Genomic DNA, 115,343 nt, shown 5'->3' with positions numbered 1-115,343 from the left:
AACTTATTGCAGAACGGCAACGTCTAAATAAGCTCCAACAGTCATATCCGCTGTCAATGCCAGAACGTCTATATCGACCATTTACGGAAAGGCTAGCACAACTTGAGTCGGGATTGCAAAAAGCAATGCAGGTCGATTTAATGAAGAAAACAGCGCAGTTTCAACAATTACGTAGTGCAGTAGAGCAGCACTCACCGAAAAAAGCATTAGCTTTCCATCAACGAGAGCTAGAAGCACATGTCCAACAATTAACTCGTGCTAAAACACATTATGTAACGAAGCAAAAACAACAATTTGAGGCAACCGTCAGAACTTTAGAAGCATTGAATCCGCTTGCCATATTAACAAGGGGCTTTACGGTAGCTTATAAAGATCAACAAATGTTGAAATCAGCAGCTGATGTTAAGCCACAGGATCAATTAACACTTTCTTTCCATGATGGAAAGGTAATTGCTGATGTGGTAAAGATCTTGCCTAAAAATGAGGGGGAATAATTGTGGCAGAGAAACAACAAACTTTCGCAGAAGCAATGACGGCACTTGAGGAAATTGTCCGCCAGCTAGAGCAAGGTGATGTGCCGCTAGAAAATGCGATTGATTTATATAAACAAGGCATGGAGCTTTCGCAATTTTGCCATAGCAAGCTACAAAATGCTGAAGAGCAGTTAATTTCAATTGTCCAAGAGACAGGTGAAACGACAGCATTTGATCCACTAAAGGGAGAGAACTAAGAAATGAACGAGCAATTAAAGCATTTTATTGAAAGCAACATACCACAAGTTGAAGCTGAAATGTTTACACTAGTTGAGAAAATTGACGCACCAGCCAATTTAAAAGAGTCAATGCTTTATTCATTAAAAGCTGGAGGTAAACGTATTCGCCCTCTTTTCGTTTTGGCTGTTCTTGAACTATACAAACAAAATTTAAAGAATGGTTTAACTGTAGGATCAGTCATTGAAATCATCCATACGTATTCGTTAATCCATGATGATTTACCAAGTATGGATAATGACGATTTCCGTCGAGGTAAGCCGACAAACCATAAAGTTTATGGCGATGCATTAGCGACACTTGCAGGTGATGCATTGAATACACTTGCGTTTGGCATTTTAGCACGCATGGAAGTATCAGCTGAAAAACGTATTGAACTTGTCGGTCTGTTAAGTAAAGCAGCTGGTGCAGAAGGTATGGTTGGGGGTCAAGTACTCGATATAGAAGGTGAAAAGCGTCAGCTGAACTTAGCTGAGCTTGAGCATGTCCATATTAATAAAACGGGTGCTTTACTACGATTTAGTATTGAAGCGGGAGCGGTGTTAGCTGATGTATCGCAAGAAGAGCGCGAAACTTTAAAAGAATATGCGCATCATATCGGCCTTGCCTTCCAAATTCAAGACGATATTTTAGATATTGAGGGAACTACAGAAGAACTAGGGAAAACTGCAGGTAAAGATGTAGCAAGTGATAAAAGCACATACCCAGCTCTGCTAACTTTAGATGGGGCAAAGGAAAAGCTTGCTGAGCATTATCAGCATGCCAATAACGCACTAGATAAATTGCAAGTGGATGCCAGCTTATTACGTGATTTTGCAGCCTATATTGTTCATCGTAAAAACTAGGATAAAAACGAGGCGTTAAAGGCATAGAGTATGCTAGAATAGGTGAGGGCGTTTGCCAATGTGCAAACAATAAAGTGTTCGTACTTTTAGCATATTGATAACACTGTTATAATGGTGGAAACACAATTACGGTGAATAATTTATTGAAAAGGTGTGTGAGAAAGGTGGATTTAAATAAGATAACTAGTCCAGCCTTTTTAAAAAACTTAGATAAGAAGGAGCTTGAGCGACTTGCACAAGAAATTCGTGCCTTCTTAATCGAAAAATGTTCTGTCACAGGTGGTCATATCGGGCCGAACCTGGGTGTTGTGGAGTTAACGATTATGCTCCATAAAATGTTTGACAGTCCACAAGATAAGTTTTTATGGGATGTTGGCCACCAAGCTTACGTGCACAAAATTTTGACAGGTCGTGCAAGTCAATTTGACACATTACGTCAGTTCAAAGGACTTTGTGGTTTTCCAAAGCATGTGGAGAGTGAACATGATGAGTGGGAGACGGGTCATAGCTCGACATCTTTGTCAGCAGCTATGGGTATGGCTGCAGCACGTGATATTAAAAATGAAAAGAACTTCGTGATACCAATTATTGGAGATGGAGCTTTAACAGGTGGTATGGCACTAGAGGCATTAAACCATATCGGTCATGCTGAAACGAATATGATTGTCATTTTAAATGATAATGAAATGTCAATCGCTCCAAACGTCGGAGCGTTACACAATGTACTGGGACGTCTTCGTACAGCCAAAGAATATTCAAAAGCAAAAGAAGAACTGGAATCCCTTATGAATAAGATTCCTGTGCTAGGCGGTAAGCTTGCTTCAACTGCTGAACGCTTAAAGGATAGCTTAAAATATTTAGTGGTATCAGGTGTGTTCTTTGAGGAGTTAGGCTTTAAATATCTAGGGCCGATTGATGGACATGATTTCGAAGCTCTTGAGGCAACTTTATCACAAGCTAAAAAAGTAAAAGGTCCAGTGCTTGTTCATGTGATTACGAAAAAGGGCAAAGGTTATAAACCAGCTGAAGATGATACAATCGGTAATTGGCATGGGACAGGTCCTTATAAAATTGAAAATGGTGCCTTTGTAAAATCAGAGACGAAAGGTCCAGCTTGGAGTAGTTTGGTTGCCGAGACTGTTCGTAAAATTGCACATGAAGATAAACGAATTGTCACAATTACACCTGCAATGCCGGTGGGCTCGAAACTACAAGGTATCCAAAAGGATTTCCCAGAGCGTTTCTTTGATGTGGGGATTGCCGAACAACATGCAGCCACGATGGCAGCAGGTCTAGCGACGCAAAAAATGAAACCATTTTTAGCCATTTACTCAACGTTCCTTCAACGTGCCTATGACCAAGTATTACATGATATCGCACGTCCAAACTTAAATGTCTTTATAGGAATTGACCGTGCAGGCTTAGTTGGCGCAGACGGTGAAACCCATCAAGGTGTATTTGATATTGCATTCCTTCGTCATATTCCAAATATGACAATTATGATGCCAAAAGATGAAAATGAAGGCCAGCATATGGTGAAAACAGCCATTGAATATGATGGTGGTCCAATTGCGTTACGTTATCCACGAGGTAATGGCATAGGCGTTCCGTTAGACGATGAGCTTAAGACGTTACCAATTGGTAGCTGGGAAGTGTTACGTGAAGGTAAGGATGCTACGATCTTAACCTTTGGTACGACGATTCCAATGGCAATGGAAGCAGCCGGTATTTTAGCACAGCAAGGTGTAGAGATAGAAGTAGTCAATGCTCGTTTCATTAAACCAATGGATGAGGATATGCTTCATCGTATATTATCAAGCCGTAAACCAATATTAACGATTGAAGAGGCGGTTCTAAAAGGTGGTTTTGGTAGTGGTGTATTAGAATTTGCCCATGACCATGGCTATTTAACTGCACTGATCGATCGTATGGGTATACCGGATCATTTTATTGAGCATGGTAATGTAGACCAGCTTCTCGCTGAAATTCATATGACGGCTGAAGATACAGTGGCACGAATGCATGTGTTACTTCAACAAAAACAGCAAGTAGGTTTGAATAAATAATGACAAAACATCCAAAAGAACGTGTAGACATTTTACTTGTAGAGCGTGGGCTTTGCGAAACGCGAGAAAAAGCAAAGCGCTCTATTATGGCAGGGCTTGTTTTTTCTAATGAAATTCGTATCGATAAGGCGGGGGAAAAAATCGCTATTGATGCACCGCTACAAGTAAAAGGCTCTGATTTAAAATATGTTAGCCGTGGCGGCTTGAAGCTAGAAAAAGCGCTACAAATTTTTGATATGTCTGTAGAGGGGAAGCTAATGCTAGATATTGGCTCCTCTACAGGAGGATTTACCGATTGTGCATTACAAAATGGTGCAAGACATTGCTATGCATTGGACGTTGGTTCCAACCAACTAGCATGGAAAATCCGTTCTGATGAACGTGTAACTGTCATGGAAAAAACAAATTTCCGTTATACGACAGCGCCAGATTTAACAGAGGGCTTACCAGACTTTGCAACAATTGATGTCAGCTTTATTTCATTATCACTTATTTTACCTGTCTTAAAAACATTGTTAATGCCAGGTGGCGATGTAATGGCACTTGTAAAGCCTCAGTTTGAGGCTGGGAAAGAGAATGTCGGTAAAAAAGGTATTGTTCGTGATAAAAAAGTACATTTAGATGTTTTAGAAAAGACAGCTGCAATGGCGACAGAGGTTGGCTTTGTCGTTAAGGATGCTTCGTTTTCGCCAATTACAGGAGGCGAGGGGAATATTGAATTTTTATTCCATTTAGTGAATCCTATTGGTGATGAAGATGTCTCTGCATATACAGCTTTTAATACACTCGTTGAAGAAGCGCATAGTGCACTAAAATAACACGTGCTCGTTTACAGAGCCGTGTTTTTTCTTGTGCTTTTATGTTTAAAATGGTAGTGTAAATATACAAATATTCAACTATTTATAAGAGGTGACCGAGATGAACAAAGGACAACGACATATACGAATTCGGGATATTATTGCCAATCATGAAATCGAAACGCAAGATGATTTAGTCGATTTTTTAAAAGATGCAGGCTATAATGTGACACAAGCAACAGTATCACGTGATATTAAAGAACTTCATCTTGTTAAAGTACCTTTACAAGATGGACGTTATAAATATAGCCTACCCGCAGACCAACGATTCAATCCTATACAAAAATTACATCGTGCGTTAGCTGATGCTTTTGTCAGCATTGACGGTGCATCACACTTTTTAGTTATGAAGGCTCTTCCTGGTAATGCCAATGCTATTGCATCATTACTAGACCATTTAGATTGGCCTGAAATTTTAGGGACTATTTCTGGAGACGATACTATATTAATTATTTGTCGTAATGAAGATGAGCGTGAAAATACTAAAAATCGCTTATTAGAAATGCTATAAAATAGCAGGGTAATTTGATACAGAGGTGACATTTTGTGTTAAGAGAGCTAAGTATAAGAAACTTTGCCATCATCGAGGATTTAACTGTTAGTTTTTCAGGTGGTTTAACTGTTTTAACAGGTGAAACAGGAGCAGGGAAATCCATTATTATCGATGCAGTGCATTTACTTGCTGGCGGACGAGGAAATACCGAATTTATTCGTCATGGAGCTAAAAAGGCAGAATTAGGTGGTTTATTTCAAATTTCAAGTTCTGGGCATCCTGTTCATAAGAAACTTGAAGAGGCAGGCATTGAAATTGAAGAAGATACCATTATTTTACGCCGTGATTTAAATGATTCTGGAAAAAGTGTTTGTCGAGTAAACGGTAAACTTGTGCCATTATCTGTTTTACGTGATATTGGGGCTAGCCTTATCGATATTCATGGTCAGCATGAAAATCAAGAATTAATGGATGAGAAGCAGCATATCTCTTTACTTGATCATTTTGCCGAGGAACAACTTACACCAATTCAAGAGGCATACAGTTCTCAATATGATGAATATCGTTCACTAAAAAAAGAATTAGCTTCGATTTCGATTGATGAGCAGTTAATGGCGCAACGTATTGATTTGTATCAATTCCAAATGAAAGAGCTGGAGGATGCCAATTTAAAGCTTGGCGAGGAAGATGAGCTTCTTGATGAACGCCGTCGTCTAATGAATTTCAATAAGATTTTTGAACGCTCCAGTGCAGCTTATGAAGCCATTCAAGGTGAATCGAAAGGCCTTGACTGGATTGGCAATGCAATGGGAGCCTTAGAGGATGCTGCCACTATTGACGAACAATTTAAAGAGGCATCCGAATCTGTTACTACTGCATTTTATGCGTTACAAGATGCTGCGTATCAGGTTAAAAATGTGTTGGACGAATTAGAATTTGATCCTGCCCGTTTAAATGAGGTTGAGCAACGTTTAGCCTTATTACAAAATTTGAAGCGCAAATATGGCTCAACAGTTGAAGAGATTTTAGCGTATTACGATAAAATTAAAGCAGAGCTAAATGAACTATTAAATCGAGACGAAATTTTGCAAGTGAAAGAACGAAAAGTGCTGGAAATGGAAACGGTACTTGAGGAGCTTGCTGCAGAACTTTCTACTGTTCGAAAAGAAGCTGCACATAATTTAAGTGAAGCTATTATGGCCGAGCTGCGTGAATTACATATGGAAAAAGCAAAATTTATTGTTAATTTTGATGAATTATCTTTCTTTGATGCAAACGGAAAAGATCAAGTAATTTTTTATATTTCTACGAATGTAGGCGAGCCACCAAAATCTTTGCCGAAAATTGCTTCTGGGGGAGAATTATCGCGTATGATGCTTGCGTTAAAGACGATTTTCTCATCGTCAAATGGCATTACATCTATTATTTTTGATGAAGTAGATACAGGTGTAAGTGGTCGCGTAGCGCAAGCAATCGCAGAAAAAATTGCAGCAGTATCCATTAACTCTCAAGTTTTATGTATTTCGCATTTACCACAAGTAGCTGCGATGGCTGATCATCATTATTTTATTAAAAAAGAAGTCGAGCATGATCGAACATTTACGTCATTGCTGGAAATAGATACGAATGCTCGTATCGAAGAAGTCAGTCGCATGATATCTGGAGCGGAAATTACAGATTTAACATTGCAGCACGCAACAGAGCTTCTAAAAATGGCGAATGAACGAAAAAAACAAATGAGATAGCAAAAGAATCCAGAAACAGCTCGTTGTTTCTGGATTTTTTCTTTTTGCACAAATATTTACCGCTTATAAGAACGCCACAACAACACATAGTATAAAGACAAAAATAAAAAGGAGGTGTCGTATGAATCGTCGTTGGCGTCAATTTGTCATTTTGCCTATGCTCATCGTTTTATTATTCATGCCCGTAAAGGCTTTTGCCGCAAAAAAGCTAATTCCGATGGGCGAAGCAATTGGTATTCAACTTCAGCTATCACATGTATTTGTAGCACATGATGTGCTATTAGCTTCCAATCAGTGGATGAAAGGAGGCGCTGTGATTGAAAAAATAAATGATATTACAGTAAAAACACTTGCAGATGCCAAAAAAGCTGTTGCTCGACAAGGACAACAGAAATGGACGATAAAAAATGAAGGAAAAGAAGTGACACTTGAGTTACAGGAGCAAGAAGCTGAACATGTTATTTCCTTTCTAAAAGATGAAACAGATGGAGTAGGAACATTGACATACATTGATCCAGAGACAAAAAATTACGGTGCGTTAGGCCACCAAATCGTTGATTCAACTTTACAAGAAGCCCCTAATTTCCATGCTGGCTCCATTTTTTTAGCTTCGATTCAACAAATTCGTAAAAGTATACCTGGGCAACCTGGCTATAAAATATCCTCCATTGAAAAACATCAGGATCGATTAGGGAGTATAGATAAAAATACAGTTTATGGAATTTTTGGCCGTTGGGAAGACGGTTATCAACAAAGTTTGCCTAAAGCAATTGAAATTATGCATGAAAAGGATATAAAAACAGGAAAAGCGGAAATCTCTACGGCGATCAAGGGCAGTAAGGTGGAAACTTTTTCAATTGAAATTACAAAGGTTGAAAATGAACGCCTTGAATTCATAGTCACTGACAAAAAGCTCATTGAAAAAACAGGTGGTATTTTGCAGGGGATGAGTGGCAGTCCTATCATTCAAGACGGTCGTTTTGTAGGTGCCGTTACGCATATGTTTGTGGAGGAGCCGAAAAAAGGAGCAGCAATAACTGTAGCGGAAATGTTAAAAAAATCATCTTAAACGAAGGAGCTGCCAAGAGGTGGCTCCATTCTTCATTCCTTCATAAAAATATATTGTTCATCAAGTATTTCGTTTATTTATGAAGCGATTAGCGATACTTAAGAAAAACTGTAGTTTTATCTCCATTTTTTCACTAAAATAAATGGTATAAGCATTCGAAGCTTTGTCAGTTATTTATCATAACTTGTCGATATTAAATGAAAGTATCGGACTACATACTCATTTTTGGAAATTGAAAAGGTTTTTAAAACAATAATGTCGAAAATTCCACAGTGTGCAAAAAAAGCATTGGGGTAGGTAACGGGATATTCGAAGCACAGTTCAGAAGGAGGAATTTTAAATGACAAAGGTTAAAGTAGCAATTGCAGATGATAATCGTGAGTTATTAAAAACGATGGAGCAGTATTTTCAAGGACATCCAGAAATTGAAATCATTGCAACTGCTTCAAATGGGAAAGTTTGTTTACAAATGCTTGAGGAATTCACACCAGATATTTTGCTGCTAGATATTATTATGCCACATCTTGATGGGTTAGCTGTTTTAGAGTCGATGTATCAAAATGAACAAATGTCATCAATTCAAGTAATAATGTTAACTGCATTTGGTCAAGAAGATGTGATGAAACAAGCTGTAGACTTAGGTGCATCCTATTTCATGCTAAAGCCATTTGAATTTGATCAATTGGTTCAAAAGATCTTACATTGTGCTGGACAGAAAGCAACACTTCCTAAAAAGACAAGTGTTTTACAACCGACGGCACCTCAAAAATTAAATCAACATCAATTAGATAGCACGATTACGGCCATTATTAAAGAAATTGGCGTTCCTGCACATATAAAAGGCTACTCTTATTTGAGAGAAGCTATTCAGATGGTATTCGAAGATATCGAGTTATTAGGATCTGTGACGAAAATTTTATATCCAGAAATTGCTAAGAAATTCAATACAACACCATCACGAGTTGAACGTGCGATTCGTCATGCCATTGAAGTTGCATGGAACCGTGGCAATTATGAATCGATTTCGTCGATGTTTGGTTATACGGTACATCATTTGAAGTCGAAACCGACAAATAGCGAATTCATCGCCATGATCGCTGACAAGATTCGTATTGATATGATGGCGAGCTAGTCACGGTATATCAAGGTTTGTAGCGATTGGCTTACCGGAGAATGACCGGTAAATCTAAATTAGATAACGTTTATTTAGCGAAAATTATAACGCCTTTTTAGACAGTTTACGCCGACTGTTTGAGGGGGCGTATTTTTTATGTCTATATGTCCGTTTTTAATCGAAGTTGACCATTATATGTTGGATTGCTGTATGTTTCGTTGTGACGCTATACATCTTTCTCCAAAATATCTCCAAAAACCATGAAAAGTTATGAACAGACTTTAACGCTATTCAGAAATTACACAGTGCGAGATTTCAAAATTAAGGATGCAGGGAAGGTAAAATCATCTTATATTCAACAATACATCAAATACTTGAGAGAGCGTGGAAAGGACACTGCTTCTTCTTCTGACAAGGTATTAAACAATAACTATCCTAAACGTAGGGAAGATTATCAAAAACCAGATACTACCATAGCCAATTGTTCAAAGAATATGAAAGTATTTTACTTTTTGAAAGCTGAACGAGAAATAACGGTTAATCCGATTGACACAATAGAACAGATTAAACCAAAGCGTAAGTAGAAACAACTGCTTCCCCCTGAGGAAACTAAATTAATACTAGGTGCTTTCAATCTTACAAAATATTATGAGTACAGGACTTGGATTCTACGGGGCTTAAGGCTAATGAGTGTTGTTCCTTAATGACCGAGGATATAGATTTAAAAATAATTCTATTCTTGTCAAAAATGCCAAGAATGGACATCAACGTTATGTATTTTGGGGCATAAAACGGTAGGTAATTTAAGACGTTGATGCAACTAGACAGATTTCAGATTCGCCATTTTTATTTCCAACAAGCTATAGTAGGTGTGAATATTTTGAAGATCAATAAGAAGGGAAGGTTTAAGTGTGGGTTTATCTGTTCATCCACGTTTAATACGAAATAACTTATTACATCATTGAAGGAAAGGTGAAATTTGTAAGATTGAGTAAAATTTTAGGTCATAGAAGTGTGGAAACGACAATAAAGCTTGTCTAGATTTTACTGAAAATGAGATAGATAGAAAATAACAATTTCAGTCTACAAAATAATTTAGACTTTTAGGGGACGGAACAAGAGGAGGAAAAAAAGGAGAAGATAAGAATGATAGACTACAAAGATTTTTTTCAGTACCGCAGAATTTTGAAGGGTTCAATGATTTGCAACAGCGCAGGGGAATGTTGACACTAATTGTATCTAAAGGTGGTCAGAAAAGGGTCTTAAATGATGTGAAAAGCTTGGAGCAGTCAAGATTGATGTAGATGAAGAACAGAAAAAAAGTGTTTAGAAAACTCGACTAAGCGAGTATAAACAGGCATTAGGCTTAGTGAGTTCTCCTTTTGTCCTAGTGGCGAAGTGAGAAATTGCGTAGGAAAAAGCTGTTAGTGCGCGAACACTAACGACTTTTAACTGAATATGACTACCGCAAAGCAATAGCATACACACCAATGTAACGCTATTGTACAGCCTATTCGAAAAAAATCAACGTCTAGGCTAAATAAGTGTGCTTATTTTCCGTAGTCGAACGTGGAAGCCTAGTACATATGCTCAAACTAAAACTTGACAGGTTTGTACGATAGCCGATGTAATAATTATCGTTATTACTCTATGTAAGCGTGCCTTGTCTCGCTTTGAATGCCATCGTTAAAGATCAGGAGCGAATTTTGAGTGGCTACGGCAACGAAGAACATATCATATACTATAAAGTTAGAATTCCTGGCCAATAAAGGGATAAGTATTTATAAGCGTACGGCTTACAGCAACTACTGGGGGCAGAAGTATAAGGATGCTAGGAAAGAGGTTCATGGAACTATGAGGTCTTGTTCCTTTATGTCTATTTATAGATTTATTGAGATCAAGGCAGCACTTTTTCGACGAGATGTTGATACACACTCAGCTTCATGTTAGGGTGGGCGTAAATAATATTAATATAAATATGTAAATACAGTTATATAAATATTGTGCTAATTTTGTACAGTGTTTAGACCCTATCCTATATAAAATGTGCCAATTCGGAACATTTTTTAGATAAGTGGGTCTAAAATATACGCTTAGTTGGAACACATTCTGACAAGTTTAAAGAAAAAAACTATTTAAAGAAATAAATAGTGATAAAGAAAAAACTATGGACGGGCTTGCGCCTTAGTTTACTTTCATGGATATATTTATTATTTGAACACATTAGTAGAACTGTGTTCTATGTTATAGATTTCCAAACAATGTACTGCATGACCGCAAAGACGATTCAGTCAGACGGATATAGCTGTTATTTCAGTGATTTAATAACTAGGATAAGTACCCTGGAAGTAGTGCAAGCACCTATTTTTGTAAGGGTCTTTTTATGCGTGAAAAGTATTGCTAATATTTTTTCTAATAATATATTTCGATAATTATTTTCGGAAAAAGCATTGGTAAATAATAAAACAATATATAATGAAGACTAGAGAACTGTGATTTATGAAAAATAAAAGGAGCATATTTAATGGATTTTAAACAAAAAATAGATCAACACAAATTAGGCAAATATGACTTAACAACAGAGTTGATAACCATGGGCGCAAAAGTTGAATATGAGTTGTCCTTTCATTTAGTGACAAAGCATATGTACAGTTACATGGAGCCGAAACGAAAAGCAAAGGCAGAAGTTGCAGAGGATTATATAGCAATCTATATCAATTCGCTACAACAACGATACGCAAAGTATGTATACAAAAAGTATCTGTCAAATATTGAGAGATCGCATGATGACATGAAAGCTGCGGACTATATTTATTACTATTTGTCACAGATTGGCGAGTATTATTACGTTGATGATTTTGATAAGATACCTGATAAAGTGTTGAAGCAAGTAGAGCATGAAGAATTTGATGAGTGCTTTAATGACATATTACGGGTATTGCCATATGTCAAAAAAGAAAAAGCAGAGAAGATTGCTGAGACAGTTGAGCCTTTAAAAAAGGTGCTAAATGAAATTATCCAAAAGGTCGATACAATGAAAACTGACAAAGAAATTGTAAAGTATATCAATCATGGTATTAACAAAAAAATCTATCGTGAGATTGCCAAAGCAACAGGTACTAGAGAGTTTAACATTGATGGAGAGCGTTATTTTATCAATCAAAATGATATGAAGTTACTCAAAAATCAAACAAATTTTCGTAGGATATTTAAGTTTGATTTCTTAAATTTGTCGGAAAGACAAAAGGAATTTACAAATGAGTTGCTAGATCACTTGCAACGAGCTTTGGATAGCAAGCAGACAAATGTATTTACATTTAATCAAAATGGGGAAATTATCGATTTCAACAAACGCAACTTTGCTAGATTGATGATGCTGGAAGAAAGCAACTTCAAAAAAAGATTAAAGCGTGTGCAAGACAAGTATGACTCTTGGAGATGACCTGAATTCAAAAGTCACACTTTTTGCGTACAAACTGTTCATAGTGAGAGGATAATTTTCCTCTTAAATTTGTTGAGGTTACAATAGAGCCTTGGCATAATTTTAATATTATAATCAAAAAATGGTAACTATTGAACGTAATCAGGGCCATTGTTTGAGGGCTACTAATTGTAGTCCTTTTTTTGTTAGCCATTATTCAAATCTTTAACTGAGCATGTTCATAACATCTATTGAGTGAATGACAGCTTGGAACACCACCTGTAAAGTCTAGTGAGCGTCAATGAGTCATTCCTGATATTTATGAGTGGCTTACTCAGAACGCTCTATATGATATTCTATGGACTTATATGGAGTGATGGACAATTAAGCCATGAGTAGTTACTTATTGGCTTTTTTTAGTTTGTGTAAATATGGAAAATACCAAATCAGAAGGAGAATTATTAATGGGGAATTTACAAACAGCAGAAGCAATTGAAATGAATTCTATTGAGGTTACTGAGGGAGTTGACGTAACTGAACAGGGACAAAGTGTAAATCCGTTGGAACATGAAAAACAAGAGCTACAAAAAGAAACCGAGCGTTTGGAACAAGAAAAAATTGAATTAGAAAATTTAAGATTACAGTTACAGCTTGAAGAACGAGGGTTTGGCTTTGCAAAGGAATTTGTAGAGAAGTTTAGTCTTACTAAAACACCAATAGAAAAAGTTGATGCTCTAGCAGAGTTAATAAATGAAGTAAAACTTGATATGGGCTTTAAGCCTAAAGAAGTTGCTAAGCAAGATGATTATACAGCTCATAAGCAAAATGGTGACGCTAAAGGCATGATTGCTAGTAAGTTCGAAAAAATATTTAAGTAAAACAAATTAACAGGAAGAAGGAATTTTATAATGTTTACATCACAATCATTTACAGAATCAGAACGCATTTCATTAGCAAATGAGATTGCAGTAATTGGGGTTCAAGCAACGCCATTTACATCATTACTTATGGCGAAAGGCAATATTGAAAAAGCACTTAGCACTGTGTATACTTGGCGAGAAAACTCACTATCTAATGATGAAGATATTTCAGCAGTTGAAGGAGCAGACACAACAGTATTCTATGAATCTGCTAGGGCAGAGCTAAGTAATATCCTTGAGATTTTCAAGAAGGGTGTTCAGGTATCAGGTACAGCAGAAGCTATGCAATCAACTCAGTTCTCAGGGGAAGTAGCTGACCGATTACTAGAGTTAAAAGTTAACATGGAAAAGAAATTTATCAATGGTCTTAGAGCGGATGGTTCAAAAACACCGTTCAAACGCCAATTATCAGGTCTAATTGAAATGGCTGATGCTTCTAATGCTGTAACAGCTCCGATTGATGAAATTGCAATTAAGCAAGTTATGCGTAATCTTTGGAATCAGGATTTAGCAGAAGGTCAAGTATATGCCTTTGTCAATGCTGATATTAAAGAAAAAATTGACGCTATATATAAGGATAACTACTCATACAACCATGTGACAACATCATTTGGCTTACTAGTAGATGAAATCAACACTAATTATGGTTCAGTAAAATTTGTGTTATCAAAACATGTTCCTGCTGATAAAGTTGTGTTCTTCAATGATGCTTATGTCGATTTAGCATATTTGCGAGAGCCACACTTTGAACCACTTGCAAAAACAGGTGATTCAGTGAAAGGTCAAGTAATTGCAGAAGCAACTTTAAAGGTTGGTTCAAAGAAAGCAGTTGCAGTATTAACACAGGGTAAATAATCCCTTAGACACTCTCAGAAATGGGAGTGTCTTTTTCAATTCATTTCATGAAAATTTTTAACTAGAAGAAAGGAAGTAAGACCATGACACAAATAGAGTTGTTCTTAATGCGTAGACAGAAGCAAATTAGACTAACTGATATTGCTAGGCACATTGGTTGCTCGATAGCTTTGCTCTCAAAATATGAGAATAACAAAGTAGCTATGGAAGCAAATAAAGTACAGAAATACAAAGAATTTATTCTGAAAAACTAAGTGTTCAAATGGACAGATAGGGGTATATAACATGACAAACTTAACTGAAAAAGACTTCTTCTTTTGCTTTACAAAGAAACTATCAATCTATTTGAAAGAAGAAGGAATTTCATACATCATAAAAGCTAGAAGCATTAAGGACAATGCGATTTATACGGTCTATCACAAAACTGATGAACTACAGCGAGCGTTAGATAAATATAAGAAAATTAACTAGGTCGTTACCGAGAGGGTGACTTCTTTTTATAACAAAAATACAATCACACAGGAGTTTTTACATGATGGAATTTATAATGATTAACAATCAACTTATTTCAGATGGAAATGAGTTTCAACTAACACCGCAGGAATTATTTATTTATGCGTTGCTGTCAATAAGCAGGGACTTTAGAGAAGATATTTATATTTCGGTTTCATTGCTTCATGCCAAAGGACAAATTGAGCTTGCAAGCAACAAAAAGCGAGCAGTTAAAGTAATCAAAGATACTCTTATTTCTTTGAGAGATAAAAAGGTTATTAGATTTACTAGTATTGATGGTGAGCTTGTAGATGAGTTTAATGCTAATGATATTCTTATTGTTGAATTAGTGGAATTTGAGGATATAAGCCATACACAACTTAAATTTGATGTGTTCAATGAGCTTACAGACATCCGCCAATTGTATGTATATCTTGCTACCTATAGATGGTCTAAAAGTGAAAATGGTATATTTACTTGTTCTAAATCACGTTGGGCGATAATTTTAAATTGCTCAGAGTCAACAGCAATCCAAGCAGTAAATAAAACAATTGCGGCAGGTCTAATTCACAAAAATATTGGTGATTACAACGATACAGGGAAGCAAAACACCAACCAATACAGAACAACGCCTTTTGAAAATGATGAAATTACACATCATTCATTTAAGAAAAAGTATGTTGAAAAATTAGTTGAAGAAGAAACAGACCTAGAACATTCGACTGTAGAACAGTTAAAGGAAACAGAGCATCGATTCAACAAATTTAAAGATGAAAATGGTGAAGATGTATTCCCTATTGAACAGGATTATGTTGCTGTTTTAGACCTGCGAAAACAAAAAAGAGAAGTAGGTTTAACTGACATTGAGAAAAGAGTCTTGAGAGCGGGGGAAAACCGCATTAAGAAACTGAAAAAACAAGACTATTTAATAGATGAGTATGGCAATGAGTTTAAAATTGTTGATAGACACATTGAAAATGCAAGACTTTACATCCAAAACAGGGATGAAATGAACTCTGAATATCACTAAAAGAGAGGATTGATATTTATGGATATTTACAAAGCACTTGAAGCTGTTCCATACAAGAAAAGGGAATACTTCAAATGGAAGTTTGACCTATATGTTAATCGAACAGAAGAACTCTCAGAAGAAGCATTGTGTCTAAAGTTAGATGTGAAAACATTGAACCACATGAAGAAGTGGGAGAAATCTTCTGAGTATTTGATGTTGACTAATTTGTATCTTGAATCACGCATGGCGAATGATTTAGAGCAAATTTATCAAGTCACAGCAGAAAGGGCCATTGAGGGGGATGAAAAGGCTATTAAGCTTTTATTAGACCTTCAAAAGCAGGTCAGAGCATTTAATAAAGAGTTTAAGCTTACTCGGGTCTACGAGCCACAAGAAAGCAATGCTTATGATGAATTGGTGATGTAGCACATGGCAACTAAATCAAATAAACTTGAAAAAGTTCTTAGTGAGTTCCCACTTTTTGCTAAGAATTTTATTTTTATTACAGACAACGAAAATCAGGTCATTAATTTTGAAATCAATGAAGCACAGCAAGAAATTGAAAATCTAATGCTAGAGAATCGCTTTGTTGTGATTGGTAAAGCAAGGCAAGCAGGTATTTCAACATTTGTGCTTGCTAGGGCATTATGGCGAGCATTAACTAAGCCTAACGAAAACATCTTGATTGTTAGTTATAAGGGTGATTCAGCAAAAGCGCTTTTTGAAAAGTTGAAGCAAATGAATGACACTGTTCCAAGAGAAAAATTCCCTAATATATTCCCAAAGGTTCGCAGGGATAACAGAAGCGAGCTTTTGTTCACTAATGGTTCAAGAATATCAAGTGTTACAGCAGGGAACAAAGATATTGGACGTGGTTCAACATATACCTATGTTCATTTATCTGAGTTTGCTTTCTATGCGTCACAGGAAACGCAACTACTCTCGGTTGAACAATCCCTTGCAAAAGGGGCTGAGAGTAAATTAACAATTGAAACAACCTCCAATGGTACAAGCAACCATTTCTACCGCCTGTATATGCAAGCCCTCAAAGGTAAGTCTAAGTATGTTCCTTATTTCATTCCTTTTTACCACAAGCTATACAAAAAGCAATTTGCCCATGACTATGATGAAGCAGAGCGTTGGTATAAAGCAACCAATGGTGGCAAGCGATTTGCTTCTGATAATTTAGAAGAAGATGAAGTAGCTCTCTATAGAGCAGGTGCAACTTTAAGGCAATTAATGTGGAGAAGATGGAAGGTTCAGGACATGGAAAACGAACAGCAGTTTATGCAAGAGTACCCCTCAAATCCCTTTGAATCCTTTATTTCTACAGGTAGAAGTGTATTTGATCAACATAAGGTTTTAACTAGGCTTTCTTATACAATTGAGCCGTTACCTAAAAATGAGATGTTGTCAGAAGTACCTGAGAGCGTTCGGAAATATATTGGTAAGGGCTTAGACCTTTTCGAATTTCCTAAACGCAATACGAAATATTATTTTGGTGTCGATACAGCGAGTGGCTCAGGTAATGATTACTCAACAATTACTGCATTTGATTCAGAAGGTCATCAAGTCATAAGTTTCTACCATAATAAAATTCCAGTCTATGAATTTGCTCAGGTCATCTATGACTTGGGGATTTTTTATAATTATGCTTTTTTGACAGTGGAACGCAATTCATATGGTTTACCTGTTATTGAACGCTTACGCAAAGAGCGTGGCTATCTAAATATGTATAAGATGAAAACCTTCGATGACCGAGGAAAGAAGAAATTGCAAATAGGCTTTATCACTTCTGAGAAAACAAAGGCGATAATGATAAGTGATATGAAAGAACAATTTGAGCTTGGGCTTATCAATATAGAATGTAAGACTACCTTACAGCAAATGCAGATGTTTGTTGAAACAAATGGTCGCTTAGGAAATAAGCGAGGGAATAGTGAATTGCACCACGATGATAGTGTTATTTCAACAGCATTGGCTATTCAAGGCATGAAGATAAATAAGTGGTATGTATAGGAGAATAGCAAAATGGAAGCATTTAAAAAGTATTGTGACAGTATTGAATCAATATATCATTGGCAAGGTTGGTACGAGAAAAAGTAGTTTTTAGCCATACTCATTCAGGGTAAGGTTTATTTTGAATAAGAAAGGGAAAAAGAAGATGAATTTAGATAGATATTTACAAGTAAAGCACAAGGGTAACCCCACTTGGTTCTTAGAGGAAATAAACTCTTATGACAACCAAGAGCGTTTGCAAGAAGTGTTTAGTAAGAAAAAGTATTTAGATGGTCAGCACAAGATACTACAGCGTGATTCATTTAAGTACAATGGTCAGTTCATTGAGCCACGCAAGATTGTGATCCAGTTGGCTAAGACTATTTTGAACTTCCAAACGCAATACCTGTTGAAGAACAGTGTCAATATCATTGGAGTAGAGAAAATGGTTGAGCAATTTTTGAAGGTAAATAAGCTAGGTCGCTTTGATGATAAGAATGTTATTATTCTAAACAAATTAATCAAGTTTGGTCAGGTAGCTGAATATCTTTTCATTAATGCTAAAGGGAGAATTGATTCAAAAATTATTGACGCGGAGGATGGAACACCTGTTTTCAACCATCATGGGGAAATGATTGCCTTTGTTGAGCATTATGTCTTTGATGGTATTGCTTATTACACAATTTATACCGATAAGTTAGTCCAAGAATGGTCAAATGAAGGTGGAGAATTAAAACTAGTTGCTCAGTATGCTAATCTAAGTGGCTTACCTGTCCTATATAAAACTGACAATGAATTTAGTGATACAGAAGGTCGCTCAGAGTTAGATGATTATATGGGGATATTGGATAACATGGAAGATGTATTATCTAAGTATGTTGATAGCATGTATAAGTTTATGAATCCTATCCCTGTTGCAGTTGGTCAGCAACTCAAAGACTCATTGCCTACTGATATTGTTGGGGGAGGCTTAAACCTTGATGATGGTTCTGACTTCAAAATGGTATCAAACCAATTAGATTCAAAGTCTTTTGAATTAGTCTACAAGACGTTACAACAGGCATTATTAGATGTAAGTTCAACGCCTGCTGTATCCATGAACAAAACTGATGTAAGCAATCTATCGGAGGTTAGTATTAAGTTGCTGTTCTCATTGGCAGATACGAAAGCAGGATTAAATGAAACATACTTGAAGCAAGGCTTTTATGAGCGTTGGGAGAAGGTCTGTGAGCTGTTGAGATACAAAGGGGTTCATATTTTAGAAGACGATTTTATGACCCTTGAATTTAACTTTCAATACAACACACCTTCTAACCACGCTGAGATTATTGACAATATGAGTAAGCAACATGCAATGGGTGCTTTAAGCACTGAAACAATCCTTGAGCAGTCGCCGTATGTGAATGATGTTACGCTTGAAATGAATCGCATACAAGATGTGAAACCATTTGAACAAATAGAACACAAGAATCTTGGTGGCTCTAGTAACCTTGCTGAAAAGGTATCATAGAGATGGATAAAATCAGAATAAAATAGGTGTCTATATTTAATAGAAATCATAAAGATTTTCGTTATGTGTAGGCATTTTTATTTTGGCGAAAATTAGTGTTTTTTCGGGTGTAGAGGGTTGGAATGATTATGTCCAATTTTTCACGCCTGTTACAACAGTTGTATTGGAGGTGAATGAACAATGGAGAAAATGAGTTTATTCACTATTCTAGCCTTAACAGGAACATCCTTATCCTTCCTTATTGGTGGGTGGCATGTATCATTGACTGTCCTAGTAGTTTTTATGGTTATTGATATTGTTACAGGTGTAATTGTGTCACTTGTACAAAAGCGTCTATCCTCAAAGATTGCTTTTGTCGGATTCTTAAAGAAAGCCACTATTATGATTGTGATAGTCTTGGCGAACCTATTAGACGTCCTTACAGCGTCAGGTATTCCTGTCTTTAGAACAATGGCTATATACTTCTATATCGGAATGGAAGGCTTATCTATCACTGAAAACTTAGCTAGGATTGGTGTGCCATTGCCTAAAGGGGTAAAGGAACGTCTATTACAGTTAGCAAATGAGGAAAATCAACAAAAATATTAATGTATAATATCTTTTTTTATGTTGTATTTTCAATAGTCTATTGATGTTTTGGTGGAAACCTTGATATATCAACAATGTATAGAAAATTTATAAAAGAAGTATTTCTGCCGAACTTAAACATTTTTGTTGTATCAGTTGTTTGTGACTACTTTTAGTTTACCTAACTAAGGTTGTCGGCAGTTAAAGATGAATATTATGCAAAATAAATTAATTGGAGTGATTACTAAAAATGAATAATTTACAGCGCTTACAGTTGGAAACAAAAGGTATTGACCTTGAACAGAATGAGTTGATGGTGTATCTTGCTGAAAACGGTCTTGATGCTTATTTAGAATACAATCCACAGTCTATGACAGACAAGAAGGCAATCTATTCTACTGCTCTCAGTATGCTTGAATCAGTAGCTAACAATCCAACACTGATGAAAGCCGTTAAAATTGATGATATGACAGTCAGTGAGTTCCACGAGAACCTAATGAAGCGTATTGACCAATTAACTTTTAAGGTAAGAACCATGAGAACTGAAAATAGTAACGCAGATGTGTTCATGCTATATGTGTAGGTGGTGGCAAGATGAAATTATTTGACGCACAGACGCTCACAGACACATTCTCAGAACTTGTTCAACCTTACATGAAGAATGAGTTGACTGCTACACCAAGTACCTTAGAGGGCTTGGTGACAAATACTAGGCTGTCTACGAACAGTACATTTCACTTCCATTCCGTAAGTGAGTTTAAGCGTGGCGATTACTTTACTATTAACGGTAGTTACTACCTTGTGACAGGTGATATAGTAGCTCATAGAGGGTTCAAATATAAAGCCTTAGTGGAATATTGCAACTATATCATTGAGCCAACTACTACAGTAAAAATCAAGGTAGGAACTGACGCTATGGGTAGACCAATCTACAAAACGGAAACAGTTGTAGACCGTTTCGAACCTGCTGTGATTTGCTATAAGGAAATGACAGTTGATGAGGATTCCATTGTAACGGCTACTAAGACACTTGTTATCAATGTACAGGATAACGCTAAAAACCGAGAAGGCTTCCAAGTGAATAGTACAATAGTGATTCATGGGCGATCATACAAAGTGATTAATGCTGAGATTGTGAAGGTTGGACTGATAGAACTAAAGGTGCAATCAGAAGATGTGTTACTTCCATTGCTTGATGATTAGATAATGATACCCCAATCGAGTTTCTTCTACTAATACCATATCAATTTTCACACGCACATAATTCTATGACAATAGTAACTAACCAGTACTATTGTTATAGAATGAATATTAGAAAAAACTAGTTGGTGTAATACGGTTAATTTGAGTAATATGTTATATTTTGGGGAGTTTTATGTTGAAATCTATATTTTTAATAGCTATTTTGGCACTATTGTTTATAGTTGCCGGTGGAACTGCATATCTTGTGTATTGTGCTAACGGTGGGGAAAATGATGCGAAAAATACAAATGTAGAAGAAGATAGGACAGGTCAAGATGTTCCTCCTTCTGAAAGATATGCTACTGAATACATTGTCCAGAATTTATGGAAAAGTATGATTTAAGATTAAAGGGTTGAGAAGTTCGATTTAACTTATCAAATAATCTAGATGAAGATTTCTATTTGAATGGTAATGATTAATTATGTGATTACTACAATCATGGATATACAAATGAAGGAACATTCTTTTCTGGTCAATTAACACCTGTTGATGGTGGATATTCTGATTCGTGGTATTTATACTTTGATAGAGATTCATTTGACAGCGTATATCTAGCAAGATTATATGGAAATGTTGATATGAAAAATGTGGCAAGGATTCCTAGTAATATTTATGAACGAGGACAAAGGAATATGACTGTTGTGAAAGCTTTTGAGGGTTATTAATCACTGTAACATTCTTTCTCGTTCTGTTCTTTATAGTAATGGTAATATTTATATTTATATATATCCAACGTTTCAATCCCTTCCCTTTATAGGCATATATGATTGAAAAAACTACTGTGTAAGATAGCGGAAGGACTACAGTATTTTGCTGTAGTCTTTTTTTACTTTTATGAGGACTACAACATAATGTGTTCATGTCTTTTTAATTTGATGGTACTAATTACACGAATTTAATGTAAAATAGGGTTGTAATACAGGGCAATACATAGGGGTGTGTGATATGAAAAATTTGAATGAACAAGTTTATTGTTATGGTTGTATGAGAAAAAGGAATCATAAAATTATTACTACATAATAGTGAATATTGATGGACAAAGAGAGTGGATAGATGAATTTACAGTTTACTCAGAAAAACTAAAACAAGAGGCTTACATCAAATAGAAATAAAATATTTCAAACATGCTCCTGAGATTATAATTCATTTGAATGAACAGATTGTTGAATTATAAGCATTTAATTTTGTGTACTTCTGGATTAAGAACTTTAATTAGAGGGAATTTGTTCGCAATTAAAAATTATAAAGGTTGTTTATATGATGAAGAAAGGACAAAATTATCAAATCAAGATTCTAGGTGGACGGATTTTCGGATTGTACGAGAGTGGTTACATATTATTTCCACAAGCATTAATGCCTCGGAAGGTTAAAGGATTTGGTAATAAGGCGATACATGAAATAATCGTTCCAAACGTTAAAACTATAAAAGGAATTTTTATCATTTTAGAAAAGTAATGTATGACATTTTGTGTTGGGAAATCACGAGTAACTTAATAAATAAACTTTAAAAAGAGTGGGAATACCCTCCTTTTTTTAGCAATTTCACACGTCTAACAATATAATAGAAGAAAGTAAATTTGACTACCAAAAAATTTACAAATATTGACTGATAAATATATGAAACTTTGGTTAAATAAAGTGTTTGAAAACATTGATATTAAACATTTCAATCTTCAATTTAGACAAGTAGCGAATTCATTGCCATGATCGCTGACAAGATTCGAATTGATATGATTGCGAGCTAAGTTAGAACCACAAGGGATTACAGGACTTATTTAGAGAGAATTCATTGAATTTATACCGACGAGTTCAGATAACTAATGTAAATTAATTGAATTAAACTATGAAACACATTCATTTATGGGACATTCCTGTTCATGGACGTGTTTTTTTATGATTGATTTCGCCATTGAAATAGATCGTTTTATGCTTGATTGTTCGGTAAAAGGACTAGCTGTAAAAACAATGAATTTCTATGAACAAACATTAAAGATATACGCAAAATGGATGTTTGATGGATTTGAAATTGATTCACCTCAGAATGTAAAGCAAATCTGAGCGTGGCAAATATGAAATGCCGATCAATGACAAAGCAAATACATTTACTTATCACAGAACAAAAGACGGTGAAGTCAAAGCGATTCATGCTTCCTAAAGTAACAAGAGAAGGTATTGAACCGTATACAATGAATTTGCACAATGATGTTTATCTGTTTGCAACACGTAAAGGTAACAGCCATATTTCAACAACTCAAGCATATAGAACCCTTCAAAAGGTTGCAGATGTACTAGGACCTGATGATATTGGAGCTCATAAAATGAAATAAACATTTGTTTACCATTACTACAAGAAGAATAAAGATGTAGCTACGCTTGAAATATTATTTAATGATTCAGTACCAAGCATTACATTAAAATATATTGGGATTAATGCAGTGCAGATGAAATTGATAAAATAATGGAAAATTTTTATTGGTAATAATAGTGATAAGTTCTAGAAACAGCTTGTTTATCACTCTGAAATTATAAGTAATATTTTCAATGAGTATAATTAAACAATTTTAGTACATATTTGTTTTGTGGGTCATTTTAAATGCTGATTTAAGGTAATTATGCAGGGGTAATTAAATATCAAAAAACTGCTGTTTAAAGAAATCGATATATGACTGAACAGGTAGGCATACACAACTTGGGGAAAATTAGTGAATATGTAGTTGTGGAGTTAAATTACTCTAGTGGAAATTGAGGATTATTTAGGATAGTTGTTGATGGATAAGAACAATCTCAATTGGAGAAAATATTTGTGAACTAAAAAAATGTTCAAATTTTAAGGATTGGGAGGACTAAATATGTCATCTGAAATGGAAGATATACATCGTACTGGTCGAGACATTAATGACGGAATAGTACACTTTGGTGGGCAAGCTGAGAGTGTTTTTAGTTCATTGGCTGAACAAGCTCGAGTTTCAATACAAAAGAAAGCAGACGAATTAGCTGCACAGTATCTTGAAAGTAATCCTAACCCAGACTATTATGATTGTGTTCAAATTGTAGAAGAGGGAGTCTTTTCGGCTGGGAACGAAATAAAGGCTAGCAGTGGTTCTTGGGGAGATTCGGTAGATGCAGCACTTGATGCTGGTGTTGGAACTCCAGCGGCAAAAATAGCTTGTAAAAGAATATCGATGTCACATTAATTTTTGAAAAAGCATAGGCGTAGATGATCTGACCCAAAAAAGTTAGACATATTTAGTTAAGCAACTTCTACGACCTGAGTTCGGTACTCCACCGTGCTTAGGTCTTTTAATTTTGCTTCATTCGTTTGTGATTGTAATAGTGAATATAGTCCTTAAGTTCCTGTTCAACATGTGCCATGGATTCAAATTCTTGTAGATACAGGAGTTCAGAGTTTAATAAGCCAAAGAAATTTTCAATGACTGCGTTATCCAAACAATTCCCCTTACGGGACATACTTTGCGTAATCCCATATTGTTTTAATGTTCGTTGTACTTTTTCATTTGATAGCGCCAACCTTGGTCCGAATGAAGAACGACTTGGATTACCTGATTGAAGGCGCTCCAATGCTTATTCTAACATATCATGAACCAGTTTATACACCGGACGATTCATTACCGTGTATGCAATGATTTCGCCATTACATAAATCAAGGACGGGTGATAAATAACGTTTCTCACCAAATAAATGGAACTCTATCACGTTTGTTACCCATTTCTCGTTAATTCATTTTATAGTCAATAATATTGTGTATAGGACTTTAAGAAAGTCTCTACACCACTTCTTTGATAACGGCGAGCCCATTCACTGACAACTTGAACTGTCATTCCGACATCTTTCGCAACTTCAATCATGGTTTCATATCCATTTAAGTATCGTTGAACCGCTTGAATACGTTGTTCAACACTTACTTTCCCCATAAAAAACCCCAGTAAAAGTTAGATTGATGTCTAACTTTTACTGGGCAGTTCAAAAAAAAGCTTATGCTTTTTGATATTTATTGATTTCTTTTATCTCTCATTAACAATAAAAAAGAAGAATCGATTTCTCAATCCTTTCGCTATTCTCAGAATTGAATAAAGTTATAAAATTTTTCAGCTGCTCACCGCAATCGATTTTAATTCCTAACATGTTCTTCTTGAAGCGCCCTTTAAAGGCATTTAAGAGGGTTATACAGGACATAAAAGCAGATGGTGGTTAGAGGAAAATAGAGATGGAAGGTACATTCTATAATGTTTCTAACACTCACTCAGTAGGCTTCGATGTATTTATGTACTGTTTGGCAAACAAAGATTAAGGTGTCGTAGGATTTTATCTGTACGGCACATCATTAAGTTGCTGTGCTTTTTCTGTTTTCACCTTCTCAAACAGCCCTCAGATGATTCGATAATTGATTAGGCGCATACTTCGGTTGCGTGGATTGCTCTAAGGTTAGTTCTCAGTGTCAATACATCTTGCAGATGGAGTGGGTTGCAGTTGAACATTTGGTTGTGACTATATAGTAGTACTATAGTTTGTAAAAAAAGGTACCATTATTTACATAAATATAGTAAAATTTAATGTATAGACTATAGTCTTAATTTACTGTAAGGAGTTTAGAAGATGGAAGAAACAGAATACAAGCCGATTGAAGAAAGATTTAATGAGCAGAATGATAACAAAAAACTAAATAAGCAATCAAAAGCACCATATACATTATATAGTGTTCTTGGCTTCATAGGAGCTATTATATCAATTGGCATGGGCTTCTATAAGATGTTTGTTTATGAAAGTGCTGATGAAGATAGCTATTTTAGTAGTAAAGAGAATATCAATGCTTATGTTGGCGGTGATGCTTATAACTACATTATCAACGGTACATATACAACGAGTTATTTTGTATTAGCATTAGTATGTATGGTATTTGCTTGCTCAATGTTAATTTTAAAAAGTATTAATCAGAATAAGTAGGAGTTTAGTTTTTTATGAAGAAAATTTTTGTAGGCATTATACTAATTATTACAACTATTATTATTTGCGCTTGTGGGAATAAAAGCGATGCACCTGAAAATGTGCGTGAGGATATATGGAATCATGGAATACAATTTGCTCTTTTCATGAAAGATACAATTCATGATGATTTAGATCAAAATGATTACGAAAAATTCGGTAGTGCTTTTAATAGCTATTATGAAAAGTTTGATAAAGATGCGACAGAAGAAGAACGAAAAATATTAGGCAACTTGTATGCTGCAACACTTATCTACGATATTGCTAAATTACATCGTGATACAATGGGCAATTATAATTATAATGAAGAAGATTATAATGATATATTCAAAGCTTTGGAAGAAGTATTTGGTGCTTCCAATTTGAAAGATGTAAATTATGATAAAGATAGTATGAAAAAGATTCTTTCAAAATATGATTAGGTGTGCATAGCCTAAAGTGTTTAAAAAGATAGAGTGAACTGCTCTATCTTTTTTTATTGCCATGCTAAAAGCTTACAGTCACTACACAAGACATATTGATGAAACGATGAGCTCGGCTTTTGTTACATTAATTGACCCAACCTTGAGAGCTTTTCAATACAGAAATGTACTGAGAACGCTTAGTTACTCAATAATTCCGCTTACATAATTTGGCTTTCTAGGGGGGATCTCAACTTGGACAAATAATTATAAATCTCTATTATCTAAAGAATTTTTACATTCTTTCTCACTATATTTTGTCTCATCCTCAAATATGTCAGTAACACCATCCGCTGAAAGTACGTCTTTTTCACAAAACTGCTGAACTTGTTTTCCTTTTTTAGTTATTCCATAATAATAGGCTGTATTCGGCTCATCTTTAAAAATAACCATAAAGTGTCCGTGATAAAAGTCTTTATTTATTAAGTACTTTGGCTCAACATAATGTGATTTTTCAATTTTTTCGTCTGTATATCCCTTCTCTTCTAAATATTTGGGAACATATTTGTTAGCGATGTATTTTGTATATGGATTACCATTGCTTAGTACATAAATAAAACCTGTTGGAATAGCAATGACAATAACGGCAATTAGGATACTAATTGTAATATATATCTTTTTTTTCTTCATTTTACGTCACCCTTCTTTATTAACAATAATCATTTTTTACGCACAAATCCTTGATGAGCTGTGTGATAGGCTTTGTTTTGAAAAATGATATCCCCCTATTATTTCGAGTAAAATTAAGCTACAAACAAACCATTTGATCAATTTATCCACCTAAACATCATTTAGTGTAATTTTACACTATTTTAGTGTTTAGTCAATTAGGGGTTGCTACTTATTCGCAGTTATAAATAATATCGTTTAAGGAGTTGGGTTGAATTTATGGAAAAATATTCTCATATTCTAAATGAAGGATGGACATTTGGAGGGGGAGTAAAGATGGGGATATTTGATGGGATAATAGGAAATGCAAGTGAAGTTAATCTAGAAAAGTTAAAGGAAGAAGTTAAAGGCTTATTAACACCTAATGAAACAATTAAGAATGCTTACAAAATTATAAGAGACACGTTTATTTTTACGGATAAAAGACTTATCTTAATCGATAAACAAGGAGTGACTGGAAAGAAGACACAATACCATTCAATTCCATATAAAAGTATTCTTCATTTTGCAGTTGAAACGGCAGGGACATTTGATTTAGATGCAGAGTTGAAAATTTGGGTTTCAGGTAATGAATTACCAATACAGAAAAGCTTTAATAAATCAACTAACATATATAAAATTCAAAGTGTATTAGCGGAACATGTATTAGGAAAGTAATAAATTAAACGATCAACAATGCTGTTGATCGTTTATAACTTCTTTCAGCGTGTGCCCAAACACCCGCTGAAATAGGGGGAATCAGTCTAAGAAAGCCACGTACTGTGGCAATTTAACTGTGCGAAAGCAACAACAACAACACACGAATGAGTGATCAACATGGGGTTGGCCCAAAGCCTATTCCGGACACAATTATACCGAGGTATAATTGATTTGGGGTGATAACAGATGAAAAGCGTAAACATACAGCTTGACGAGAAAAACTCGTTAGAAATAACGCAGATAGAAGATAATTTATTTGAAATGCGGCTTGGAATGAATGGAAGCATTAGCGTTTACTATATGACACGTGAGCAGCTCCTGAATTTCGATCAATTAGGCGCTCATTTGCGCATTGAGTCTATTCTAGGGATAGATTAGGAGCTATTATTCGATTATGTATAAATGGTTTCCGAGGGATGTTTATTTAGTATTGAAGGCCTAAGTAAGCTTATGAAAATTATGACTGATATATTATCTGTTTTTTAAGTTAGTTGAAGATTTAGTAAATTTCCTGATTGTTAATAGTGAAATTTATACAATTTGGACAGTGAGATTTTGAAGACTGAATAAAATATTACTTTTGTATAGTATAAATCTCCTAATTATCATATGAAAATGAAAAAAATGGATGTGTATATTACTTATAAAGTATGTGTATGTTCTTTCTGAGTAGTGACAATTGTCTCTAAACAAATGTAAATAGATTGTATATACTTACAGTTAGAGGGAAGGAGGAGGTAGCTTGATTCTAGTTCGAAATGATAAATTCGAAATATCGGAAGAAAATGGCAAAGTATATATGCTTACTTTCAGTGCCGGTTTTCCATTAAAAGAATTTGATAGTATTTTACGAAGTCATCCCCGACTCAAATTATCAAATTTTTCAATATTAAAAAATGTCTTAGCAACCGAAAGCACAAGCCCTGTTGAAATTGGACGCTGGCTTCCTAATGTTGAGGCTGAAGTTGCAAGAGATAAAATGTCTGCCTCAATATTTATCTATGAAACACATGACTATATTCTAAAGAATAAAGAGAAATTAACGGAACAAATTTTGGAAACTATCAAAAACGAAGGAATTGCTCACGGCATATTAGATTTTGATATTTCTAACATTGAGACAGGAAAAGCATTTTTAATTGCTCAAGGTACACAACCAGTAGCAGGAACAGATGCACAAATTACATACTTACCTAAACCAGAGAGAAAGCCAGTAATTCGCGAAGATGGCAAAGCTGATTATTATGACATGAACTTTATTTCTGAAATATCCGAAGGTTCGTGGTTAGGCGAGAAAATTCCTGCGACATTAGGTAAACCAGGGGAAAATGTACTAGGTGAAATGATGGCTGCAGTACCGGGTCGTGATTTTCCTATACGATATGATAAAAAATCAGCTTATGAAGTGGAAGAGGATGGGAAAACTGTCATCCGTTCGAAAATAGCTGGTGTATTAGATGATGTTAAAGGCATGATCGGAGTTAATAGACATTTGCCAATTCATGGAGACGTTGGCGTTGAAACAGGGAATCTCGAATTTAATGGCTCTTTAAGCATTAAAGGAACAGTTACATCAGGCTATACAGTTATTGCTACTGGAGATATTTCCATCGAGGGTGCCGAAGGTGTAAGCGGTGCCAAACTGATTAAATCCCTTGAAGGCGACGTCTATATTCGCGGAGGGATTTTTGGTCTAGGTTCAACGCTTGTAGAGGCAGGCGGCAATATTTTCGTTAAGCATGTCAATGAAGCAAATCTAGTTGCAGCTGACAGCATTCATATAGGATCTTATGCATTGGGATCCCAGCTCTCTGCCCATTCTATCTTTGTGGACGAACGAAAAGGAAAAATTATTGGGGGCCGTGTAGTGGCCAAAAATACAATTGTTACGGCCATCTCAGGAAATCGTTTAGAGCGTCGAACTGATTTAATCATCGAAAGCGTCAATAAACAGGAAAGCTATTCTATTATGCAAGAGAAGGCGGGGAATCTTAAGAAACTGCAATCAGAAATCGCTGAGCACGAAGGAAAAATTAAAAGCTTACTGCCACTCCTTAACCAAATGTCTAAGGAGCAAATAGCTACATTTGAGGGTACAAAACAAATTTTAACAAAATTGAAAGCGGATGCAGTGACCATTGATCGTGAGGTTAAACTCATAATGGATGAAATGCGTCATGCTGGAAAAGAGGAGATTACTGTTACGAAGGAAGCGCATCCTGGTACCTATATTCAAATTGGCAAAAAATCATCCTTATTAAGTAAGATTAAAAAGGGTAAATTTCTTATTGAATTTGGTGAGCTAAATGCTTAGCGAATCTTTTATTCCTGTATTTGCACATCGTGGGGCATCCGCGTATGCACTTGAAAATACTTTGAAGTCTTTTGAAAAGGCATTAGAGCTAGGAGCAGATGGAATTGAATTAGATATCCAGCTTTCGAAAGAGGGCATTCCAGTAGTGTTTCATGATCCACAGCTATCAAGATTAGTAGGCATCAATAAGCTGGTGAACGAATGTACGAAAGAGGAGCTAATAAGCTTTAAACTTGGGAAGCCGTGGAGACGATTATTTTCAACGTATAAAATTCCGACGTTTGAAGTTGTTTTAGCATGGGCAAATTCTCAACAGCTTCCACTTAATATTGAATTAAAATCAACACTCCTTGATAATAAAAGCGCACTTATTCAAATGCTACATGGGCTTACTTTGCCTGTTGGCAGTCATTTTTCATCGTTTCACTATGAGCTTTTAGAGATTGTGAAACAATATAAGCCAGACTATGAAACAGCACTTATAGCAACGAAAAAATTAAAATGGGATTTGCTTCGTGATTACAATGCAATTGATAGTGTTCATATGCATAAAAGGTATTATAAACCAAGATATTTAGAGGCTTGTGTAGCGAGTGATAAAGCATGTCGTTTTTATGCAATTGATGGGAATGAAACATTTTTAACGAATCCTCATCCTTCAGTAATTGGTTGGATTTCTGATTTTCCAGATAAAGTGATTAAGAGACAACAACGTTAATCACTGTCGCCTCGGCAAAATTGTAGCTGTTGCTTCGCTTTCGCACAGATAAAAAATGTAGCTGAAGATTTTGAATGAACATAAAAATAGCTATCCAATAAGTCCGCCTTAGACTTATTAGGATAGCTATTTTTATTTTTTTTGGAAGCGCGGAGCCACTTTTCCATTTTTTCGATCGCGGTGAAGTAAAAAACCTGCGAAAAAGCCAAAGCCTATAACAAAAAGAATAATGCCAACGACAAATTGTAGCCATAAAAATGGGAAAGGTGAAATGAGCTTACCGAATAATGTATCACGCATAAATTTAATGCCACCTGCAGCCATAAGACCGGGAATAAGCATTACTATAAATGCAGCAAAACGAGCCATGCATGTCCCTCCTTATTCCTAAGTTTAATTGTACCTGTGGATATTGGAATGTCAAGAAACGTTATAAAACTACGGAACTGATGAATCCAAAAACAAGTAAGACAAAATGCGATAATTGTAACTGAATCTTTAGAAAATTCTTACTTAAACAAGAAAATGTAATAATAGTTGCTAAATTGTGAAATTGTCAGTATTGTAAAATTAAATGGAGCAATATTATCCATTGTTAAACAATTTTAAATTCTTTCAGCAGGTGTCCTAATACCTGTACCTGACGCTACGCTTTCGGTACAAAAGATATTTGCTAAAAGAATTTAAAGCCTCCGGCGGATGTCACGGAATCGGAAAGGAATTCAATATAGGATGTTAGCCTAAAATCATCGCATCCATGCGATAACGGCATACTGACCTGCATCGGTAAAAACGCCACGTTCTGTGGCATTACCGAAATGACCGACATCGTGTCGGCCCTCGTGTTGTTGCTGTCGCTACGTTAGCACTGCGCTTTCGCACAAAAAACATCGCAGGCCTATGCACAAAGCCGATTCCGGACGCAGTTATGCCGAGGCATAATTGAAACACTAATTATACTGAATTGGAATGGGCGTTTGGGGATGCACTTTCCAAAGCAAAGGGGCGAGTTTTCATGGAAATCTTCAAGTATATGGAAAAGTATGATTATGAACAATTGGTATTTTGCCAAGATGAAGCATCAGGGTTAAAAGCGATTATCGCTATCCATGACACAACACTTGGACCAGCATTAGGTGGTGCACGTATGTGGACATATGCATCAGAAGAAAATGCGATAGAGGATGCATTGCGTTTGGCACGAGGGATGACCTATAAAAATGCTGCAGCTGGTTTAAACCTTGGCGGTGGAAAAACGGTTATTATCGGTGACCCATTTAAAGATAAAAATGAAGAAATGTTCCGTGCGTTAGGACGTTTTATCCAAGGGCTTAATGGTCGCTACATTACGGCAGAAGATGTAGGTACAACAGTGACAGATATGGATTTAATGCATGAGGAAACAAATTATGTAACGGGAATTTCCCCTGCTTTTGGTTCATCAGGAAATCCTTCACCAGTAACTGCTTACGGAGTTTATCTTGGGATGAAAGCAGCAGCAAAAGAAGCATTTGGATCTGACTCATTAGAGGGACGTACTATTTCTGTACAAGGTTTAGGAAATGTAGCCTACAAGCTTTGCGAATATTTACATAATGAAGGTGCAAAACTTGTTGTTACAGACATTAATCAAGCGGCAATTGATCGCGTTGTGAATGATTTTGATGCAACTGCTGTAGCACCGGAGGAAATCTATTCACAGGAAGTTGATATTTTCGCACCTTGTGCATTAGGGGCGATTTTAAATGATGAAACGATTCCGCAACTAAAAGCAAAGGTGATCGCAGGTTCTGCCAATAACCAATTACAAGATTCTCGACATGGTGATTATTTACATGAATTAGAGATAGTTTATGCACCTGATTATGTAATTAACGCTGGTGGAGTAATAAATGTAGCTGATGAATTATATGGATATAACCGTGAACGTGCAATGAAACGTGTCGAAGGCATTTACGATAGCCTTGAAAAAATCTTCGCGATTTCTAAACGTGATGGTATACCGACGTATGTAGCAGCTAATCGTTTAGCAGAAGAACGTATCGCTCGAGTATCAAAGTCTCGTAGCCAATTCTTAAAAAATGAAAAAAATATTTTAAACGGTCGTTAAGTACCGCTTATTCGTTGAAAGAAGTCGCATTGTCGACTTCTTCTAACTTTATCGTAAATTAATAGATTACATGAATGATTAGCATTTTTCTCACAAGGGGGAATCTATATGGCTCAAAACTATGATGTTGTCATTTTAGGCGGAGGTACAGGGGGCTATGTAGCTGCAATTCGAGCTGCGCAGTTGGGCTTAAAAACAGCTATTGTCGAACGTGAACGACTAGGTGGAACATGCTTGCATAAAGGCTGTATACCAAGTAAGGCCTTACTTCGAAGTGCAGAAGTGTATCGTATGGCAAATAAAACTGCGGCTGAATATGGTGTTGATATTGAAGGGGTGACATTGCAATTCGACAAAGTGCAAGAAAGGAAGCAAGCTATTGTTGAGCAATTGAGCCAAGGTGTGAATACACTGATGAAAAAGGGCAAAATAGACGTTTATCAGGGATTAGGGCGAATTTTAGGGCCATCTATTTTCTCACCGATGCCTGGCACTATTTCAGTTGAAATGAGTAATGGCGATGAAAATGAAATGCTAGTTCCAACAAATGTGGTGATTGCTACAGGATCAAAGCCAAGAGGAATGGCGGGACTAACGGTTGATGGTAAATATGTGATGAACTCTGATCATGCATTGGAAATGGAAGAACTGCCAAAGTCGTTGTTAATTGTTGGCGGAGGAGTTATTGGAATAGAATGGGCCTCAATGCTTTGCGATTTTGGGGTTTACGTAACGGTCATTGAATATGGGCCATCCATTTTACCTGCAGAGGATGCGGATATTGTAAAAGAAGTAACAAAGCAACTTGAAAAGAGAGGCGTCCGCATTGTGACGAATGCTCGCTTAGATTCGGGATCCTTTAAAATTGAAAATGATAACGTTTTCATTTCCGCAAAAGTAAATGATAAGGATGAATTATTTGAGGCAGATAAATTATTGCTTTGTGTTGGACGTGAAGCCAATACACAAGGTATTGGTTTAGAAAATACTGAAATAGAAGTAGAAAATGGATTTATCAAAGTCAATGATTCGTATCAAACGAAGGAATCACATATGTATGCCATAGGGGATGTTATCGGTGGCTTACAATTAGCGCATGTTGCCTCACACGAAGGGGTGTGTGCTATTGAGCATATTGCAACGGATAAAACAGAGGGACTTGATGTTCTAAATGTTCCGAAATGTGTTTATTCTTATCCTGAGGTCGCAAGTATTGGCTTAACAGAAAGGGATGCACAAGAACAAGGTTATTCGTTGAAGATTGGTAAGTTTCCGTTCAAGGCGATCGGAAAAGCACTAGTTAATGGAGAGACAGATGGTTTTGTAAAAATTGTTGCTGATGAAGAAACGAATGATATTTTGGGTATTCATATGGTAGGACCACATGTGACAGATTTAATTGGAGAAGCATCACTTGCTAAATTATTGGATGCAACGCCTTGGGAAATAAGTCAGGCCATTCATCCACATCCGTCACTCAATGAGGTGCTAGCGGAAGCGGCGTTAGCAGTGGATCATCGCGCCATTCATTTTTAAGATTCGTAGTTTTTGTAACTAAAGTCTAGGGTCAAAACAAAAATCTGTTCTTGATTAACAGGTAGATTAAAAGTACTCATAAAGCGGTAGGTGACGTCGTTCGTGGAAAACGTCCTTTCTGGAGTGGAATGTGCAATCAAGTACATATTTTGGTGAAGGGCCATAATTGCTTTAGTTATCTGTATCCAGAAAGTGTTTTGTAGCGAAAGCGAAACGTTCGAAAGGGGTGTTCGTATGCAAGGTGTTCAAATTAAGCATGAGGATTTAGGGTTAACAAATGAAGATGTGCTTGCAATATTCGAAACGATGTTAATGGCAAGAAGACTTGATGAACGAATGTGGTTATTAAACCGTTCTGGTAAAATTCCGTTTGTTATTTCTTGTCAGGGTCAGGAGGCGGCGCAAGTAGGGGCAGCATTTGCTCTAGATCATAACAAAGATTATATTGCACCTTATTATCGTGATATGGGTGTTGTTTTACATTTTGGTATGACACCGAAAGAATTGATGTTATCTGCATTTGCTAAAGCAGAGGATCCGAACTCGGGTGGGCGCCAAATGCCAGGTCATTTTGGACAAAAGAAAAATCGTATTTTAACAGGTTCTTCGCCAGTTACGACACAAGTTCCGCACGCGGTAGGCGTAGCTTTAGCAGGGCGCCTACAAAAGGAAGATTTTGTTACTTTCGTTACACTCGGTGAAGGTTCATCTAACCAAGGTGATTTCCATGAAGGTGCGAACTTCGCAGGAGTGCATAAGCTTCCAGTTATTATAATGGTAGAAAATAATCAATATGCAATTTCTGTGCCAGTTGAACGTCAATTAGGCTGCGCGAAAGTATCAGATCGCGGTATTGGCTATGGTATGCCAGGTGTTACAGTTGATGGGAAATGTCCGTTGCAAGTCTATAAGGTTGTGAAAGAAGCGGCTGATCGTGCTCGTAGAGGTGAAGGCCCAAGTTTAATAGAGACAGTGACGTATCGCTTAACGGCGCATTCTTCGGATGATGATGATCGTCAATATCGAACTGCTGAGGATATAGCTGAAGGAAAGGCAAAGGATCCAATTTTGTTATTTGAAAAGTATCTTATGGATACTGGAGTTATGACAGAAAAACTTCGTGCTGAAATAGAAGAACGTGTCATGGCAGAGGTGAATGAAGCAACAGATTATGCAGAAGCTGCTCCATATGCACCACCAGAGCATGCTATGAAATACGTATATGCACCAGTGGACGGAGGTGACGTGTAATGGCAGTAATGTCTTATATTGATGCGATTACATTAGCGATGAAGGAAGAGATGGAACGTGATGAGCGTGTTTTCATTTTAGGAGAGGACGTTGGTCGTAAAGGTGGGGTTTTCAAAGCGACAGCAGGTCTTTACGATCAATTTGGTGAACATCGGGTACTTGACACACCTCTTGCAGAGAGTGCTATTGCAGGTGTTGGTATTGGTGCTGCGATGTATGGAATGCGTCCAATTGCCGAAATGCAATTCGCTGACTTCATCATGCCTGCAGTTAACCAAATTGTTTCTGAGGCAGCAAAAATCCGCTATCGTTCAAACAATGATTGGTCTTGCCCGATGGTTATACGTGCACCATTTGGTGGAGGAATTCATGGAGCGCTTTACCATTCGCAATCTGTAGAGGCGCTTTTTGCAGGAACACCAGGGTTAAAAATTGTTATACCTTCAACACCGTACGATGCTAAAGGCTTATTAAAAGCAGCGATTCGCGATGAAGATCCAGTGCTATTTTTTGAGCATAAGCGTGCATATCGTCTTATTAAAGGCGAAGTCCCAGTAGACGATTACACATTGCCGATTGGTAAGGCGGATGTTAAGCGGGAAGGGGAAGACGTTACTGTTATTACGTATGGTTTAGCTGTCCATTTTGCATTACAAGCTGCAGAACGTCTAGCAGCAGACGGAATTTCAGCGCATATTCTGGACCTACGCACGGTATATCCGCTTGATAAAGAAGCAATCATTGAGGCGGCAAGTAAAACAGGTAAAGTTTTACTAGTTACCGAGGATAATAAAGAAGGTAGCATTATGAGTGAAGTTGCAGCAATCATTGCAGAGCATTGCTTATTTGAACTAGATGCACCAATTCAGCGTCTTGCAGGACCTGATGTTCCGGCAATGCCGTACGCACCGACGATGGAAAAATATTTTATGATCAACCCTGATAAAGTAGAGCGTGCGATGCGAGAACTTGCCGCATTCTAATATAAATGGATCTATTTCTGTGGTAAATAGAAGCTTTTAAAAGAAAGTTTATAAATATCACAGGTATTTTAAGACTCTTCATCGAAAGTTCGGGATGACATTTCTTAAAACGTTATGTCGTGGTATATAAGTTGATTAGAGTAGAGACTGGCTGACTCCTCCTAGGGGGTTATTGGACGCCCTTAGGAGAGCCCAAGTCGGTGCGAAAATCAACCCCACTTTATGGTGATGAGTAATATTATAAATATGATAGTAATTTGATAGATACAATTACACCTAGGCATAATTGATGGGGGGAATAGATGATGGCTATTCAAAATATTACAATGCCACAGCTCGGCGAAAGTGTAACAGAAGGTACGATTGAAAAATGGCTTGTCAAACCAGGTGATACAGTAAAAAAATATGATCCACTAGCAGAAGTAGTTACAGATAAAGTAAATGCAGAAATCCCATCTTCTTTTGAAGGAGTCATATCAGAGCTACTTGCAGAGGAAGGGCAAACGTTACCGGTTGGTGCAGTCGTTTGTTCCGTTGAAATAGCAGGTGACAGTGAGTTACCTCCACCGCCTCCAGCTAAAAAATCAGCGGTAAGTACGGCAATTTTAAATGCAGGTGTACAAAAGAAACAAGAGACTCAACAACCAACTACTGCTACAAGAGAATCGCAAAAAACAGTTCGTCAGGATAAAGTACGTTATTCACCAGCTGTTCTTCGACTTGCACAAGAGTATGAAATTGCCCTTGATCAAATAACAGGTACTGGTGAAGGTGGACGTATTACAAGAAAAGACCTAATGAAACTGATTGAAACAGGAAATGTGCCAACGCCTCTAGTGGAAACATCACCTGTAGTCGATGAAAAAGTTCCGCAATCAGTACCGGTTACAACACATACAGCACAAGAGAATACGAAAGTGGCCACACCTACACAACCAATGCAAGCAGGCGATATTGAAATTCCAGTAACGAAGGTGCGCCGTGCGATTGCCAATAATATGGTACGAAGCGTTCATGAAGTACCACATGCATGGATGATGATGGAAGTGGACGTCACAGATTTAGTAGCATTTCGTGATAGCATAAAGGCTGAGTTTAAGCAAAAAGAAGGCTTTAATATTACGTATTTTGCTTTCTTTGTAAAAGCTGTTGCTCAAGCTTTAAAGGAATTCCCGATGATGAACTCTATGTGGGCAGAGGACAAAATTATTCAAAAGCATGACATCAATATTTCCATTGCAGTCGCAACAGATGATGCGTTATTTGTTCCTGTTATAAAACACGCTGATGAAAAATCGATAAAAGGGATTGCGAAGGAAATTCATGAGCTTGCAGGAAAAGTTCGTGCCGGAAAATTGTCGATGGATGATATAAAAGGTGGTACATTTACGGTTAATAATACGGGTGCATTCGGCTCTGTTCAGTCGATGGGCATCATTAATTACCCACAAGCTGCCATTCTTCAAGTGGAAAGTATTGTAAAAAAACCGGTTATTTTACCTGGTGGAATGTTCGCGGCACGAGATATTGTGAATTTATGTTTATCTTTAGATCATCGAGTTCTTGATGGACTTGTTTGTGGTAAATTCCTGAATAGAGTAAAAGAAATACTCGAAAATACAAATAAATCTTCAACGTCAGTCTACTGATGACTTGTCGGAAGCCTGTTATATAACGGTTTCCGATTTTTTTTTGCTTTGCGAGTCGCAATTTGTCATGTAGAATAACAAATAGAAACTACTAAGGGGGGAAGCTGATTAAGCGTCCGCATGTCAAACAACATGAAAAATATTGAATTTGAAAAGCCGTCCTATTCAGAATGGCAAGATGCAGCAATCAAGGCTTTAAAAGGGAAACCATTCGAGTCTCTTTTAACGAAAACGAGTGAAGGTATTACATTAGAACCTCTTTACACCCAAGAAAGTTTAGTAGCAAAACTTGGAGAAGAGCTTGATAAACAAGTTGCTACGATCCGTTCCCTACAAAATAATGAAGCATTTCGAGTGGCACAGCAAATATATGCTGAAACAAGCGATGCATTTTTTGCACAGCTTGATGATAGCTTAGCTCGGGGCAATGAAGTAGTAACAATTGATAGCCGTGTGAATTTTGAATGGACGGAAGAAGTAGTGGCACAATTAGCGACTTATTTCTCTGAATATTCGTTTAAAATGTCGGTTGAAAATTCAAATGACCCATTATTAGCAGTATTCGACAAAATAGCAAATAATCAGCGAGAAGCTGTAAAAGGTTTCATCGTATCGAAAAATCCTATCTCTTTAAATAATTTCTCGAACGTGCGCTCAGTCGGTGCGGACACAACGGTTTATCATAATGAAGGCGCAAACGCAGTGCAAGAGTTAGCTTATGCACTTGCATTAGCCGTAAAATACGCAAATCAAGAAGAAAGCTTTGAAGCGTTCGCGAAGAAGTTTTATGTATCATTTGCAGTGGATACACAGTTCTTTACAGAGATTGCCAAACTCCGTGCTTTTAAAGTACTTTGGAAAGCGTTTTCATCTGCATATGGAGTATCTAATTGCGTAAAAGTTCCAACGATTGCTGAAACATCGGTAAGAAGCTTCTCGAAGCTGGATGTTTATGTAAACTTATTACGTTCGGCAAATGAAGCTCTTTCTGGCTTAATTGGTGGTGCGGATGTCTTTACAGTTCACCCTCATGATGCATTAACGAAACCAACAGATCAATCGGTTCGTATTGCACGAAATGTATCCTTAATCTTAAAAGAAGAAACAAATGTTTTAAAAGTTATAGATCCAGCTGGTGGCTCTTACTTTATTGAGTCATTAACAGCTGATTTTGTGAAAGAAGCTTGGACATTATTTTTAGAAATTGAAGCAGCTGGAGGTATCGACGCTTACACTGCATCTGGAAAGCTTGCGGAAGAACTAGAAAAATCCTACCAAGCTCGTATTAAAGCGGTACAAACACGTAAGCAATCATTAATCGGTACAAATATTTATGCTAATCCAGCAGATGTGCTTGAAAGTGCAACAAACCCAGCTTTTGCAGAAATTAAGCGCATTGCTAAACCTTTTGAACATTTACGTACGGAAATGACAGCAGCAAATGTAACAACAGGAATTTTAGCATTAGGTACACTAAAAAGCTCAAAACCACGTGCTGACTTCGTGTCAGGTTTCTTAAATACTGTAGGTCTAGTACCAGAAAAAAGTGAACCAATTGCTACAGCTGAAGAAGCATTAGCTTGGTTAAATACTACAGAAGCAACATATGTAGTCATTGCAGGAAATGATGACGATACAAAACAATTAGTACCAGCCATTTTAGCTGGCAAACGAGCAAACGTAATTGTTGACGTTGCAGGTAAATTTAAAGACGAAGAAGAAGCTTGGTTAGCAAATGGCTTAAACGGCTTTATTTTCGCAGGACAGAACATCATTGAAAAATTAAATTCAGTGTTCGCTAGCATGAAGGAGGTCCAACGATGAGCAAGCCAAATTTTAGTGCAGTTGAAATTGAAAAAGTTTTAGCAGCAGAAGCGCCTCAAGCGTCAGAAGAAAAATTCATGACAAATGAAGGCATCGAAATTAAAGATATATACACAAAAGAAGATATTAAAGAGGCAAAGCATTTAAATGATGTAGCAGGTATTGCGCCAAATACACGCGGTCCATACCCTACTATGTATGTAGCTCGTCCTTGGACTGTTCGCCAATATGCTGGTTTCTCAACGGCTGAAGAATCAAATGCATTCTATAAACGTAATCTAGCAATGGGTCAAAAAGGTCTTTCTGTTGCCTTTGATTTAGCAACTCACCGTGGCTATGACTCAGACCATCCGCGTGTAACAGGGGATGTTGGTAAAGCCGGTGTAGCGATTGACTCTGTAGAAGATATGAAAATCTTATTTGACCAAATTCCTTTAGATCGAATGTCAGTTTCTATGACAATGAATGGTGCAGTATTACCAGTTCTTGCATTTTATATCGTTGCTGCTGAAGAGCAAGGAGTGACTCCTGACCAATTAGCGGGTACGATTCAAAACGATATTTTAAAAGAATACATGGTTCGTAACACATATATTTATCCACCGACAATGTCTATGAAAATTATTGCAGATATTTTTGAATATACAGCGAAATATATGCCAAAATTCAACTCTATTTCGATTTCTGGTTACCATATTCAAGAAGCTGGAGCAACAAATGACATTGAACTTGCTTATACATTAGCAGACGGCCTTGAATATGTTCGTACAGGGCTTAAAGCTGGAATCGATATTGATGCCTTTGCACCGCGTTTATCATTCTTCTGGGCAATTGGTATGAACTATTACATGGAAGTTGCAAAAATGCGTGCTGCACGCCGAATTTGGGCACAAATGATGTCAACGTTTAATCCGAAAAACCCGAAAACATTAGCACTTCGTACACACTCACAAACATCTGGTTGGTCTTTAACAGAACAAGATCCATTTAACAATGTGACACGTACATTAATCGAAGCAAATGCGTCTTCAATGGGGCATACTCAATCTCTTCATACAAATGCACTTGATGAAGCGATTGCTCTACCAACTGATTTCTCTGCACGTATTGCACGTAATACGCAGCTGTTCCTACAAGAAGAAACAGCTATGACGAAAGTTATTGACCCATGGGGCGGTTCATACTATGTGGAAAAATTAACAGACGAGATTACAAAATCTGCATGGGCTTTAATTGAAGAAATCGAAGAGCTTGGCGGTATGGCGAAAGCGATTGAAACAGGTCTTCCAAAAATGAAAGTTGAGGAAGCTGCTGCAAAACGTCAAGCGAAAATCGACTCTAAAACAGAAACGATCGTTGGCGTAAACAAATATCGTTTAGAAAAAGAAGAACCTATCGACATTCTTGACATTGATAATACGTTAGTTCGTCAAAAGCAAATTGAACGTTTAGAAGCTATGAAGGCAGCGCGCGATGAAGCAGAAGTACAAAAACATTTAGCTCGTTTAACAAAAGCGGCGCAAGATGGCGAAGAAAACTTATTAGCAATTGCAGTAGATGCTGCGCGTGCTCGTGCTTCATTAGGAGAAATTTCTGATGCGATCGAAGTTGTTTCAGGTCGTCATAAGGCCGTAATTCGTTCCATCTCTGGTGTTTACTCTGCAAACTTCTCAGATGAAGAGCAAATTACTGAAGTGAAACAAATGACAGAGGAGTTCCTTGGAAATGAAGGTCGTCGCCCACGTATTTTAGTAGCGAAAATGGGACAAGATGGACATGACCGTGGTGCAAAAGTTGTGGCAACAGGCTATGCTGACTTAGGCTTCGACGTAGATATTTCACCATTATTTATGACACCTGCAGAAGCAGCTCAAATGGCTGTGGAAAACGATGTTCATGTCATTGGTGTATCTTCATTAGCTGCAGGTCATAAAACATTAGTTCCTGAATTAGTAGCAGAGCTAGAAAAACTGGGCCGCGAAGATATCATTATTATTGTTGGAGGCGTTATTCCAGCACAAGATTATGAATTCCTTTATGAAGCTGGCGCAGTAGCAATTTTTGGACCAGGTACAGTAATTCCTGTATCTGCACAAAAGATTATTGAAGAGATATACAAACGTTTAGGCTATGAGGAAGTGTCTGAATAATGGACAAAAACAAAGGAATGCCGGAAAGTGCGCTATTTGTTATGGACGGAGTAGAGGCAACTCACGACGGAATGCAATATGGTACACCGAAAAAGTTCCGAAAGAAAAAAGCAGACAATTTAAACGTACAGGAGCTTGCACAAGAAGTACGTGCTGGCTCTCGTACACAATTGTCAAAAGCTATTACACTCATTGAAAGTTCAAATGCAACACATAAAGTGCAAGCACAAGAACTTTTACAAGAGCTTCTACCACATACAGGAAACAGTGTCCGCATTGGGATAACAGGCGTGCCTGGTGCAGGAAAGAGTTCGTTCATTGAGGCTTTCGGAACGATGCTTTGTGAGTTAGGGAAAAAAGTGGCAGTCCTTGCGATCGATCCGAGCTCTTCTTTATCGGGAGGAAGTATTTTAGGTGATAAAACTCGAATGGAGGAGCTCGTGAAAAAGCCTAATGCTTTTGTTCGTCCCTCTCCATCAGCTGGTACCCTAGGGGGTGTTCATAAAAAGACGCGTGAAACGATGCTTGTTTGTGAAGCGGCTGGCTATGATGTCATTTTAATAGAAACAGTTGGTGTTGGACAAAGTGAAACGTATGTCCGAGGGATGGTTGATTTCTTCTTGCTGTTAGTTTTAACAGGTGCCGGAGACGAGTTACAAGGCATGAAGAAGGGCATTATGGAGTTAGCGGATGCCATTGTTGTTCATAAGGCGGATGGTGATAATGTTCGTCTGGCTAAAAAAACGGTATCCGAGTACAAGCAAATTTTACATTTCTTACAGCCTGCAACACCAGGTTGGATGTCCACAGCAATGCCGGTTAGCTCGTGGGAAAAACGTGGTCTCGATAAAGTCTGGAATACAATAGGGGAGTTCAGACAAATCGTTGAGGCAAATAATTACTGGTCAATCAGACGTCAAAATCAGACAAGAGATTGGTTCCAATCGATGATTACCGACCAATTAATCGATATGTTTTATGGTAATCCAGAACGGAAAGCACAAGTGCAGCTTTTAGAACGTCAAATTTTAAATGGACAGTTGACAGTTACACAAGGTGTAGATCGTTTATTTAGCGATGAACAATCACAGAAATAATATCATCTAATATATGAGCAAGTAGGTGCACAAATTCGTCACTAACTGCTATGATAGGAGATGTATGAGCGTCGAATATCTAAAGCTAGTAAGTTTCACTTCTTTCAGCTGAAAAAAGTGAAAGCCTCTGGACGCAATTATGCCGAGACATAATTGCTGATGATGACGCGAACTTGAAAGGAGCTATCGCTTTATGAATATGGATTACGATTTATTTATGCAAGAAATTTTAAAAACAGCACGTGCAGAAATTGAGGCTGCAGGTTATGAGCAGCTTCGCACGCCTGAAGCTGTTGAAGAGGCGTTTGCTCGTCCAGGTACAACATTAGTCATGGTAAACTCAGTATGCGGCTGTGCAGGAGGTATCGCACGTCCATCAGCAGCACAATGCGTACATTACGATAAACGTCCAGACCATCTTGTAACGGTGTTTGCTGGCCAAGACAAAGAAGCAACTGCAGCTGCTCGTTATCTCTTCGGTGAAGATCATTTACCATCTTCCCCATCATTTGTGTTATTAAAGGATGGACAAGTAGTAGCAGAAGTTGGACGCTATGAAATTGAAGGTCATGACCCAATGTCAGTAGTAACAAACTTACAAGCAAACTTTGAGGAATACTGCGACGAACTTTAATTTTATTCAATTATAGAAGAGCTATTCATTTAGCAGAAAACTCCGCAGGCTATAAAATGTCTGCGGAGTCTTACTACTAAAAAATTCTCCGAATTAGCATCGCTTTCTCCACTGATTCCAGTAGAATTGCATTTAGAATTTTTGTAATATTGGCTAAACGATTAGCTTATAGTTTTCTTTAAATTGAATAAAATAAGTAGAGTACTAAAAGATAGGAGGCAGTCGACTTGAAGAAGTTTTCAATCGGCTATCGTACATTAAAAACGGCATTTGGTGCAGCACTCGCTATTGCCATTGCCCAATACTTTGAATTAGCTTCTTATGCATCTGCTGGTATTCTAACAATATTATGTGTACAGCCAACGAAGAAAAAATCTCTTCATGCTGCTTATACACGATTTGTCGCAAGTATTATCGCAATGATTTATGCATTTTTGAGCTTTGAGCTATTTTCCTATCATCCACTTGCATTAGCAGGTATGCTACTAATTTTTATACCAACAATTGTGTCATTAAGGGTAGCGGATGGATTTGTCTCTAGTGCAGTTATTATCATGCATATATATGCAGCTAAAAGCTTTTCATTAGCGCTTGTTTATAATGAATTCGCATTAATGGCAATTGGTTATGGTACGGGAATAGCTATAAATATGTATATGCCAGACATTCAAAAGGAATTAAATTACTATCGAGTTAAAATTGAGGAACTTTACAGTAAGATCTTTTTAGAAATTGCCAACTATTTAAGAGAAGGCGATACATTGTGGGATGGGCAGGAAATTATTGAAGCGATTAAAGTATTGAATAGTGCAAAATCCCTAGCGTTTAAAGATGTTGAAAATCATTTTACGAGACGAGAAAATGACTACTACGTGTATTTTGATATGCGTGAACAGCAGTTAGAAATTATTGATAGAGTTCTTCCTAAAATAACGGCACTTCCTGTTATAGTACAAGAGGCTGATATCGTTGCTGACTTTTTACAAGACCTTGGTGAACATGTTCATTCAGGAAATACGGCTAGTCATTTTAGAGAAAAATTAGAGCAAGTAAAGATGGATTTCGCCCAATTACCATTGCCGAAAAATCATGAGCAATTTTTAGCGCAAGCGGCACTTTATCAATTTATTGAGGAAATGGATCGATATTTAGAAATAAAGCAGTCTTTTAAGGGGTTAAAGGTAAAGAAAAAGCGCCCGCAGTAATGCGGACGCCTAGCCTTTCATTACACTATCATCGATAAGCCGAATGCTAGAGATGAAATTACCATGATCGCGACCATAGTATAAACTACGATTTTTTGAAATTTTTTATTACTCATATGCTCGTTCGCTCCTTCTTTTCTTATAAATAGTTTAGCAAATCTGAAAAATTTCTCAAGTAGTAGAGTTTTGACGAAAAAGTCTGTAAAATAGATTATGTACCATAACAGAAGGAGATGTCACCATGGAGAAAGTAGATCATATTGGGATTGCGGTCCGAAATCTTGATGAACGCATTACATATTATACAGAAACTTTAGGCTTAAAGTTGCTAAAAGTGGAAGAAGTAGAATCGCAACAGGTTCGTGTTGCATTCATAGATGCGGGAAATATAAAAATTGAGTTATTAGAACCGATGAGTGAAAAAAGTACTATTCATGGATTCATCGAAAAACGTGGAGAAGGTATTCACCATGTAGCTTTCGGTGTAACGGGGATTCGTGAGCGTATGGCTGAGCTTCGTGAAAAAGGTGTACGTCTTTTATCAGAAGAGCCAGGACCAGGAGCTGGTGGTGCAGAGGTTGCTTTCATGCACCCGAAATCATCTTTCGGTGTGTTATATGAATTATGCGATAAAAGTGGAAAAGGGGATAAGTGATCAGTATGGATATGTTCGACAAAATTAATGAGTTGTATGACCGTAAGACAGTGATTGAACTTGGTGGCGGCTATGAGCGCATCGAGAAGCAACATGATAAAGGTAAATTAACTGCTCGTGAGCGTATTGAATTATTACTAGACGAAGGTACATTTTTCGAGATCAACCCATTCATTACACACCGTACAGTAGACTTCGGCATGGACAAGATGGAAGGGCCTGGTGACGGAGTAGTAACTGGTTTCGGTAAAATTAATGGACGTCCAGTATACTTATTCTCTCAAGACTTCACAGTATTTGGTGGAGCGCTTGGTGAAATGCACGCTAAAAAAATGGCAACAGTAATGGATCTAGCAGCAAAAAATGGTACACCATTTATCGGTATTAATGATTCAGGTGGTGCTCGTATTCAAGAGGGCGTACTTTCACTTGATGGTTATGGTCATATTTTCTATCGTAATGCAATCTACTCTGGGGTAATTCCACAAATCTCAGTTATCATGGGACCATGTGCTGGTGGGGCGGTATATTCTCCAGCAATTACAGACTTCATTCTAATGGTTGATAAAACATCTCAAATGTTTATTACAGGACCTAAAGTTATCGAAACGGTTACTGGTGAAAAAATCTCTGCTGAAGATTTAGGTGGTTCTAAAGTAAACAACGCTATAAGTGGTAACGCACACTTCCGCGCACCTTCTGAAGAAACAGCGATTGATCAAATTAAGAAACTATTAAGCTACTTACCACAAAATAATAAAGAAAAAGCTCCACGCCAGGCACGTCCAGAGGGTGACGACTATCGTCCAGAAATCGTGGATACGATACCAATCGAAACAACTCGACCTTATGATGTTCGTAAAGTAGTCGAGCAAATCGTGGACGCAGATTCATTTATGGAAGTGCATTCAGAATTTGCGAAAAACGTAGTAGTTGGTTTTGCGCGTATTGCTGGTGAATCAGTTGGTCTTGTATGTAACCAACCTAAAGTATTAGCTGGTGGTTTAGATATTGATTCTTCAGACAAGGCTGCTCGTTTCATTCGTACTTGTGATGCTTACAATATACCAATCATCACATTTGAAGACGTTTCTGGTTTCTTCCCAGGCGTTAAACAAGAGCATGGTGGTATTATCCGTCACGGAGCGAAAATCCTTTATGCATACTCAGAAGCAACTGTACCAAAAATTACAGTGATTCTACGTAAAGCATACGGTGGTGCCTACGTTGCGCTTAACTCTAAATCAATTGGGGCTGATTTAGTATTTGCTTGGCCTAACGCAGAAATTGCTGTTATGGGTGCGGCAGGTGCAGCTAATATTATCTTCGCGCGTGAAATTGCCAAATCAGAAGATCCAGAAGCAACACGTGCAGCGAAAATTGAAGAATATAAAGAGAAATTCGCAAACCCATACGTTGCGGCATCTCGCGGTATGGTAGACGATGTTATCGATCCACGTGATACGCGTATTAAGCTAATTCAAGGGCTAGATATGTTAGCGAACAAACACGAAACACGTCCAGAGAAAAAGCACGGAAACATTCCTCTATAACAATTGTACAAGCCTAGTGTCCATTCGGATTGCTAGGCTTTTTTTGACTTATACTAACTTTAAATAATAAAAGATAAATTATAAATAACAGATAATTGAAACATATTTTGATTTCATTCGTACATATATGTAATAGGAGTTGAGATGAATGGAATGGAAACAATTACAAAAAGAGCAAGGAATAATACATGCACAATTAAGGACTGCCAGTAGATTAAGTGAACAAAAGGTTTTAATTGAACAGCAAATCGGGCATGCCCAACAGGAAATTGACAAACATTCTAAAGCACTCAATCAAATTCGTTTAAGACTCGATAAGTTAGAAGGCTTTTCTTTTATGAATATGATTCGTACGTGGGCAGGGCAACAAGATGAGCTACGTGCAGAAAAAATTGATAAAGCAGCTATTCTTGAATTAAAAATAAATGAAGCAAAGAAGATGGATGTTGATTTGGCGCATGATTTGGGGCAAATAAACACCAAGCTTTCTCAAATTAATGAAAAAGAGTTACAAGAAGCTTTAAGCCAATTAAATGCTAAAAAGAAAGGCTACTTACAAATCCATGAGCCTGAACAGGCAAAAAGGCTTGAACAATTAGCACATGAGGAAATGCATACGAAACAACTACTGATAGAGATAAAGGAAGCAGAAGCGGCTGGTGAAACAGCACTTACTGAGCTTGGACAAGCAGCAGAGTCCTTACATTCCGCTAATGGATATTCAACTTGGGATACGTTTTTTGGTGGAGGATTCTTTGTTACGCATTTAAAACATGATGCACTGGATAAGACCGAAAATTATCTTCACAATGCTCAAATTGCGTTACAACGCTTCCATAACGAACTGCTAGATGTACATGATATGTCAACGAAATCCTTACAAGTTGATACAGATGGATTCGTGAAATTTGCGGACTATTTCTTTGATGATATTTTTTCGGCTTGGTCTGTCCATTCTAAAATATCCACTGCAAGAGATCAGGTTTCTCGTGTACAAGATGATGTACATAATACAATTTTGCGTTTACAGGATAAACATAACAAGGCAGATGATTATTTGAAGTCTCTGCAAAAAGAAAAAGAAGCGATCTTTTAAAACGTAGATATAAAGTAAACTGTGAAAAGATTTTCCCTATTTCTAACGGGTTCGGTTGATTGGGAGAAAAACACTAAAAGTGAAGTTAATAACAACCTCAATGACACTTATTTTAACAGTAATTTAGTAACATAAACGACAGATAAAAACGCTCAGTAATTTGAGCGTTTTTTTGTGTAAAGCCCCCGTTTGACTACGCCGAAGGTTATTAAGTATCACCGTAGTATTCTGCAAAATGTAAAAAGCCAAATTTCCTCACAAGAAAGTTTCTTAATTCGCCATGAGTAGCTTTTTCTATTGGAGGGTTTGTTAGGGAGTATGCTTTGGCATTTAATTCGGCAAATTTTTCTTTATCTACTTCATTATGTTCTTTATCTTCAATAATTCCTGAAGAAATTGCGGCCTTTGGATAACCCATAAAAAATATATGTGTTCTTAATGCCATACTGGGTGTTGAATGTAACAATATAATTACAACCAACAAAGAAACAATAATTATAACTTTTTTCTTCAAGTCGCTACTCTCCCCAATAAAAGTTAATAATCTATAAAATATTTTAATGTAATTTTCTGTTAAATGTAAAAAGTTTACTTAAAAAGCTAACTATCTAGATAAATTATATTTTTAAAATTTTGGTGATATCTATTCGTCTTCCTGAGGTGAGCAGTGTGAATTCTTCATGAATGGTTCTGATCTGTACGTTTTGAAGATAACGAAAACTTGATTTGTCATGTTTGTCATCTAACCGTCCAGTCCAAATTTGTTCAGTCGTTTTTGTTTACGTTAAGTGCTACTTTCCTTTCAATCTGAAAAAAGGTGCTTCCATAATTATCAGTACTTTTACCTCTATATAATTTGCGAATCGAATAAAGCGGGTATTTGCAGCCATCAATTGAAAAACAATGTAATCGTTTTATTTTCCCAAACGCAGCAGTATGCTAAAATATAGAAGATAACTATGACGTGGAAAAACACGTAAACTAAGGGAGTCCTACAACATGACAAGTCGTTTAGTAGAAGAGTTTTTTGAGCTCGTACAAATCGATTCAGAAACAAAATATGAACAAGTGATTGCGCCGGTTTTAGTCGACAAACTAACAGCGCTTGGTTTTACAGTAGAACAAGATGATGCACATACTAGAAACGGGCATGGAGCAGGTAATATACTTGCTACGCTAAAAGGTTCATTAGATATCGAACCAATTTATTTTACTTCTCATATGGATACAGTTGTCCCAGGTAAAGGGATTAAACCATCTCTTCGTGAAGATGGCTATATTGTTTCAGATGGTACAACTATTTTAGGTGCTGATGACAAAGCTGGTATCGCTGCATTATTTGAAATGGCTAAACGCTTAAAAGAGCAAAATATTGAACACGGTGATATTGAATTTATTATTACAGCTGGCGAGGAAAGTGGCCTTGTTGGCGCTAAAGAGTTAGATCCATCTAAAATTAAGGCGAAATATGGCTTTGCGGTAGACAGTGATGGCAAAGTAGGGGGAATTGTCACAGCAGCTCCATTCCAAGCGAAAGTTTCCGTTAAAATAATTGGTAAAACAGCGCACGCAGGTGTTGCTCCAGAAAAAGGAATTTCAGCGATTACGGTTGCTTCTAAATGTATTGCAAAAATGAAGCTAGGTCGATTAGATGAAGAAACAACAGCAAATATTGGTCGCTTTGAGGGTGGTCAGGCAACAAATATTGTGTGTGATGAAGTAACGATTCTTGCAGAAGCTCGTTCAATCGACAAAGCGAAGTTAGATGCACAGACTCAGCATATGCAGGAGACGTTTGAGCAAGTTGCTGCTTCATTAGGAGCAAAGGCAGAGGTTGAAGTAAAGCTAATGTATCCTGGATTCCGTGTAACAGAATCAGATAAAGTTGTTCAAGTAGCGATTGCAGCTGCACAGAACATCGATCGTACACCAAAGCTAGGTATTTCAGGCGGAGGTTCCGATGCTAATGTTATTGCAGGCTTTGGCATCCCTACAGTCAATCTTTCTGTTGGATACGAGGACATTCATACAACAAATGAAAAGATCCCAGTAGAAGAATTAGAAAAATTAGCAGATTTACTTGTTGAAATCGTAAAAGAGTCTGCGAGAAAATAACAACAGAATCGAAGGATGTGACCGTATGGAAAGTGTGAAGGCAGTAGTTTTTGCTTGTGGTACAGAGGAATATGCAGTGCCTGTGGAGCAAGCGATTTCGATTGAAAAGTTAGAGCAAGTAACACCGATTCCTCATTTGCCTAATTATCTTCTAGGTTTCACAAGAATTCGTGGCGAGCTTGTGCCAGTGCTTGATTTTGAGCGTATTCTTTATAATCGTTCCTCTAATGCTGCAACAGCACGTATTATTGTGTTGAACACGGATGTTGTGAATTATGGATTACTTGTCACAGAAGCTCGTGAAATTCTTGATTTTGATGAGTCGGTATTAAAACAGATGGGACTAGTCAATTATTCAAAAACACGCTACTTTACAGCTGTGGCAAATCTAGAAAATCGTATGATTACTTACGTTGACCCGAAAATTCTTGTGAATTCATTAGAAGGTATTCGTGAAATAATTAATTATTTGCACAAAATGCTTGAAAATGAAAAAGAAAACGTAGAGGCTTGAGTTTTTATTAAAGCTAAAAATTAATTCAATAATACACATCAAAGTTGATGTTCTAGACAGAATTACAAATATGTGATTCTGTCTCTTTTTTTAACTTCTTTCTGCGAATGTCTTGAAGTTCATTACCAAAACAAAGGTGGTTTCCGTTCCGACAGTTACTGAGGGTGGAAGATATGCCGTGCTCTTAGTCTGAGGTCCTCTATTTACAGAAGATATCTTTCGTAAATAAATAATAAATTTGGGAGGTATTCCTCACATGGATTCAAAGAAAAAGGAAACACCAGAAGAGAAAAGAGAGAATTTAAGAAAAAGTGAATGGGTTGGAAAGAAATGCTAGTATTAATTTTAGTGTTATTTATAGGATACATTACGTACAAATTGTTTTTCAGTTAAAGGAATATTTATAGATAATCTCTTCTACGTTTATATGCTGATATAGTAAAAATAACCTGTGTTCTTTTTTTCTAGTTGAAAGTTGTTATTAAAATTTATGCGTATTACCTACAGACATCTCCGTTTTATCGTCGTATTATGTAAAGGAAGAAAACTACTGTAAAAGGCAAACTTCACCGAAAGGGAAGGACGCAAAGCCGTGAGTCTAAACACTATTTTTAGTGCATGATCGTCAGGTTGCCAGGTTCTGTTCTATGAGCCTCGGCAAATAGAATGGAGATGTGATTATATGGTAAGTCGTTCACTATCAAAAACATTTATTGTTTTTATAGTAACAATTGTAAGTATGCTAGGATTAACAATGGGAAAGGTAGACGCAAAGTTCATGCAAGATAAGGCTACTTGGTTATGGGATACGACAAAGATTGTCGAAGATGAATCAGGGGCACTCTCATTTTTAGAAGGCAAACAAGTAAAGAAATTATATTTACAAATTAATAGTGATATAGCAAGTGACGATTACAAAAGTTTTATCAATAAAGCTACGACAAAAGGTATAAAAGTATATGCGCTAGATGGTTCAGCAAGCTGGGTATCAGCAGATGGCTATAAAATGCAGGATCAGCTGTTTGATTGGATACAATCATATAATGAAAATGCAGCAGCAACAGAGCGATTTTCTGGAGTTCATCTCGATGTAGAGCCTTACTTAAATAGTGGTTGGAGCTCGAACCAAGAAAAAACGATTGAATCCTATCAAGCGCTCCTCACTAGAGCCAAAGGGAATACAGAGCAATTACAATTGCCTTTAGAAGCAGATATGCCATTTTGGTTTGACGAAGTTTCATATAATAACCAATTTGGTTCTGGTTTATTAGCGGACTGGGTTATTGACCAAGTGGAAAGTGTTTCAATAATGGCTTATCGAGATTCTGCTAAAGACATTATTAAAATTGTTGAACATGAAATAAACTATGCCAAAAAAGTAAATAAATCAATTGTTATTGGTGTGGAAACTGGGGCTTCTGATGAAGGGAAAAATATTACCTTCTATGATAATGGAGAAGCCTATATGAATAAACAGTTAGCACAAGTACATAAACAGTATGCCAATAAAACGAGCTATAATGGTTTTGCCATTCATTATGTTGATAGTTGGATGAATATGAAGCCGTAAAAAATCCTCTCCAGCGATAAGTTGGAGAGGATTTTCTTTGATATTATGAAAGTCGACCGCTATAGTCTTCAAATTTAAATTTACGAATGACTTTAATGCCTTCTTCATCGTTATAAGAAACGATGGATGGAAGGTTTACACCATTAAACATATGATTTTTCACCATTGAGTAATGCGCCATATCTGTAAATACTAGACGATCGCCTGGTTGTAAAGGTTGTTCAAATGAATAATCGCCAATTACATCACCTGCAAGACAAGTAAGCCCGCCTAAGCGATATGTGTGAGCTAGCTCATTTGGTTGACCTGAACCGATAATCATTGGGCGGTATGGCATTTCTAGAACGTCTGGCATATGGCAAGTTGCCGATGTATCTAAAATTGCTAAGTCCATACCGTTTTTCTGTATATCAAGGACAGTTGCTACTAAATAACCTGTATTAAGTGCAACAGCTTCGCCTGGCTCTAAATATACGAGAAGGTTATACTTGTCTTGAATGTAATTAATAATATTCACAAGCTTTTCTACATCATAATCCTCACGAGTAATATGGTGACCTCCACCAAAGTTTAACCATTTCATTTGATGTAAGACATCACCAAATTTTTCTTCGACAACTTGTATAATACGCTCTAACGTATCTGAGTTTTGCTCACACATCGCATGGAAGTGTAAGCCATCAATACCGTCAAGCTGTGACTTGTCGAAGTTGGCTAAAGTTGTGCCAAGACGAGAATTCGTGTAGCAAGGGTCGTAAAGTGCTGTTTCAATTTCAGAGTACTCAGGATTGATACGAATACCACATTCAATTGTTTTACCGGACGATTTTACTTTGTCCTTATACTGGTTCCATTGGTTAAAGGAATTAAACACAATATGATCAACATAGCCAAGTAGCTCGTCCATTTCATGCTCCACGTATGCTGGTGCATAAACGTGAACTTCTTTGCCCATTTTTTCATAGCCAAGTTGCGCTTCAAATAATGAGCTAGACGTAATCCCTGCTAAATATTCCCCCACTAAAGGGAATGTTGAATGCATAGAAAACCCTTTTAAGGCAAGTAAAATACGGCAGCCTGTTCGATCTTGAATCGATTTTAAAAGTTCTAGATTTTTTGTTAATAATCGTTCATCCACTACGTAAGAAGGGGACGGAACTTTTGAGAAATCAATTGGCTTCATCGACTTAATTCCTTTTCATCTAACTCTAGGTCAAGTAATTCTGGGTTATGGCTTTCTTGCCATGGTAGACCCCATTTATTTAGTGCATCCATGAATGGATCTGGATTGAAATCTTCGACATTCCAAACGCCAGGTTTACGCCATTGACCGTTCATCACAAGCATTGCACCAATCATTGCTGGTACACCAGTTGTATAGGAAATTGCCTGTGAACCAACTTCGTTATAGCATTCTTCGTGGTCACATACATTGTAAACATAATAAGTTTTTTCCTTACCATCTTTTAGACCGCGAATAATACAACCGATGTTAGTTTTTCCTTTTGTACGTGGTCCTAGTGATGCTGGATCAGGTAGTACAGCTTTAAGGAAATGAATTGGTTGAATCATTTGTCCTTCAAATTCGATAGGCTCGATAGAAGTCATACCAACATTCTCTAATACTTTTAAGTGAGTTAAGTATTTTTCAGAGAATGTCATCCAGAAACGGATTTGCTTTAAGCCTTTAATGTTTTTAGCAAGTGATTCTAGTTCTTCATGGTATAAAAGGTAAATATCTTTTGGTCCGATTTCTGGTAAGTTATAAACCTCTTTTTTCTCAAGTGGTGCAGTTTCAACCCACTCGCCTTCTTTCCAGTAACGACCATTCGCTGTAATTTCACGAATGTTGATTTCTGGGTTGAAGTTTGTTGCGAAATGGTAACCGTGATCACCAGCATTTGCATCCACAATATCAATATAGTGAATTTCATCAAATTCATGTTTTTGTGCATGAGCTGTGAAAACGCCCGTTACGCCTGGATCAAAACCGCTACCAAGTAAAGCAGTTAAGCCAGCTTTTTCGAACTTCTCTTTATAAGCCCATTGCCATTTATATTCAAATTTTGCCGTTTCAGGTGGCTCGTAGTTTGCAGTATCCACATAGTGTACACCCGTCGCTAAGCAAGCATCCATAATCGTTAAGTCTTGATAAGGTAGTGCCACATTAATAACAACTTCTGGTCCAAAGGCTTTAATAAGCTCAATAACCTCTTCCGTATTGTCTGCGTCTACCTGTGCAGTATGAATCTTTGTTTTTCCGCCTTCTAGTTTTTCTTTTAGAGCGTCACATTTTGAAACAGTTCTACTTGCGATACAAATCTCCTCAAATACGTCCGAATTTTGAACACACTTGTGTACCACAACACTGGCTACTCCGCCAGCTCCTATAATCAATGCTTTACCCAATTGTCTACCCCCAAGTTCAAATTAGTATTGTCAAACAAGCTGATTATACAGAAAATTGAATTACTACTCAATCATTCTTTTTAAATTTTCTACAAAATTTTTTATATTTCAACAATAATTAGTCGTATTCAGAGGGGAATACCACAAAAAAAGAAGCTTTTCATGAAAAAAATCCCTAAACTACTAATGTAGAGAAGGGGAAAATTTCTTCAACGGGCGTTTTTAAAAATAGGATTACATAATTTAAAATCACCCGACTTATTTAGAAAAACGATTAGAAATTTGTTGTTTTTCATCCCCCCATAAATAAAAAAAGATTAGTAGTGATGTGCTTAAGAACCCCATCACAAGGGCATATGTGCTGAGGGCAACATCCACTTGACTTTGCATAGCATAAATGAAAATAACTCCTAGTGTTAACAAGTTTCCGATAATAATCGATACAAAATGCAATCGTCTATTCAAAGTAAGCCCTCCTAATTACAGTTTACATACCCTCAAAAATGAAAATACACTTCAATTATCTCATAATTCAGAACTTTATCCAACCCCATTTCATTTATCGTAATTTAAAACATAAATCTAATAGAACTAAAAAACAGGAACTTATCCCTAATTTTGGGATGACGTTTGTTAAGACGTATGCTAAATAAATTGATTGGGGTGAATACTGGACGCCCCCAGGAAAGCGCCCAGTCGGAAAGGAAATCAACCTTCGTTATGTGATGGGCCACAAAAAAATAATAGATACTGAATAAGTCGTAAATTAAAAGAATTGTAGAAAAATTATTGCTATTTAGTTTGTTTTAGATTTAAAGATGGTAAAATACCTGTAAGACTTTTCTTTTGGTGAAGGTGAGGATTTAAATAGTGATCAAACAATTTGATGAGCAAGTCCAACAAATAAATGAATTATTTTTAAACGGTCATGTAAAAGAAAGCTATCAATTAGCGAAAGCACTTTTAGCTAATAGTGCGTTTACAGAACATGAATCATGTCCAACAATTCAACAGCACGTTGCGTTGTTGGAAGCGAACGGATTTGCAAATATGCCTATTTCTACTGCTGAAAAAGTAAAGCAAAGTGTTGAACGAACAGATGGCTCTTATCCAGAACGTGATGTACTCGCTGCATACATAGGAAGTGAGGATGAAAAGCAATTTGGTAAAGTAGTAGATGATTTGTTGGCTGGATCGGCAGAGGCACAAGCGAATGCTTACTATACAATGGCCGAATATTTTGTTCTTGCTAAGGAGCATGACAAAGCACTTGTGCAATATGCGGAAGCGATAAAACTCCAACCAAATAAAGCTCTTTACTGGGGAGCATTCGCACAGTTTTTGAACCGCAATGAAGGCAGTCCGTACTTGGCACTACGTCTTATTGAAGAAGCAATTCAGCTAGATAGTATGAACCCTCGCTGGTACTATATTCAAGGGAATATTTTTTTACAGCTTGTTTCAGCTACGAAAAATTTAAGCTATTTACCTGCGCTAGAAGAAGCTTGGGAAAAGGCTAAAAAACGTTGCTCAAATAAACAGGCTTCATTAAAAGTGGACATTGCGAAATCCAATGACGTGCTGTCGCAATGGAAAAAACAAATGTTATAAGAGGGATGAGAAGGGAAGTTGTCCTAAAATTTGCATGCTAAAAAAATAGATTTATTGAAGTAAAGGTACAATTCAAGCCTGTTAGTTGGATTTACTGTAACGGGTGGGGAAGTGATTATTAAATATCAATAGAAATAGCGTAATTAGATAATAAACAAGGTAGAGATTGATCATGAAACCTTTGCCTTGTTTATTATTATTTGATTGAATCATATCAAATATGTCTTCTGATGAAAGTTCCAACATCTTAATTTTATGTTCGAAAGCTTTCTGAATATTTTAATGCAAGTTGCGTTCGGGAAGTTACTTGAAATTTTCGATACAGATTTTGCAGATGCTTCTTTACTGTATTTTCACTGACATATAAAAACCTAGCAATTTCTGCATTTTTAAAGCCCTTACATAAATATAGTAGCAACTCTTTTTCACGTTGTGTAATTTGCAATGATTCGCCAGGCTGAACATATTGATGTAATAAATAAACATTTTCAATCATCCGCTTTACATATGATAGCTTTTGACTATCCTTCTCTGTAAATGGAAGTTCCCCTTCTTTTCGTAAAAAGCCAATAGCAGCTGTTGGCTTTTGCTGATTATACAGGTACATAACCATTTCATCGATAAAATCATTTTTTTGTAAAAAGCGCTCAACATAATATAGCTTTTTCTTCTTCGATATTGCTTCATTTCGTTGCATTAATTGAATATCGGGTTGGTTTTGCATATTCACTGGGTGTAAAGGATCATAATATTTATATTCATGTAAATAATTTTGTATCGTATATGTCTCTACATTGAAACAGACAGGCTGTTCATTTAACTCCCCATCTGCTACTTCCCAAAATATAGCATGTTCATATTGAAAACATTCACTCAATACTTGCAACATACTCAATTTAAAGTCTCCACTTGTTTGTTGCATATTCAAATTCGAAATCCTAAACGTTGTTTCTAATAAAAACTCCACCTCTTTTTGCTCATACAAAATAATTCCTCCTTTTCTCTATTAAACTCATATATTCTCGTTCGAAACAAATTATCCTTTTGGGTAATATCGATTTTTTTTATTTCAATTTAAGATGGAATTGTAAGTCAAAATTTTAACGAGGTGATCAGATGAATTTACAGGAATACGCATCATATGACGGTCTTGGATTAGCGGAGTTAGTAAAAACAAAGCAAGTGACACCACAAGAACTTACAAAATTAGCGCTACAAGGTATTGAAAAAGTTAACCCTTCGATTAATGCCGTTGCCAGTGTGTTAGGGGAACAGGCTGACAAAGCGATTTCAACTTTAAATGATAATCAACCATTCGCAGGCGTCCCATTTTTAATTAAAGAAGTTGTGCTTCATGCGGAAGGTGTGCCACATAGTATGGGCAGTCGTGTTGCAGAAAATGCTGTAATGTCTGTCGATAGCGAATTAATGAAACGTTTTAAAAACGCTGGTTTTGTGTTAAGCGGTACAACCACAACACCAGAGTTCGGCTATAATGCTGCAACTGAAGCTGTCATTTATGGTCCAACACGTAACCCATGGAATTTAGAACATAGCCCTGGTGGTTCAAGTGGCGGTGCAGCCGCTTCTGTCGCAAGTGGTATCGTTCCAATCGCGCATGGTAATGATGGAGGTGGATCCATTCGAATTCCTGCATCATGTAGTGGTATCGTTGGCTTAAAACCTTCACGTGGTCGCGTGCCGATGGGGCCTTATAATAGTGAGGCATTAAATGGGCTAGCAATTGAATTTGCACAAACAAAAACCATTCGTGATACCGCTACATTACTGGACCAAGTAGCTGGGCCAGACTTAGGATGCTACTCGATTATTCAAAGCCCAGAAATGCCTTATAGTCAAGCGATTCAGCAAAAGGTACGGCCACTGAAAATCGCCTGGACAACAGAAACAAATTCTGGTGCATTCGTTGATCCAGAATGTATCGAGGCCGTACATAAGGCCATAAAATTATTAGAAGAATTAGGGCATGAAGTAGTCGAAGCTCGACCAGCTTACGACGAAGCACCATTTTCACGCGCAACGGTAAATATTTGGACAGCGAATATTTATAAAATGATTGTGGGGGCGGCAGAATTAACAGGTAAAACTCCTTCACGCGATACTATTGAAGCAGCCATTTGGCAATGCTATGAATATGGCAAAAACTTAAAAGCTAGCGCACTTTTAGAAGCCATTAATACGAATGCACTCGTATCACGTCAAGTAGCGACATTCTTTGAAGATTATGATGTTCTTTTAAGTCCAACAATCGGCACATTACCAGCGAAAATTGGCGAGCTAAATGCAAATAATCCTAATATTTCGGCAATTGAATGGACAGAGCAGATTTTCACATACGCGCCGTTTACCAATTTGTTTAACGCAACAGGTCAACCATCATTATCATTACCACTCGCAATGAGTGCGTCTGGCTTACCAATCGGGTTGCAATTTACAGGACGCTTCGCCGATGAGTTAACCCTTTTACAGCTTGGAAAACAATTAGAAGAATCTGCTCCATGGAAAGATCGAAAACCACCCGTACATGTGGGTGCAGAAGTTGTGGAAATTGCAACAACATAAAAAAAGTAGGTACAAGATTTTTTCTTGTACCTACTTTTTGCAACTTTACGGACATGCACGATGCTCCAAATAACGTTCTTAATAGTTCCTGAACTAACCTATACGTTTCTCCGTACTATGTTTATATGCGATTATTGTTATATATTTCATTATAACAATAGTAAATTAGTTTGAATTTTCGGAAACTGAATGTTACAATTAATGTACTAAATTTGAAGGGATGATGAATGGACGATGAACAAATAATTCTATTTTTAAACGTAAAATGTATATGCATTTTCAAATAAAAATAGGATTAGTCTGTCTATTTATTATACTTTTATAAAGCTTACCTTTTTGGAGGCTTATTTTTGTTCACAATAAATTTATTTACTAATCCTTCTGAAGCTATTTTCAGAGGGATTTTTTATTTGTTTTTGCGTTTACATTCAAATTCAAATTCAAATTCAAAGGAATGGGATGATACGATGCATAGTAAAAGACAAATCTACGAAGATATAATTCAAATAATGAAAAGAGATTATGCGGGTTTTTTAGATAAAAAGCATATTAACTGTCCTGAAAATTATCTCATTACAGATGACATGACAGATAAAGATTTTGTAGAAACGATACAGTCCTATTTACTCGATTTTAAAGATGGACATTTATCATTTAAAGCGAAAAAGACAGTAATGCCGAATAGAGGGTTTAAAGTACGACGCTATCAAAATGCTTTATATGTTACAGAGGTGACCTATGAAGCTAGATTATAAATAGGTGATGAAATACTTGAGATTGACGGCTTAACGATTGAAAAATTTGCAAATCTCTATTCGAAAATTTTAGAGGATCCTGTACCAGAAAGACAATATTGGCATGTAGGATTACAACATACAAAACGAGTATTAGTAAATCGAAATGATGATAAATTTATTTTGCCGTTAGCCACATATGAACGGTCTCCATATGTACCGAGCTACGTCTTTAAAAAGTTGGATAACAAAACGGTGTATCTAAAAATAACGGATTTTTCTCAGGCTCAACCTATTCAGGAGTTGTTGAACAATCATAAAAGCGATATAAATCATTCACATAATTTAATTATTGATGTACGAGTAAACTATGGTGGGAATGACCTATTTTATTTTCCAATACTCAATTACGTATTTGATAGAGAAATATTATTTAAAAGCTTATTTCATGAAGATGAACTAATATATACAAACTACACAGACCGAAATTGTCTGCTATGGATAAAAGAGTTGAACGAGTATTTAACACAAGAACTAGATAGTGAAATGCAAAAATGGATTCAAGAAGAAATAACAGAGTTTGAAACAAATTATGCGAAAGGGCTGATGGCAGTTCCAGAAGAATTGGATTATACAATTCAAGGTCAGCTAAACCCTAAAAATGTTTATGTTCTTACGGATGTAACCTGTGGAAGTTCGGGTGATACATTTGTCCAGAATGTTAAAAAGTCACCAAAAGTTACCGTAGTTGGACGCCCTACAATGGGAATTATGGACTTCTTTAATGTCGTAACTGTAGATTATGATGATTACGAATTTGTTTATAGCATTTCTAAAATGCATGAAAAATATCATTACAATGTTACAGGCGTAAAGCCACACATCTATATACCTTGGACACCGCAACATTTACATGAAGATATTGATCTTAATTATGTTTTACGTTTATGTCATCAAAATCAAGAAAAATCACTTTAAGGAGATTGCGATATGTGTTACACAATAAAAAGAATTTACCCAACCGAGTTAAAGGAAGTTGCCCATTTTATTGCACAGCTAAATATCGAAGAACAACATAACATTGGGTATTGTGGTCAAAATGAACAAGAACTATTGAGTACATTACAGGAAGATTTTATCGATGGTAATTTTACATCGATTGTAGCTGCTTTCGATAATGAACATATACAAGCACTTATTGGATTAGATATAGACGGCGATTCAACTGAAGTGTGGGGACCATTTTCTATAGATGAAGATGTAACGATCCAAGAGAAATTACTTTGCACATTGCAGCAGACATATCCACAAATTTCGAACTTTTATTTCTTCATTAATGAGCTGAATACTCGACAATTAGCATTTCTGGAGCAAATAAACGCCAATAAAACAGGTGAGCATTTATTACTTGGAGTTTCGAAAGATTCCTTTGAAACTGTAGTTGCTATTACTAGTCGTTATTATAAAACATCAGACTATGAGCAATTTAAAAAGATTCATTCAAATGCATTTTCAAAAACGTATTACGATGCAGATACAATTTTAAAGAGAGTTCAATTAAATAAAGAAAATGTTTTAAGAATTATGGAAATGGATGGGGTCGTTCAAGGATATGCTTATTTTGAGATGGACTTAACAGCAAAAGAAGCCCATTTAGAATATATAGCTATCAATCCTGAATACAGAGGCAAAGGAATAGGGACCAAGCTACTAAAAGAAGTTTTAACAGAAATGTTTCGATTTAATGAAATCACTCAAATAACACTAAATGTAGATAATCAAAATGATCAGGCAAATCACGTTTATTTTAAAGCTGGATTTAAAAAGAAAGCGACTTTATGGAGTTATTGTTTAAAGAAATAAAGTAAATTTTAAAGTCTAAGTCGAAATTAATAGTAGCATAAGATTTTCGAGCTTTGACCAAGTATTTAGTTGAATTTGGTTGAATCTTTTCAAAAAGAACCACCAAGAACATTGTCACGACAACGTTCTATGGTGGTTCTATTTTTAACCGCACTTACTTAAGATCCCATTCTCCTCATCATATTTACTGATGATTTGGACTTTATTAAATAAGGTCTAATCCATTCCTATTATCAAATTTAAAGATAACCAAAATCTTTATCATGTACCATTTAATCTTTCTATAAAATAAAGAAGGTAAAATCCGATATTATTTTTGAACAGCTCTTATTAGAAGTATTTATAATAAATTATGATTTAAAAGGAGAGAAAGATGTTTAAAAGATATAATATTGTTTTAATAGCTTTCATTACAACAACCTTTTTGTTTACATCTCATAATACTGCTAGTGCTAACGACTCTATTAAAGTATTTGTAAACACCAAAGAAGTAATATTGGATCAAAAACCTATAATAAAAAATGATCGAACTTTTGTACCACTTCGATTTGTATCTGAATATTTAGGGAATGGTGTGAAATGGGATTCGAAAAAGAAAGTATTCACTATTGTTTATTCTATCGAACACACTAACTACACTGTTGTCTTACCAATTGGTCAAAAAACGGCTACTATAACTTCAAGTTCTTATTTGAATAATAACGGTGTCGAAGATGTAGAACATATTCTATCAGATGTACCTAGTCAGATTATTAATGGAAGAACTGTAGTCCCTTTAAGATTTATAGGGGAACTGCTTGGTATAGATGTCCGTTGGGATTACCAAAACACAGATATATATATTTCTAGTTTAGGTGTGAACTTGATCCCATCTGATTTTGAAAAGGATGTTTATGATAAAGAATTGCGTAAGGTGAGAGATTTTGGTAAGCCAACAGTTAATTATGAAAAATTTCTAGCTCTTGATGCTGATCATTTTAACTCAAGCGATCTTGATTATCTTTTTGCTAAAAAGCCTAGTGTTGACTTATTTGGGGCTCTAGAATCATTCCATGATGGCGCCAATCAAATTATAATATCTGGGCCCATTAAAACAAATTATTTAAATATGATAATCTATAAAGGAAAGGAGCTACCCATTTTAAGCTACCCAGATGTTACAGCTGAAAGTACTGCTACTATTAAAGAAGGCATGACCTATGATGAAGTAGTCAAAATATTTGGTGGCCCTGGAGTATTATCAGGTAAAGGTACTCTTCGAGAGGAGTACAAATGGGTATCGTCCACAGAGAAGGGCGAAGCATATTTCACATTTGTTAAAAGGAACAATTCTCTTTATGTTACGCCATCTCCATATAGATCGTATTCTTGGGAAAAAATTTATTGAGTTTCCTCTAAAAAAAGGAGTCGAACCGTATCATCTGCGGTCGACTCCCACTTTATTAAGCAAACTGGCAAAGGTCTATCTGTCCAAATTTTATATAATTCCAGTCTACTGTAATCGTTTATTAGTCCTTCATTCATTATAACTTCTATTATATTGAAGACCCCATCTTAAGTTTAGGTCTACACTTTGAGCTCGGTGTACTATAAAGCACCACCAAAAATTGGTTATAGGCATCAAAAAAAGTGAATAGCAATCGGAATAGGTCACCCAATACCATCATACAAATGATTTATAAAATAATAACGTAAAAATGAATAAATATTAGTGAAATGTTCTAATTATGTATTTTTATGCTATAATACAACTATAAACGGACGTATGAAACATATTCTATTGCATGAAAGAAGTGTTTATTTGAGTTTATATGTAGCGTATGTGTTGGTAGGACTTGCGATTGCCATGCCTGTTGGGGCCATTACAGTAGAAATGACAAAGCAAGGACTAAAAAATGGGTTTATGCACGGTTGGGCTGTCGGACTTGGTGGTATGACAATTGATGTTGTACTGGTTTTTGCGTTATATATGGGGCTAGCTTCCATTTTAGCAATGCCTATCATTCAAATCCCTATGTGGATTATAGGGGCTGGATTTTTATTCCTTTTAGGACTAGATTCTATCAAAAATGCTGATCAAGATATTACGCTTGTAGGAGAGAAAGTGACAAAATCATTTTTTACTTCTTATCGTAATGGTTTACTAGTTGCAATTTCGCCTGGAAATCTAGTATTCTGGGTAAACGTTTTCGGTGTTGTACTAGCCAAATCATATGGGCAAGGGGAGTCATCGAACTTTCTAGTGATTGCTGCAGGTGTTCTGAGTGGCATATTGTTACATGATATAAGCTTGATGGCCATTGTTTCGGTTACTCGAAAAGCGATGAGTCGTAAAGTCATTAAGTCGCTTACAATGGTAGCGGGCGTATTACTAATAGGATTTGCTGGATATTTTATTTATGAATTTATACAAGCTATAAAGAGCTATATATGAGAAAAGTGCGATCAGTAAAGATCGCGCTTTTTATTTTTCCAGCGTTCATGGTCAGTGAACTTTGTATATGCATAGATGCAAACTAAAATTTCCTCTGCTAATGAAAAGTTCAGCATATGTAAATTTTATGTATGGATTCGTAGATTTTTGAGTCTAAGGTGCGAAATAAATCCGGATTTATTAAACCTTCCTATGATTGCTTTCTTTGAAAAACTGTAAGATATAAAATCATGCAGAGAATAAGGATTGTCCCAATAAATTGAAAACCTCCGAAGGTAATTTTAAGCCAAAGCACACTTGTTATAACAGCTGTTAGGGGCTCCAGACTACCAAGTAAACTAGTCTCTTTAGGCGATAAATAATTCAAACTAGCAATATAAAACCAAAATGCTAGCATTGTCCCAAATATAACGATAAACAAAAAATAAGCGATAGTCGACAATGCCCAGTTTGACACATCAATTTGCCACGGTTGATGGAAAAAGCTCATCACAATACCACCAATAAGCATTGACCAGCCTACAACTAACAATGAGTGAAATTGCTGTAAAAGTGGGACTGCATATAACGTATAAAAAGCAGCCGAAAGACCAGATAAAATCCCCCAAAACACGGCCGTCGCAGGTACAGAAAGTGTAGACAACGAGCCATTTGTTAGTAATAAAAAAGTACCAACAAGTGTAAAAGTTACAGCGATTCCATCCTGCCTTGTCAATTGACTGTGCTTCGTTATTAAATAATAGGCCATAATAAAAAGTGGTGCTAAATATTGCAATAAAGTCGCAACAGCTGAATTACCTATAGCAATCGACATCATATAAGTATATTGAACCGCCAGCATTCCTAATAAACTAAATAAAATTTGTCTAAAAGCATTTTGCTTTGTACGCCACATCACAAAAATAGACTCTTTGCGGTGTGTAAGTTTATAGGCAGTAATGAGCAATAGGCCAGCTAAAAGAAGACGACTGGAAACGAGCCAGCCAACCTCTATATTTTCCTGCTGAAAAAGCTTTTGAGCGACGGTACCACCAATACCCCAAAAGCTTGCCCCTAGAATGACGAGCATAAAACCAAGCGTACGATTTTTCTGTGATGATTGATTCAACTTAAAACATCTCCTAAACTATCAATATAAAGAAATTATAAAAAATGTTTGACGTAAAAAATATCGATTTAAAGGGTTAATAATATCAATATATTGAGGTGAGCTAAGTAGTGATGTTAACACATATTAGAATTGCAAAGGATTTACAAGAACTAACGTTACATGGGACGAAGGAATTTCCAGTTGCACTATATGAGACGCTTTTGCGATTAGATCGTTTAGATTTTTTACCGTTACATTGGCATAAGGAAATTCAATTTGTCTATGTGAAAAGTGGTTTTGTGGAATATCGTGTAGGAGCAGATGTTTTTGTACTTGAGGCGGGGGAGGGACTATTTGTCAATGCATCAGGCTTACATGAAGCAAAGCCTTTTCAAGTAGAACAGGCTACAATTTTGTGTATTAACGTGGACCCGTTGCTATTAGGTGGACATAAGGACAGTATTTTTGCCACTAAATATGTACTGCCTTATATAACGAACAATAGACTGCCTTATGTCAAGCTTTCTGGCCAATTGGCGCAAAAAGTAGACATCGTGGCTAAATTACTACAAGAACAAGCTGTTTTTTATGAGCTAAAGGTATGGAGAGAGCTATTAGTCATTTGGGAAACTATTTTGTCACAATCAATGCTAACAGAAGAAATACTGGATCCAGCAATTATTGTCCAGCATGAACGAGCGAAGGATATGCTTGATTATTTACATACTTATTATCAGGAAAAGATATTTTTAGAAAGTTTAGCTGCACATGTTTTTTTAAGTCGTGCAGAATGTAGTCGCTTTTTCAAAAAAATGGTCGGTATGACACCATTCACATATTTATTACACTATCGTCTTCGTAAAAGTATGGAGCTATTACGTGATAGTGAGCAATCCATCACTACAATTGCTACAACTACAGGCTTCAGTACAGTAAGTTACTATATTGAACAATTTAAAAAATATACAGGATACTCCCCATATGTTTATCGTAAACAGTTTTTTGATAAAGGATAGTATTGAATTGGAACAGTATTGAATACGCGCTCTTGCAATGAATCGCTTCATCTTAATTTAATGAAATAGGGATATCTATTTCTTAATGTACCTATTTGTAATTTAATAATAGTGAATAGAATAAACTTGGAGGTGGCTCAATGAAAAAATCTATGTTCCTGTTTTTATTCGCATTACTAGTTTTACTTTCTTCTTGCTCAATTGCAAAAACGCAAACATTAGAAGAATTTTATAAGGATGCAAAAATTGAAAATGTAGATAAAGCAATCATTCAAGATGGTTCAACTGGTTATTCTAAAACGATTACAAAGCAAGAACAAATTGGTGAATTGCTAAATTTGATTAAAGATATAAAGTTTACTCCCCAAGATAATCAAGAAGAACGAACAGGCTGGCGATATGGACTTGCTCTTTTTGATGGCGAAAAAGAATTTATATTTACGCTTAGTAAAATTGAAAATACCTATTACGACTCAAACCCAGATATTTATCCAATTGTAGAGAATTATTACGAACAATTAGATATCGAAGAAAAATAAGGATGTTAAAACTAGACCTCTTAATCAGGAGGTCTTTTATTTTGCCATTCTTAATGTCTCGATAGTTGGAATAAGCATCTGGTTCTGTTAAGACATGTGAAAAGTTTTTGAAAATTAAAGGATTAGCTCCCTCACTTTATTGCTGAATCTATTGACAATAATAACCATATAAAATAAAGTAAAGTTAATAGTAAAGATACCTTTACTATTAACTTTACTTAAAGGAATGAATGAGTTTTGGCAAAGGATGAAGAATTTATTTATAAGCTTGTGGAGGAGATAAATGATGCTATTTATTCGATGGATAGTCATTTCATAAAGCTACATCAAAATCTAATCAGTGATGAACTTTCTCCTAAACAAATAATTTTATTAGACTTTATTAACAAAAATAGGCTCGTGACGATTGGGCAAATTGCGAGTTATATGAATATAACTTCTAGTGCGGTCGGACAGCTAGTTAGTAAACTTGAGGAACAGCACTATGTATCCCGGAGCATTAATCCGGAAAATAGACGTGAAATATTTGTGAGCCTTGAGACGTCAGGCATTAAGTATTTTGAAAGAGAGGAAGAAATAAAACGATTTATTATCTCGAGGTATTATTCAAAACTAGAGATAAATGAGATCGTGCAATTAAAAGAGATTGTTCAGAAGTTAAACCAAATTGTATTAAAGGAAGGAATAATACATGAAATAAATGATAAGGGAGAGATTTAACATGATTGCATTAAAGAAAAAGCAAAATATTTGGCTAGCATTTTTGTTAGTCGTACTTGCCAGTAATTTTGCGCTTTATAACACTGGGCTCGGCGCATCCATTTTACCACCTGAAACAAATGGCGTTGTTTTGGGCTCATTAATTGATTTTGTCCTTATTATGCCTGCTTTATTTCTGCTTTATAAACGAAAGTTTTCTATAAAACAAGCAGTGCTTTTAGCAGCATCTGGTTGTATTGCAGCCCGTTTTATTATTCCAATAGAACATCTACAGCCATTTGTTGCGGTGACTTGGGCTGGGTTTGCGATTGAAGGTACGATTATTCTATTAGAAATTTTAATCATTGCAACGCTTGTTCGCTATATGCCAAGAATTTTAGCGGATGTACGATCAACTACTTTACCAGATTTGTTTTCATTTCCAAAAGCAGTTGAAAAACATGCACCGAAGCATCCTATTATCCAACTACTTTGCACAGATTTTTTAGTGTTTTATTACGCTTTTGCAAGCTGGAAAAGAAAAGAGCGACCTGGATTAACCTTGCATAAAAATTCGAGCTATATTGCCTTTATTATTATGCTAATCCATGGAATCGCCATTGAAACAATAGGGATTCATTGGTGGTTACATGAGAAATCACTTGTTCTTTCTATTCTATTGCTTATTTTAAACGTATACTCTGTCCTCTTTTTTATAGCGGATATGCAAGCCATTCGTTTAAATCCTGTTCATGTAACACCTGAAAAACTGTATTTGTCATTAGGGTTGATGAAACGAGCAGAAATTCGCTTTGATCAGATTGAGGAGCTTATTGAGGATAAGGAACAGTTGGAACGAAAATTATCCAAAGATACAATTGATTTTATAGCACGTGATTTTGAAGCGGTATATCCACAGTTTATATTAAAAATGAAGGAGCCTATGGAAGTGACTTTTATGCTGGGTATTAAAAAACGTTTTAACAAAGTAGCCATTAAAGCTGACCAAGCACAGGAATTTAGAAAAATGCTTCTACAAGGAATGGAAGATAATAGATAATAAACAACAGGTGCGAGCAAACTAAGCTGGCACCTGTTTCATTTGGACAATCAAAAAAAGAGGATGATATTTGTTAAAACACATACCATTTATATAAAAGTTGATCTTCGTTACGACTGGGCGACTCCTTGGGAATCAGCGATCTAGACGAACGAAGGCTAAAAGCATCACGTCCTGTGATAACGCCTTCGTGACCAACGACAAATGTTTTCTGTAGCGACAGCTACAAAGCGCCCAGTCTGAACGGAAATTAACCTCATGTTATGAGCCTTAATTTACAAGACTAATAATAAAAATAATAAGGATACACAATAACGGCAGATCTACAAATCCCTTAAGTAATCGCCTGCTAGCTGCATGAATTTGTTCATTGGATACTTGAAAGATTGACCAAATTTTGTGCTCTAAAATTTGCTGGATTACCGATTGCATCATTGACCGTAAAGTAAAATAAAGAATTCCAAGCATGATTATTTTCGCCCATGCTGGCACAAGAATGATGAGCCCAATACCACTCAATAAAAAACGAAGGTAGCCTAAGCGATACTGTTTTTGGCGAAGCATCGTTTTGCATACTAATTCCTCTATAAAATAATCGGAACGTCGAAACATGCTCTTTGAATTTTTCCATAATAGGCGAGGCTTTTTTAATTTTGGTACTAGCTGACTTCGAAGCTCAGGAGCAATTTGGAATAAAAGACTTTGCCATTTATAAAATGCTGCTTGATCGAGCTCCACTTGTTGATCAAAAAATTTAGTGCTATAGATATAATGTTTATTATAATAGCTAGTGCAATAAGCAAGAAGAATTAGATAAATAAGTGAAGTAATAATAATATGTACATATAAAAAGCAAACTGTACCGAGAATGCACATGAAAATGGTGCTTACTAGTTGCTGCCATTTACGAAGCTTTAATTGTAAAAGTAACTTCATAAAATTAGTCGCAAATAGTAGCAATAGTAAAGAAAACAATTCTAATACCGTTACATGATGAACGATTATAAAGATCGGCGCTAATAGAGTAAGGCCAGAACCTAGTAAAATTAGGTGCTTACTTAACGTCCAATAAAGGCCAGCTCGTTTTAAGCGTATCATTTGTTTTCGGTTTTGGATTAAAAAAAGACGATCGGCTCGCTGCAAGTAAGTACGAATAGTTCCAATACGTGTAATAATAAATAATAGTACAATAAACAAAACTAGCGGTATATGTACGATCCAAGAGGTACTTATATTTATGATAAAGTCTTTATAAAGGAAAAAGCCAATGACTAGAGCAGGCACAACAACATATAAGGCGACTGTCCAATCGATAACGCTTGCCAGTATCTTAACATTTTGGGAGCGCTCTAATTTTCTTCTGTGCTGCACTATATTAGTCATGGCGATTTTCCTCAAGCAGTGTGTCGAAAATATCAAGAAGAGACGCTTTGTCCTGTTTCACCGCTAAACGTAACGATGCGAGTGTACCTTGCTGTAAAATTCGCCCGTGATCAATCAAGATGAAACGATCACATATTTTCTCTGCCGTATCAAGTGCATGTGTACTCATTAAAATGGCGGCACCTTGCGCTTTTAATTCTTCTAAAATCGTTAGAAGCTTACGCATTGCCTGTGGATCTAAACCCATAAATGGTTCATCTAAAATATAGGTAGAATGCTTATCAAGAAATGCTAAAATAAGCATTACTTTTTGCTGCATCCCTTTGGAAAATGTTGTTGGATAATCGTGTAGCTTATGGTCCAAATGGAAAATTTCTAGTAAATCTTTCGCGCGCTTTGTCAAAGAATCTTCTTTACCAGTAACACGCAAATAAAAATCTATATGCTCCCATAATGTAAAATACTCATACAAAATTGGTCTTTCAGGTACGTAGCCGTAAGTTTCTATTGTTACTTGACCATCCACTATTGGTAGTACACCCATCATTGCTTGCAACGTTGTACTTTTACCTGCCCCATTGGAACCGATTAATCCAACGAGCTCACCACTATTTACTTGAAATTGAATGTTTGAAATAATGGCTTCACCTTCTACATAGCCACCTTTATGTATGTTAATATCTATTGTCATTCACTTCCTCTCTTTGTTTATTTACGAACGAAAGAGGAAAATGTTTCAAGTTCTGACCTATTACTTTTTTGGAAATATAACATATGAGATGCTAGTTGCGGCATCAATCGCAAGTACAATACCCCAATATTTCATTATTGAAATAGGGGAGAGGTATCAGAATTTGAACCAACGAAAAGAGACATGGCATACAATAATCCAGCACCAATTATAAAGGCACCAATATGCTGACTAAGCATTTTTATTTCATGCTTACCTTTTTTTACTCCGGTTAATGGCTCATTTTTTTGATTAGATTTTAAAAACCATTTTTGGAATTTTTCATCGGCCCATGTAATCATTGTTTTACTAAAAGCTATAGAGACACCAATATAAATAGCCGCTATCCCGTGAGATGTAGACGCAGGTGTACCAGCTTTTAAATCCATAGCAGTAAGGATAACAAGGAACAAATCAATAACAGGTGTTAGTGCAAAAAAGAAAATGCTCAGTTTCGGCATATTAAAAACATATCTGCAAATAAGCCCAATAATAATAACAATCCAAAAGGAAATTTCTGCAGTAATAATCCATGCAATCATAAAAAACCTCCAAAATTTATTCAACATATCTGTTAAAAAGGACCACGCATTCTTAATTAATACAAACTTATTAAAAATAGATTTATGCCAATAATAGGGAAAGAAAGGTGACTATCGCAAATGCAGACCATTTAAATGCCTTTAGGTTTTTAGCTTCATGTAATAAGGGGCTTTGTACCGATGGATAAGGAGGAAATCCTTGAAAAGGAATTAGAGCAAATTATGAAAGAATAGACTCTTACAATTGCTCACCTACTTAATCTAGGTGGGCAATTGCATTTATTACGTCCTCACTCACTGCATCCCAAAAATGTTGCTGTACAACATCACAATACATATATAGGTCTTTATTTTGGACATGCTCATATAGCTCAGAAATTGCTTCTTTATGAAAAAGAAGTCGATGATTTAATGCCTCACGTTCTTCCTCGATACAAAACGATTTATACGTATCTGCGAGACGTTCAAGCTTTGCTAACTTTTGTTTCGTTTCCTCGTATTGTGTTTGATGAAAGCGTCCTACTGCTGTAGTCATCGAGATCTTTGCTCGATGCTCGGTATTTAATGTGCGCAATTCTTCCTGACGAATAGCTACTCGATACCAAAATTCATAGCGAATAGGTAAGTCTTTTAGCTCGTATGTGAGCAAGGATTTTAAAATAAAACTAACATGCTCAAAAGTATCTATAACCTTCTCTGACTCTTTAAAAATACCAAACATACAGCCACCCCCGTTTAGTTTAATACTACGAACGAAGAGTAAAACCCTTTAAATTTTTGATAATATTCGGAAAAGTCAATGAAGCAAAAAAATACCCCAAAGATTTTTAGAAATCTAGCTATAATACAAGGTCGAATTGTTGAAAAAATAAATAGAAATTCACATTCTCTCAGATGGTGCATGGAGTGCAAGTGAGTAGGGGAACGAAGCTAAGGGCATCACGTTCTGTGAAATGCTTAGTGACCAACATCTTGTTGTTACTGCCGCTTCGCTTTCGTACAGGAAACATGTGTTTCCCAAAGCGTCTTTTCGGACTCCTCTAAAAAGCGCCCGAAATAGTAAGTAATTCCACGTTATGGTAATGCGCCTTCTAATTAATAAAAACGTCAAAATGATGAATTGACCATCTAAAAAAATATATACTCATTCGCACTAGTTTTTACCTAGGTAAAAATCTAGTGTTTTTTGCTGAAGAAAAAAGTTGTCGAGTTATCGCAAAATTCCCTATTTTTCGTAAAGAAATAGACTGTTTTTGAGAAATAGCATTTACAAAATAAAATTAAATGTGTTAACTTAAAACCTGTAAACAGTTAACTTAAAAATAGGGGGTAGGTTAACGATGCAACATTTTTGGGTTGTAGGGACAGATACAGATGTCGGCAAAACACTTGTCACTACATTGCTAATGCGTCAATTACAAAAGCAGGATCTACAAGTCACGCCTTATAAGCCTGTGCAAACTGGCGAAGTTTGTGAGAATGGGTATTGCTATTACTACGATACAGCAATGTATGAAAAGTATTCATTACAAAGCCTAAAGCAGGAAAATTTAAATGGTTATTCGTTTAAGGAAGCTGCATCACCACATTTTGCTGCACAGCTGGAGGGTCAGCAAATTAATGTAGAGTATTTATTACAGCAAATTCAGTTGTTACAGCAAGTATACGATGTCGTGATTTGTGAGGGAGCAGGGGGACTTTTTGTTCCGATAGATACATATGGAGAGCAAACACTGCTTGATGTCATCGTTCAAAGTAAGCTTCCGGTCGTTCTTGTCACACGAACAACACTTGGAACAATTAACCATACATTACTTACTCTTGAGGCATTACGTGCTCGTAATATTGATGTTCTTGGCCTTGTATTTAATGGAGATACAGGCAGTCAGATGGAACAAGATAATGTGAAAATGATTTTACAACGTCATGATTTGCCATATGCGACGATTCCAAAGCTTCGGGATATTTCACAGATTGTTGACTTCTCTATTTCACACACATCTTTGTTTGAAAGGTTGGTCAAATATGAAACAATCTTTAACTGAATTGCAGACGAGAGATTTACAGCATGTTTGGCATCCTTGCTCACAAATGAAGGACTATGAGCAATATCCGCCTATTGTTATTAAAAAAGGACAAGGTGTATGGCTGTACGATGAACATAATAATCGCTACTTAGACGCCGTATCTTCCTGGTGGGTAAATTTATTTGGACATGCGAATCCACGACTAAGTCAAGCATTAAGCGATCAAGCATTTACATTGGAGCATACGATCTTTGCGAATTTTTCACATGAACCTGCTATTAAGGTGGCAGAAAAATTAGTTGCCTTAACGCCAGACGGTTTGAATAAAGTATTTTTTGCAGATAACGGCTCGTCGGCGATAGAAGTGGCACTCAAAATGAGTTTTCAATATCATATGCAGACGGGAAAAACTATGAAAAAACGTTTTTTAGCTTTAACGGATGCTTATCATGGTGAAACACTTGGTGCCTTATCTGTTGGTGGGGTAGGGCTATATAACGAAGTGTATCAGCCACTGTTGTTGGATACTGTACGTGCACAAGGACCAGATTGCTTCAGATGTCCATTTAAGGAAAATCCTGAAAGTTGTCAAGCCCAATGTATACAATTTGTTGAAGACGAGCTTCGTCAGCACCATGAAGAAATTACAGCTGTTATTATTGAGCCACTCATACAAGCAGCCGCTGGCATGAAAATGTATCCTCCAATATATTTGAAGCGATTACGAGAGCTTTGTACAAAATACGATGTTCATTTTATCGCAGATGAAATTGCAGTAGGCTTCGGACGTACAGGTACTTTGTTTGCTTGTGAGCAAGCAGGTATTGTTCCAGATTTTATGTGCCTATCAAAAGGTATAACGGGTGGTTATTTGCCACTATCCGCAGTTTTAACGAATGATGATGTATACAAAGCTTTTTATGATGATTACGGTACAATGAAAGCTTTTTTACACTCCCATAGCTATTCCGGTAATACACTTGCTTGTCGTGTAGCCCTAGAAGTTTTGACGATGTTTGAAGAAGAGCAAGTGATCGACATGATAAAACACAAAGGTGAACGTATGCGAAAGCTAGCTAAGCAGGCATTTGAAGAGTTGCCGTTTGTTGGCGAATATCGACAGGTGGGACTAGTTGGAGCTATTGAATTAGTCGCCAATCGTGAAACAAAGGAGCCACTTCCAAGTGAGGAACGTATCGGTTATCAACTATCTAAACGTGCATTAGCAAAGGGCTTACTCATTCGTCCTCTTGGCAATATATTATATTTCATGCCTCCATACATTATATCTGATGATGAAATGGATTTTATGATTGATACAACAAAAGAGACGATCATGCAATTTTTCGAGGAGCGGGAGGGAGCAAGTTGTTCAAACGACAATCAACACTGTCACTTGTGATGATTGCGATGTTCGCCGCTTTAACCGCAATCGGTGCATTTATTAAAATACCGCTACCAGTAGTACCCTTTACATTACAAATTGTTTTTGTTTTTTTAGCAGGAAGCTTGCTCGGTAGTCGTAATGGATTACAAAGTCAGCTCGTCTACATAGGGGTTGGTTTAGTTGGTTTGCCAGTTTTTACACAAGGTGGGGGGATCACCTATGTATTGCAACCAACATTTGGCTTCCTGATTGGCTTTGCACTGGCTGCCTTAGTCATTGGTTTCATGATTGAAAGAGTGGATACGCCGACGAAAAAGCATTTTATTGGTGCAAATATTGTCGGGCTTATTATTATTTATGGGGTGGCGGTTCCGTATTTATATGTAGCATTGAATTTCTGGTTACATATGAAAACCAGCTGGTCACATATTTTCGTAGTTGGCTTTTTAAACAGCATTGTTGCCGATTTTTGCTTAGCGATAGCTTCTGCATTTTTGGCCGAGCGTCTTTACAAAGTTTTTCATTCAACAAGAACAATAACTTCTTTCAGCTGAAGTAAAGTATCCCACCACTACAGATGTGAGAAGAATGCAGATTTAAATTGTTTTTTTAGCGGTTGATCACACATCAGCTGAAAAAAGTGATAGCCTCCGGCGGATGTCACGGAATCGGAAAGGAGTTCTTTGTGCTTGTACAAAGCCGATTCCAGACGCAATTATGCTGAGGCATCATTGATAAATTATCAAGTAGAGAGGGAGAATGTCTAGATGAATTGGTTACAGTTAGCAGAGGAAGTTATTGCAGGGAAAGTCCTTAGCAATGAGGAGGCTCTTGCCATTTTACATAGTGAAGATGATGAGCTATTAAAGTTGATGGACAGTGCCTTTGCTATTCGTAAGCACTACTATGGAAAAAAAGTAAAATTAAATATGATTATGAATGCTAAGAGCGGTTATTGCCCAGAGGATTGTGGCTATTGTTCTCAGTCATCAAAATCTACAGCACCGATTGAAAAATATCCTTTCATTACGAAAGAGGAAATTTTAGCGGGGGCCAAACGTGCATTTGACAATAAAATCGGTACTTATTGCATCGTGGCAAGTGGTCGTGGGCCGACTCGAAAAGATGTCAATGTAGTTAGTGAAGCGGTTACAGAAATTAAAGAGAAGTATGGCTTAAAAGTTTGTGCTTGTCTTGGCTTACTAAAAGAAGAACAAGCACAGCAATTAAAAGAAGCGGGGGTGGATCGTTACAACCATAACTTAAATACATCTGAACGCCATCACTCTTATATTACTACGTCCCATACGTATGAAGATCGTCTGAATACGGTTGAAATTGCGAAAAAGCATGGAATCTCACCTTGCTCAGGGGCCATTATTGGTATGAAGGAAACAAAAGAGGATGTCGTGAATATTGCGCGTGCACTTCATCAATTAGACGCGGATTCGATTCCGGTCAACTTCTTAAATGCGATTGATGGTACGAAACTAGAAGGGACAAAAGAATTAAATCCACGTTATTGCTTAAAAGTTTTAGCGTTGTTCCGTTATATGAATCCAACAAAGGAAATTCGCATTTCTGGTGGACGAGAAATTAATCTTGGATCACTTCAGCCATTAGGCTTATATGCAGCAAACAGTATCTTTGTTGGGGATTACTTAACAACTGAAGGACAAGAAGCAAACAGTGATTATCGTATGCTTGAGGATTTAGGCTTTGAAATTGAATTATCAGAGAAGCAAGAAGCAGCATTCTGCTAAGTAAAACTTATCTACGTATTAACGGGCGGTAATGAACTGCCCGTAAAAGCCCGATTGGTGAAGACTAATAATCAGTGCGGGATAAGAAACCCCACTGATTAAAGTTTCACCTTATGAAATAAAATCTACTACTACTACTTAATTATCATCGAATTTGAAAAGCCGTATGTGCGTCGTGGAAAAGGCGTACATACGGCTTTTCGTATTGAATGTAGGAATGCGGCGGGGCGGTATGAAGATTGTATTTATGCCTTGAAAAATCCGGTTTTCACAAATTGTTCAATGAAAGCGTTTTGAAATTGAACAGTTTGTGAAGGGCTTCACATAAGGCTTTAATTTTATAAAAAATCGGCGTAAAATAAGAATCAAGTAAGGGGTTGTTATAAAACAGTTAGAAAAGTATCACGGTTTTTGGTGGTTGTTATATTACAAAAACAAATTGGAAGGGAGTTTTTATGATGTGGGTTATTACAGTATTTGATAAAAAGGACGTTCGAATTTTTGAGTATGCTAACAAAGATGAGGCAACAAAGGCTTTAGAGAAATTTAAGAAACATGCCGTTTTAACATACACAAAATAATTGCAAGTTTGATTGAAGCAACCCTCTTCGTGCGCTATAGCGCACGAAGAGGGTTGCTTTTTATCCTGTTAATGAAGGAGAATTGAAATCGCGCTGTATACTAATAAAAGAGCCATCACGATATTAAATGTTTGACGATACTGTAGTAAAATTTTTTGAAAAGCTGAACCAAATAGGGCCCAACTGAATGTGCTCATTATACCGACCATTCCTAAAAATAACGAAAAAAGCAAGTAGCTGACATAGGAAGAATAATAGGGAAGAATGTAAGTTGCCACTACTGTAATGCCAAACAAAATACCTTTAGGGTTTACGAATTGTAATAAGACGCCTACTAAAAATAAGCTCCGTTTGTTATCCTCTTCTTCATCAGTCTCATTCTCTTTGCTCGTTAGTATTTTAATAGCTAAATATAACATATAGCCCACACCAAGAATGGTCAAAGGAAATTCGATCATTGGCATAATATTTGTAAGGACCCTATTAAATAAACTACTCAAGCCCGTAATCGCAAAAAAACCAACCCCAACACCTATACAAAATTGAAGAGTTTTTGCTAATCCATGTTTGTTTGCAAATGCCATTGCCATAATATTGTTAGGACCTGGAGTAAAGCTAGTAATTACTACAAATACTAAAAAAGAAAATAAAGGCATTTGTGGACCCCCTTTGAATTTGTTTGTTATAATGTCTGAAATAAACAATATAACGTACGTCTTTTTATTATACATAACGGTCGTTATATTGTACATTTTGAAGAGGAGATATTTAATGGAAGAAATTCAGCTTATTTTTGCAAAAAATTTAAAAATGATTCGAGAGAAAGAAAAATTAAGTTTGGAGAAAGTTTCTCAATTGTGCGGAGTAAGTAAAACGATGATAGGACAAATTGAAAGGGGAGAGTCCAGTCCAACTCTTACAACTATTTGGAAAATAGCGAATGGGTTAAAGGTTTCTTTTACTACGTTAATTAATAATCCTCAGCCTGATACTGAAATTATTATTAGAGAAGATGTTCAACTATTATCTGAAGATGATGGAAGATATAGAGTGTATCCAATCTTTCCTTTTCAAGAGGATAGCCGCTTTGAAATATACACGGTGGAGATTGAAAGGGAAGGGACATTAAGCGCTGAGGCTCATAAAGATGGCACAGAGGAGTTTATCATGGTTTTTGATGGTGAGCTAGTGATGAGAGTCAATGAAGACGAGTATCACTTAAAGCGTGGTGACTCCATTCGATTTAAAGCAGATCGTCCACATATCTACAGGAATCCTGGTGATACGTTAACAAAATTAAGTATGACTATCTATTATCCAAACTAAATGTATAAATGGGAAAGCCGTATGAACACATCATAAAAAGTGCTCATACGGCTTTTTATTCTACTTAACTCGCATTAACGGGCAGTAATTTATTTACACTGAATCAGGTACAAACCTCAAAGCGAATGCATTAGCTAGAGGATGAACTGCCCGTAAAAGCCCGATTGGTGAAAACTAATAATCAGTGGGGATAAAGAATATCCCCACTGATTAAAGTTTCACTTTATAAAATGCTACCTAAGCGTTTAATACCTTCGCGGATTACTGCAGGTGTTGCATTTGTATAATTTAAGCGCATTGTATTAACACCTGTTTTAGATGTGTAGAATGGATCGCCTGGTACGAAGGCAACTTTTTGCTCCATCGCTTTTTGGAAGACGTCTAATGATGAAGTTCCATTATTCATTGTAGCCCAAATGAACATTCCGCCATATGGTCGTGTGTAGTCCACATGTGCTGGGAAAAACTCCTCCATTGCATTTAGCATAGCATCGGCTTGATTTCTATATAACGCTATAATTTTCTGAACGTGCTCCGTATAGTCATTGTTTGCTAAATAATCATAAATGACATATTGAGAGAAAATATTTGTGTGTAAGTCAGTTGCTTGCTTCGCAGTTTCGATATGCTGCAATAATTCTTTATTTTTTGTAATGATAAAGCCAAGACGCATTCCTGGTGTGACTGTTTTAGAGAAAGAACCTAGCAAAATACTATTTTCTAATTTACCAGCACCAATGTATGGTAGTGGCTCACCTTGGAAGCGTAACTCTCCATACGGATCATCCTCAATTAACGCTACATCATATTTTGATAGGATTTCGAAAATTTGCTGACGTTTTTCTTTAGAATACGTAAGACCTGTTGGGTTTTGGAAATTTGGAACTGTATACACGAATTTTACATTTGGTTGTTGTAGTGCATTCTCTAATTCTTCTAAGTTTAACCCATCATTTTCGAGTGTTACACCATAGAAGGTTGGCTCACTTAATGTGAAGGCTTGAATAGCACCTAAGTAACCAGGCTCCTCGATGACGATACCATCGCCTTTGTTAATAAGTACTTTCCCAATTAGTTCAAGAGCCTGCTGTGATCCTGTTGTAATAAATACATCGTCAGCATGGACATCTAGTCCGTGTACTCGTCGGTATTTTGCAGCAATGTACTCACGTAAAGGCGCATAACCTTGTGTACCTGAGTATTGGAATAGACGACTACCGTTTTCCGAAATCGCTTTGTTCGCAGATGCCTTTAACGCTTCAACTGGGAAAGAAATTGGGTTTGGAAGCCCCCCTGCAAATGAGATGACATCCTCTGATTCAGTTACTTTCAAAATATTTCGGATGAATGAAGATGGCGTATTTAGTATCTTTTCTGAAAATTCCATAATTTATCGTTCCTTTTTTCTGATTTTTTAAAAATTATATCATTGTCATCATATGCATACAATATTATCATTGTATGCAAGACAATTAAATATTGTATGCAAAAAATGAGAGAGAAGGAGCTTAGCTTAGAATATGCCAGTTAATTCGTTCGAAGAATATCCAATGAGTTGGAAGCCGAATATTAGCGAAAGTTCGGCTCCATTATATATAGCAATAGCTGAACAACTGGAACAAGATATAAAAAATGGGAAATTACCGCCAGGCACAAAGCTGCCTCCTCAGCGTGAGCTAGCAGATTTTTTAGATGTTAACTTAAGCACGATAACAAGAGCTTTTAAACTTTGTGGGCAGAAGGGGCTTATATATGCATCTATCGGAAGTGGAACATTCGTTTCATCAGATGCGGCGACGAATAAAATTTTATTACCGACAAGTAATTCTACTCAGATAATCGAAATGGGCTCTGTGCTGCCAGAAAATCATGCGAATGAGGATATTACACGTTATATGAAAAAGATGATGAATGACCCTAATTTTAGCAAATTATTTCAATACGGACGACCAGAAGGAAATGCGAGGCAAACGGAAGCAGCCATGAAGCTTTTGGAAAAGGTCAACTTTCAAACGGATCAACCAGTATTACTTGGGGCAGGGGGACAAAATGCCATTGTTGGTACGCTAGCGGCATTGTTTCAGCCAGGAGATCGAATTGGTACAGATCCCATTACTTATGCAGGTATAAAAACAGCAGCAAATATGCTTGGTATCCAACTAGTAGCAATCCAACAAAGAAACGGAGAAATGACAAGAGAGGGGCTATTATACGCTTGTAAAAATGAGCATATAAAAGGTCTTTATGTTATTCCTGATTTTCATAATCCAACAACCCATACAATGTCGATGGAAACAAGGAAAATGATAGCGGAAGTTGCGAGGCAAAAAGACTTAATCATTATTGAGGATGCGATCTATAGTTTTCTTAAAGAGAAACCACTTGCACCAATTGCCTCCTACGCACCAGAAAAGGTCATTTATATTGCCAGTGTTTCAAAAACTATTTCACCGGGCTTACGACTATCCTATATCGTTACACCGCCAGCACTGCGAAAAAAAATAATGGAAACTTTGTATAACATAAATATTTCAGTGTCTTTAATGATGGTGGAGCTTACGGCAAGGATGATTCATGATGGCGTCGTGCAAACCATTTTAGAGAAGCACCGTTTGTATGCTAAGCAACAAAATGCCCTTGTCAATCAATATTTAGGGGAATATAACATTTTAGGAGAAGAGGAATGTATTTTCAGATGGCTTATACTTCCCGAAAAATTCACTAGCATCCAGTTTGAATTGCTAGCAGCGAAAGCGGGTGTGCAAGTGTACGCAGCTGAACGTTTTGCCGTAGGAAATGCGAAGCTAGTAAATGCAGTCCGTTTGGCTATCACGGCACCTGAAAACCAACTTGAACAAGCACTCATTATTTTGAGGGATTTACTTGAAAGTGATGGGGATTATACATTTGTTGATTAAACTAAGGAAGGTTTATAATAAAGTTATGTAAAGAAATGTGGCGATTCGATAGCGCATACAGGGTAAGCCAAAGTAAATGAGGAGATAGAATATGAATAAAGGAAGAATCATTTTACATATTGACCTTAATTGCTTTTATGCCTCTGTTGAACAAATTTACGATGCCTCATTAAAAGGGAAACCTGTGGCAATCGCAGGTAATCCAAAAGAGCGTAGAGGTATTATTATTACTTGTAGCTACGAAGCAAGAGCAAGTGGTGTTTTTACAACGATGAATGTCGGAGAGGCACGTCGAAAGTGTCCAGAGCTAATTGTACTTCCTCCTAATTTTGAACGATACAGAGCTGCCTCCAAGTCATTTTTTAATTTGTTAAAAGAGTATAGCGACATTCTCCAACCAGTTTCAATCGATGAAGGATATTTGCAACTTCCTATAGTTGAAGGCCAACATGTATTGCAACACGTACAAAATATGCAAGATAGAATCTGGAACGAACTGCAACTTCCTTGTTCAATCGGCATTGCACCGAATAAATTTTTAGCGAAAATGGCAAGTGATATGAAAAAACCAATGGGTATTACCATACTCCGAAAGCGCGATGTTCCCGCAATATTGTGGCCGTTGAAAGTCATTGAGATGCATGGAGTAGGTAAAAGTACGGCGGAGAAATTAGGTAAATTAGGTATCAAAACAATTGGAGAACTAGCTGTAGCTGAAGAATATGTATTAAAGCAAAACTTTGGCATTAATGGTCTGCGTATGAAGCAAAAGGCAAATGGTGAAGATGACAGACCAGTTGATCCAGGAGCAATATATGATACGAAAAGTGTAGGGAATTCAACAACACTTTCCCGTGATACGACAGATAGAGATGAACTATATAAAGTAATCGCAACACTTTCTGAAAAGGTAGCGGAAAGATTAAAGGCCAAGAAACTTGCTGGAGTTACTGTAAGTATCATGATTCGTTCAGCTGATTGGGAAACATGTACACGAAGTAAGTCTATCAATAACGCAATTCATTCAAAAGAAGATATCGTTGAGCATGCCTGGTATCTCTTTAATAAGCATTGGGACGAGGAGCCAGTACGATTACTGGGTGTTACTGTATCGAATGTCAATGATATTAAAGAAACGACACAACAACTAACGTTATTTAATTTTGAAGAGCATGTAAAAGATGAGCCAATCATCAAACTGGTTGATCAAATCGAGCAAAAGTTTGGAAAAGGAACAATTTTGCGAGGTTCAGATATTGCCAAACCAGCTGGGAAATATCAAGCCAATACGAGTTTTAGTAAGGACTTTTGGGACGAACATAAGTAGAATAAATGATCAAACTTTACAATCAAACAGAAAACCGTCATTTCGATCAACCTTTTTTCGAAATGACGGTTTTCTAATTGTATTCAGATTGAAAGCGGCTTATTTAAGTGGAAATATTATATGTTCGTAGACAATTCATTTTCCTTTTGTTCATAGTTATCACGGCGATCTTTGATTTTTTCTAATACACTATTTAGCACATTCCGTTCAGCTAGCGTTTGATAAAGGACATTTTGAACCTGTGCGGCTTCCTTGTTTTCTTCTTGATTACTTAGAAATTCACTGAATGTTCCCATATAATCATGATAATCTATATTGGAAAGTGTTTTAGCAGCTACTTGTTTGTGCTTTGTTAACGCAGAAGTAAACTGTTTACGTGCCTCATCTGGTTGGGCAGGTATTAGTTTGATTTTACCTTTTGTATCTGAGTCTCCTGTGAAGTCAAGGAATTGATAATCGAACGCCAATGGTTTAGCAAGAGCGATATGGGCGTGAAGAGCAACAGCATGGTCAGGAAGTTTTTCAGTTATCTCACGAAGGATATCGTTTCCTTTGTCAAGATAACGACTGCCATCGAATGCAAGAACACGGCCGACTTCTTCAGAGAAATAGTCTTGAGCAAGGAATTCCTGATCGTATCCGGTAGGTGGTAAAACTCGAAGTCTTAAGTTATTTGATACGATGTTATGGCCGTTTATTTGCATAGCCACTTGAATGTTATAAAATCCTGGGTCATCAATTAACCAGCCATTTTTCCCTACGGACGCGAAAATAGTTTCGTACAGTGATTCACCAGGCATTATTACCTTATTCTCTTTGTTCCATAAATATTGAACATGAGGTAGTAATCGACGTCCTTGTTTTCCATCTTTTTTAACCATTACAGTCATTCCGTATAAATCGGACAATATATGTTTATTGATTGACTGAGGTTGATTCGAAGTATTTGTTAATTTGATTTCAATAACTGCAGGTTCTAACCATTGGAATATAGATGTTTTACGGTTAACCCTCAATTCAAGATTAAATGAAGGGTGAATAGAAACGGTCGGTTGCTCAAAACCATGATCTACAGCCCAATCAGCATTACCCATTTGTACGAAGCGCTCAGGAGCGTGGCGCAAAAACAAAAGCTCTTGATCGCTAAAACGATACTCAAAGTTTTTGAAGAACTCCTGTTGGTTGCCATCAAATTTGAAAGGGTAATTCATAAAGCTTAGAGCCTTAGGTTCTGGGGTAAGAGGGCGATCCAACGGTTCCCAAGGATGACCTAAGTGTTTTTGCCAAGAGTGCAGAAGATTGAAAGCATGTCCCATCTCATGGCAAGCACACCAAAAACGATATCGCTGTACCCAAGCTTCTGGGGAGGGGTCACCTTTAGGTGGATCTGAAATAAATGAATTATTAAAAATGGCCGTCCCTTGACGATGATTCGGACCTATACTATCAAACATAATACCGCCCAGACCATGGCCTTCTTCAGCTTCCGAATTTGCAAAGAATGTCCACATGGACCATTGGGGTTTATTATCAAAGTGTGACCAATATACCTGCATGGCATCATGCATCTCTTGGGTGTTCCACTTTTTATCAGTTCCTGTATGGTCTTTGGAAACCATATTATTACCGTCTGATATTTTCACATCAAACCCAGTGCGTTTGAAAACTTCTGAAATTGACAAAGTTTCATCCGGCAAAGATGCTGGTTTGTCTGGATGCGCGTGTGTTTGATAGGTTGTGACTGGTGTTGTCCCTTCTTCACCATCAAATTCAAATTCCACAGGATGGAAGTAAGGAGATTGAAACTTGAACGAGCTAGTTTTGTCTGTCTCTCCTCCAATCAGAAATGCGACTTCTGCAGTATGCTGTTCAGGGATTGAACCGCGTGTTACTTGTATTTTTACATTTGTATAAGGAAATGATTGTATGTCATCTAAGTATTTATTTCGAATATTGCCTGTCCAAGTATCTGGACCGTTAGCTGTTAACTTGGCAATCCAATGAATAGTAGAAGACATATTTGAAATAATAGTTCCGCTTGCTACCATTTGTGGGTAGTATCCGTCTACATCGATACGAAGTTCCTCACTGATTTGCTGTTCACTCCATGCATATAAGCCACTAATTGGTGCGAGGGGAAATTCTCCTAAACTGGAAGGGCTAATGGCTTTTTCTAATTCTTTTGCTTCGTTCGTTTTGTTTTGATCCATCTTTATTACCTCCATGTTTATTATTTTTTGTCTTTCTTCCTCAATCCCAAGAGCTACAATGTTTCATCAAAAATGCTAAATGTGTTTCAAATATTATATATGCAACAGTAAATATAAATATGACACATAAACACTATAAATTGGTAAAATAAATACAATGTGTAAAAGTATAGCTAATAACCTTAACGAGTGGTTGATTTCCGTTTCGACTGCCAGGGGGGCGTCCGATGAGCCGCTTGGGGCAGCAAATGTTTTCTGTGTGAAAGCGTAGTGCTAACGTAGCGGCAGCAGAGGGTTTTGGTTTTGTTTGTGCGAACCGCAGCGACAGCAACAGGTTTTGGACTGTGCGAAAGCGAAGCGGCAGCAACAACAGCACCGATGTTGGTCACGAAGGCGTTATCACAGGACGTGATGTTTTTAGCCTTCGTTCCTCTATATCGCTGACCCTAGGAGTAGCCCAGTCTCCTCTCCAATCAACTTATATATATGGCATACACTTTAACAAAAGTTATCCACAACTTTTGGTGATGATTTAAAATATGTAAGAATAATCTGTGTATTTACCAGGGAATACAAAATCAAAGAAAGAAGGTGTGGTAATGCATTATAAGGAGTACGGTAATCTACATAAGCCACTCATATTATTAATTCATGGAGGTGGTGTTGGAGGGTGGATGTGGGATAAACAAGTCCAATACTTTTCCGATTATCATTGCGTTGTACCAGAATTAATAGATAACGAGGCTAATAATACATCTGATTTTTCAATTGAAGATAGTGCAAAAAAGCTTCTAAGTTTAATAGAAGAAAAAGCAAAAAATAAACGAGTCATAGTAGTCGGATTTTCACTAGGAGCTCAAATTACTATTCAAATGGTTAGCTTAAAGCCGCAATTAATAGATTCAGCCATCATCAACAGTGCTTTAGTGACACCTTCCCCTATTGCAGAAAAATGGATTAGACCATTGATAAAACTAACTTTTCCCTTAATAAAAAATAAATCATTCGCCAAGCTTCAAGCTAAAACGTTATATGTCGATCAAGAATATTTTGAACAATATTATGAAGATAGTTCGAAGATGAAAGTAGATACACTTATTAAAATACTGAAAGAAAATATGTCGTTTGCTATCCCGCGTGATTTTTCGAAAGTGCAATGTAATATTTTAGTAACTGTCGGTGAAAAAGAGAAAGGCAACATGAAAAAATCTGCTCTCCATCTTGTGAATAGCAATCCCGATAGTCAAGGTATTGTGCTATCTAACATCGGCCACGGTGTCTCATTAGCCAACCCTGAGTTCTTTAACCGTTTTGTAGAAGAGTGGATTAAGGATGGTAAGTTACCAGAAGGGAAGGTTATCAATTAGTGCATAGTGCAAAAAAGAAGTTATTTTTACTTTTTGACTATTGTCTATAAAAGTAGGGAAGATATTTGTAAAACTAATGTCATATTTTTAAGTTGATAGGAATGGGGAGTCCGATATTGTGTCGGACTCATGCCTTTATTTTCTTTAATACGTTCTATACTTTTTTTTATGTTCCACATTCTCAGATTTTTTAAGATATATAAACTCTGATTCATGATGCCAAAGAATTCCTCCATGTAGCTGGTGGTTTCAAGAATGTTAAAACTTTCTCCAACCTTATTGATACAAGAGAATATGTTCGACGTGAGCCAATCGGATATATAATGATTTCGCAATTAAACACAACAGTAATATCAGTCCCCATTTTTGATTTGGGTTATCTGCTGTAAATTGACGGTTTAAAATATTTGGTGCAATTTTACTCACTGTCCTTTCATACAATTGATCGCACAACACACTTAAATTAAGCTTTTTCATAATACGTTTATTCCTTCTTTTGATTTGCTTTCCCCACGGTCGTCCAGCTCATTGCGAATACGGCGATATCCGTAACGACCTTCATGTTCCATAAATCGCTTAAATCTCAAAAATCGGCATTTGGATTTGGACGGTTTATCTTCTTTATGAAATCGTTGCTACGTGGAATTTGTGCGTATGCTACAAGCGCCTTCATCGAATATTTGTGCCTTAATTCATAGATGACCTTCACTTTATCTTCTTTGGTGATTTTTTCTTTCTTCATACTAAACAATTCAACTTTTTTGACGGTTTTAGTTGCCATAATGAGCAGTATCATGCAAGATTTATGCAAGTGTTTGACTTCATTGCATACGGTCAAATGGAGCTTTCGTATATTAAATGAAGCATAGTATGAACAGGTACTGCACTGAGACTCTTAATGGACAAGGGTAACATTCTATGGGAAGATGCAATTGAGGATTTCAACAGACAACCTGGTATTACACAATAAGAAAAATTAAAGAACCATTTGAAGTCAAACGAAGTAGAAGGCGCTAATCAAATAGAGGAACTGAAGCAAATTTATGTCCCCATTTAGTGTTGCGAATGCTCCTGATTGCCTAGATAGACGGGTTAATTCTGATTGTTATAAAATTTTATTGCAATTAGAAGTTTTTTGGTTTTTATAGTAAGGAGAGGTCAATTATTGAATTTGAATATTTTAGTTTTAGACGATGAAAAGGAAATTGCTGATTTAGTAGAGCTTTATCTAAAAAATGAAAATTATAATGTCTTTAAGTATTACATAGCTAAAGATGCCCTAAAATGTATTGAAAGTGAAAATATAGATTTAGCTATTTTGGATATTATGATGCCTGAAATTGATGGTTTTACAATTTTAAGGAAAATTAGAGAAAATTATAATTTTCCTGTTGTTATGCTTACTGCTAAAGAAGAAGAGATAGATAAAATAAACGGATTTACTCTAGGAGCGGATGATTATATAACAAAGCCTTTTCGTCCATTGGAGCTGGTTGCTCGCGTAAAAGCCCAAATACGGAGATTTACATTGTATAATCAGGATTCTAAGCAAAATGAAGGTATTATAGACTTTTCAGGTTTAGTTTTGAATAAGGATACACGCCAAGTCTTTTTAAATGAAAAGCAATTATCCCTTACTCCAACTGAATTCTCTATTCTATGGTATTTATGTTCAAATCGAGGGAAGGTCATTAGTTCAGAGCAATTATTCCAAGAAATTTGGGGAGAAAGGTATTTTAACAGCAATAACACCGTAATGGTTCACATTAGACATTTACGAGAAAAAATGAAAGATTCTGCGGAAAACCCAAAGTTTATTAAAACGGTTTGGGGAGTGGGGTATACAATTGAAAAATGAGTTTGGCAGACTGAAGAGGAAAATGATTGTACAAATTATTTTTATTTTAGTGATAGCAATAGTTATTGGTTATTTAATTAGTATTGCTTTACTTGATGGTATATTACAAGCTCCTTTTGCGGATGCCTTCGTTGCCTTTTGTGAAAATGTCCTGCAATTAGATTGGTACACAGCACAAAAAATTTATTTGATAATATTTCAACAGAATAAATCTCTTTGGCTAGCTGTAGGATTCATTCTATTACTTCTTATCATTTTTTATATTGCCCTATCTCGTTTTACTCGTTATTTTAATCTTATTAGTACAAGTATTAGTATGCTTTCAGATGAGTCAGATAAGGAAATTCACCTTCCTGCTGAGCTAGACTTTTTGGAGAAGCATTTAAATAATGTGAAAAATAAATTAGAAAAACGAGCGAGGGATGCACAAGAAGCTGAGCAAAGAAAGAATGATCTTGTTGTTTATTTAGCCCATGATATTAAAACCCCGTTAACATCAATTATTGGTTACTTAAGCCTTTTAGATGAGGCAAAGGATATGCCTGCTGATCAAAAAGATAAATATGTAACGATTACATTGGAAAAATCATATAGACTTGAACAATTAATTAATGAGTTCTTTGAAATAACAAGATTTAATTTACAATCCATTATTTTAGAGAAAGAGCTTATCCCTCTAAACTATATGCTATTGCAAGTAGCCGATGAATTTTACCCATTGTTAGTGCCAAAGGGTCAAAAAGCAATTGTCCATATAGATGGAGAAATCAATATTTATGCAGATGGAAATAAATTGGCAAGAGTATTTAATAATATTTTGAAAAATGCAATTGCATATAGTGACCCAAATAGTACAATTAAAATTAGTGCTAAAAGCGAAAATAATCAGACGTTTATTTCGTTTAGTAATACGGGGAAAACGATACCCGCTGAAAAATTGGATATGATATTTGAGAAATTTTACCGTTTAGATAGTGCAAGGTCAACACAAACAGGTGGTGCGGGACTCGGTTTAGCCATTTCAAATGAAATTGTACAAGCCCACGGAGGGACGATTTCAGCCACTTCTAGTAATGATAAAACAGTGTTCACTGTCATGATTCCAACCAAATCTTAAGAAACCTTAAGATTTTACTAATAGTTAATTAAAATAAAGCTCCTTTTTTTATGTTTGAATAGAAGCATACAGAAAAGGAGTTGTTATTTATTTTCACTAGAAAAAGTATTTATAGTATATTGTCCATATTAATCTTGTTATTTGTTTATTTTATACTGTCCAAAGAAACCCCTATGTCTTTACGCCAGGAGATCGTTACCTCTTCAAAATTAGTCGTACCAACAAATAGTGATGGGATGATCGATGTCGACTTACGTAGTTCCAACGCGATTTTAGTTAATTTGGATGAAAACAAAGTTCTATTGGATAAAAATAGCGAGGAAATTATTTATCCTGCATCTTTGACAAAAATGATGACGGTATTAGTTGCCATTGAACATATTAAAAATTTGCAAGACGATGTAGTTTTACCAAGAGAAATATTTAATGATTTATACAAAGAAAATGCTTCAGTGGCAGGTTTTCTCCCTAATGAGAAGCTTACTTTAAAGGATTTATTGTACGGTTCCATGTTACCATCAGGTGCAGAGGCAACAATCGGCTTAGCTAAATATGTTGCTGGTTCAGAACGGGAATTTGTAAAACTTATGAACGATAAGGCTAAAAAGCTAGGAATGGAAAATACTCACTTTATGAATACAACTGGACTGCATCACCCAGATCATTTTACGACTGTCAAAGACCTTTCTTTACTCTTACAATATGCGTTAAAAGATAATGAGTTTCGAAATGTTTATACAGCAGAAAGATATTTTATAAGGCCAACAAATCTTCATCCAGAAGGTATCGTATTGACGAATAAAATGTTTCATAATATGAACTCAAGTGCATTGCCTCGAGGAGAAATCTTGGGCGGTAAAACTGGCTATACAGAAGAAGCCGCTTTATGTTTAGCGAGTTTGGCTAAGATAAATGGACAAGAATATATCCTTGTGACAGTAGGAGCTGAAGGGAGTTCTCAGACTGTGCAATTTAATATAGAGGATGCATTTTCAGTATATAGTAAATTATAAACTTATCTTAGAAAAATTAAATTTTCATAAAACAATTGAAGAAGAAGCACCTGCTCTAATTGATTTAGAAAAAGTAGTAGGGTTTATGGATTGTTTGTTTAAGTAAAAAACGCATTGTAGCTCCAAAAAAGTATGTTCATAAAAGTGTAGGGAGACATGTTGAAACTCAAAAAGAATTTAAGCCTTATAACATTGAGAACTTCACTTTCAACCAAACTCGAATCATAAAACTACTTTAGAAAACAGGTTTTTAACGTTACCTATAATTCATATATATAGAGTAAAAGCTAATAGGGGTAGAAATCATTGGACAAACAAAATAGCAGATATAGATGGGTTGTATTTGTTTCTGTATTATTTACTTATTTGTTAATGGCGAGTCAACGCACCGCCCCAGGACTGATTACAGACCAATTGATGCATGATTTTAATGTAACAGCATCAACGATTGGGTTATTGACGAGTATACAATTTTTTGTCTACACGAGTTTGCAAATTCCGATGGGGATTTTAGCTGATCGATTTGGGCCGAATTTTTTTCTAATTATTGGTGCTACCCTTACAGGTTTAGGGACGATTATTTATAGTATGGGTACACATGAATTTGTCCTGTTTTTTGCCAGAATACTAACTGGGGTAGGGGATGCGACCATATGGGTGAACATGGTGCTAATTTTGGCTCAATGGTTTCATACAAAGGAATTTGTTCGATTAATTGGCCTGGCGGGTATGACAGGAAGTCTTGGTTTCTTATTGGCGACAGTACCTTTTTCTACATGGATACTTTTATTTGGTTGGAGGGTAACATTTTTCTCAGTAGGACTACTATTATGTTTATGTGGCATTCTCCTTTATTTTGTACTTGTAAAAAAAACAAAACAAGTTTTTGGAGATGAGCAAGAAGTAGCTACAGCAGAAGTGCAACGTGAAAAAACGTCAGTTTTACTGCGAAGAATATTTTCAAATCCGCAAGCGTGGGCTCTATTCTTTTGCCATTTTGGGGTAGTCGGCGGTTATGTAGGATTTATCAGTTCGTGGGCAGTACCATATGGGATGAATATATATGAAATGACTCGTTCAGATGCGAGCCAGCTGATTATGATCGGTCTTATTGGGGCTCTTATTGGGGCACCTCTAGCTAGTTGGATTTCAAGTCGGTTAGAAACAATTAAAAAACCGTATATTATCGTTCATATTGTTGTTTTATTAGGGTGGTTATCTTTCCTTTTATGTAATGGGCATCCTTCCTTTTTCTTTCTAATTATTATTTTCTTTAGCATTGGCTTTGGATATGGGGCAAGTGCATTAACTTTTGCAGCTGTACGTCAATCTTTTAAACTGGAGGAATCAGGAATTGTTTCAGGGATTGCGAATACGGGCGGCTTTCTAAGTGCTGTATTGCTACCCATCATTTTTGGATATATATTGGATCATTTTCAATCAACTTCAGGAAATCTATTGGATGGCTATTCCTATGGTTTCATCACGCCGGTTATCTTCTCCATCGTTGGTTTGAGTGGAGTGATTTTATTTAAGGAAAAACGCCAGAACGTAAATAAAAATAACAAGCAGGGGTAAAGAGCATGGAAGCAAAGCAACCATGGTGAAGGAAATGCTGATGTTTTAATTGGGACGTATAACGTTATACTTAGAGAAATAAGCACTTTCGCTTATGATTCAATTTTACAGTACTCGGTCAGTCGAAGTTCTGTACTAATGGATTGTATGTGGAGGTGCTTTTTTTCTTTCTGGGCTCCATGTTCCATGTATTGGTCTGGCCATACCTATTAAGTAACACATAATGACCTGATCCGCCATGTACAAAACATTAGGCACAATGGGCATATAAAAATCCTAATCCGAACACTGAGCACCTCGTTTTTTTGTCTATTCACCCTAGAATTTCCTTGATGGTGGTACATCGATAGAATAGTAGAGGAATGTAGTTTATGAAATAGGAGTTTAACTTCTTTCAGCAAATGTTTATTGTAGTGAAAGCAAAGCGTCAGCTATATAAGTCTCCTACCTCTTTAAGTGGTGAGATGAGTGCAGATTTAAACTACTTTTCAGCGGATGTTCAAATACCAACTGAAAGAAGTTAAAGCATTCGGTCGATTCCGGACGCAATCTCTTATCATGGATATCAAACAAATCAAGTGAGGAGTATTCCTCCGTAGATAGAGCTACCTGCCTTCGTTAAAACTTATTGCTAACACAACATCGGTTGTGTAAATAAGAAAGTCTTATAGAACAGAAAATAAATCAAAGATGTTGTACACAGGGCATGGCAACACCATCTATGGAGAGCTTTGTAAGGATTCTCTTAAGTATATAAGAACCCCCACTGCTTTAGCTGTGGGAGTAGTCAGATTAATCATTAAAAATGCTTGTCATTTTCTCTGCAACCTCTTCGGTAATCGCAAGAAATCGTTTGGAAATTGATGTCATGTAACGATCCTTAAGTGTAATTATATTAAGTTTTGTTTGTAACACTGGATTTGCTAGTGGTCTAAGTACCGGTAAATCAGGAGAATTAAGTAGCTTGAAACAGCTAGGTACAAAACAAACTCCTGCGCCTTTCATTACCATCATAAGTGTTGGTAATGTTTCTGTCCCCCAGTAAACGACATTAGGCGTAAATCCACTTTTTTGGCATGCCTCGATCACATCATCAGCAACACCTGATCCATAAGATGTTGTATTTAAAAGAAATCGCTCGTTTTTCAAGTCTGCAATATCAATAGAATCTTTTTCACATAGATGATGGTTGGGGGGAAGAGCTAAAAGTAAAGGTTCTGTTAGTAGTGTTGAAGTATGGATGTCTTCCGCTCTCACTGAAGTTCGGACAATTCCAATATCTATTTTATGACTTCTTAGTTCTTCTAAAATATATGATGTATTACCCTCGCGAACATGTGTAACTATGTTAGGAGTTTCCTTTTGAATTTTTTTTAAGACATTTGGCAAAATAAATAGATTTGCTGAAGTAGTACAACCCAATTTCACAGTACCTCTAATTCCTTCATGAAACTCGACTAATTGCTTCTCCGTATTCTCAGATAAATCAAGTAATTCTTTTCCTTTTTCATATAAAAATACTCCACTTGGTGTTAATTCAAGAGATCTACCTAAACGATTAAACAAAGTGACATTTAATTCTTGTTCAAATTTTCTAATTAAAATACTTAAGGGGGGTTGAGTCATTTGCAGTGCAGTAGCAGCTTTTGTAATGCTACCTTCCTCAACTACTGTAATAAAACAATGTAAACGATGAAGGTTCATTGTGATAACTCCTCCTTTTAGTATTCATAAAATATATGGAAGTCATATAAATATTATAATTTACATTATAAAAATGTAAAGATATAATATTTCCATAATTAAGAATAGTTCAAAAATTGGTTTTAAACTGTATTTTAGTTTTAAGTTAGTTGATACCAGAGTGTGTCCATCCAATCGCAAATTATTAATTTATAAATGGAGGTTTTATCAATGACAACTAAAATTACTCAACAATCAAAAACTGTAGAGTTAGCTAAACTGGACAAAAAGCACTTTCTACATCCAGCTTCAAATCCGAAGGCTTTAATTGACAATGGACCGCCTATCATCTTTGTTAAAGGTAAAGGCGTTACAGTTACAAGTACGGATGATGTGGAATACATCGACGGGATGTCAATGCTTTGGAACGTGAACTTAGGACATGGGAATCAAGAACTTGCAGATGCTGGTAATAGTCAATTATCTACCCTCGCGTATGCATCATCATTTAAAGGATTCTCAAATGAACCATCCATTCTACTTGCTGAAAAATTAGCTGAGTTAGCACCAGGAGATTTAAATAGTGTATTCTACACTTCTGGTGGGTCAGAATCAAATGATACAGCAATTAAATTAGCTCGTTTCTACTGGGAGCTTAAAGGGAAATCAGAAAAAAGAAAGATTATTGCGCTAACGAATGCTTATCACGGTGTAACGATAGGAGCGCAAACAGCTACTGGTCTTGCAGCATACCACAAGTTCGCATCATCAAATATAGACGGAGTTGTTCGTGCAACAGCCCACCTATTAAACAGCGAGTTAGGTGATAAAAGTGATCCAAACTATGCAGAATCTATCCGTGGAACAATTGAAAGAGAAGGTGCGGAGACGATTGCCGGAATTATTATTGAACCTGTGCAAGGTGCGGGCGGAGTTAATATTCCACCAGAAGGTTACTTAGAAGCAGTTCGTAAAATCTGTGACGAGCACAATATCCTTTTCATGGCAGATGAAGTTATTTGTGGATTTGGTCGTACGGGGAAAATGTTTGGTGTAAACAACTGGAATGTTGTCCCTGATATGATGTCAATTGCAAAAGGAATTACGAGTGGTTATTCGCAACTTGGCGGGGTCATGATGAATGATGAAATTAGAGAAACAATTGCTAACTTCGATGCTGTTATCCCACATGGTTTCACATATAGTGGCCATCCGACTGCTTGTGCAATTGGACTGAAAAACATTGAAATACTAGAGCGTGATAATATTATTGACCACGTAAACGAAATGGAGAAAGAACTTAAAAAAGGTTTAGATTACTTAGCTGAAAAACATAGTATTGTAACAAATTGCAGAGTAATTGGTCTGTTGGCTGCATTTGAACTTTATGAAGATCCAACAAGTGGAAAATTGTTTGATCCAACTGTTTTCCCAGCAAATGCGGTAGTTGACGCATGTTTCAATCGCCAATTAATAGTAAGAGCGCTCGGAGCGTATAACCAAATTGTGGCAATTGCACCGCCGCTTATTATTAACAAAGAAGAAATTGAAAAAATGATTCAAATTATAGACGATTCGATTACTGCTTTTAAAAATACACGCAACTAAACTATTCCTATAAAGTAAGTTGAGTAGTGGTGGTTATAGTTAAAAAAGGAGAGGTTCTCTAGTGCTTTATATAAATGGTGAATGGCGAGATACCGGAAATAAATTAGATGTAACAAATCCTGCGACAGGAGAAATAATAAGAACTGTTGCTACAGGTGGTAAAACTGAAACTACAGAAGCAATCGAAAGTGCGAAGAGAGCATTTGAATTCTGGGGTAAGACAACTGGAAATGAGCGCAGCAACTACCTGTTTCAAGTGGTTCAATTGATGAAAGAAAAAACAAAAGAATTAGCTGAAACAATTACACTTGAAAATGGTAAGCCTTTACCAGATGCTACTCGTGAAGTAGCAGGTGCGATCGGCTATCTAGAATGGTATGCAGAGGAAGCTAAGAGAATTTATGGGGAAACAATTCCTGCATCTGCAGCTGATAAACACTTAATGGTAATTCGCGAACCTGTTGGGGTATGTGCAGCTATTACACCATGGAATTTCCCGTTATCGATGATTACAAGAAAAATTGCACCTGCACTTGCTGCAGGTTGTACGATTGTTTTAAAACCGGCTGACTTAACTCCTCTTTCGGCGATAAAAGTATTCGAATGCTTTCATGAAGTTGGACTACCTGCTGGAGTTGCAAACCTGGTAATTGGCCCAGCTGAAGAAATTGGAAACGAGATGACGAGTAACCCAGACGTTCGTAAAATCACATTTACTGGCTCGACGCGTGTGGGGAAAAAACTTATCCGTGATTCGTCTGATACAGTGAAGAAAATATCAATGGAGCTTGGTGGACACGCACCGTATATTGTGTTTGAGGATGCTGATATTGACGCAGCAGTTAATGGTATCTTAGTGTCTAAGTTTATTAACTCAGGTCAAACTTGCATCAGCACCAATCGGATTTACGTAGCAGAAACTATAGCTGATGAATTCTCAGGAAAGTTAGCTGAAAAGGTATCTAAATTAGTTGTAGGAAATGGATTAGAAGATGGCGTAAATGTCGGTCCAGTAATTAATAAAGTGGCTCTTGAAAAAGTGAAAAGTCAAGTAGAAGACGCTGTGAAACATGATGGTAAAGTAATTGCAGGTGGTAATGTATTTACATTAAATAATGGTAGCGGTTACTTCTTTGAGCCCACAGTTATTCAATATGCAAGCGATAATATGAAGATTACAACAGAAGAAACATTTGGACCAGTTGCACCAATTTATACATTTAAGACGGAAGAAGAGGTAGTTGAAAGAGCAAACCATCCTGAATATGGTCTTGCAGCTTATTGTTATACGCGAGACATTGGGCGAGGCTTACGAATGATGCGTGCTTTAGAGTTCGGAATTGTTGGTATTAATGATCCAGCTCCAGTGGTTGTACAAGCTCCGTTTGGTGGTATGAAGGAAAGTGGAATGGGGAAAGAAGGCGGTTGGTACGGACTTGAGGAGTACTTGGAGAAGAAGTTTGTATCGATTTATTTAAAATAATAAAAAATGTTACTAATCTAGGTAACTAATTATATTGTAGTAGACTTATCTACATTCTCCATGTCTCCCATACATAGTTTCTAAAGAATGTATGGGAGACAATCTACACAATTAATAAAGTAATAAACTTTAATTTAATTCCAATAAAATAAGAGGGTGAATTTATTATGTCTCAAGTAAATTTAAAAAATAATGGACAAGAAATAGTTGTCCGCAATATTTTAAAAGAGGATCTTGCTGAAGTTGCCTCACTTTCTATGAAGTGTTTTGGACCTGATATGGCATTAAAATATGAGCATTTTGAAAGTCAGATTGAGTTGTTTCCAGAAGGTCAAATTTGTCTAGAATATAACGGTAAAATTGTAGGAACCGCTTTAAGTCTAATTGTAAATTTTGAAGATTACGGAGATAGTCACTCATATTTTCAAATCTGTGATTTAGGATTTATTCGAAATCATAACCCTAATGGTAGAAACCTATATGGTATTGAAATTGGAGTACACGAAGATTTTAGAGGGTTACAATTGGGGCGTTATTTGTATGATGGCCGAAAAAGAATATGTGAGAAACTTAACTTAGAAAGTATCTTAGTAGGTGGTCGTATACCTTTTTACTATAAATATGCTGAGCAGATGAGTGCAGATGAGTATGCACTAGAGGTAATGAAAGGGAAAATATATGATCCTGTATTAACATTCCAAATGAAAAACGGATACGTATTAAATAAAGTAATGCCAGGCTATTTACCTGGGGATGTTGAGTCGTTAGAATATGCAACACTTTTGGAATGGAAAAATCCAGTTTACAAGCTTAAATTAGTATGAGTCTTTTGTCCGTTATGTTCGCCTATTTTAATAGGCGAACAGTGGATGCCCATTGTTTTTTGAGATTATTTAACTTCTTTAGTTGTGTAAGCGCTTTCAAAAGATTGTTGTAAGAGTTCCATTAGAAGTAAATCTTAGGTAAAGAGAGGAGTTATAAATGGTTATCGCTGATAAAGTTATTTCGAGTGAAGCAGTATTTACAGGTTTAGAAAATGAAGCAAAGCCAGCTGCTATTGCGATTAAAGGTAACAAAATCATTGCGGTAGGTTCGATGGAGGAAATAAAACCATTTATAGGTTTAGACACGAAGGAATATCATTATGGCAACCAACTCATTATGCCAGGATTTCATGATGCGCACCTTCATCTCATGTTTGGTAGTCTTTTCTCGCATGCAAGTATCAATTTATCGGATGCTCATTCGGAAGAAGAAGTTGCTAGTTTAGTAAAGCAATTCTCGGAAAACGTGCATGCTGATGAGTGGATTATAGGCTATGGATGGGATCATACAAATTGGGCAGAGAAATGCCTGCCGACACGTTTTTCTTTAGACAAAGTAGTTCCTAATCGCCCGATTATTCTTTTCCACGCTGAAGGTCATTATTCGTGGGTTAATAGTTTAGCACTTGAAAATGCTAGGGTTACAAATGAAACTGAAGACCCTCCTAATGGTACGATTCAAAAAGATGAAAATAATGAAATCACAGGAATTCTTCTTGAAACAGCAATGAATTTAGTTGTGGATATTGCTCTCGCATTTCCGGATAAACGGAAAGAAGAATTGTTTGAAGAGTTCTTAAAAAAATCAGCTCAATTAGGCATTACATCAGTAAATGATTTGTTTGCAAGTAGTTTTGATAAGTTAAATAGTTTCGATATGTATAAGGCATATGATGAAGCTGGAAAACTTACGACTCGAATTCATCTTTACCCTGAGTTAAATGATGATATAGATAGAGCGATAAGCTTGCGTGAAAAGTACAATTCCGAAAAATTACAGCTTGCAGGACTTAAGCAGTTTATTGATGGCGTTGTAACTGGACATACCGCATACATGTTAGATCCTTACTTAGACAAACCTATAACACGAGGGAGTACTGCTTTTCCTGTAGAAACGATCAAAAACTGGGTGACAAAAGCGGACAAAGAAGGATTTCAAATTCGCTTCCATACAATTGGTGATGGTGCAGTTAGGCTTGCTCTAGATATTTTTGAAGCAGCAAGGATGGATAATGGTGTGAGAGATTCACGACATGCGCTAGAGCATATTGAAGTGATTCATCCGACAGATATTAAGAGATTTAAAGAATTGGGGGTTGTTCCATCTGTACAGCCTTCTCATCTAGCGTTGATGCCAAAAGAAAGTCATACTTTGCGTGTCGGTAAAGAGAAAGACCCTTATACGTATTTATGTAAAACGTTATACGATGCAGTCGAGTATATTGCTCTTGGTACAGACTATCCAATAGCAACATTAGATCCTTTTAAAGAAATTTTTCATGCGATTACGAGACTAGACTTTACTGGTGATTATGAGTGGAATAGTCAAGAGCAGATAACACTCGCAGAAGCGTTGAAAGCGTATACAAAAGGCTCAGCATACAGCACATTCAGAGAAAAAGATTTGGGTACATTAGAAGTTGGAAAATTAGCAGATATTATTGTACTAGATAAAAACCTCTTTGAAGTAGAAAATAAAGAAATTCTTCAAACGAAAGTTTTGTTAACAATTATGGATGGTGAAGTTGTTTATAGTGAATCAGTCTACTATCCTACTATTTTAGTTAATTGATCATTTTACTGGGAAGATTTTTTTATCTTTATTCAGCAGAAAACTCCCACCTCTATAGGCGGTGAGATGAATACGATTTTGGTACCTTTTCAGTGGGTGTCCAAACACCTACTGAAATAGAGGAACTCAGTCTAAGAACGCCACGTCCTGTGGCAACGACTGAGTGACCAACATCTTGTTGGCCCAAAGCCTCCGGCGGATGTCACGGATTTTCAAAGGAATGAATTGTGGTGGCACAATTCAAAATCCGGACGCAATTCCGCCAAGGCGTAATTGATTACTATTCGAGGAGTGAAAAAAATAAAACATCCAGTTAATTTGTCTAGATCGCTTTCTTTAACGTCTGTTGTTGTTACTGGGATGGCCTTTATGGCTTTAACTACAGTGTTTAGCACATACGGCATAGCCTCTAAAATATCTCATGGTATGGTCGCTGGATCGTATGTAATTGCATTAATTGTGATGATGTTTACGGCTCATAGTTATGGTCAAATGGCAAAAGCGTACCCCATTGCGGGATCTGCCTATACCTATGCGCAAAAAGCTATTAATTCTCATGTTGGTTTCTTAGTGGGATGGGCAATTTTAATGGATTATCTCTTGATCCCAATGGTTAACTTTTTACTATTTGGTATTTTCTTCTCAGCTGCTATACCTGAAGTTCCACAGTATGTTTGGATACTTACATTAGTAGTTCTTGTGACGTTTGTAAATGTTAGAGGTGTAAAGTTAAGCGCAAATATCAACATGATTGTAGTAGGCTTATCGGTATTATTTCTAATTGTCTTTTGCATCTTATCAGTTAAATCAATAGTAACTGGAACCGGGACTGGCATTTTATTTAACCTTGATCCCTTTATTAATACTGAGGAGTCATTTAAGTATATAGTTGCTGGTGCTGCACTATTATGTTTCTCTTTCCTCGGTTTTGATGCAGTTTCTACTTTTTCAGAAGAAGTAAAAAATCCGGAGAAAAACATACCGCGTGCAATATCTTTAGTAACAATAATTGGTGGATTATGTTTTGTAGTCGTATCTTATTTTGCACATAATGTTTGGCCAGATTATACGAGTTTTAAAGATGCTGATTCTGCTTCCTATGAAATTATTTTCCTAGTAGGCGGGAATGCCCTACAAGCAGCATTCCTAGCAAAAACTGCAGTGGTTGTATTTGGTTCCGCGTCCGCATCTCAAGCAAGTGCCGCACGTGTATTATACGCAATGGGAAGAGATGGACAATTACCTGAAAAATTTTTTGGAAAACTAAATAAAAGAACGAGAACCCCGGTTAACAACATTTTATTAATTGGTCTTTTATCATTATCTTCATTGTTTTTAAGTCTAACCATTGTCGCGTCTTTCATTAACTTTGGCGCCCTACTTGCATTTACTGCTGTGAATCTATCCGTTGTTTTTTTATATTACGGTAAGCGAAAAGAACGCTCCTTAAAGGGGATTATCTTCTATTTGATTTTTCCATTAATCGGAGCAGTACTTACAACTTGTTTGCTTTTCAACCTAGATGTTTATTCGATTGCTCTTGGTAGTGTTTGGTTAGGAATTGGTGTTATTTATTTATTATTTATGACAAAAGGTCTTAAGCATAAACCACCAGTGCTCAATACAGATCAAATTAATTAGTCGCAATTTAAAACATTAATGAAGCAGCTAAAAATATGTAAAGGGGATGGATGAATGACAGATAACACTACGCTCAAAAGGTCATTAGGTGTTTGGTCAATTGTTGCACTGGGATTAGGATATATGACGCCTACAGTGGTCTTTGATACGTTTGGAATTGTATCAAAATTAACAAATGGTGTAGTACCAATGGCGTATTTAGTCGCCTTGTTAGTGATGGTATTGACAGCGATTAGTTATGGAAAGATGGTACAGGTATTCCCGGCTGCTGGTTCAGCATATACATACACCCGGGAAACAATGGGGTCTCACCTAGGATTCCTCGTAGGATGGGCATCGTTATTAGATTATTTATTATTACCGTTAGTTAATGCATTAATTATTCGAATATATATGGAATCTCTGTTTCCGAATGTACCTGTTTGGATTTGGGTTTTTACTTATGTCATTGTAGTTACTGCAATTAATGCTTATAGTATGGAATCAACATCCAGCTTAAACTTTATACTCGTTGTTTTCACGATTTGTTTAATAGGTATCTTCATAATACTTGCTTCTGTACAACTTTATCAAGGTATGGGAAATGGTACTTTATTCACGATTCATCCACTATCACATGAAAATGTGAAATTAATAGCAGTTTTAACTGGGGCAACAGTAGTAGCTTTCTCGTTTATCGGTTTCGACGCAATAACAATGTATACGGAAGAAGCAAAGGATACATCAACAGTTCCTAGAGCAATCCTTCTAACTGTTTTAATCGGTGGGGGTATTTTCTTTATTGCTTCTTATTTTACACAAGCATTATTCCCGGATGTTTCTGTGTTCGAAAATGTAGATGATACATTGCCGGAAATTGGTTTATATGTAGGAGGGAAGTTATTCCAACTGCTTTTCATTGCAGGAGCTTTCGCTGCTACTGTAGCTTCAGGGCTTGCATCTCACGCAAGTGCATCTCGTTTGCTGTTTGTTATGGGCAGAAATGGTGTACTTCCTAAAAAAACTTTCGGATACTTACACCCTAAATTTAGAACGCCTGTTTTTACGATTGTTTTGACGGGAATCGTATCATTATTTGCAATAGGACCAAATTTAGAATTAATTGCTTCAGTCATTAACTTTGGGGCATTAATTGCATTCACATTCGTTAACCTATCTGTTATTGTTCATTTCTATATTCGTCAGAAAAGGAGATCAGGCAGTGAAACCTTTAAGTACTTAATTATGCCTTCTTTCGGAGCATTAGCTACTGGAGTTCTTTGGTATCATTTACACGCTGATGCATTTATAGGTGGAATCGTTTGGCTTATAATCGGAATCATTTACATGCTGTTTATAACAAGATTCTTTAAAAAAGAACTTGGAAGCATGGACTCTATTGATGACTTGGAGTCATTAGATAAAGAGATTTTTAATGAAGATAAGATTAAAGTCTTGAATTAACTATTTAGAGGATGAGAATCTCTTAGATAATCTTCCTCTTTTTAATGACACAAGAAGTAAATAAAGGAGTGATTGCTTTGAAAGAAAAAATCCGACTGTATATAGAAGAAAATAAAGAAGAATTATTTAAAACAATTCAAGATGTCGTACGTATAAAAAGCGTTGTTGGTAATGAACAAGAGATGCAAGTATACATGAAAAAAAAATATGAAGAACTTAACTTGATTTTGCATGAGATTGAACCAAAATATGAGAAGGTTTCAGCTCATGAAGCGTTTATTGATTCAGGTATTCCGTTTGAAGACCGAAAAAATATTATTGGAATACATAAAGGTGTCTCCAATGGTAAGTCATTAACGATTCATGGGCATGTAGATGTTGTTTCTCCAGAACCATATTCAAACTGGACGATGGACCCATGGAGTGGAGATATTATTGGAAACAAGTTATACGGTCGAGGCTCTGCCGATATGAAAGCAGGACTTATTTCAAATTTGTTCGCATTGAAAACATTAATTGATTTAGGTTATCCAATTGCTGGAGATGTTCAGCTACATTCAGTAATAGAAGAAGAAGCTGGTGGTGGAGGCGGAGCTTTAGCATGCTTGGAGGAAGGCTTCGTAACAGATGGGTACATTTCGACAGAGCCACATAATTTGAATATGACAATAAGTCATGGGGGAATTATGTATTTCCGAGTGTACGTAAAGGGAAGAACAGCGCATGCTGGTTTAGCGCATGAAGGCATAAATGCTATTTCAAAAATGATGAAAATCCTTAGTGCGCTGGATGAATTAAGTGAATGGCGTGCTAAAAATGTTAAGTTTGATTTATTTGAAAAGGGGTCTGGACAGTCCGTTCACTTAAACTTAGGTGTACTAAAAGCTGGGGACTGGGTATCGACAGTTCCAGGGGAAGCGATCCTCGAAGGAAGAATTGGTTTTATCCCAGGGGAAACTCGCGAAGAAATTAAGCAACTAGTACAAGACACGATTATGAAATCTGTCTTAGGCGATGAGTGGATGGATAAAAATCCACCTGTTATAGAGTGGTTTGGATGGTCAACGGAGCCATGGTACCAAGATCCTGAGAACCCTTTTGTAAAATTATTCATCGAAAATGCAGAAGATGTTATGGGACATAAAGTAATAATGGTTGGGAGAGCTGGAGGAAATGATGCACGATTTACTCAGTATTACGGAAAACAAGGATTGTGCTTTGGGCCAATTGGAGAAAATATGCATGGACCAGATGAATGTGTTCATTTAGATAGCGTAGTAGAAGTAGCTAATGTTTTGGCAAATTATATTATTAAGTGGAGCGAGAGTTAATCATCGTTAACTTTTGGGAATATTCATTTCAAACTAATATAGTATCTCTCATAATGCTTCTAACTTGGGTAGCTGAATGATTAGGGATATTGTGGAAAAAGGGGTTTAATGCAATTACACTAAAAAAACTTTTAATCGGGAAATTATTAGTGTGGAAAATGATTTGATAAAACAAATCTCTCTTAACAATTAAATCGACGAAACAATTCCTGTATTCAAAATTAATTGAAAATTAAATCAATTCATTTTCGAGATGTAAGTAAATCACATTTTAGTAGTTGGCTAGCTTATTGTTTATTAATTGTGAGTGTATTGTTTAAAAACATTTAAAAGAGAGGATGTATTTTTATGAAAAGAAATTATTCTGTTGAAGAACTTAAAGTGTTAGACCAAAAGCATTTTCTACACCCTACTTCACCAGTAAAGACGGAAAATGGACCGGGATTTATTTTTACAGAAGGAAAAGGTGTTTATCTGTATGATATTACAGGTAAAAAAGTTATTGATGGTATGTCTTCACTTTGGAATGTGAATATCGGACATGGTAGAACAGAACTCGGTGAAGTAGCGAAGGAACAAATGGATAAATTAGCCTTCAGTTCTTGTTTTGCAACGTTTAGTAATGAGCCTGCTATTCTATTAGCAAAAAAGTTAGCAGAATTAGCACCTGGTGATTTAAATACTACATTTTTTACGTCCGGTGGTTCCGAATCCAATGATAGCGCCTATAAATTGGCTCGTCATTATTGGATATTAAAAGGGGAAATTTCTCGAAAAAAAATTATCTCAAGATCGAGATCTTATCACGGGGTGGCAATCGGTGCTACAAGTGCGACGGGTTTAAAAGGATTTCGTGATTTTACAAATTCGAATGCACCGGATTTTCTATTCGTAGATCATTTTTCCATACAGGCTTTACGTGATTTGATTGAAACTGAAGGTCCAGAAACAATAGCTGCTTTCATCACCGAGCCAGTACAAGGTGCAGGGGGCGTGCATGTTGCACCGGATAATTATTTCAAAGAAATTCGTGAAATTTGCAATGAGTACGGTATTTTGATGATAACTGATGAAGTTATCACAGGATTTGGTAGGACGGGTAAGTTCTTTGCGATGGAACATTTTAATGTGGTACCGGATATGATGTGCTTTGCAAAAGGTGTTACTAGTGGATATGCACAATTAGGTGGTGTAATGATCTCAGAGAAAATACACCAAGAATTTTCTGAGTTATCAGAAGGAACTATATTGCATGGATACACTTATAGTGGTCATCCAATGGCTTGTGCAGTTGGGTTGAAAAACATTGAAATTATAGAGAAAGATAATTTAGTAGCAAATGCAGAAATTCGTGGTAAAGAGCTATTAGCAGGGTTAAAAGTATTACAAGCGAAGTATCCATTTATTGTAGATGCAAGAGGTTTAGGTTTAATGGCAGGTATAGAAATCTCTTATGAAGGAAGGCTCCTCGCTCCGCAAATAGTGTCAGAGGCAGCAAAGTTGGGATTAATATGTCGCTCTGTTGTACTAGATGCTCAAGATATTGTTGTATTTTCACCACCATTATCAATAAGCCAAAAGGAGTTAAGAGATTTATTAGATATTCTAGAAAAGGCGATTCAAGAAGTAGAGAATCAGGTATTGGCAAATAAGTTGTAATACGAAAGGTGAGGTAATTATAATGAGGAAAAATTTATTTATCAATGGGGATTGGGTGGAAGCAGCAGAGTATACAGAATTATGCTCTCCATATAGTAGCGAAGTCATTGCAGAAATACCGAAGGCAAATGTCGAGGAAGTAGAAGCAGCTTTAGTAGCTGCCGATGCTGCACGTAAAACGATGGCGAATATGCCTTTGTATAAGCGTGCGATTATTCTTGAAAAATTAGCTTCTTTATTAGAAGCACGTGCTGAAGAAGCAGCAGAGCTAATAGCACTAGAAGCAGCCAAGCCTATTTCAACCGCCAAAGCTGAAGTTCAGCGTACAATTCAAACGTATAAATTTGCTGCTGAAGAAGCAAAGCGAATACACGGAGAAACAATTCCTGTGGATGCTGCCCCCGGTGGAGACGGGCGCATTGCCTATACGGTTCGTGAACCATTAGGCATCGTGGCAGCTATTACACCTTTTAATTTCCCAATGAATCTAGTAGCTCATAAAGTAGGGCCAGCAATAGCATCAGGTAACACGGTTGTATTAAAACCTGCAAGTCAAACACCATTAACTTCCTATTTTATTGGTGAATTATTAGAAGAGGCAGGATTACCGAAGGGTGCGTTAAATATCGTTACTGGTGCAGGTTCTTTAATTGGTAACAAATTAGTCACGGATAATCGCGTGAAAAAGATTTCTTTTACAGGTAGCCCCGCTGTAGGTATTGGCATACGCAATCAAGCAGGTCTTAAGAAAGTAACGCTTGAATTGGGTTCTAATGCGGCTGTTATTATCGATGAAAATGTTGATATTGATAAATTAATTCCACGTGTCGTTTCCGGTGCATTTGCATTCCAAGGGCAGGTATGTATTTCAGTTCAACGAATCTATGTTCACGAAAAAATGTATGATTTGTTTGTAGATAAATTTGTAACAGCTACAAAAGAGTTGAAACTTGGTGATCCCCTAGATCCTACAACGGATGTTTCAGCCTTAATTAGTCCACAAGATGTAAAACGAACATTAAGTTGGATTGAAGAAGCAAAGGGGCAAGGGGCAATTATTGCAACTGGTGGAGAATCTGAAGGGAATATCTTACAACCTACCGTACTATTAAATGTAAAACCGGAGCAGAAGGTTTCCTGTCAGGAGGTATTCGCACCAATCGTATCTATTATGAAGTTTTCATCTATTCAAGAGGCATTTGAACAAGTAAATGACTCCAAATATGGTTTGCAAGCTGGTGTTTATTCAAATAATATCCATGTTGCTTTACAGGCAACGCAAAAACTCCATGTAGGTGGTGTCATTATAAATGATATTCCTACATTCCGTTTAGATCATCTACCATATGGTGGCGTAAAGGAAAGTGGTATGGGAAGAGAAGGGCTGAAGTATGCAATTGAGGAAATGACAGAAATGAAACTTGTAGTTATAAACCAAAACTAATAAAAAAATAGGTAGGAGGAAATATAATGATAATTGGTGTACCTAAAGAAATAAAAAATAATGAAAATCGAGTAGGAATTACTCCAGCAGGTGTTGTTGCTTACAAAAAAGGTGGTCATGAAGTAATAATTGAATCGAGTGCAGGGCTAGGTAGTGGATTTACAGACCAAGATTATTTAGATGTAGGCGCTCAAATTACTAAATCGACTAAGGAAGCTTGGGATGTTGATATGGTGATTAAAGTGAAGGAGCCGATTCAGGAGGAGTACAAATATTTTAAAGAGAATCTAATTCTCTACACATACCTACATTTAGCTCCAGAGCCAGAATTAACGAAAGCTTTGCTTGAAAGTAAAGTTACTGGAATTGCTTATGAAACAATTCAATTAGATTCAGGTGCCTTACCGTTATTAACGCCAATGAGTGAAGTTGCAGGCCGAATGTCTGTACAAATTGGTGCACAGTTTTTAGAAAATTCCAAAGGAGGAAAAGGGGTTCTCTTAGGTGGTATACCTGGTGTTGCACCTGGAAATGTAGTGATTATAGGTGCTGGAGTTGTCGGGACGAATGCTGCGAAAATGGCAGTAGGATTAGGTGCAAACGTAACAATTTTAGACGTTAATATTACACGCTTAAGTCAAATAGATGATATGTTCCAAGGACGTGTTCGTACACTTGCATCAAATACCTACAATATCGCTGAAGCAGTGAAAACAGCAGATTTGTTAATTGGTGCTGTGCTAATTCCAGGTTCACGTGCACCACAATTAGTTTCAAAAGAAATGATTCAAACGATGCAAAAGGGGTCTGTTGTAGTGGATGTAGCGGTAGATCAAGGGGGTTCTATTGAAACAATTGATCGAATTACTACTCATAGTAATCCTACTTATGAAGTATACGGGGTTGTGCATTACGCAGTTGCGAATATGCCAGGTGCTTGCGCGCGTACCTCAACAATGGGCTTGTCAAATGTAACTGTTCCATACGGTTTGCAAATAGCTAATAAAGGCTATCGCCAAGCTGCTTTAGATAATCCTGTTTTAGCGAAGGGGATAAACGTAGTAAATGGAAAAATAGTATATAAAGCGGTAGCTGATGCACATGGATTACCATATACGGATCTACAAGTAGAATTAGCAGCAGATTCAACTTCGGCGTTAGCAGTTAAATAGAATAAGAGAAATAATGTTATTTGATATGAACAGAAGGTGAAAATTGGTAGGGAACGTACGTAATCTACCAAGCTTTCACCTTCTTTTCTATTTTTAAATTTCGATAATTTTCAAAACACATGAAAGAGCTAGATTATGCGTAAGACCGTAATCAAATAACGAATATAAACAACCAGGCACCTCCGGTACGATAGACGTAACAATTAAAGGAGGTGCTTTTTAATTATTATTTTCTTTATCATTTGCTTTGGATATGGGGCAAGTGCATTAACCTTTGCAGCTGTACGTCAATCTTTTAAACTTGAAGAATCAGGAATTGTTTCAGGGATTGCGAATACGGGTGGCTTTCTAAGTGCTGTATTGCTACCCATCATTTTTGGCTATATATTGGATCATTTTCAATCAACTTCAGGAAATCTATTTGATGGATATTACTATGGTTTCATCACGCCGGTTATCTTCTCCATCGTTGGTTTGATTGGCGTGATTTTATTTAAGGAAAAACGTCAGAGCTTTAATAAGAATAATAAACAGGGGTAAAGAGCATGAAGCAAAGCAACCATTCTTTTGCTCTTGTTTTTTATTCCTTTATCAACCTGATTTATAGGGTAGAGGCTTATCACCAAAGTTGTGGATGACATTTTTTAAAATATATGCCCTGTATTACTTGCTCTTCGTTCCGGCTGGGCGCCCCCAGGAATCTTTCTCTGTGCGAAAGCGTAGCGACAGCAACAACAAATGTTTTCTGTAGCGTTAGCTACAAAGCGCCCAGTCGGAAGAGCCAAAAAAGGAGTTTGTCTCAGACGCAAGAGACAACTCTTTTCTTAGTATTGAAAAACAAAATGATCAAGGTAATCTTTGTGAATGTTTTCGTGTCGAGCCCCAAAATAGAATCACTAAAACTCCTTTCGTTCGTTTTATAGGAATACTTTGAAGATTTATCGAAACAAAATCGATCTTTATCGAAACTATTTGAGCTTTTATCGAAACAAAATCTCATTTTATCGAAACTATTTGGGCTTTTATCAAAAACAAGCTCTTTCTATCAAAGAAATCAACCACACGTTTTGATGAAGAGCCAGGGTATATAAAAACAGTAAGATATTAGGTATAATTATTATTTAAGAAAAGAAAAATTATGATTAGATTAAATCTAGTATAGAAGGGGGAGAAAACTTAAATTGACAAATAATAATAAAACGGTTATTCGTTCTATGGATATATTAAATTTATTTATCGATCATACTGAACTGTCATTTCAAGAAGTAATTGAGCTATCAGGAATTCCTAAAACCTCTGCTTTCCGCATGTTGAAATCTTTTGAGGAAATGGAATTTTTAGAGAAGGGAACTGATTCAAAATATAGGTTAGGTGTTCTCTTCCTTAAATTTGGACATCTAGTATCTATGCGCCTAGATGTGCGGAAAATTGCAGAACCAATTATGAATGAGTTACATAATGATGTAAAAGAAGCGATAAATTTAATCGTTCGTGATGGTGACGATGCTGTTTATATCGAGAAAATAGATACGAAGCAAAAAGTTCGACTCTACACAGCTATTGGTAGAAAAAGTCCTCTTTATGCAGGAGCATGCCCTCGTGCTGTATTATCCTTTTTACCGGATGCAGACATAAAGGAATATCTCGAATCGGTAGAACTTAAATCATTTGCAATGGGGACGATCACGGGAAAGGAAAGGCTTTTTGAAACGATTGTGCAGGCTAGAGATCTTGGTTATACAATCAGCCATTCAGAATTAGAAAATTATACATCTGCTGTTGCAGCACCGATTTACGATCATAAAGGGGAAGTCGTTGCGGCAATGAGTATTGCGGGACTAGAAACCAATTATCAAGGGGAAAACGTTGAAATTTTCGTCGATAAACTTAAAAAGGCTACCGCACAAATTTCTAAACAATTAGGGTATGAACAGCTTTAAAAAATGGGTAGTCTCAAAAGTTATTTGAGATTACCCATTTTGTGTTGGAGTTGCTGATTTTTAGAAAATATTATTATCTAAATATGCTATAACCTTTTTAAACGGAGCCCAAATGCTAATTCATTTCGTTTTCTTTCTTGATGAATTAATGCCAATTGAGCTTCTTCAAGAGTGACCTCTTTAAAATAGATTCGACCATTTGTTTGCATTTGTGCTAATGATGGTAAATCGGCAGCAATCACTTGAGCTATTTTAGGATATCCACCAGTTGTTTGACGATCTGCCATTAAAATAATTGGTTGCCCATTGGAGGGCACTTGAATCGTTCCGAATGTAACTCCTTCCGATAATAATTCAAATGGCTCTTTTAATTGAATAGCTTCTCCTTCTAATCGATAGCCCATTCGATCTGCGTGTGTTGTGATGGTGTAAGGTGTTGAAAGAAATTTTTTTAAACTCTCCTCATCGAAATGCTCATATTCAGAGCCTCTTATAAAGCGGATTGTTTGTGTTTTTTTTAATGAAACAAAGGATGTGTAATCAGCGGACCAAGGAAGGTACGTTGGTTCTTTTTTTAATTGTTCAAAAAGAGCCTCTCCTAACTCTGATCGTCTAACTAATTCAAAGACATCATTCTTCAGTAATTTTCTTCCTTGAAATCCTCCAATTCCAGCACGTATGTAGGTGCTTTTACTGTTCATCACTTCGGGCACTTGAATTCCGCCACTAATTGATACGTAAGCTCGGCAACCACTAATCGCAGTATTAAATTTCAAAACAGATCCTTTTTGAATTAAAAGTGGTCGCCACATTGGTGCTTCTTTGCCGTCTATTGTAGGTTGCAAATTACCACCTGTAATAGCGATCAGTTCATCCGTTTCGAATAAAAGGGATGTTCCATAAAGTGTCACCTCAAGAGCGCCTTCTCCTTCCGAATTACCAACAAGTAAATTCGCAATTCGTAAGGAATTTGAATCCATTGCTCCTCCGACGATAATACCAAACTTTTGTAGCCTATATCTTCCTAGGTCTTGAATGGTTGCCAGCATACCTGGCTGTAATACTTTTATGCCCATGTTTTCATCTCCCAGTCGCTCTTATATTCTTCCAACGAAATTGGTACAAACTGAATTCGATCACCAGGTTGTAATAAGGTTGGAGGAGATTGTTCAGGTAGAAACAAACGAGAAGGTGTTCGTCCGATAATTTGCCATCCCCCTGGAGTTTCTAATGGATAAATACCTGTTTGATTTCCCGCAATTCCAACAGACCCCGGAGTAATCGATAACCGTGGAGTTTCTTTACGAGGTGTTGCTATTCGTTTGTCCATTCCTCCCATAAACGGAAAACCTGGAGCAAAGCCTATCATGTAAACAAGATATTCCACAGAAGAATGAATGTTAATCACTTCATTAGGTGTTAAACCATGATAAGAGGCTACAAATTCTAAATCTGGTCCCATTTCACCACCATATACTACAGGGATTTTTACGACACGTGCCTTCGTTGTTTCAACTATGTGAGATTGATTCATTAAAGAAAGAATTGTTGCTTTCACCTTTTCGTAAGGCATTTCGCCTTCTTTTCCTATATTTGAAAAGTATACTTCAATCGGATTGTAATAAACCGTCACATTATTATAGGCAGGTACAACTTCGATGAATCCTTTAAATGGATTTCTCTCTAATAAGTTCAATATATTTTTAACTTTGTTGTGATTTGCCTCACTGATTCCTTCACCTACATGTATAACTAGTGCAGAATCACTCAAAGGTCTTATCTGTACATTCTCTTTTAAATTCATCATAAAAACCATCTCCTGAAGTTTCGTAATTCGGTATGTGAGTTTTAAATAACGGATTATTAATATTATATTTAAACAATAAACGAAAACAAGTTTAATTTAAATGAAAATTTCAAAAAAAAAATTCTTTCTCAAAATTTTAAATTTATACTTTTCAGTAATAATAAAATATGATAAGATTTTTTTAAATTTCAAAACTTAAGTTCCGAATATCGGTACAGAATGTTTGAAAACGTATTCAGTGTAACTATTTTAGTGGGAAGAAAATGGGGGAAGAAGATGTTTCGAGTTGATTTAAACTGTGATTTAGGGGAAAGTTTTGGTCGTTATCGACTTGGAGAGCAAGAAGAAATCTTAAAATATGTAACTTCTGCTAATATTGCTTGTGGATTCCATGCTGGAGATCCAACAGTCATGCGAGAGACAGTTAAGCTAGCCATTGCTAATGGTGTGAAAATCGGGGCACATCCAGGATTACCGGATTTAAATGGCTTTGGACGACGTGAGATGAACATCACACCACAGGAAGCCTATGATATGGTCATTTATCAAGTTGGAGCATTGCAAGGTTTTCTAACGACTTACAATGAAACGATGCAGCATGTTAAACCACATGGAGCACTTTATAATATGGCTGCTAAAAATCCAGCGATTGCTGAGGCAATCGCACAAGCCATTTATGATATTTCACCTTCACTTGTGTTATTCGGTCTCTCAGGTAGTGAATTAACAAAAGCCGGAGAAAAAGTAGGGCTTCAAACAGCCCATGAAGTGTTTGCAGATCGTACCTATCAGAAGGATGGTTCTTTAACATCTCGTAAACAACCTGATGCATTGATTACCGATAAAGAACAAGCTGTGAATCAAGTTGTGAGAATGGTGAAAGAGGGAATTGTGCTGTCACAACAGAAAATCGATGTCCCATTACAGGCAAATACTATTTGTATTCATGGGGATGGGGAACATGCTGTAGAATTTGCAGAATATATTCATTCAAGATTAGCAGATCATCAAATATCAGTACGTGCAATCAAGGAGGGGTAAGCCAATGGTAGCAAAAAAATCGGAAGTTAGTGAAGCGGGAATCGAGCAAGAGAAAAAAGGTAAATTTGTTAAGAAAACAGCAAGTAAAAGTGTGTTAATAGGAGCTGCCTTTTTAATGGCTACCTCATCTATTGGACCAGGTTTTTTAACACAAACGACAGTATTTACACAGCAATTAGCGGCTAGCTTTGGATTTGTAATTTTAATCTCATTAATTCTAGATATTGTCGCACAGGTAAACGTTTGGCGAATCATTGCTGTTTCTGGCTTGCGTGGGCAAGAAATTGCCAATAAGGTGTTACCTGGATTAGGTGTTATCCTTGCAATTATGATTGTTACAGGTGGTTTAGCATTTAATATTGGGAACGTTGCTGGAGCTGGATTAGGGTTAAATGCAATGCTTGGCGTAAATCCAATTATGGGTGCCATTGTAAGTGCACTTTTTGCTATTTTTATATTTATCTATAAAGAAGCAGGAAAGGCAATGGACAAGGTTGCGCAAATTGCTGGCGGTGTCATGATTCTCCTCATGCTATTCGTTGCTTTTAAAACTTCACCACCTGTAGGAGATGCGATTGTAAACACCGTTTGGCCTAAAGAAATTAGCTGGTTTGCGATTGTAACTTTGGTTGGTGGATCAGTTGGGGGTTACATTACTTTTGCTGGTGGTCACCGCCTTTTGGACGCTGGCATCAAAGGACAAGAATCCTTGCCAGAAGTAACAAAAAGCTCTGTGACAGGGATATTGATTACTGGCGTAATGCGTATTGCTTTATTTTTAGCTGTTCTTGGTGTTGTTTCAAAAGGTTTAGTTATTGATCCTGCCAATCCACCTGCATCTGTATTCCAATTAGCTGCGGGTAATATCGGTTATCGTATGTTTGGTATGATTATGTGGGCTGCAGCGATTACTTCTGTTGTAGGTGCAGCTTATACATCCGTTTCATTTATTCGTTCATTCCACCCTAACATTGAAAAATATCATAATTGGGTGATTATAGCATTTATCGTCATTTCAACAACAACTTTTGCCTTGGTTGGAAAGCCTGTTAATGTGTTAATTTTGGTAGGTGCATTAAATGCACTAGTTTTACCATTATCACTTGGTATTATATTAGTTGCTGCACACAAAAAAGAAATTGTTGGTACATATAGGCATCCACGTTGGTTAACTGTCACTGGAGCAATGGTAGTTGTTCTTATGGGATATCTCAGCATTGTTACATTATTTGAAGAAATTCCAAAAATTCTTAGTTAATCTAACAACCAAACAACCATCCATGAGCATCTTTTCATGGATGGTTAATTTATCTTTATTCAGCAGAAGACTCCCACCTCTATAGGTGGTGAGATGAATGCGATTTTTGTACCTTTTCAGTGGGTATCCAAACACCTACTGAATAAAAATAAAAGCCTCCGGCGGATGTCACGGATTTTCAAAGGAATGAATTGTGCTGGCACAATTCAAAATCCGGACGCAATTACGCCAAGGCATAATTGATAAGGAGTGAATTGATGATGACAACATATAGTGCTTTAGAGCCGAATGAAATCCGAAAACTAATTCGCAATCAAGAAATTTCTGGACCAACTTCTGGCATGTCGATTGGGTTTACCCAAGCAAATTTAGTGATTTTGAAGAAGGAGCATGCCTTTGACTTTCTACTATTTTGTCAGCGAAATCCAAAGCCATGTCCATTATTAGACGTGACAGAACCTGGATCATTTATACCTTCAAAAATTGCAAAAAATGCAGATATTCGCAAGGACATTCCGAAATATCGTATTTATCGGGATGGTATTTTAACTGAAGAAGTATTAGATATTACAGATTATTGGGAAGAGGATATGGTAGGTTTTTTAATAGGGTGTAGCTTTACATTTGAAACATCTCTTCTTGAAGCTGGTATTCCAATAAGACATATTCAAGAGAATGGTAATGTGCCAATGTATAAAACAAATATCGCGTGTGAGAAAGCAGGTGTGTTTGAAGGACCAACTGTTGTCAGTATGCGCCCTATGACTCCAGAGGATGCCATTCGTGCAATCCAAATTACTTCGCGCTTTCCAAATGTACACGGTGCACCAATTCATATTGGTAGTCCAGAACAGATAGGTATTACGGATATTTCAAAACCAGATTTCGGTGATGCCGTGTCCATTAAGTCAGGGGAAGTACCAGTATTTTGGGCTTGTGGCGTAACCCCTCAGGCAGTAGCAATGGAAAGTAAACCTTCTATTATAATTACCCATGCACCGGGTCATATGCTAATCACTGATATAAAGGAAACAAGTTTGAGCATACTTTAAGGAATGATCGAGGACGTCTATTTATAGTAAGCGTCAAGGGGATGGGACAAAACCAATTTCTGAAATCTAAAAAGCTGGTGAAGTTTTACGACGAGTAAAATTCCATCAGCTTTGATTTTTTTTATAAGGCTCTGTTAAATAATATTGTTGATTTTTAATATTTACAAAGGACTTCAGTATTTAGAAGTCCTTTGTACTCAATAAATTACATTCCTAAAA

110 protein-coding genes, 2 pseudogenes and 1 riboswitch (1 of these 113 running past the window's edge) are annotated in these 115,343 nt (G+C 36.5%); of the genes and pseudogenes, 90 read left to right on the top strand and 22 right to left on the bottom strand.

Annotated elements, in window-relative coordinates; genetic code table 11:
* The 27 genes from xseA to B1B04_RS12465 all read left to right on the top strand — a co-directional run.
* Positions 1 to 494: the 3' portion of an exodeoxyribonuclease VII large subunit gene (xseA, locus tag B1B04_RS12595; protein WP_079561802.1), read on the top strand. Its footprint begins 859 nt before the window's first position; 494 of the gene's 1,353 nt are visible here — the last part of the coding sequence; its start codon lies off the left edge, out of view; its stop codon occupies positions 492 to 494.
* Positions 495 to 496: 2 nt separating this feature from the next.
* Positions 497 to 730, top strand: a complete 234-nt coding sequence (gene xseB / locus B1B04_RS12590; protein ID WP_079561801.1) for an exodeoxyribonuclease VII small subunit — start codon at positions 497 to 499, stop codon at positions 728 to 730.
* 3 nt (positions 731 to 733) lie between these two features.
* Positions 734 to 1,615 (top strand): polyprenyl synthetase family protein, encoded by an 882-nt coding sequence (locus B1B04_RS12585; RefSeq protein ID WP_079561800.1) that lies wholly within the window; start codon positions 734 to 736, stop codon positions 1,613 to 1,615.
* A 164-nt stretch (positions 1,616 to 1,779) separates the two neighbouring features.
* Complete coding sequence (dxs, locus tag B1B04_RS12580; protein ID WP_079561799.1) at positions 1,780 to 3,681, top strand: 1-deoxy-D-xylulose-5-phosphate synthase; 1,902 nt, start codon at positions 1,780 to 1,782, stop codon at positions 3,679 to 3,681.
* Positions 3,681 to 4,499: a TlyA family RNA methyltransferase gene (locus B1B04_RS12575; protein ID WP_079561798.1), complete on the top strand. Its 819-nt coding sequence runs from the start codon at positions 3,681 to 3,683 to the stop codon at positions 4,497 to 4,499. Before dxs ends, B1B04_RS12575 begins: the two co-directional genes overlap by 1 nt.
* Positions 4,500 to 4,599: 100 nt before the next feature.
* A complete protein-coding gene (gene ahrC / locus B1B04_RS12570) occupies positions 4,600 to 5,049 on the top strand; it encodes a transcriptional regulator AhrC/ArgR (protein ID WP_079561797.1) in 450 nt (149 codons plus the stop codon).
* Between the two features lie 35 nt (positions 5,050 to 5,084).
* Positions 5,085 to 6,776 (top strand): DNA repair protein RecN, encoded by a 1,692-nt coding sequence (gene recN, locus B1B04_RS12565; protein ID WP_079561796.1) that lies wholly within the window; start codon positions 5,085 to 5,087, stop codon positions 6,774 to 6,776.
* 121 nt (positions 6,777 to 6,897) lie between these two features.
* A complete protein-coding gene (locus tag B1B04_RS12560) occupies positions 6,898 to 7,845 on the top strand; it encodes a SpoIVB peptidase S55 domain-containing protein (protein ID WP_079561795.1) in 948 nt (315 codons plus the stop codon).
* Positions 7,846 to 8,185: 340 nt separating this feature from the next.
* A complete protein-coding gene (spo0A, locus tag B1B04_RS12555) occupies positions 8,186 to 8,977 on the top strand; it encodes a sporulation transcription factor Spo0A (protein ID WP_079561794.1) in 792 nt (263 codons plus the stop codon).
* Between the two features lie 227 nt (positions 8,978 to 9,204).
* Entirely contained in the window at positions 9,205 to 9,543 is a 339-nt protein-coding gene (locus tag B1B04_RS12550; protein WP_276207756.1) for a site-specific integrase, read from the top strand.
* Between the two features lie 1,940 nt (positions 9,544 to 11,483).
* Positions 11,484 to 12,401, top strand: coding sequence for a hypothetical protein (locus B1B04_RS12540; RefSeq protein WP_079561791.1), 918 nt, complete (start codon positions 11,484 to 11,486; stop codon positions 12,399 to 12,401).
* A 443-nt stretch (positions 12,402 to 12,844) separates the two neighbouring features.
* Entirely contained in the window at positions 12,845 to 13,258 is a 414-nt protein-coding gene (locus tag B1B04_RS12535; RefSeq protein ID WP_079561790.1) for a hypothetical protein, read from the top strand.
* A 30-nt stretch (positions 13,259 to 13,288) separates the two neighbouring features.
* Positions 13,289 to 14,155, top strand: coding sequence for an SU10 major capsid protein (locus B1B04_RS12530; RefSeq protein ID WP_079561789.1), 867 nt, complete (start codon positions 13,289 to 13,291; stop codon positions 14,153 to 14,155).
* Between the two features lie 83 nt (positions 14,156 to 14,238).
* Positions 14,239 to 14,409 carry a helix-turn-helix domain-containing protein gene (locus B1B04_RS12525; RefSeq protein ID WP_079561788.1) on the top strand — a complete coding sequence of 57 codons (171 nt, stop codon included), beginning with the start codon at positions 14,239 to 14,241 and terminating at the stop codon, positions 14,407 to 14,409.
* A 31-nt stretch (positions 14,410 to 14,440) separates the two neighbouring features.
* Complete coding sequence (locus B1B04_RS12520; RefSeq protein ID WP_079561787.1) at positions 14,441 to 14,626, top strand: DUF5659 domain-containing protein; 186 nt, start codon at positions 14,441 to 14,443, stop codon at positions 14,624 to 14,626.
* Between the two features lie 61 nt (positions 14,627 to 14,687).
* Positions 14,688 to 15,677 (top strand): hypothetical protein, encoded by a 990-nt coding sequence (locus B1B04_RS12515; RefSeq protein WP_079561786.1) that lies wholly within the window; start codon positions 14,688 to 14,690, stop codon positions 15,675 to 15,677.
* An 18-nt stretch (positions 15,678 to 15,695) separates the two neighbouring features.
* Entirely contained in the window at positions 15,696 to 16,085 is a 390-nt protein-coding gene (locus B1B04_RS12510) for a hypothetical protein (RefSeq protein WP_079561785.1), read from the top strand.
* A 3-nt stretch (positions 16,086 to 16,088) separates the two neighbouring features.
* Complete coding sequence (locus tag B1B04_RS12505; RefSeq protein ID WP_079561784.1) at positions 16,089 to 17,678, top strand: terminase large subunit domain-containing protein; 1,590 nt, start codon at positions 16,089 to 16,091, stop codon at positions 17,676 to 17,678.
* Between the two features lie 145 nt (positions 17,679 to 17,823).
* The gene (locus tag B1B04_RS12500; RefSeq protein WP_079561783.1) at positions 17,824 to 19,167 is read left to right on the top strand and encodes a phage portal protein; all 1,344 of its coding nucleotides are present in this window, start codon (positions 17,824 to 17,826) and stop codon (positions 19,165 to 19,167) included.
* 180 nt (positions 19,168 to 19,347) lie between these two features.
* On the top strand, positions 19,348 to 19,755 hold the full coding sequence (locus B1B04_RS12495) for a phage holin family protein (protein WP_079561782.1): 408 nt from the start codon (positions 19,348 to 19,350) through the stop codon (positions 19,753 to 19,755).
* Between the two features lie 229 nt (positions 19,756 to 19,984).
* Complete coding sequence (locus B1B04_RS12490) at positions 19,985 to 20,317, top strand: hypothetical protein (protein ID WP_079561781.1); 333 nt, start codon at positions 19,985 to 19,987, stop codon at positions 20,315 to 20,317.
* Positions 20,318 to 20,328: 11 nt separating this feature from the next.
* Positions 20,329 to 20,937, top strand: a complete 609-nt coding sequence (locus B1B04_RS12485) for a hypothetical protein (protein ID WP_079561780.1) — start codon at positions 20,329 to 20,331, stop codon at positions 20,935 to 20,937.
* Positions 20,938 to 21,109: 172 nt separating this feature from the next.
* Positions 21,110 to 21,319, top strand: coding sequence for a hypothetical protein (locus B1B04_RS12480; protein ID WP_079561779.1), 210 nt, complete (start codon positions 21,110 to 21,112; stop codon positions 21,317 to 21,319).
* Between the two features lie 915 nt (positions 21,320 to 22,234).
* Entirely contained in the window at positions 22,235 to 22,432 is a 198-nt protein-coding gene (locus B1B04_RS12475) for a hypothetical protein (RefSeq protein WP_139376969.1), read from the top strand.
* Positions 22,433 to 22,870: 438 nt separating this feature from the next.
* Positions 22,871 to 23,035, top strand: a complete 165-nt coding sequence (locus B1B04_RS25675) for a hypothetical protein (RefSeq protein ID WP_170938971.1) — start codon at positions 22,871 to 22,873, stop codon at positions 23,033 to 23,035.
* Positions 23,036 to 23,061: 26 nt separating this feature from the next.
* The gene (locus B1B04_RS12470; RefSeq protein WP_079561777.1) at positions 23,062 to 23,304 is read left to right on the top strand and encodes a site-specific integrase; all 243 of its coding nucleotides are present in this window, start codon (positions 23,062 to 23,064) and stop codon (positions 23,302 to 23,304) included.
* Between the two features lie 522 nt (positions 23,305 to 23,826).
* On the top strand, positions 23,827 to 24,171 hold the full coding sequence (locus B1B04_RS12465) for a hypothetical protein (protein WP_079561776.1): 345 nt from the start codon (positions 23,827 to 23,829) through the stop codon (positions 24,169 to 24,171).
* A 56-nt stretch (positions 24,172 to 24,227) separates the two neighbouring features.
* On the opposite strand, the pseudogene B1B04_RS26175 reads toward B1B04_RS12465, so the two are convergent.
* Both B1B04_RS26175 and B1B04_RS12455 read right to left on the bottom strand, forming a co-directional pair.
* Positions 24,228 to 24,712 (bottom strand): annotated as a pseudogene (locus tag B1B04_RS26175) (IS3 family transposase); the annotation flags it as partial.
* 14 nt (positions 24,713 to 24,726) lie between these two features.
* Positions 24,727 to 24,909: a helix-turn-helix domain-containing protein gene (locus tag B1B04_RS12455; protein WP_094075101.1), complete on the bottom strand. Its 183-nt coding sequence runs from the start codon at positions 24,907 to 24,909 to the stop codon at positions 24,727 to 24,729.
* Positions 24,910 to 25,591: 682 nt separating this feature from the next.
* Here B1B04_RS12455 and B1B04_RS12450 point away from each other — a divergent pair.
* Positions 25,592 to 25,939 (top strand): DUF4064 domain-containing protein, encoded by a 348-nt coding sequence (locus tag B1B04_RS12450; RefSeq protein WP_079561774.1) that lies wholly within the window; start codon positions 25,592 to 25,594, stop codon positions 25,937 to 25,939.
* 14 nt (positions 25,940 to 25,953) lie between these two features.
* Positions 25,954 to 26,400, top strand: coding sequence for a hypothetical protein (locus tag B1B04_RS12445; RefSeq protein WP_079561773.1), 447 nt, complete (start codon positions 25,954 to 25,956; stop codon positions 26,398 to 26,400).
* 246 nt (positions 26,401 to 26,646) lie between these two features.
* On the opposite strand, the gene B1B04_RS12440 is transcribed toward B1B04_RS12445, so the two are convergent.
* Complete coding sequence (locus B1B04_RS12440) at positions 26,647 to 27,069, bottom strand: DUF3139 domain-containing protein (RefSeq protein ID WP_079561772.1); 423 nt, start codon at positions 27,067 to 27,069, stop codon at positions 26,647 to 26,649.
* Positions 27,070 to 27,384: 315 nt separating this feature from the next.
* On the opposite strand from B1B04_RS12440, the gene B1B04_RS12435 reads away from it, so the two are divergent.
* From B1B04_RS12435 to B1B04_RS12420, 4 genes are all read left to right on the top strand, one after another.
* Positions 27,385 to 27,765: a PH domain-containing protein gene (locus B1B04_RS12435; RefSeq protein ID WP_079561837.1), complete on the top strand. Its 381-nt coding sequence runs from the start codon at positions 27,385 to 27,387 to the stop codon at positions 27,763 to 27,765.
* Positions 27,766 to 27,993: 228 nt separating this feature from the next.
* Complete coding sequence (locus B1B04_RS12430; RefSeq protein WP_079561771.1) at positions 27,994 to 28,185, top strand: hypothetical protein; 192 nt, start codon at positions 27,994 to 27,996, stop codon at positions 28,183 to 28,185.
* Between the two features lie 364 nt (positions 28,186 to 28,549).
* On the top strand, positions 28,550 to 30,121 hold the full coding sequence (locus B1B04_RS12425; protein ID WP_079561770.1) for a DUF342 domain-containing protein: 1,572 nt from the start codon (positions 28,550 to 28,552) through the stop codon (positions 30,119 to 30,121).
* Entirely contained in the window at positions 30,114 to 30,839 is a 726-nt protein-coding gene (locus tag B1B04_RS12420; RefSeq protein ID WP_079561769.1) for a glycerophosphodiester phosphodiesterase, read from the top strand. The genes B1B04_RS12425 and B1B04_RS12420 overlap by 8 nt, the downstream gene beginning before the upstream one ends.
* Positions 30,840 to 30,971: 132 nt before the next feature.
* Here B1B04_RS12420 and B1B04_RS12415 read toward each other — a convergent pair whose 3' ends face one another.
* Positions 30,972 to 31,208 (bottom strand): DUF2627 domain-containing protein, encoded by a 237-nt coding sequence (locus B1B04_RS12415; protein ID WP_079561768.1) that lies wholly within the window; start codon positions 31,206 to 31,208, stop codon positions 30,972 to 30,974.
* Between the two features lie 646 nt (positions 31,209 to 31,854).
* Between B1B04_RS12415 and B1B04_RS12410 the strand changes: the two genes are divergently transcribed.
* The 10 genes from B1B04_RS12410 to B1B04_RS12365 all read left to right on the top strand — a co-directional run bounded on the left by B1B04_RS12410 (position 31,855) and on the right by B1B04_RS12365 (position 45,278).
* Positions 31,855 to 32,949, top strand: coding sequence for a Leu/Phe/Val dehydrogenase (locus B1B04_RS12410; protein ID WP_079561767.1), 1,095 nt, complete (start codon positions 31,855 to 31,857; stop codon positions 32,947 to 32,949).
* A gap of 108 nt (positions 32,950 to 33,057) precedes the next feature.
* The gene (gene lpdA, locus B1B04_RS12405) at positions 33,058 to 34,485 is read left to right on the top strand and encodes a dihydrolipoyl dehydrogenase (protein WP_079561766.1); all 1,428 of its coding nucleotides are present in this window, start codon (positions 33,058 to 33,060) and stop codon (positions 34,483 to 34,485) included.
* 234 nt (positions 34,486 to 34,719) lie between these two features.
* Complete coding sequence (locus B1B04_RS12400; RefSeq protein WP_079561765.1) at positions 34,720 to 35,736, top strand: thiamine pyrophosphate-dependent dehydrogenase E1 component subunit alpha; 1,017 nt, start codon at positions 34,720 to 34,722, stop codon at positions 35,734 to 35,736.
* Complete coding sequence (locus B1B04_RS12395; RefSeq protein ID WP_079561764.1) at positions 35,736 to 36,719, top strand: alpha-ketoacid dehydrogenase subunit beta; 984 nt, start codon at positions 35,736 to 35,738, stop codon at positions 36,717 to 36,719. Before B1B04_RS12400 ends, B1B04_RS12395 begins: the two co-directional genes overlap by 1 nt.
* 305 nt (positions 36,720 to 37,024) lie before the next feature.
* On the top strand, positions 37,025 to 38,368 hold the full coding sequence (locus B1B04_RS12390; protein WP_079561763.1) for a dihydrolipoamide acetyltransferase family protein: 1,344 nt from the start codon (positions 37,025 to 37,027) through the stop codon (positions 38,366 to 38,368).
* A gap of 132 nt (positions 38,369 to 38,500) precedes the next feature.
* Positions 38,501 to 40,192 carry a methylmalonyl-CoA mutase family protein gene (locus tag B1B04_RS12385; protein ID WP_368483749.1) on the top strand — a complete coding sequence of 564 codons (1,692 nt, stop codon included), beginning with the start codon at positions 38,501 to 38,503 and terminating at the stop codon, positions 40,190 to 40,192.
* Complete coding sequence (gene scpA, locus B1B04_RS12380) at positions 40,189 to 42,342, top strand: methylmalonyl-CoA mutase (RefSeq protein ID WP_079561761.1); 2,154 nt, start codon at positions 40,189 to 40,191, stop codon at positions 42,340 to 42,342. Before B1B04_RS12385 ends, scpA begins: the two co-directional genes overlap by 4 nt.
* Positions 42,342 to 43,439, top strand: a complete 1,098-nt coding sequence (meaB, locus tag B1B04_RS12375; RefSeq protein ID WP_079561760.1) for a methylmalonyl Co-A mutase-associated GTPase MeaB — start codon at positions 42,342 to 42,344, stop codon at positions 43,437 to 43,439. Before scpA ends, meaB begins: the two co-directional genes overlap by 1 nt.
* Positions 43,440 to 43,632: 193 nt before the next feature.
* A complete protein-coding gene (locus tag B1B04_RS12370) occupies positions 43,633 to 44,073 on the top strand; it encodes a BrxA/BrxB family bacilliredoxin (protein ID WP_079561759.1) in 441 nt (146 codons plus the stop codon).
* Positions 44,074 to 44,300: 227 nt separating this feature from the next.
* On the top strand, positions 44,301 to 45,278 hold the full coding sequence (locus tag B1B04_RS12365) for an aromatic acid exporter family protein (protein ID WP_079561758.1): 978 nt from the start codon (positions 44,301 to 44,303) through the stop codon (positions 45,276 to 45,278).
* A 20-nt stretch (positions 45,279 to 45,298) separates the two neighbouring features.
* Here the strand turns inward: B1B04_RS12365 and prli42 are convergent, their stop codons facing one another.
* Positions 45,299 to 45,394 carry a stressosome-associated protein Prli42 gene (gene prli42, locus B1B04_RS26450; RefSeq protein WP_170938970.1) on the bottom strand — a complete coding sequence of 32 codons (96 nt, stop codon included), beginning with the start codon at positions 45,392 to 45,394 and terminating at the stop codon, positions 45,299 to 45,301.
* A 125-nt stretch (positions 45,395 to 45,519) separates the two neighbouring features.
* Here prli42 and mce point away from each other — a divergent pair, with 125 nt between their 5' ends.
* The 3 genes from mce (at position 45,520) to B1B04_RS12350 (ending at position 48,582) form a co-directional block, all read left to right on the top strand.
* Positions 45,520 to 45,933 (top strand): methylmalonyl-CoA epimerase, encoded by a 414-nt coding sequence (gene mce, locus B1B04_RS12360; RefSeq protein WP_079561757.1) that lies wholly within the window; start codon positions 45,520 to 45,522, stop codon positions 45,931 to 45,933.
* A gap of 5 nt (positions 45,934 to 45,938) precedes the next feature.
* The gene (locus B1B04_RS12355; RefSeq protein ID WP_079561756.1) at positions 45,939 to 47,486 is read left to right on the top strand and encodes an acyl-CoA carboxylase subunit beta; all 1,548 of its coding nucleotides are present in this window, start codon (positions 45,939 to 45,941) and stop codon (positions 47,484 to 47,486) included.
* Between the two features lie 148 nt (positions 47,487 to 47,634).
* Positions 47,635 to 48,582 (top strand): coiled-coil domain-containing protein, encoded by a 948-nt coding sequence (locus B1B04_RS12350; protein WP_079561755.1) that lies wholly within the window; start codon positions 47,635 to 47,637, stop codon positions 48,580 to 48,582.
* Positions 48,583 to 48,790: 208 nt separating this feature from the next.
* Here the strand turns inward: B1B04_RS12350 and B1B04_RS12345 are convergent, their stop codons facing one another.
* Positions 48,791 to 49,096: a hypothetical protein gene (locus B1B04_RS12345; RefSeq protein ID WP_079561754.1), complete on the bottom strand. Its 306-nt coding sequence runs from the start codon at positions 49,094 to 49,096 to the stop codon at positions 48,791 to 48,793.
* Between the two features lie 485 nt (positions 49,097 to 49,581).
* Between B1B04_RS12345 and B1B04_RS12340 the strand changes: the two genes are divergently transcribed.
* The 4 genes from B1B04_RS12340 (at position 49,582) to B1B04_RS12330 (ending at position 52,781) form a co-directional block, all read left to right on the top strand.
* Positions 49,582 to 50,697 (top strand): M20/M25/M40 family metallo-hydrolase, encoded by a 1,116-nt coding sequence (locus B1B04_RS12340; RefSeq protein WP_079561753.1) that lies wholly within the window; start codon positions 49,582 to 49,584, stop codon positions 50,695 to 50,697.
* A gap of 25 nt (positions 50,698 to 50,722) precedes the next feature.
* Positions 50,723 to 51,211, top strand: a complete 489-nt coding sequence (locus tag B1B04_RS12335) for a chemotaxis protein CheW (protein ID WP_053483746.1) — start codon at positions 50,723 to 50,725, stop codon at positions 51,209 to 51,211.
* Between the two features lie 315 nt (positions 51,212 to 51,526).
* Positions 51,527 to 51,604 (top strand): DUF6366 family protein, encoded by a 78-nt coding sequence (locus tag B1B04_RS26710; protein WP_368483750.1) that lies wholly within the window; start codon positions 51,527 to 51,529, stop codon positions 51,602 to 51,604.
* Positions 51,605 to 51,759: 155 nt separating this feature from the next.
* Positions 51,760 to 51,849: riboswitch (cyclic di-GMP riboswitch) on the top strand.
* A 44-nt stretch (positions 51,850 to 51,893) separates the two neighbouring features.
* Entirely contained in the window at positions 51,894 to 52,781 is an 888-nt protein-coding gene (locus B1B04_RS12330; protein WP_079561752.1) for an amidase, read from the top strand.
* A 43-nt stretch (positions 52,782 to 52,824) separates the two neighbouring features.
* Here B1B04_RS12330 and nspC read toward each other — a convergent pair whose 3' ends face one another.
* The 3 genes from nspC to B1B04_RS12315 form a co-directional block, all read right to left on the bottom strand.
* Positions 52,825 to 53,964: a carboxynorspermidine decarboxylase gene (nspC, locus tag B1B04_RS12325; protein WP_079561751.1), complete on the bottom strand. Its 1,140-nt coding sequence runs from the start codon at positions 53,962 to 53,964 to the stop codon at positions 52,825 to 52,827.
* Positions 53,961 to 55,190: a saccharopine dehydrogenase family protein gene (locus B1B04_RS12320; RefSeq protein ID WP_079561750.1), complete on the bottom strand. Its 1,230-nt coding sequence runs from the start codon at positions 55,188 to 55,190 to the stop codon at positions 53,961 to 53,963. The genes nspC and B1B04_RS12320 overlap by 4 nt, the downstream gene beginning before the upstream one ends.
* 258 nt (positions 55,191 to 55,448) lie before the next feature.
* Positions 55,449 to 55,655, bottom strand: coding sequence for a hypothetical protein (locus tag B1B04_RS12315; protein WP_079561749.1), 207 nt, complete (start codon positions 55,653 to 55,655; stop codon positions 55,449 to 55,451).
* A 405-nt stretch (positions 55,656 to 56,060) separates the two neighbouring features.
* Between B1B04_RS12315 and B1B04_RS12310 the strand changes: the two genes are divergently transcribed.
* Positions 56,061 to 56,801, top strand: coding sequence for a tetratricopeptide repeat protein (locus tag B1B04_RS12310; RefSeq protein ID WP_240518284.1), 741 nt, complete (start codon positions 56,061 to 56,063; stop codon positions 56,799 to 56,801).
* Between the two features lie 253 nt (positions 56,802 to 57,054).
* On the opposite strand, the gene B1B04_RS12305 is transcribed toward B1B04_RS12310, so the two are convergent.
* Positions 57,055 to 57,786, bottom strand: a complete 732-nt coding sequence (locus B1B04_RS12305; RefSeq protein ID WP_079561747.1) for a response regulator transcription factor — start codon at positions 57,784 to 57,786, stop codon at positions 57,055 to 57,057.
* Between the two features lie 131 nt (positions 57,787 to 57,917).
* Here B1B04_RS12305 and B1B04_RS12300 point away from each other — a divergent pair, with 131 nt between their 5' ends.
* From B1B04_RS12300 to B1B04_RS12275, 6 genes are all read left to right on the top strand, one after another.
* Positions 57,918 to 59,384, top strand: a complete 1,467-nt coding sequence (locus tag B1B04_RS12300) for an amidase (RefSeq protein WP_079561746.1) — start codon at positions 57,918 to 57,920, stop codon at positions 59,382 to 59,384.
* Positions 59,385 to 59,734: 350 nt separating this feature from the next.
* A complete protein-coding gene (locus tag B1B04_RS12295; protein ID WP_079561745.1) occupies positions 59,735 to 60,139 on the top strand; it encodes a hypothetical protein in 405 nt (134 codons plus the stop codon).
* A 234-nt stretch (positions 60,140 to 60,373) separates the two neighbouring features.
* Entirely contained in the window at positions 60,374 to 61,096 is a 723-nt protein-coding gene (locus tag B1B04_RS12290; protein WP_170938969.1) for a S41 family peptidase, read from the top strand.
* Between the two features lie 12 nt (positions 61,097 to 61,108).
* Positions 61,109 to 61,981: a GNAT family N-acetyltransferase gene (locus tag B1B04_RS12285; RefSeq protein ID WP_079561743.1), complete on the top strand. Its 873-nt coding sequence runs from the start codon at positions 61,109 to 61,111 to the stop codon at positions 61,979 to 61,981.
* A 373-nt stretch (positions 61,982 to 62,354) separates the two neighbouring features.
* Positions 62,355 to 63,368 carry a copper amine oxidase N-terminal domain-containing protein gene (locus tag B1B04_RS12280; protein WP_079561742.1) on the top strand — a complete coding sequence of 338 codons (1,014 nt, stop codon included), beginning with the start codon at positions 62,355 to 62,357 and terminating at the stop codon, positions 63,366 to 63,368.
* Between the two features lie 414 nt (positions 63,369 to 63,782).
* On the top strand, positions 63,783 to 64,415 hold the full coding sequence (locus B1B04_RS12275; protein ID WP_079561741.1) for a LysE family transporter: 633 nt from the start codon (positions 63,783 to 63,785) through the stop codon (positions 64,413 to 64,415).
* 190 nt (positions 64,416 to 64,605) lie between these two features.
* Here the strand turns inward: B1B04_RS12275 and B1B04_RS12270 are convergent, their stop codons facing one another.
* A complete protein-coding gene (locus B1B04_RS12270; RefSeq protein WP_079561740.1) occupies positions 64,606 to 65,523 on the bottom strand; it encodes an EamA family transporter in 918 nt (305 codons plus the stop codon).
* Positions 65,524 to 65,636: 113 nt separating this feature from the next.
* On the opposite strand from B1B04_RS12270, the gene B1B04_RS12265 reads away from it, so the two are divergent.
* The 4 genes from B1B04_RS12265 (at position 65,637) to B1B04_RS12250 (ending at position 68,819) form a co-directional block, all read left to right on the top strand.
* Positions 65,637 to 66,521 (top strand): AraC family transcriptional regulator, encoded by an 885-nt coding sequence (locus B1B04_RS12265; protein ID WP_240518286.1) that lies wholly within the window; start codon positions 65,637 to 65,639, stop codon positions 66,519 to 66,521.
* 140 nt (positions 66,522 to 66,661) lie between these two features.
* Positions 66,662 to 67,060, top strand: coding sequence for a hypothetical protein (locus B1B04_RS12260; protein ID WP_079561738.1), 399 nt, complete (start codon positions 66,662 to 66,664; stop codon positions 67,058 to 67,060).
* A gap of 237 nt (positions 67,061 to 67,297) precedes the next feature.
* A complete protein-coding gene (locus B1B04_RS12255) occupies positions 67,298 to 67,780 on the top strand; it encodes a MarR family winged helix-turn-helix transcriptional regulator (RefSeq protein ID WP_079561737.1) in 483 nt (160 codons plus the stop codon).
* A gap of 1 nt (position 67,781) precedes the next feature.
* A complete protein-coding gene (locus B1B04_RS12250; protein WP_079561736.1) occupies positions 67,782 to 68,819 on the top strand; it encodes a beta-carotene 15,15'-monooxygenase in 1,038 nt (345 codons plus the stop codon).
* Positions 68,820 to 69,089: 270 nt separating this feature from the next.
* On the opposite strand, the gene B1B04_RS12245 is transcribed toward B1B04_RS12250, so the two are convergent.
* The 4 genes from B1B04_RS12245 to B1B04_RS12230 all read right to left on the bottom strand — a co-directional run bounded on the left by B1B04_RS12245 (position 69,090) and on the right by B1B04_RS12230 (position 72,195).
* Positions 69,090 to 70,202, bottom strand: coding sequence for an ABC transporter permease (locus tag B1B04_RS12245; protein ID WP_079561735.1), 1,113 nt, complete (start codon positions 70,200 to 70,202; stop codon positions 69,090 to 69,092).
* On the bottom strand, positions 70,195 to 70,893 hold the full coding sequence (locus tag B1B04_RS12240; RefSeq protein WP_079561734.1) for an ABC transporter ATP-binding protein: 699 nt from the start codon (positions 70,891 to 70,893) through the stop codon (positions 70,195 to 70,197). Before B1B04_RS12240 ends, B1B04_RS12245 begins: the two co-directional genes overlap by 8 nt.
* A gap of 134 nt (positions 70,894 to 71,027) precedes the next feature.
* Complete coding sequence (locus B1B04_RS12235; protein ID WP_079561733.1) at positions 71,028 to 71,474, bottom strand: hypothetical protein; 447 nt, start codon at positions 71,472 to 71,474, stop codon at positions 71,028 to 71,030.
* Between the two features lie 256 nt (positions 71,475 to 71,730).
* Positions 71,731 to 72,195 carry a hypothetical protein gene (locus B1B04_RS12230; protein WP_079561732.1) on the bottom strand — a complete coding sequence of 155 codons (465 nt, stop codon included), beginning with the start codon at positions 72,193 to 72,195 and terminating at the stop codon, positions 71,731 to 71,733.
* A gap of 619 nt (positions 72,196 to 72,814) precedes the next feature.
* On the opposite strand from B1B04_RS12230, the gene bioD reads away from it, so the two are divergent.
* The 5 genes from bioD (at position 72,815) to B1B04_RS26445 (ending at position 77,232) form a co-directional block, all read left to right on the top strand.
* Positions 72,815 to 73,519 carry a dethiobiotin synthase gene (bioD, locus tag B1B04_RS12225; RefSeq protein ID WP_079561731.1) on the top strand — a complete coding sequence of 235 codons (705 nt, stop codon included), beginning with the start codon at positions 72,815 to 72,817 and terminating at the stop codon, positions 73,517 to 73,519.
* Positions 73,500 to 74,903: an adenosylmethionine--8-amino-7-oxononanoate transaminase gene (bioA, locus tag B1B04_RS12220; RefSeq protein WP_079561730.1), complete on the top strand. Its 1,404-nt coding sequence runs from the start codon at positions 73,500 to 73,502 to the stop codon at positions 74,901 to 74,903. The genes bioD and bioA overlap by 20 nt, the downstream gene beginning before the upstream one ends.
* Positions 74,870 to 75,442: a biotin transporter BioY gene (locus B1B04_RS12215; protein WP_079561729.1), complete on the top strand. Its 573-nt coding sequence runs from the start codon at positions 74,870 to 74,872 to the stop codon at positions 75,440 to 75,442. The genes bioA and B1B04_RS12215 overlap by 34 nt, the downstream gene beginning before the upstream one ends.
* A gap of 213 nt (positions 75,443 to 75,655) precedes the next feature.
* Positions 75,656 to 76,651, top strand: a complete 996-nt coding sequence (gene bioB / locus B1B04_RS12210) for a biotin synthase BioB (protein WP_079561728.1) — start codon at positions 75,656 to 75,658, stop codon at positions 76,649 to 76,651.
* Positions 76,652 to 77,106: 455 nt separating this feature from the next.
* Positions 77,107 to 77,232 (top strand): hypothetical protein, encoded by a 126-nt coding sequence (locus B1B04_RS26445; protein WP_276207757.1) that lies wholly within the window; start codon positions 77,107 to 77,109, stop codon positions 77,230 to 77,232.
* Between the two features lie 68 nt (positions 77,233 to 77,300).
* On the opposite strand, the gene B1B04_RS12205 is transcribed toward B1B04_RS26445, so the two are convergent.
* Positions 77,301 to 77,888, bottom strand: coding sequence for a LysE family transporter (locus B1B04_RS12205; protein ID WP_079561727.1), 588 nt, complete (start codon positions 77,886 to 77,888; stop codon positions 77,301 to 77,303).
* Between the two features lie 115 nt (positions 77,889 to 78,003).
* Between B1B04_RS12205 and B1B04_RS12200 the strand changes: the two genes are divergently transcribed.
* The gene (locus B1B04_RS12200; RefSeq protein WP_079561726.1) at positions 78,004 to 78,558 is read left to right on the top strand and encodes a helix-turn-helix domain-containing protein; all 555 of its coding nucleotides are present in this window, start codon (positions 78,004 to 78,006) and stop codon (positions 78,556 to 78,558) included.
* Between the two features lie 223 nt (positions 78,559 to 78,781).
* Here B1B04_RS12200 and B1B04_RS12195 read toward each other — a convergent pair whose 3' ends face one another.
* Positions 78,782 to 79,945 carry an aminotransferase-like domain-containing protein gene (locus B1B04_RS12195; protein WP_079561725.1) on the bottom strand — a complete coding sequence of 388 codons (1,164 nt, stop codon included), beginning with the start codon at positions 79,943 to 79,945 and terminating at the stop codon, positions 78,782 to 78,784.
* Between the two features lie 133 nt (positions 79,946 to 80,078).
* Between B1B04_RS12195 and B1B04_RS12190 the strand changes: the two genes are divergently transcribed.
* Together B1B04_RS12190 and B1B04_RS12185 are read left to right on the top strand one after the other, a co-directional pair.
* Entirely contained in the window at positions 80,079 to 81,476 is a 1,398-nt protein-coding gene (locus B1B04_RS12190) for an aminotransferase-like domain-containing protein (RefSeq protein ID WP_079561724.1), read from the top strand.
* Positions 81,477 to 81,567: 91 nt separating this feature from the next.
* Positions 81,568 to 82,803 carry a DNA polymerase IV gene (locus B1B04_RS12185; RefSeq protein WP_079561723.1) on the top strand — a complete coding sequence of 412 codons (1,236 nt, stop codon included), beginning with the start codon at positions 81,568 to 81,570 and terminating at the stop codon, positions 82,801 to 82,803.
* 116 nt (positions 82,804 to 82,919) lie between these two features.
* On the opposite strand, the gene B1B04_RS12180 is transcribed toward B1B04_RS12185, so the two are convergent.
* A complete protein-coding gene (locus B1B04_RS12180) occupies positions 82,920 to 85,013 on the bottom strand; it encodes a hypothetical protein (RefSeq protein ID WP_079561722.1) in 2,094 nt (697 codons plus the stop codon).
* Positions 85,014 to 85,316: 303 nt separating this feature from the next.
* Here B1B04_RS12180 and B1B04_RS25935 point away from each other — a divergent pair, with 303 nt between their 5' ends.
* Both B1B04_RS25935 and B1B04_RS12175 read left to right on the top strand, forming a co-directional pair.
* Complete coding sequence (locus B1B04_RS25935; RefSeq protein ID WP_205756640.1) at positions 85,317 to 85,457, top strand: hypothetical protein; 141 nt, start codon at positions 85,317 to 85,319, stop codon at positions 85,455 to 85,457.
* A gap of 155 nt (positions 85,458 to 85,612) precedes the next feature.
* Entirely contained in the window at positions 85,613 to 86,380 is a 768-nt protein-coding gene (locus tag B1B04_RS12175; RefSeq protein WP_079561721.1) for an alpha/beta fold hydrolase, read from the top strand.
* A 583-nt stretch (positions 86,381 to 86,963) separates the two neighbouring features.
* Here the strand turns inward: B1B04_RS12175 and B1B04_RS12170 are convergent.
* On the bottom strand, positions 86,964 to 87,191 hold the full coding sequence (locus B1B04_RS12170) for a hypothetical protein (protein ID WP_079561720.1): 228 nt from the start codon (positions 87,189 to 87,191) through the stop codon (positions 86,964 to 86,966).
* Positions 87,192 to 87,545: 354 nt separating this feature from the next.
* Here B1B04_RS12170 and vanR point away from each other — a divergent pair, with 354 nt between their 5' ends.
* From vanR to B1B04_RS12150, 4 genes are all read left to right on the top strand, one after another.
* The gene (gene vanR / locus B1B04_RS12165) at positions 87,546 to 88,238 is read left to right on the top strand and encodes a VanR-ABDEGLN family response regulator transcription factor (protein ID WP_079561719.1); all 693 of its coding nucleotides are present in this window, start codon (positions 87,546 to 87,548) and stop codon (positions 88,236 to 88,238) included.
* A 22-nt stretch (positions 88,239 to 88,260) separates the two neighbouring features.
* The gene (locus tag B1B04_RS12160) at positions 88,261 to 89,355 is read left to right on the top strand and encodes a sensor histidine kinase (RefSeq protein WP_170938975.1); all 1,095 of its coding nucleotides are present in this window, start codon (positions 88,261 to 88,263) and stop codon (positions 89,353 to 89,355) included.
* A gap of 173 nt (positions 89,356 to 89,528) precedes the next feature.
* Entirely contained in the window at positions 89,529 to 90,368 is an 840-nt protein-coding gene (locus B1B04_RS12155) for a D-alanyl-D-alanine carboxypeptidase family protein (protein WP_240518283.1), read from the top strand.
* Positions 90,369 to 90,674: 306 nt separating this feature from the next.
* Positions 90,675 to 91,946 carry an MFS transporter gene (locus B1B04_RS12150; protein WP_079561717.1) on the top strand — a complete coding sequence of 424 codons (1,272 nt, stop codon included), beginning with the start codon at positions 90,675 to 90,677 and terminating at the stop codon, positions 91,944 to 91,946.
* Between the two features lie 792 nt (positions 91,947 to 92,738).
* On the opposite strand, the gene B1B04_RS12145 is transcribed toward B1B04_RS12150, so the two are convergent.
* Complete coding sequence (locus B1B04_RS12145; RefSeq protein ID WP_079561716.1) at positions 92,739 to 93,650, bottom strand: LysR family transcriptional regulator; 912 nt, start codon at positions 93,648 to 93,650, stop codon at positions 92,739 to 92,741.
* A gap of 210 nt (positions 93,651 to 93,860) precedes the next feature.
* Here B1B04_RS12145 and B1B04_RS12140 point away from each other — a divergent pair, with 210 nt between their 5' ends.
* The 12 genes and pseudogenes from B1B04_RS12140 (at position 93,861) to B1B04_RS12085 (ending at position 109,966) form a co-directional block, all read left to right on the top strand.
* On the top strand, positions 93,861 to 95,237 hold the full coding sequence (locus B1B04_RS12140) for an aminotransferase family protein (protein WP_079561715.1): 1,377 nt from the start codon (positions 93,861 to 93,863) through the stop codon (positions 95,235 to 95,237).
* Between the two features lie 61 nt (positions 95,238 to 95,298).
* Positions 95,299 to 96,720: an NAD-dependent succinate-semialdehyde dehydrogenase gene (locus tag B1B04_RS12135; RefSeq protein WP_079561714.1), complete on the top strand. Its 1,422-nt coding sequence runs from the start codon at positions 95,299 to 95,301 to the stop codon at positions 96,718 to 96,720.
* A gap of 167 nt (positions 96,721 to 96,887) precedes the next feature.
* On the top strand, positions 96,888 to 97,544 hold the full coding sequence (locus B1B04_RS12130; protein ID WP_079561713.1) for a GNAT family N-acetyltransferase: 657 nt from the start codon (positions 96,888 to 96,890) through the stop codon (positions 97,542 to 97,544).
* Positions 97,545 to 97,701: 157 nt separating this feature from the next.
* A complete protein-coding gene (locus tag B1B04_RS12125) occupies positions 97,702 to 99,336 on the top strand; it encodes an amidohydrolase (protein WP_079561712.1) in 1,635 nt (544 codons plus the stop codon).
* Positions 99,337 to 99,705: 369 nt separating this feature from the next.
* Complete coding sequence (locus tag B1B04_RS12120; RefSeq protein ID WP_240518282.1) at positions 99,706 to 100,977, top strand: APC family permease; 1,272 nt, start codon at positions 99,706 to 99,708, stop codon at positions 100,975 to 100,977.
* A gap of 54 nt (positions 100,978 to 101,031) precedes the next feature.
* Complete coding sequence (locus tag B1B04_RS12115) at positions 101,032 to 102,420, top strand: APC family permease (protein WP_079561711.1); 1,389 nt, start codon at positions 101,032 to 101,034, stop codon at positions 102,418 to 102,420.
* Positions 102,421 to 102,497: 77 nt separating this feature from the next.
* Positions 102,498 to 103,751 (top strand): ArgE/DapE family deacylase, encoded by a 1,254-nt coding sequence (locus tag B1B04_RS12110; RefSeq protein ID WP_170938967.1) that lies wholly within the window; start codon positions 102,498 to 102,500, stop codon positions 103,749 to 103,751.
* A gap of 348 nt (positions 103,752 to 104,099) precedes the next feature.
* The gene (locus B1B04_RS12105) at positions 104,100 to 105,410 is read left to right on the top strand and encodes an aminotransferase family protein (protein WP_079561709.1); all 1,311 of its coding nucleotides are present in this window, start codon (positions 104,100 to 104,102) and stop codon (positions 105,408 to 105,410) included.
* A 22-nt stretch (positions 105,411 to 105,432) separates the two neighbouring features.
* Entirely contained in the window at positions 105,433 to 106,854 is a 1,422-nt protein-coding gene (locus tag B1B04_RS12100) for an aldehyde dehydrogenase family protein (RefSeq protein WP_079561708.1), read from the top strand.
* Positions 106,855 to 106,880: 26 nt separating this feature from the next.
* Complete coding sequence (gene ald, locus B1B04_RS12095; protein WP_079561707.1) at positions 106,881 to 108,026, top strand: alanine dehydrogenase; 1,146 nt, start codon at positions 106,881 to 106,883, stop codon at positions 108,024 to 108,026.
* A gap of 219 nt (positions 108,027 to 108,245) precedes the next feature.
* A pseudogene (locus tag B1B04_RS26165) lies at positions 108,246 to 108,566 on the top strand (MFS transporter); the annotation flags it as partial.
* A 641-nt stretch (positions 108,567 to 109,207) separates the two neighbouring features.
* On the top strand, positions 109,208 to 109,966 hold the full coding sequence (locus B1B04_RS12085) for an IclR family transcriptional regulator (protein ID WP_079561706.1): 759 nt from the start codon (positions 109,208 to 109,210) through the stop codon (positions 109,964 to 109,966).
* 86 nt (positions 109,967 to 110,052) lie between these two features.
* Here B1B04_RS12085 and B1B04_RS12080 read toward each other — a convergent pair whose 3' ends face one another.
* Positions 110,053 to 111,042, bottom strand: a complete 990-nt coding sequence (locus B1B04_RS12080; RefSeq protein WP_079561705.1) for a 5-oxoprolinase subunit C family protein — start codon at positions 111,040 to 111,042, stop codon at positions 110,053 to 110,055.
* Positions 111,033 to 111,773, bottom strand: coding sequence for a 5-oxoprolinase subunit PxpB (gene pxpB, locus B1B04_RS12075; RefSeq protein WP_079561704.1), 741 nt, complete (start codon positions 111,771 to 111,773; stop codon positions 111,033 to 111,035). Before pxpB ends, B1B04_RS12080 begins: the two co-directional genes overlap by 10 nt.
* Before the next feature lie 276 nt (positions 111,774 to 112,049).
* Here pxpB and B1B04_RS12070 point away from each other — a divergent pair, with 276 nt between their 5' ends.
* The 3 genes from B1B04_RS12070 (at position 112,050) to B1B04_RS12060 (ending at position 115,124) form a co-directional block, all read left to right on the top strand.
* The gene (locus B1B04_RS12070) at positions 112,050 to 112,814 is read left to right on the top strand and encodes a LamB/YcsF family protein (RefSeq protein ID WP_079561703.1); all 765 of its coding nucleotides are present in this window, start codon (positions 112,050 to 112,052) and stop codon (positions 112,812 to 112,814) included.
* Between the two features lie 4 nt (positions 112,815 to 112,818).
* Positions 112,819 to 114,072, top strand: coding sequence for an NRAMP family divalent metal transporter (locus B1B04_RS12065; RefSeq protein WP_079561702.1), 1,254 nt, complete (start codon positions 112,819 to 112,821; stop codon positions 114,070 to 114,072).
* Positions 114,073 to 114,332: 260 nt separating this feature from the next.
* A complete protein-coding gene (locus B1B04_RS12060) occupies positions 114,333 to 115,124 on the top strand; it encodes a putative hydro-lyase (RefSeq protein ID WP_079561834.1) in 792 nt (263 codons plus the stop codon).
* The last annotated feature ends 219 nt before the right edge of the window (positions 115,125 to 115,343 follow it).

The organism is Lysinibacillus sp. KCTC 33748 (assembly GCF_002237755.1).
GTDB lineage: Bacteria > Bacillota > Bacilli > Bacillales_A > Planococcaceae > Lysinibacillus.
Note: the sequence above shows the minus strand (reverse complement) of the source record. Positions and strands in the feature narration are given on the sequence as shown.

Bases quoted from the DNA above. Each gene is read 5' to 3' on its own strand.
- B1B04_RS12585 (WP_079561800.1), top strand. From the start codon at position 734: ATGAACGAGCAATTAAAGCATTTTATTGAAAGCAACATACCACAAGTT.
- B1B04_RS12575 (WP_079561798.1), top strand. From the start codon at position 3,681: ATGACAAAACATCCAAAAGAACGTGTAGACATTTTACTTGTAGAGCGT.
- ahrC (WP_079561797.1), top strand. From the start codon at position 4,600: ATGAACAAAGGACAACGACATATACGAATTCGGGATATTATTGCCAAT.
- B1B04_RS12560 (WP_079561795.1), top strand. From the start codon at position 6,898: ATGAATCGTCGTTGGCGTCAATTTGTCATTTTGCCTATGCTCATCGTT.
- spo0A (WP_079561794.1), top strand. From the start codon at position 8,186: ATGACAAAGGTTAAAGTAGCAATTGCAGATGATAATCGTGAGTTATTA.
- B1B04_RS12540 (WP_079561791.1), top strand. From the start codon at position 11,484: ATGGATTTTAAACAAAAAATAGATCAACACAAATTAGGCAAATATGAC.
- B1B04_RS12535 (WP_079561790.1), top strand. From the start codon at position 12,845: ATGGGGAATTTACAAACAGCAGAAGCAATTGAAATGAATTCTATTGAG.
- B1B04_RS12530 (WP_079561789.1), top strand. From the start codon at position 13,289: ATGTTTACATCACAATCATTTACAGAATCAGAACGCATTTCATTAGCA.
- B1B04_RS12525 (WP_079561788.1), top strand. From the start codon at position 14,239: ATGACACAAATAGAGTTGTTCTTAATGCGTAGACAGAAGCAAATTAGA.
- B1B04_RS12520 (WP_079561787.1), top strand. From the start codon at position 14,441: ATGACAAACTTAACTGAAAAAGACTTCTTCTTTTGCTTTACAAAGAAA.
- B1B04_RS12515 (WP_079561786.1), top strand. From the start codon at position 14,688: ATGATGGAATTTATAATGATTAACAATCAACTTATTTCAGATGGAAAT.
- B1B04_RS12510 (WP_079561785.1), top strand. From the start codon at position 15,696: ATGGATATTTACAAAGCACTTGAAGCTGTTCCATACAAGAAAAGGGAA.
- B1B04_RS12505 (WP_079561784.1), top strand. From the start codon at position 16,089: ATGGCAACTAAATCAAATAAACTTGAAAAAGTTCTTAGTGAGTTCCCA.
- B1B04_RS12500 (WP_079561783.1), top strand. From the start codon at position 17,824: ATGAATTTAGATAGATATTTACAAGTAAAGCACAAGGGTAACCCCACT.
- B1B04_RS12495 (WP_079561782.1), top strand. From the start codon at position 19,348: ATGGAGAAAATGAGTTTATTCACTATTCTAGCCTTAACAGGAACATCC.
- B1B04_RS12490 (WP_079561781.1), top strand. From the start codon at position 19,985: ATGAATAATTTACAGCGCTTACAGTTGGAAACAAAAGGTATTGACCTT.
- B1B04_RS12485 (WP_079561780.1), top strand. From the start codon at position 20,329: ATGAAATTATTTGACGCACAGACGCTCACAGACACATTCTCAGAACTT.
- B1B04_RS12480 (WP_079561779.1), top strand. From the start codon at position 21,110: ATGTTGAAATCTATATTTTTAATAGCTATTTTGGCACTATTGTTTATA.
- B1B04_RS12475 (WP_139376969.1), top strand. From the start codon at position 22,235: ATGATGAAGAAAGGACAAAATTATCAAATCAAGATTCTAGGTGGACGG.
- B1B04_RS25675 (WP_170938971.1), top strand. From the start codon at position 22,871: ATGATTGATTTCGCCATTGAAATAGATCGTTTTATGCTTGATTGTTCG.
- B1B04_RS12470 (WP_079561777.1), top strand. From the start codon at position 23,062: ATGACAAAGCAAATACATTTACTTATCACAGAACAAAAGACGGTGAAG.
- B1B04_RS12465 (WP_079561776.1), top strand. From the start codon at position 23,827: ATGTCATCTGAAATGGAAGATATACATCGTACTGGTCGAGACATTAAT.
- B1B04_RS12455 (WP_094075101.1), bottom strand. From the start codon at position 24,909: ATGGGGAAAGTAAGTGTTGAACAACGTATTCAAGCGGTTCAACGATAC.
- B1B04_RS12450 (WP_079561774.1), top strand. From the start codon at position 25,592: ATGGAAGAAACAGAATACAAGCCGATTGAAGAAAGATTTAATGAGCAG.
- B1B04_RS12445 (WP_079561773.1), top strand. From the start codon at position 25,954: ATGAAGAAAATTTTTGTAGGCATTATACTAATTATTACAACTATTATT.
- B1B04_RS12440 (WP_079561772.1), bottom strand. From the start codon at position 27,069: ATGAAGAAAAAAAAGATATATATTACAATTAGTATCCTAATTGCCGTT.
- B1B04_RS12435 (WP_079561837.1), top strand. From the start codon at position 27,385: ATGGGGATATTTGATGGGATAATAGGAAATGCAAGTGAAGTTAATCTA.
- B1B04_RS12430 (WP_079561771.1), top strand. From the start codon at position 27,994: ATGAAAAGCGTAAACATACAGCTTGACGAGAAAAACTCGTTAGAAATA.
- B1B04_RS12420 (WP_079561769.1), top strand. From the start codon at position 30,114: ATGCTTAGCGAATCTTTTATTCCTGTATTTGCACATCGTGGGGCATCC.
- B1B04_RS12415 (WP_079561768.1), bottom strand. From the start codon at position 31,208: ATGGCTCGTTTTGCTGCATTTATAGTAATGCTTATTCCCGGTCTTATG.
- B1B04_RS12410 (WP_079561767.1), top strand. From the start codon at position 31,855: ATGGAAATCTTCAAGTATATGGAAAAGTATGATTATGAACAATTGGTA.
- lpdA (WP_079561766.1), top strand. From the start codon at position 33,058: ATGGCTCAAAACTATGATGTTGTCATTTTAGGCGGAGGTACAGGGGGC.
- B1B04_RS12400 (WP_079561765.1), top strand. From the start codon at position 34,720: ATGCAAGGTGTTCAAATTAAGCATGAGGATTTAGGGTTAACAAATGAA.
- B1B04_RS12395 (WP_079561764.1), top strand. From the start codon at position 35,736: ATGGCAGTAATGTCTTATATTGATGCGATTACATTAGCGATGAAGGAA.
- B1B04_RS12390 (WP_079561763.1), top strand. From the start codon at position 37,025: ATGGCTATTCAAAATATTACAATGCCACAGCTCGGCGAAAGTGTAACA.
- B1B04_RS12385 (WP_368483749.1), top strand. From the start codon at position 38,501: ATGAAAAATATTGAATTTGAAAAGCCGTCCTATTCAGAATGGCAAGAT.
- scpA (WP_079561761.1), top strand. From the start codon at position 40,189: ATGAGCAAGCCAAATTTTAGTGCAGTTGAAATTGAAAAAGTTTTAGCA.
- meaB (WP_079561760.1), top strand. From the start codon at position 42,342: ATGGACAAAAACAAAGGAATGCCGGAAAGTGCGCTATTTGTTATGGAC.
- B1B04_RS12370 (WP_079561759.1), top strand. From the start codon at position 43,633: ATGAATATGGATTACGATTTATTTATGCAAGAAATTTTAAAAACAGCA.
- prli42 (WP_170938970.1), bottom strand. From the start codon at position 45,394: ATGAGTAATAAAAAATTTCAAAAAATCGTAGTTTATACTATGGTCGCG.
- mce (WP_079561757.1), top strand. From the start codon at position 45,520: ATGGAGAAAGTAGATCATATTGGGATTGCGGTCCGAAATCTTGATGAA.
- B1B04_RS12355 (WP_079561756.1), top strand. From the start codon at position 45,939: ATGGATATGTTCGACAAAATTAATGAGTTGTATGACCGTAAGACAGTG.
- B1B04_RS12350 (WP_079561755.1), top strand. From the start codon at position 47,635: ATGGAATGGAAACAATTACAAAAAGAGCAAGGAATAATACATGCACAA.
- B1B04_RS12340 (WP_079561753.1), top strand. From the start codon at position 49,582: ATGACAAGTCGTTTAGTAGAAGAGTTTTTTGAGCTCGTACAAATCGAT.
- B1B04_RS12335 (WP_053483746.1), top strand. From the start codon at position 50,723: ATGGAAAGTGTGAAGGCAGTAGTTTTTGCTTGTGGTACAGAGGAATAT.
- B1B04_RS26710 (WP_368483750.1), top strand. From the start codon at position 51,527: ATGGGTTGGAAAGAAATGCTAGTATTAATTTTAGTGTTATTTATAGGA.
- B1B04_RS12330 (WP_079561752.1), top strand. From the start codon at position 51,894: ATGGTAAGTCGTTCACTATCAAAAACATTTATTGTTTTTATAGTAACA.
- nspC (WP_079561751.1), bottom strand. From the start codon at position 53,964: ATGAAGCCAATTGATTTCTCAAAAGTTCCGTCCCCTTCTTACGTAGTG.
- B1B04_RS12300 (WP_079561746.1), top strand. From the start codon at position 57,918: ATGAATTTACAGGAATACGCATCATATGACGGTCTTGGATTAGCGGAG.
- B1B04_RS12285 (WP_079561743.1), top strand. From the start codon at position 61,109: ATGTGTTACACAATAAAAAGAATTTACCCAACCGAGTTAAAGGAAGTT.
- B1B04_RS12280 (WP_079561742.1), top strand. From the start codon at position 62,355: ATGTTTAAAAGATATAATATTGTTTTAATAGCTTTCATTACAACAACC.
- B1B04_RS12265 (WP_240518286.1), top strand. From the start codon at position 65,637: ATGTTAACACATATTAGAATTGCAAAGGATTTACAAGAACTAACGTTA.
- B1B04_RS12260 (WP_079561738.1), top strand. From the start codon at position 66,662: ATGAAAAAATCTATGTTCCTGTTTTTATTCGCATTACTAGTTTTACTT.
- B1B04_RS12250 (WP_079561736.1), top strand. From the start codon at position 67,782: ATGATTGCATTAAAGAAAAAGCAAAATATTTGGCTAGCATTTTTGTTA.
- B1B04_RS12245 (WP_079561735.1), bottom strand. From the start codon at position 70,202: ATGACTAATATAGTGCAGCACAGAAGAAAATTAGAGCGCTCCCAAAAT.
- B1B04_RS12240 (WP_079561734.1), bottom strand. From the start codon at position 70,893: ATGACAATAGATATTAACATACATAAAGGTGGCTATGTAGAAGGTGAA.
- B1B04_RS12235 (WP_079561733.1), bottom strand. From the start codon at position 71,474: ATGATTGCATGGATTATTACTGCAGAAATTTCCTTTTGGATTGTTATT.
- B1B04_RS12230 (WP_079561732.1), bottom strand. From the start codon at position 72,195: ATGTTTGGTATTTTTAAAGAGTCAGAGAAGGTTATAGATACTTTTGAG.
- bioD (WP_079561731.1), top strand. From the start codon at position 72,815: ATGCAACATTTTTGGGTTGTAGGGACAGATACAGATGTCGGCAAAACA.
- bioA (WP_079561730.1), top strand. From the start codon at position 73,500: ATGAAACAATCTTTAACTGAATTGCAGACGAGAGATTTACAGCATGTT.
- bioB (WP_079561728.1), top strand. From the start codon at position 75,656: ATGAATTGGTTACAGTTAGCAGAGGAAGTTATTGCAGGGAAAGTCCTT.
- B1B04_RS26445 (WP_276207757.1), top strand. From the start codon at position 77,107: ATGATGTGGGTTATTACAGTATTTGATAAAAAGGACGTTCGAATTTTT.
- B1B04_RS12205 (WP_079561727.1), bottom strand. From the start codon at position 77,888: ATGCCTTTATTTTCTTTTTTAGTATTTGTAGTAATTACTAGCTTTACT.
- B1B04_RS12200 (WP_079561726.1), top strand. From the start codon at position 78,004: ATGGAAGAAATTCAGCTTATTTTTGCAAAAAATTTAAAAATGATTCGA.
- B1B04_RS12195 (WP_079561725.1), bottom strand. From the start codon at position 79,945: ATGGAATTTTCAGAAAAGATACTAAATACGCCATCTTCATTCATCCGA.
- B1B04_RS12190 (WP_079561724.1), top strand. From the start codon at position 80,079: ATGCCAGTTAATTCGTTCGAAGAATATCCAATGAGTTGGAAGCCGAAT.
- B1B04_RS12185 (WP_079561723.1), top strand. From the start codon at position 81,568: ATGAATAAAGGAAGAATCATTTTACATATTGACCTTAATTGCTTTTAT.
- B1B04_RS12180 (WP_079561722.1), bottom strand. From the start codon at position 85,013: ATGGATCAAAACAAAACGAACGAAGCAAAAGAATTAGAAAAAGCCATT.
- B1B04_RS12175 (WP_079561721.1), top strand. From the start codon at position 85,613: ATGCATTATAAGGAGTACGGTAATCTACATAAGCCACTCATATTATTA.
- B1B04_RS12160 (WP_170938975.1), top strand. From the start codon at position 88,261: ATGATTGTACAAATTATTTTTATTTTAGTGATAGCAATAGTTATTGGT.
- B1B04_RS12155 (WP_240518283.1), top strand. From the start codon at position 89,529: ATGTCTTTACGCCAGGAGATCGTTACCTCTTCAAAATTAGTCGTACCA.
- B1B04_RS12145 (WP_079561716.1), bottom strand. From the start codon at position 93,650: ATGAACCTTCATCGTTTACATTGTTTTATTACAGTAGTTGAGGAAGGT.
- B1B04_RS12140 (WP_079561715.1), top strand. From the start codon at position 93,861: ATGACAACTAAAATTACTCAACAATCAAAAACTGTAGAGTTAGCTAAA.
- B1B04_RS12130 (WP_079561713.1), top strand. From the start codon at position 96,888: ATGTCTCAAGTAAATTTAAAAAATAATGGACAAGAAATAGTTGTCCGC.
- B1B04_RS12125 (WP_079561712.1), top strand. From the start codon at position 97,702: ATGGTTATCGCTGATAAAGTTATTTCGAGTGAAGCAGTATTTACAGGT.
- B1B04_RS12120 (WP_240518282.1), top strand. From the start codon at position 99,706: ATGGCTTTAACTACAGTGTTTAGCACATACGGCATAGCCTCTAAAATA.
- B1B04_RS12115 (WP_079561711.1), top strand. From the start codon at position 101,032: ATGACAGATAACACTACGCTCAAAAGGTCATTAGGTGTTTGGTCAATT.
- B1B04_RS12105 (WP_079561709.1), top strand. From the start codon at position 104,100: ATGAAAAGAAATTATTCTGTTGAAGAACTTAAAGTGTTAGACCAAAAG.
- B1B04_RS12100 (WP_079561708.1), top strand. From the start codon at position 105,433: ATGAGGAAAAATTTATTTATCAATGGGGATTGGGTGGAAGCAGCAGAG.
- ald (WP_079561707.1), top strand. From the start codon at position 106,881: ATGATAATTGGTGTACCTAAAGAAATAAAAAATAATGAAAATCGAGTA.
- B1B04_RS12080 (WP_079561705.1), bottom strand. From the start codon at position 111,042: ATGGGCATAAAAGTATTACAGCCAGGTATGCTGGCAACCATTCAAGAC.
- pxpB (WP_079561704.1), bottom strand. From the start codon at position 111,773: ATGATGAATTTAAAAGAGAATGTACAGATAAGACCTTTGAGTGATTCT.
- B1B04_RS12070 (WP_079561703.1), top strand. From the start codon at position 112,050: ATGTTTCGAGTTGATTTAAACTGTGATTTAGGGGAAAGTTTTGGTCGT.
- B1B04_RS12065 (WP_079561702.1), top strand. From the start codon at position 112,819: ATGGTAGCAAAAAAATCGGAAGTTAGTGAAGCGGGAATCGAGCAAGAG.
- B1B04_RS12060 (WP_079561834.1), top strand. From the start codon at position 114,333: ATGACAACATATAGTGCTTTAGAGCCGAATGAAATCCGAAAACTAATT.